Here is a 101,431-nt window from a genome sequence, read left to right as displayed (position 1 = left end):
AGTAGGTCATCGCCAGGGCTTTATTATAGAAAGCGGCTTTTATGCCGCTTTTTTTATTTGCTTTTTTTGTCTTATTTTATAAACCTTTCTTTAGCAACTTTATTCCTTGTAGTAGCCTTCGAGACAGCGCTGCGCGCTTCCTCAGGCCGAACGGGATCTTTTGTTACAGAATTTAATCTCTTCGTAAGTATATAGAGAAATTAAGAGAAGTGACCAAACTTAATTCTGTAAATACTTATCTTTAAAACGGGAGCTTTTGTTACGGAATTTAATCCCTTTTAGGTTCTCAAGAGAAGTGCGCAAACTTAACCCTGTAAATACCTATCTTTAAGTCTGACATAGTGATTGGCAGAGTATTCAAGATGCTCTAGCTCTTTTTCAGTCAACTTTCTTAGCGCTTTGGCTGGATTGCCAAGATACAAATACCCAGTTTCTAACCGCTTTCCCGGTGGTACTAAACTACCCGCAGCAATCATCACATGATGTTCAATTTGAACATCATCAAGAATTTTCGCTCCCATACCAATTAAGCAGTAATCATCAATACGGCATCCATGTAGAACAGCCTGATGGCCGATAGTTACTCCTTTGCCAATAATGAGAGGCTGTCCACCGGGAGTATAGGGACCATCATGAGTGACGTGTAGAATAGCAGCATCTTGAACATTTGAAAGATCCCCGATTCTAATGGAATTAACATCGCCGCGAATGACTGCCATGGGCCATACGGAAACATCATTTCCTAAACTCACGTCACCAATAACTGACGATTGTGGATCGATATAAACTCTTTCGCCGAGAGAAGGAAATTTATTATTAAAAGGACGAGTCTTATTCATTCTACACCATAGTTACTAATTCTTCTGCGCTGGTTGGATGGATGGCAACTGTGTTGTCAAAATCCTTCTTACAAGCCCCCATTTTAACAGCAACACCAAATCCTTGCAGCATTTCATCGGCTCCGTAGCCAATAATATGTATGCCAATGATCTTTTCTTTTTCACCAAGAGTTACTAATTTCATAACTGTAGGTGTTTTATCTTCACTTAAGGCATCGTACATGGGGTTAAAGCGTGTTTGATAAATTTTAATTTTTTCTTGCCCATATTTTGCTACGGCGTCTTCTTCACTCAAACCGACACTTCCAATAGGTGGATGAGTAAAAATAGCAGAACAAATATTGTCATAATTTAGGTAAGCTTCTTTTTGCTTACCAAAAAGTCGATCGGCAAGTTTTCGACCCGCTGCTATCGCAACCGGAGTTAAGGCCGGAGCATCGGTGACGTCACCAATAGCGTAAATTCCAGGAATAGAGGTATTCTGATAACGATCAACTGTGATAAGTCCGCGCTCATCTTTTTTCATTTTCAGTGACTCAAGATTTAAGCCGAAAGTACGAGGAGAACGACCAACAGCAACAATAACGGTATCTAAATCCTCAATAATCGAGCCGCTGCGGCAATGGATCGTTTTACGCCCATCTTCTTGCAGGGTAATTGCATGGGCATGATGATCAAGATGGAGATGAATTTTTTGTTGTTCCATGATTTCTAGCAAGGTTTTACCCAGGATAGCGTCAAAGCGACGTAAGGGACGTTGGCCCTTAATTAACAAATGAGTTTCTGCTCCTAAGCCCTGCAATACACCTGATAGTTCGACACCAATGTACCCACTACCAATAATCGCAACTTTGTTAGGTCTCTCCGCTAAAGAGAAAAAACCATCGGAATCAATAGCATATTGCACCCCTTCCATATCATTCGGAATAATAGGTTCTCCACCAGTGGCAATAATAATATTCTCAGCTTGATATTGTACTCCACCAACATCGATCGTGTTACGGTTTACAAACACTCCCTTCCCATGCAAATAAGTCATATCGTATTGAGTAAAGCGTTTGGCATAGTTTTCGCGTAGTTTTTCGATATAAGCGTTGCGTTTGCTCACTAATGCGTGCCAATCCAATTTGATTTGCACAGGACTAAAGCCATAATCACGTGACTTTCTTAAAGTTTCTGCAACCATCGATGCGTTAAACATAATTTTTTTCGGTACGCAACCAAGGTTTACGCAGGTGCCGCCTAAATGTTTTTGCTCTACAACCGCAACCTTAGCGCCGTATTGGGCGGCACGAACTGCACTGGCAATCCCGCCACTTCCACCACCTAGTACAATCAGATCATATTTCATAATTTTATCCAGAATCCAATGATTGAGTTAATAATAGCAACAAATATATTTTCATTCTGAGAATAGTATGCGGACTAATCTTCCATTAACTATACTAAATAAAAATAATAAAAATTAATCGAATGCCGACTAAATTTCTATTGATTATCTTACTTGTAGCAATGATTGTGAGTTGTAACAAGTCTGATAATGGGAAAACTTATCAGGGTTATGTTGAAGGAGAGAATATTTATTTAGCTTCTCCTAATTCGGGTATCTTAAAAAAATTAGCGGTAAGTCGCGGCGACCAAGTGCGGCGAGGGCAATTATTATTTGTTCTTGATGATAACCCACAAGCCTTGATTATTAAGCAAAATGAAGCTGATTTATTACAAGCGCAAAAAGTTTTATTAGATCTTGAAAAACCAAGGCGTGATCCAGAAATTGAGGCAATTAAAGCTCAGATTGCACAAACTGACGCTGAGCTAAAACTTGCTGAAATTAGAGTCAGTCGAATGACGACACTTTATGCAAAACATGCAATTGACAAAGACTCCGTGGATGCAGCAATTGCCAAATACAATGAGCAGAAAAATTTAAAGGCGCAGTATGAATCTAATTTACAATTAGCACGCCTTGGTAGTCGTAATGAGCAAATTAAAGCGCAAGAGGCGCAAATTATTTCTGTAACAGAAAAATTGGGTGAAGCCAAATGGCAATTGGCCCAAAAAACCATCGTTGCTCCGATCGATGGTTTTATTTTCGATACTTATTTTCGTGTGGGTGAATTTGTTCCAAGTCAGCAAGCAGTCTTATCTTTACTGCCGCCTAGTAATGTGCGTATTGAGTTTTTTATCCCCGTTGAAAAATTAACTGCGGTTCACAGAGGTCAAAAAATTCAGTTTAGTTGCGATGGCTGTACGAATCCCAATGAAGCGACAATTAACTATATATCCCCGGAAGCTCAATATATCCCTCCGCTTGTCTATAGTCGCTCGAATAATGATAAGCTAGTTTTTCGCATCAAAGCCGTGACTGAGCATCCGGAGCGGTTTAAACCCGGTCAACCTGTGTTGGTGACTTTACCATGAGTGAACATGCTATCGATGTGGTCAATTTATGTAAGTCGTTTGATGACAAGTTAGTGGTCAATAATATTGATTTACATATCAAAAAAGGCGAAGTATTTGGATTTTTAGGCCCGAATGGCAGCGGCAAAACAACAACGATTCGTATGTTATGCGGGCTTTTAACCCCAGACGCTGGTCAAGGGACTTGCTTAGGTTTTGACATTGTTAGTGAATCTAAAAAAATTAAACCGCATGTGGGCTACATGACACAGCGCTTTAGTTTTTACAATGAGCTAACCGTGCAGGAAAATTTAACCCTAATGGCACGAATTTATAATATTAGCAATAGTAAGGCCAGAGTGGCTAAAATTCTCGAAGAGTTTAATTTGACTACACGCAAAAAACAACTCACAGAAAAATTATCTGGTGGATGGAAACAACGACTTGCGCTAGCAGCCTGCTTATTACATGAGCCAGAATTATTATTGCTTGATGAACCTACTGCTGGGGTCGACCCTCTTGCTCGACGTGAGTTTTGGGACAAGATTCATACCTTAAGTGAGCAAGGCGTCACCATTTTAGTTTCGACTCATTACATGGATGAGGCAGAGCGTTGTACTCGTTTGGCTTATTTTGCTAGCGGTGATTTATTAGTTACCGGTACTATCAAAGACGTCATTGACAAAACTAAGCTTAAAACCTGGGAAATTATGGGTGAGGTGACGACTACTTTGTTGCAACAAGCCAAAACGGTTAAAGGGGTAACGCAAGCGGCTCTTTTTGGTAATAAAATTCATATTTGTGGTTTCGATCCAGCAATTATAGAGCCCAATTTAAACGATTTAGCCAAACACCACGCAGTAACTTGGCAAGCAATAGATACTACTTTAGAGGATGCATTTATAAGTTTAGTCAATCAATCGCAGGGAGAGTTCGATTGAAATTCTGGTCAACCACTCGGATGTTCGCCATTATGGCTAAAGAATTTGTGCAAATGCGTCGCGATAAGGGAACCTTCGCCATGATTATTGGTATCCCTTTAATGCAACTGATGTTGTTTGGTTATGCAATTAACACAAATCCTCGCCATTTACCTACAGCGATTGTCAATCCAGATCACAGCGTTTTTGGCCGTAGGATTCTGGTAAGCATGGAAAATTCAACTTATTTTGAATTCGTTAGCCCTGCATCCAGTGAAAAAGAAGCCCATGATTTATTACAAAGAGGAAAAGTGCAATTTGTTTTGAATTTTCCTCCTAATTTTTCTCATGATCTGGTTAAAGGATTAAAGCCGAACTTGCTATTGGAGGCGGATGCCACTGATCCGGCTGCGACCAGTCGTGCTATTTCTGTGTTTAACGATCTGGCTTCTTTAAGTTTAAAAGAAGAGTTAGTTGGGCCTTTAAAAAATTTAGCCAGTAATTCAGATGCTTATCAACCGATTGTACATACGGTTTACAATCCACTGGCAATTACCGCCTATAATATCGTGCCCGGATTACTTGGGGTTGTTTTAACTATGACGATGGTGGTGATTACGACACTGGCTATTACAAAAGAATATGAGCGAGGAACCATGGAGAATTTACTGGCCACTCCGCTTAGGCCAATAGAGGTTATGGTTGCTAAAATTTTACCCTATATTATTGTTGGCTATATTCAAGTATTACTCATTCTAATGATTTCCAAGTTTTTATTCGAAATTCCTATTCAAGGTAGTGTTAGCCTTTTGTTATTGCTTTGCTTACCGTTTATTGCGGCAAATTTAGCTATGGGCTTAACTTTTTCCACAATTGCGACGAGTCAATTACAAGCAGTCCAGGCGGCACTATTTTTCTTTTTACCGTCCATGTTATTGTCTGGTTTTATGTTTCCTTTTCGGGGAATGCCTGAATGGGCTCAATGGATTGGTAATATTCTTCCGCTAACGCATTTTTTGGTTATCGCACGCGGTATTTTATTAAAAGGAAATGGGTTTTTAGAGGTTTGGCCTGAGTTAATTCCTATTCTTGTTTTTACTTTTGTAACGATGTTTATTGGTGTTAAACGATATCGTCAAACACTGGATTAATTTAAAAACTCACAAACTTTGGCTTCTACTCGTTCATCGAGCAGCACAGAAACATGATCAGCGCCAGGCAATAAAGCAAGAGAAGCATGGGGATATTGTTCACAGAAAATAGTGGATTCGTAGGGCATGATCGAATCATCATCCTCGCCGTGAATACAGAGTACAGGTGTTTGTGAGCGATTAATAAAATGGCGAAAATCAAGGTGTTTTATATCAGTGATAGCATGTTGACGAAAAAGTTCGCGAAGAAAAATAAAACCTTTGCCGCTAAGTTTAAGTCGTCTTGCCAATTTACTCACGGGCGTGCGCATACGGGTTGGTGATGACATTAGCACCACTCGTTCAGGTCCTTCATTGATTTTCCACTCAGCAAATTGGTTAGCTAAATTTAAAGTATTTAAAATCATCGAGCCGCCGAATGAATGACCGATCACTCCATGAAAGGGTCCTAAATTATTGATAGTTTGTTGTAAGATCAGGACTGCATCCATCCAGGTAAGTTGTAGGCCCTTTGCTTCTCCATGGGCGGGAAAATCAATCGCATAAACATGGTAACCTTGTTGATGAAGCGCACGAATGAGGCGAGCCATATAAGCGGCTCTTGAGATCCATCCGTGAGCAATGAGTACCTTCTTAGCTTGAGGATTGTTAGCTTGCTCAAAACAATGAATAACATGATGTCGAGGGCTGCTAAGATGAATAGAAGAGCTGCGATTTTCGACAAAAAACTCACAGGCGCGACGGGCAAATTCTCGATATTCTTTTTCGATGGGAAAATGAATAGGCGTAATAAATACTTGATAACACAACTGTGCATGAATTAAATCCCAAAATTCAGTCAATGTATTAGCATGCATAATTAGATCCTTCCTGGAATTTATAATTTGATCATAGTTCAAAAAATAATGCTCGTTCGATTTACCCAAAATATTAAGAAACAAGCTTAAAATATGCCAAAGGGATGTAGATTTGTTTTTTATAACCCGTTTTGCTTTCAAATAAACAAATCTCAGAGATTTTAACGCGGGGGATTGGGGGTAATTCTATAGGCTCAAGATCATTAAACTGAGTGTTTCTATGAATCCGTCCTAGTGTTAAATGACCGCGAAATTCATCTCGAGCAAGTGGGTAGTGGATAGCAGAAATGGCTAAGCCTATTTTCTTAGCAATGTTTGCCAAGTCCTCATGTGGTCCTGCTTGAAGGGCAATAACTCGTGGATGTTTCAAGGAGGGAAATAATTGAGGATTTCCTAATTCTAATTGGAATCCAGGGGTATTTTTCAATGCGCTTTCAACCTTTTCAATCAGTTGACTTAGACGATCAGATTGAAGTTCACGCAAAAATTGTAAAGTGACATGCAAATTTTGTAAGTTTGTCCAATATATTGCTCGCATTGGTCGTTGCTTGGAGCGCAGTAATGCCTGTGTTTTTTTTAGAGGGCTTTGCAGTGATTCTGGGAGGGAAACAGCGAAAAAGGCGCGGATCGTTTTCATAGCTAAGAATGAAGGATAATAATTTTCAGTTTAGCTAATTTTGTGCACTTACGCTTACCGCGCGCGAATGCTCTAGAGTTATATAAAAAAAAATAATGCAATTAAATGAGCTATGACTCGCATTTTTCAAACGTGTCTGGCAGAATTTGTCTTACCGAAAATTTAATTCCTCAGATTATTGCTGAACAAGGACTTTTCATGCACACATCGAATTACTTATATCATCATGGTGAACAGGAATTACATGGTTTTTTAGCTTACGATGATAGCACCGATAAACCAAGACCAGCCGTTTTAGTCGTCCATGATTGGTCAGGCCGTAATGATTTCGCCTGTGAAAAGGCGCAAATGCTAGCCGAAATGGGTTATCTTGGTTTTGCAGTGGATATGTATGGTAATGGGCGTTTGGGGGCATCGACTCATGAAAAAAACGCGCTGATGGAGCCATTGATCCATGATCGTCGGATGCTTCGAGACCGTATTCGCGCCGCTTTTGATGCTCTAATCGCTATGTCTGAGGTGGATATAAACCGAATAGCGGCCATCGGATTTTGTTTTGGCGGTTTATGCGCGCTTGATTTGGCTCGAAGTGGAGCAGAATTAAAAGGCGTGGTCAGTTTTCATGGTTTACTGAATAAACCTAAAGAGTTGGCTAATGATACGATTCATGCCAAAGTTTTAGCCTTACATGGCTATGATGATCCTATGGTTCAGCCTGAGCAAGTGAACGAATTTTGCCTGGAAATGACGATGGCTAAAGTCGATTGGCAAGTTCATGTCTATGGGCATACACAGCACGGTTTTACGAATCCTCATGCTCATGATAGCCCATCAGGTATTATTTATAACGCTAAAGCTGAACGACGCGCCCTACAATCGATGAGAAATTTTCTTCAGGAAGTACTTACCTAATTCCGAGTGGTAGACCAGGATGAGGCTGAGGTATTTGACTCAGCCTCTTGATTTTTTCAAATGAATAGTTATTGCAAAATGGTTAAAAGAACGAGGGATATCCTGCAACAAATTTTGCAACGGCTGTTTGGGGTAACAATTTTTTTTCTCTGTCTTATCAACAATGGCTTTAGCGATACCTTAAGTGCAAAGGAAATAAAAGAACTTCTTGATGAAACACGTGCTTTAAGAAAAGAAGTCGCCCAATTAAAAAAAGAATTAGCCGAGCATACTCGGGAGCATCCGCCTGAAATAACATCGAAAAAAGCAGAACAACAAATTCCAGCTAAACCACAGCCGCAACCGATAATGCAAAAGATTCAGGCTCAACCAAAAGCAGCAGTGGCAGCGAAGCCTTCTAGGCCAGTTTCTACGGCAGCTAAAACTAACTTTCCAACTAAAACGAAAGCTAAAACTGCGAATCATCAACATAGTCCTAAAAATAAAGCTGCCCCGCAGGCTGCTAAGATGGAGAAAAGAGATTACGTACGCCGCTTGGGAGGATATTTTCCAATTATTAACCCCTATTTAGGCCAGGAATCAGCTTATGATGGTTCTGATTTAATAACCAATTTATCACAGCAGAACACGGATCTTTTAGCCTTACAATACCGGCAAGAAATTGCGGCTGCATTTTCCAAAAATGGAATGTCTAACTACTATCTTATTTTAAGCGGCACTTTGTCTGGGCAAATAGCTTGGTTCACCCCCTTCGTTGGCCGCTCAAATAGCGACATTGATTTAACCGTCGCAAACATTACAGGGCTTGCAAGTATTGGTAAATGGGTGACTGGCTTCTTTAGCTTTGACTATGACAACCGTCCTTTAGAGGGATTGGCGCCTGCTCAGTTCGGACCGCGAGTAAATAATTCACGTATCTTTCTTGATCAGGGATTTGTGACGGTTGGCAATCTTGATAAATTCGACTTCTATGCCTCCATGGGACAAATGTATCTACCTTTTGGTCAATATAATAGTTTTACAATTAATAGTCCTTTAACTGCATCGCTGTTTACTACCACCGAGCGTCCGTTTTTATTGGGATATAGTCATAGTACCGATAATACAGAACTTGATGCGACAGTCTATGGCTATCGTGGCGATACGGTTACCTCATTTCACTCCTCTGCGGTTAATGAATGGGGACTTAGCCTTGATTATTTGATTAAAAAAAGCGACTGGACTGCGCAATTTGGTCTTGGGTATATTTCCAATATTGCTGACGCAGGTGGTATTCAATTGAATGGACAACTGTCACGAGCCTGTACTTTGTTCGGCGGTTTTGCATTTCCTTGTTTCCAAGGAAATGTACTTGTTCATCGAGTACCTGGATTTGATATTTATGGTAATTTGACGATGGGGCGCTTTAGCATCCTTGCTGAATATTTAACAGCAACTCGCCGCTTTTCACCCATTGATATGACTTTTGATAACAGAGGAGCAAAACCCAAAGCCTTTGATTTCGAAGCTGCTTATGCATTTAGATTTTTAGACAAGCCTAGCAGCCTTGCATTCGATTACGGTTTTACCAAACAAGCGCTTGCCTTACTCTTACCTACGCGTGAATACTCGATTACCTTTACAACCTCTCTGTGGCGTAATACAACCCAAAGTTTAGGATTGCAGCACGATGTCAATTACAATGTGTTTAGTAGAGCGACAGGGCAACGCTTACCCGTTTATCGTCCGCTGGATCGATTGAACTTGGGACGAAAGAGTTATACTGTTTTATTAGCCGTTAATGCCTATTTTTAGTCAATCAAAGGAATGCTATGAAAAAATATAAGAGCTGCCTTATTGTTTTATTTTTGAGCTATAGTTTCACGGGTTGTGTATCAAAAATAACTCCGGATACCGTATCAGCAACCAATCCTCAAACTATAACTGGTAATGAAGAAACCTCTGCAAACGAGAGTGAAACTGCAACCAAGCAAAGACCACTGAAACTAAATGCCAACAAGAAATTTGTAAAGCATCGTGAAGTGAATCGCCGATTAATTCACCGCGTACATCGTTTGCATCGTAATAAAGCGTTTATCTAAATCTAGCTTTGATGCAGCAGCGGAATCAGGTCTATTGATCTGTTTCCTCGCAAATGTACTCCAAGAACATATTGTCTGGTAGATTCACCTAAACTAATCATGAAGCCGATTTAGTTTGATACTGCGCAATCATTTGACAAAAATGTTAAAAAAAGAATATGCTTTGCAAAATTTATCAATAGCGCAAAGAGGATATAATATGTCTAGGCATTACAAAAATACGAAACTTGATTCAATTATTGAAGAAATAATAGTCTCTGACGATTCAGGATATTTTTGTCCTCATATCAAATTACGTCAACCTGCAGAGAAGTTGCAGCTTGATGAGCTAGCATTTGAACCTCTCCAAGCGCATAGCGAACTCTATGTGGTGAGAAACAATAAAGATTGTTTTGGCAATCTTATCACGACATTGGCATCTCTTGAGCAGCATGGATTGATTGACGACGCTTTTAGAGAATCTATTTTATTGAATGAAAAAAATTTATTTCAAAAACAGATGCAAAAATTTGCTAACAGACGCATCTACGAATGCCCAGATTCTGAAGAATCTCTTATCGAATCAGTAATAATACAACGACATGGCTCTGAGGATTGTGCTTTTCTCAGTTATAAACAAGAAAATGAAGAAGAACTATTCAGGGTTTGCGCACTTCACCAATTAGGGATTGATAAAATGCCTTCTAGTGTGTTTGAAAATTATGTGATCATTTTTGGGGAGGAGAATTTTACTCTTACTATGGCACTTGAAGCCATTAGAAAAGCTGGAATTATTGATGAGAAATTTAAAGAGGTTATAGTTTATCAAGAACAACAAACCTCCCGAAAACCTGAGGAAAAAGAAGCTGATGAAGAGGGAATTGCAAGAAGGTTTGATTGCCGATATCCTGTGATGGCTGATTATGTCCTTACGAGTAACCATCGTTTTTATCAGCCAAAAGAGATGGAAGTACCAGCCAAGTATAGCGATACGGTCATTTCGACGCATAACAACTCCATTTAAAATTAAACTTATCAATGAAACATCATGAAATAAAAAGTGAAATTGAGCGCTTAAGTAATGCATATAGAAGACATCGATATTCTTTAGTTGGAAAAGTAAAAAGAATCCAACAAAATAAAGAATTGATGAAGCTTTTTGCTTCTTTGCACCAATTATTACAAGAGCCTTTATTTTTTGAGATTTTTTTAAATGAAGGGTTTAAAAAAATAAAGGATGCTGGCGATGGTAATACTTGGAATTTCGCCTCTCCTATTGTCCCTTTGCTTGATGCAATGACCGCTATATTAGGTTTTCCCTATAAATCAGAAGACACGAAAATAATGGAAAATTTTTCCAGACTTAGTCAATTTTCTTGCCCAGAAAAAGTTTGGTGTGGCGCCGATTTCGGTCTAGATTACTACTTAAGCGACCGGTTAGTTACCGATTCTCAAGATGAACTTTTTTTAGGAACTTTTAGTGTTGATTTGCGAAAAAAAAATGAGATACAGCAATTTGAAGGTACAATTAAACAATTGGAATTGAATACTTCCAGCAGAGCTACTGTTCTATTTACAGTTTATGATGGTACCTTTACTGAGCCGTTATTTTTTATCAAAAATAAGGATCGAATAGAAGTAATAGTAGCAACTAATTCTTGGGGTACTACTTCTCATATACATAGGGTTACCAATCAGTTTATTAAAAAATATAAAATTAACTGTACAGCCAGTTCAAACGTAAAGGTTAACCATAATGGGGACTGTACGCTTCATTCCGAACTAAACATTAACACTATCTTATATGAAGCCCTATGCTGTCGTTCGGTGTATAAAGCGGTAGATAAGTTAAGGCAAAATAAACTGTCATTAAATGATTTTAGGGTAACTCTTGACGATGTATCTCCAAGTAGTACAAGTAGAGATAAGCCTGATCCTTCTACCCTTGCTCGGTTATTAATTAGAGCTGCTAATAATTTTGTGAAGCTAGGGAGTAGTGGTTGGATTGATTTTTGTAAAGCAAAGGAAATCCATCCTTTACTTTGTATTAAGACCGTTTCTACAGCATGGGAAACTGTTGAGTATCCACAGTTATCACAGGGCGGCCATATTGAATCTAAATTAGAAGCTCTTATTTCTCAGGAAGAAATTTCAAATGTACCTTGTATTGCACAAAATTATATTGAAAAACTTAATAGTTGCGGTGAGCTCGGTACAAAAATTTTAGAGCAAATATTGAGATTGCAAGCCCATCAAAACAGTATGAATCCTTATTGGATCAATTGTAAGGAAAAGGCTGAGGCTATTATTGAAGCAGTGGATAATGCGGAGTTTGAAGGAGAAGAGAGCCTAGCATTAGCGGTTAACCATCCAGAAAGTTCGATCTACCTAGCTTTAAATATTCATAGGATTAGCGCGCTAAGTTTTTTAGGTGTTTTTGGCTGGAACCAATCCAAATCATTACAGCGTGTACATGAAGTTGTTAGCGCGCAGCCCAGCATCTAAATAAAAATAGGAACAGATAAATCATGTTATATCAGAGTGATATGAATTTACCCCTCTGATATAACATCGTTTTTGTCGCTTGTAATTTCAATGGGTGGAGTCGTGAAAAGGTTTTATTTGGCCCGATAAGTGACCAGCTTGCTCAAAAAATTTTATTTTTATAAGCCATGTAACTGAAGCCAATATTCAAGCAGACCTATTTGCCAGAGTTTGGAAATACCCGAAGGAGTAAAATGTTTTTCTGGATGTGTAAGCAGCGTTTGAACGGCGTCTATATTAAAGATGCCGCGTTGTTTTACATTACTTGATGAAAGTACTTCGTGCATCAGCTCAAGCGTACTTCCTTCCAGGTATTTCAAGGCAGGAACAGGAAAATATCCCTTTGAGCGATTAATAATTTTCTCAGGAAGCATTTTTTTACCAAGTTGTTTTAAAATGTATTTACCTCCATTTGGAAGTTTATAATTGAGGGGCATAGAAGCAGAGAGATTAACAACCGCCTCATCCAAGAATGGCACCCGTGCTTCAAGGCTTGCCGCCATGGTCATGTTATCTACACGACTCAAAGGACCATTAGCTAATGCAAAGGTACTTTCATACAAAAGTAAACTATCCACAGTATTAGGAGAGCCATTTTGCTCGCATAACTCGGCTAAGAATGAATCTGTATGTGTGCTCGTGTAAAAAGCTGGGGTTACAAGTTGCTGATATTCTACAAAATTACGATCGGCTACTTTATCAAAAATAAACTGTGCGGATTGTCTAGGTGAGGAAGCCATGGTGGGAACATTTTGAAACCAATGGTACCCCGCAAAAATCTCGTCCGCACCTTGCCCTGACAGAACTACCTTTACATGCTTTGCAACCTCATGAGAAAGCAAATAAAATCCGATATTATCATGGCTAAGCATGGGTTCAGACATTGCAGAAACACATTGCCCCAGAGAGTAGGCGAGTTGTTTATTTGAAATAAACATCTGTTGATGTTTTGTACCGAATTGTGAGGCAACAAGATCAGAATATACAAATTCATTGCCTGGTTCTCCATGGGAGCTCTCAAAGCCAATAGAGAACGTTTGTATTTCTTCCTTTTCCAGTTGCGAGGCAAGTGCTACAAGTAAAGAAGAATCCAACCCGCCGGAAAGCAGTATTCCAACTGGAACATCGGCAGCTAATTGACGTTTAGTTGCCAACAGTAATGCATCATGGGTGCTTTTAAGCCAGTCATTCTCGCTATGCGAGTGATTGGTTTTTGTGTCATCTATTTTGAGTTGCCAGTATATTTCTTGCTTAATCTCACCGCTGGGATATACCGTCATAATTGAGCCGGGGAGTAATTTCTTTACGCCGGAGAGAATGGTATATGGATCAGGAACCGCATGAAAGGTCAGATAAAATTGCAATGCAATTTTATCAATCGAAGTATTAATGCCTTCAAATTCAATAAGTGCTGGTAACGTAGATGCAAATTTAAAGCCCTTGGAATAGTTAGTATTATAATAGAGTGGTTTGATACCTAAACGGTCACGAGCCAGTATTAATTTACCTGTATTTTGTTCCCAAATTGCAAAAGCAAACATCCCTTGAAGCTTAGGGATACACTGTGTCCCCCATGCGTGATAGGCTTTAAGCAGTACTTCAGTATCGCTATCGGAAATGAAGGAGTAACCTTTCGCTTCCAGTTCTTTTCGCAATTCCAAAAAATTATAAATAGCGCCATTGAATACCAATGCTAATCCAAGCTCAGAGTCAACCATCGGTTGCGCACCACGATTGGTAAGATCAAATATCTTCAGTCTTCTATGCCCTAGAGCCAGACCATCAACTTGGTAAATTTGTCCATCATCAGGCCCGCGGTTGAGCTGTTTTAGAATGGCTTTTTCTAAACTAAATAAGGGGATATTTTTCTTATTAAACTGATATTCTCCCGCGATTCCACACATATTGCTTCACCTTCTTTATTGTTATTCATTGAGGACTGAATTAACCAAAGTGGTTATAAAATTGCTTCATTACTAAATTCAATCCAAACAGTGTTTGCTATAGTTTTAATAGTTTGTCTCATTGCGCTTATTTGCATTATAGAACATCTCCAGTATTTAAAGGGGCATTTGGATTACTTGTAGGTTTTAATGGTTAGGCGTGACTGCTTCCTATGTTGGTATGATCTTTGGCATCAATAAGATGTAAACTACCGATAAAATTACTGGTTTTAGCATCATGAAATTGAAAACATCTAACGTACTGTTTTCATAAAAATTTCTTAATTTATTTTCAAACATTCGATTTACGGTTTCTCAATCTTATCCGGCTTTTTATTGGTTCATTTAACAATTTGTTCCTGTCTATAAAGAGGTACTTGTAGTAAAAACTCACTGACATTATGTTTCACTACATCTTTGAAACAACCAGTACGTTCAAATACTTTTTGTTGCCGCTCAGAACTGGTACCACAGTCAATAATGGTTTGGAGAGTAGAAAAGTAGGTTTGATAATTAAGTTTCTTGATATATGGTTGTAATTTTTCAAACCATTCTTGAAGATCATCACGCATTAGTTTTATTTTACCATCTGTATTCATGACTAATTCAGCATTTAAACCATAACGCATGGCTCTCCATTTGTTTTCTCGAGAAAGCCAATAAGGCGGGCAGGCTACCGATTCAAGCCAACTGCCATTGTCGCTAAACCAATGGGCAAGTGTATGGATAAGAGCAACAATGGCTACGGTTTCTGATAATGTGGCTGCTCCATCGCAAACTCGAATTTCCAAAGTGCCATAACCAGGACTTGGCCGCAGATCCCACCATAAGTCTTTAAGGGATGTAATCGAGCCGCATAATTTTAATGTTCTATATAAATGCTCAAAATCTTGCCATTTGCGCACATGATAAGGCTGACCAGCAGTGGGTAATGATTCATAAGTAGTCGGGCGCCAGGAGGACAGACCTGTATCTATCCCTTGCCAAAAAGGTGAGCTCGACGACAGGGCTAATAAATGCGGTAAAAAATACATGAAAAAATTATTATAACGAATGCATTCTTCACCACTAGACATTCCCAAATGAACATGTAACCCATAGACACTCATTCGGCGAGTGAGCCATTGATTGCGATCGATGAGCTCCTGATAGCGTTCAGTAGGGGAAATCAGCCAATCGGAGTATCTGGAAAAAGGGTGGGAGCCCGTAGTTGCAAACTGGATGCCCATATTCTTTGTAGCGAGCTGTAACGAGCTTATTGTTTGATAGAGATCCTCCTCGGCATGGTGTGCTGTGCTACATTTATCAGTATTAATTTCTATCGTACTTAAATAAAATTCCGGTTTAATTTTTCTTAGATGAGCCGTTTTTTTTAATATTTCTTCTGCTCGAGAACATAGATTATAAGTTGAAGCGTCAATTAATTGCAGTTCAATTTCTACTCCTAGAGTAAGAACACCATTGCTTTTAAAAGAAATTTCTTCTTCATCGGTTAAGGTGGTTAATAATGGTGGGGTAGGATAATTGTCGGATGTTAATGGGGATTCATCGAGTTGATTCTGCATTACTTAAACCTTCTATTTTATTGTTTTATTGGCAGTCCACATTGCTATAAATGTGATCTCAAAAATGCCCCTCTCTATTAGAAATAGCCATCTCAAACTATATTTAATAAGGCTTCTACAGTTATATTTAATAGTTGAGTACAATAAAAATTATCTATAACAAATTAATGTCTACTGATATAATTTGTACGCGAACTACTTTTGCCATGTTAATAGCAATAGCAGTCAATTTCAACCCTAGATTATTGTAAGACTCTATTCATGAACTCTCTTGATCAAAGCCAGTTTGAAGAAAAAGTAACCGGTGATATACAATCTGAAAAACAAGCTAAGAAGATTATTCTTGCTCTACGGAAAATAATGCAGCATATGGATAATCACTCAAGGCGCTTAAATAAATGCTATGGACTCACCATACCGCAACTTATATGTTTATATGAAATTTATGAAAAAGGCGTCATGACCCTCTCTCTTTTATCTAAGAGTGTTCATTTATCAATGAGTACTCTAGTTGGAGTCATTGATCGGCTGGAAGTAAAGGGATTTGTTCAACGTATGCGGGATATTAAAGATAGGCGTATTATTTTTATTGATATAACAGATAAAGGCACAGAGTTTGTTTGTTCCTCGCCCTATCTACTGCACAATCGTCTCAACGATAATCTTCAAGATTTATCGGAAATTGAGCAAATAAATCTCGCTAATTCGGTTGATACCTTAGTTAATGTGTTAAAAGAGTTATAATGAAAATAATATGATTTTCTAGAGTTCAACAAAGTTGTAATGGTGATGGGATATTCAATTGTTAGGCGGTAAATGTCCCCACTAAAAAGACTGAGTAGGAAGATTTCTTCTAAGATCTGGGTATTCTGCTTCTATACTTTTCATGTTCATTTCACATAATTGAAAAACTCGTGTGTGACGAAGATTATCATCTTTGTCCGTAATACTTTGCAAGGTAGCCGATAACAGTTTATGAGCTTGCTCCGCTTTATTGATTATCCTTGAGCTTTTCAGAATTTTCTTTATTTGTTCTCTCAGCTGTTTAAGTTCATTTTTTAAAAAAACCTTGTGTTTTGTAGCTAAAGGATCAATGCTTTGAGTTGTCATCCATGACAATAATGGGGCGCTGTGGCCTGCATATCCTTTTTCACATTGCTTTAAGCTAGTAATGATGTCTTCTAAAATATCATTATCTCTAGGTTTCCCTTCCTCATCACTCTCGTCACTAGAAAGCTCGTCCATCATGTCGTGACTTAATGCTTTTTTAATTTTTTTTGTTTCTCCTTTTGGATTCTCTATACCTAGCACATCATTATTATGTGCAATAACACGCGCACGTTGTTGCTCAGGCCATTCACCGCATTCTAAGGGACTTGTTTCAATAATGATGAGCGGGGGCCCAAAAGGAAGTTTTATTTCTTTAAACGAAGATTTTTCGGTTTGCTCTTTGCACTCCTTTAATGATTGGATAGGATCAGCTTGCGTTATCACGCCAAGTCCGTATTTTCTTTTAACATTGATGTAATTAGATGTCACAAGATACGAAACTAATAATGAAATGTATCCACGATACTCTCCACGTAAATAGCTTTCATGTAGGTCATCGATTAATTTATTAGCATTATTTTTTGCCACTTCAAATTCATGATCAAGACAAATATCGATTGCAGTAAAAAATGGAACACCACCTGCGGTCATACATTCAACGATATTATTGTATGAAAATTGATGTTTAACACCGTTAACCCTGATTTCATAGGAATCAAGTTTGGTTTCTTGATCATTGATGTCGACATTCGGAAATAATTTTTTCCGTTTTATTTTTTCATCGGCGCTTACTGAATAATCAGAATATTGGGGGTCTGAATCGGCTGTATTATTTTTTACAATAAAATTAAATTTAGGATTTTTTCCGCATTGCACATGGACAACAACATCCATCACCTTTTTATCAGGGGTAAGCAGCGCAAATGATGATAATATTAAATGAAGATTTTCAGGACTTCTCTCAGCTAATGCAGCAATTCGCTCCTGAAGATGTGCAAACTCTTCGATTGAAAAAGGAATTGCCGTGTAAAAGGCAAATTCATTCGTCACAAGTCGAGTGACCGCATTTTCTTTGCTAGGTAAAATCTGATTTGTATCTCCACAATTTTGTTCTTGATGTCTATCGGTAGCGTAATGCACTAAGCTTTTAATGGTTGAATATAATCTATCTTCTTGAGCCCATTTAAATTGAGCTAATTTTCTATGATTTTTAGGTGACATTAAATTAGCTAAATCTGGAATGGTGCCAAACTCACCTGTTGGCGGTACCTTATCTTTTTCTGTTTTAGGGGAAACCACAACAATGTCTTTGATAATCAAAGGGTTGTCTAATTGATTATTTTCATTGAGCGAGAACATAAAAATCAATTAATTACTTTAATTTATAATATATTATAGATGCTTATCTATTTTAGAGATTTCTATGCGCAATGAAGTTAAGCTAAAAATTCAAACTTCTTTACAAGATCAAATTGATTTAGGCGGGATGCAAATTGAAGATAATGAACTGCAAGCGATCGTTCGCGAAATAATCAAACTAAAACCTAACCTCAATGATCTATTCTTAAATAATAATAAAATTGGTGATGAAGGCGCGAAAATCATAGGTCGAGAATTTGAATCCTTAAAGCATTTACATTCTCTTGATCTTCAATTTAATCAGATAGATGAGGTAGGCGCTAAGGCAATTTACAGACTAAAAAAAAATAACCCACATCTTAAAATCGCATTCCATGGAAATAAAATTTTTAATGCTTCAATCATGCATGCTATCGAAACCTCTGCTACAAAGAAATAAATCTGCAAAATTTTATCTAATTTGATTCTTGTCCCTGAGTTGATGGTTAGTTGACTGTATTACAGAAAAAAAACATTAGCTGTCATCGCCAAGTAAATAGTTTTTATGGATGTATTTATTGAAATTTTCAGGTTCGCCTAAGGACCAAAACTCGCATAAAGGGTATTCAAGAATAAGTCCATCAAGATAGTTGTAGACATGCGACACATAGAACTCACCATTAGGCGCCACATCGTTATGACTAAACACTTGATCGGCTGCAGGTAAAAAGTCGCCAATAGTACCAAACCAATAAACACCAATGGTTGCGCGATTTGAAATTCTTTCTTTTTCTCTGACCCGGGTTATTTTGCAAGGATATTTTGCATCAATTTCTGCATAGGAATGCCGCTGGCTTTTTCGTTCGATGGTAGGTATGCCACCCATGGCGCCGCGCTCTTTTAACCAAGCTAAGGCCCACTCCCCTGGCCAAACAAGGACTTGATCACAGTTACAAATAACCAATTCTGCAGCCAAATTTTCAAGCAAAATTGCTTTGGCATACATGACTGTATCTAAGGGGCCTTTGGTTTCTTGATGCGTCGCAACTACGGTTGCGTAGCGTGAAATATCAGGATAGTCATTAAGAGCTGGTTGGATGGAATCGACTTCTCGAGGAATTAAAATAATTTTATCGTAAGAAAATCCCAATTTTCGAATCGCATGGATGAACATCGGTTCCCCATTAGGAGGAACCGGTGTCAATTTTTTATCAGAAAATACTTCTAGAAAACGTGTGCCAAATCCGGCCATCGGAATAACCACTATCCGCATTCTTAGATTTCCACACTTAATTCGCTAGATGCACAGTGATCTGCCATACGGCGGAACTCTTTGACGCCAGCGATGGTTCCATCTTTATGAGAATGGATAGAGCCCCCCGCGGAAATCATGATGTCATTGCCAAAAGCTGCTTGTAACATAGGAACATGAGCTGGAGTCGCACCGCAACTAAAGCTAGGAATCGTTCCTTTGTGGCCGTAACAGGGGTTCTGCAACGCGTCTAAGCGTTTTTGTAGAACCTCTTTGCTTTCATCCAAATAACCACCCATCATGCCGATGTGAATCATGTCGGCACCAGCAAGCCGGGCCAGTAAGCACCAAACATTAAAGGCGATCGAATAGTTATTAGTTTCTTTTGTGATAACACCATCGCCGGATTTTTGGTAGAAAGACACTTTATTGGCTAGAGAAGACAAATAAGCGAAGGCATCTAGACCTGCCCAGACATTGAGATGATAGCCGAAAATGTTTTTACTTTCATTGAGGGCAGCAGCGACTTCACCGTATTGAGTAATAGGAAGATTAACTGCCGGAGCATAAATGACTTTTGCGCCATCTAAAACCTTATTTACGGCTTCAATGCGGTCGAGTAGGTGAGCGCCTTCAACTTCGCCCAAAATTTCATCTTCTTTAATAAAATCAATGCCCCCTTCAACCATGGCTTCTACCATGCGGCAAAGCATATCGAGAGATAAGCCTGTTTTAGGTTTAACGATACCGCCAATGAGAGGGCGATTATAGACAGAAATTTTGTCACGAATGCCTTGAATACCTAACTTGGGGCCTTGGAAAGATTTAATGAGTTTTTCGGGTATATCTAAATCGACCAAGCGACAACCTTTAAGCAAATCGATATCCATTTGACCGCCCATGACGACTGTCAATAGATGAGTAAACGAGCCAGGAGTAAAAATATCAAGTGGGAAAATAGTTTCGACGGCGAATAAGCCATTGGCTAGATCACTAATATTAGTAACGCGGGCAGAGTATCTCTCCAGCATTTCAGGGGTTTCGTACTTTGAACGAAGATAGGGATTTCCTATTGATTGACCTATAACCAATGCGTCTGCAGCTTCTTTAATTTTCGCTGACTTAACGTGATAGGTAGCTTTCAGATAGCTTGGCATTTCGTTTCCTCCATAATTACGTCGTTATTTACCGAAAAATCTTTTCCTAAATTCTGCCAATTAATTAAGAACTAGAAAGTCTTGATCGTCGATTCAGTTGGCTTAGAATAGATCCCGCCCACACACTAAGCCTACACTTCGATACGATTAAAAGTTCGCATTTTATATCATGAAGTCATTTCTAGAGGAACCATTTTCTGTTTGATATGAAGGTCCATTTAGCGATGGAGTATTAACTAGACAATCTGTCCCGTTATTAGAATATTTGGTTTGAGCTGGGATATAGGGTACAAAAAAATAAAATTTGATGCTAAGTTTATGGCCATTATTTTAACGTGAGTACTGGATAAGGGCAGTTAAGCTAAGTAGAGAACCGTTCGTCCCAAGGGCTTTGGGCCGGGGCATAAGCACAGGGCTTATCGCTTCGAGATGCTGCTTTACCGCTCTTCAAGGCGAATGGAGCGGGGTAAACTGAATTGGATTTAATAGATATTAAGGATTATCGTGACTCAAAAACAAGCTAATTGTCTTGGGCATGCAAGCCAGGCGCAATATGATGGTAGGCTAAGGCAGGCGCAATTAAAAATGGTTGCCATGCTGCAAGTCATTGATCAGATTTGTTTAAAACATAAAATCGATTATTGGCTTGATGGGGGAACTTTGTTGGGCGCTATTCGCCATCAGGGTTTTATCCCCTGGGATGATGATTTAGATATCTCCATGCCACGGGCCAGCTATGAACATTTCCTTCGTGTGGCGCCTACTGAAATTCCAGCTAATATTTGGTTGCAAACAGCACAAACTGATCCGGGTTTTTTTAATTTATCGGTGCCATTAAAAATAAGAGATCGCAATAGTCGCTTTATAGAGATGCATGAGCAAGGTGACGAGCCTTATCAACAAGGTATCTTTATTGATGTCTTTGTCTACGACAAGATGCCGGTATCCGCTTTCCAGCGTAAACTTTATAAACTGATGGCCAAGAAAATTTTGCGGCTATTGCGACCCAAATACAGTATGGTCGCTGCGGGTCATGGTGCAAATTTATATCAAACTTTAGGTTGCTTATTTTCTAAACAAATGTTAGAAAAGCAACTGCAGCGTATTATTCGCAAAACGAATGCGAGTGAGAGTCCTTATCTAGGTACGGGGTACGAGTGCGTCAATACGAATTTCGTGGCTCATACAGATATTTATCCACTCAAACGCAGCCGTTTTGAAAGCGCTGAGTTTAATATTCCAAATCACTATGAAGTCATGCTAAAAGATCTCTATGGGGATTACATGTCATTACCTCCTGAAGATCAACGGGTGATGAAGCATTGTAAAGAATTAATCCCTGAACTGCTTGGATGATCTGCAGGCTGTCTGAAATGAATAGAAGAGTTTATGTCTATATTTAAATCTACGTTTGATGCAATTGGTACAGGTTCAGGCGTTGCTTGGCCCTCTTTTGGTATTCTTTCTTCTGCTTTGAGTTTAGGGATTGGTGGTGCGGCAATGGCTGCGCTTGGTTCGGTTTGCTGTGGATTATTTCTTCTAGTGAGCGTGCCTGTTTTTTATCTTACTTATAAAAAAAGCAGATTAGAAGAGTCCCGATTAAATGAAAAATTAGCTATCCATTTGTCTCGTTTTATTGATCAGTTACATGACTGTTATTTAAACCAGGCTGAGCAACTCGATTTTTATTCTTATCTAAACCAATTGGATCGCCAATCGGAGCGTCAGCTTAATCTCCAAGTACAATTTCTTGAGTTTATAAAGAAAAATACCCCCCAATTTTTCCGTAAATACGAGCAATTCTCTCCAGGAAAAAGGGAAGCAAAACTCAAAGAAATCATTAGTGCTTTTCTTAATTCATCTGATTTTGAAGAAACTATTAAACCGCTTTCAAACGATGAGCTCCTAGATGGTGCCTTTCTTAGTTTTGTTGGCGTATTTGGCGCTGCGGCAGGTTGTAGTTCAGGAGTGATAGGTGTTCTTGCGGGCGTAGGATTGTTCGGTGGTTTCGGTGTTATTCCCGTTTTAGCAACCATTGTTCTTACAACAGCAATTTTGTTGGCAGTTTGTGGTGCCCTAGTGTCGATTCATTCACATATCGAAAAAAATAAGAAAACCCAAATTTATAAAAATTTCAAAACCTTTAATGCTGATTTTGCAGCAGAAATGACTTTAGGTGATACGCAAGAGAGTAAACAGAATCAGAAAGCTTCGACTCATGAAGTTTCTACAGGGCCAAGAGATTGGCGTTTAACAGGGGTCAAGACACCGGGAGTCGCTAAGGTTAGAGAGACTCTATTTCATCTACATGACAGCCGGCATCCCGATCATTTACCCTCCATGGTAGGATTTTCGCTCTAGATAAAGGATGATTAACATTGTTCCTCTTTCTCAGGCATGATATAAAATTCAACGAACATCAATTCAAGGAGCTAAGTTCATGTCGAATAAATTCAATCAAGTGACGAAAGATATCAGTACACAATTGGCGAAGATGCGCAAAGAAATGCCTGAAGTGATGGCAGGATTTTCCGCGCTTTCTCAGGCTGCGACTAAGGATGGGGCTTTGGATAAAAAGACTAAGGAGCTGATTGCTATGGCTTTGGCTGTTGCGAATCATTGTCCTGGTTGCATTGGTTTTCATTCCCAGGCTTTAGTAAAACTACAAACCAGCCGTGAAGAATTAATGGAAACTTTAGGTATGGCAATTTATATGGGCGGCGGACCTTCACTGATGTATGCTGCCGAAGCGTTGGAAGCCTTTGAAGAGTTTAGTTCTTAATTTTCGTCATCTTGGGAACGCTCCAGCAAAAGCGTAATCAAGTTTTTCATTTTTAAAGGCTTGGGCTGGGGGGGCTCGCTTCCGGCTCATCGCAGTTCAGGCAGTTGCCAATCAGCATGAATAATCCTGCTATTGCCATAATGATGCCAATTGTTAGTAAAACAATACCCAATGGTAGACTAACTGGTGAGGGAATAGCTAAAGCAATCCCGCCAGCGGCGATGCCTCCGATGCCTAATAGCAACAAATTTCTGCCTGCTGTAGAGTTTGAAGCGGTCTGCTCGTTTTGGTCTTCGATTGGCTCTTCGGTAACAGAAGAGCCTCTCTCTTTCTCTACTTCTGGGGAGGGGAGCAAAGGAGTTGTTGGGCTAGAAAGGGAAGAACTAAAAAAAGAGGGTGAATGTGTTATAGAGGTAACTTCGGTGGTTACTTCGCTGCTAGCCCGCTTTATTTTTTCCTTGGACTTTTCCTGTATACGTTCAGCTAATTCCTTTCCTAGGAACCCTACTTGTTGACGAGTATATACCTTTCCCGTCGTAGCAAGAGAAGCAAGATTTGCTAAGGCATACATCCAGCATATTGGTTGGCCGGAAGGTTGTTGTAAACCCAGGGTCTGCTTAGAACGAAATTTATCCGCATTCTGACTTAAAAAAGGATTGAGTTCCCTGTCCAGATTGGCAGTTATACCTCGACTAGAGTCAGTCATAACAATTTCTTTCAGTTTCCCCTGCTCATCAAGTTGCGCAAATAATGCATGCCAGTGTGCTCCTACTTGGGTACTATAGTGCCGCATATGGCAAATTGTTGCGTTTGGTGTCGCTTGTTTGACTTGCTGAGCAAACTTATCTTCTTGGGGCAGGTCAAGTTGTAAATCAAATTCATCAAATGAATCCGCACTAAAAAAGATCGGCCCTTGAATGTCGGATGGGCTTATAGCTTTACAAAGTGCAGTAAATTCTATTCTTAATGCTTCTTCAGCTGAGATTTTTCTTTGGTCGTCATCCTTAAATTGGTCATCTAAACCTAAGGCTGATGGATATTGCATGAAATTCAATAAAGTGGTCATGGATAACTGGAATGAACGACCGATAGCTTAGTTTAACGAAAAAAGCCGCAATTGTCAAAAAATGTTACATTTTGATTGTATTGCAAACCACTTTTAATGGGTTAACAACTCACTCATATGTTGCATCTGCGGGTTTGGTTTATTTTGTTGACAGGGATAATTCTTAGTAACGCCAAGCCAAGCGACTTGGGAGACTGTCATTTTATCCTTATCACTTTGCTGACTTGGTATATCTTTATAGGTTTGTACAATCAGTGTGTTTAACGTTGCTGCATCTAAATTAACATTCGCTGGCAGACAAAATAAGGGCTTGCCCTGGTTCTTTGCTAATTCATTGGATTGTATGAGCGTTTCAGCAATGCTTTCACAGGTAATAATTAACACATTACGAGCTGATCTTGCCCAGGCTTGAGATTGCTGATCCGCTTTCATTTCCATCTGGGGAATATTGTTAGAGATATTCATGTAATTATCGATCGTATCCGCTTGAGCGTAAAAGGAGAATAACCATATAACTGAGAATATTAAGGAGCGCATCATCGATTCCTAATCATCGTTCAAACAAAAAAGCAGCAAAACCTATGATAATCTCAAAACTAATCGCAGACCAGCTATAAAGAGATAAACCATCAGGCGAGCCATGTTAACCCGCTTTATTTATATAGCCATTTTTCAAATGTCGCAACAGCTCTTCCTGATTGACCGGTGTTTGGCTTAAGCCTAGGTATTTATCAGGTCGAATTAATATTGCAGTTGACTGCATAAGACCAAATTTTTTATGGATAGTTTGGTCAGTATCAATCCAAACTAAATGCGATTGAAAGGCATCTTTAGTTGGATTAAGAAGTACTAAATGAGTCTGGATTAAGCCTTGATATTGCTGCCCTATGCTAAGAGCCGTATCCAGCAAGGTTGATAATTGATTATTGCCTAAGCCCGAAAATAAAAATAAATGATGCTGAGTTCCTTGAGTAATTTGGTGAAATTGTTTTTTCTTCCCGTGGCTATCCCTCAAGGAAAAATTATCGATAAATTCACCGATTTTAAAACCAGTCTTTTTGCCCAAAATCTTAACGATAGGGCTGTCGGCATAACTAATATCCAACTCAGCCAGATCTTTAAGGATAATACGTCTTATGGGTTTGATAGAAATCACCGATTTTAAGAATTTATTGCGTAAGCCTATAAGGAAAGGATGAGATAACATGAGCATGCGTGTCATTGCTCCAGTTTTCTTTAAAACTTTTTTGGCGACAGGGCGACGTTCACTTTGATAGCTGTCCAATAGTTTTTCATGGGCAAAGCCTTTATGAACGAGCGCTAATTTCCATGCTAAATTATAGATATCTTGCAGGCCGGTATTCATGCCTTGTCCGCCCATAGGACTGTGTACATGGGCTGCGTCGCCAGCAAAAAAAACACGATCGTAGCGATATTTTTCGATTTGTCGATGATCGATGCCAAATGGGCTGATCCAAATGCCATCCGATAAAGTGGCTTTGTCAGTGCTACGCAAATTAAATAATTCTTTGATATCTTCCATGGTTGGTTGCTGATGAGTAATTTTTTCAGGGGCAGTCATGACCAAACGATATCGTTGCTCACCCATGGGAAAACAAGCCAGTGGCCCCTTATCACTCGCATAAACGATGATTTTATTTTCGGGTAAATCCCAGTCCATGTGGATATCGGCAAGCCAGAAGGTTTGTTGGTAGCTTGAGCCAACAAATTTTGCGTAGAGAAGTTGCCTGACAGTACTGTGTGAACCATCACAGGCTATTAACCAGCTCGCATTTATTTTTTCTTGACTGCCATCTGTCCGTTGTAAAGTTGCAATGACCTTATTGGCCGTTTGCTCAAGTTCGGTTAACTCTGTATTCCATTCAACTTCAAGTCCTTTGCTCAGAAGACCATTGTAGAAAATTCGCTCGGTTTTATTTTGAGGGAGATCAATGAGAAAATGACGGTTGTTTTCAAGATCTGCAAAACTTGCGTTGATTAGTTCTTTACCATGTGATTTTATCATCACCCCATCCACTTTAAGACCTTGAGTGAATATCTCATCGAGAAAACCGCAATCTTCAAGTAAGTCTAGGCTGCGAATATGAATACCCAGTGCTTTAGAGTGGCTAGTGATTTCGCTTTTTTTATCTATAATGCGACAACGCAAACCTTGGCGAAGTAATTCATTCGCACAGAATAAACCAACCGGACCAGCACCAACAACGAGTACATCTAATAAATTCTCAGACATAATGATTTCCCTAATTCATGGTGTTGAATAAATCCTTATTCAGAATAAGTCTAACTCGGTTTTGGTTTAAAACTGAAACAATTATTGCGAAAGAAGTGAAGCTAGCGGCAATAAAAATTTCAACGCCGCGTTGTTCAGCCGATTTGAGATATTCAAATAAAGCATTTGGAGTACGATGAGCAGAAAGAGCTCGTACTTAGTAGGGAATATTTAGGATATCCAGCGTGCGACTGGCTTCTCCATAATGGTCCGATCTGATTTTGAACCCATTAATATGGATGCTAATACATTTACCATAATAATCTCGCTAAGTGATGTCTATGTAATGTTAAGGTTGCTTCCTTTGGCATAAACCCCAGATGAAACTTTTTTAATAGCCGCAACTAAGGTTTTTCCTTCCAATTGTTGTACACGATCTCGCAAGGTTTCAGGCGTATCATGGCTCAAAACCGCAGTTTTCTTTTGTAAAATAATTGGACCTGAGTCAACTTCTTCGGTCACAAAATGCACAGTGCATCCGGTTTCAGTTTCCGCTGCTGCCAAAACGGCCTTGTGAACCTCTAAATTCATTAATCCCGCATGCGCAGGCAAGAGAGAGGGGTGAATATTAATGATTTTGTTTTGCCATTCCGCAACAAATTCTGCGGACAAAATTCGCATGTAGCCTATCAAAACAATAAGCTCAATTTTATGTTGTTTGAGGAGTTGGGATAAATGACGATCAAACGCTTCGCGGCTTAAACCCTGAGGATTTGCAAATAGGGATTTAATGCCCAAACCAGTTGCCCGCTCTAAAATCAGCGCATTAGATTTATTGCTTACAACGAGTTCTATTGAGGCTGCAAGCTCATGTTGGTTAATTGCTTCGACCAGCGCATTAAGAATTGTTCCGCGGGTAGAGCCCAGTACTGCTAAACGAATCATGAGGTGCGTATCCTCGCCATGTCGTCGATACGACGTTGGACTAATTGTTTGGTGCCAATATCTGCGCGATGAAACAAGGGGCCTTGTACTAAAGAAATTTCTTTTTCAGCGAGCGCTTCGGCTTCAAAGATATTGTCGGCAATCCCAACATAAGCGGCTGTGCGCGAACCTGTAGCCAAGAGTTCTTGATTCGTTTCATGGACTGAAGCGAGATATAAATGGTCTTGAGCCTCTACTTTTGAAAAGTCGATAGGAAAATCTTTTTTTGGTGAATCAGGGTAACCTTCTGGAACAGCGTATTTACAAACCGTTGCTTGGTTAGAAAAGCTAATTTCATGTTTAACTAAATTTCCCTCTACTAAGTCTTGGCAAAGCGCCAGAAAATCAGAGTCTAAAATAGATAAAACATTCAAGGCTTCCGGATCGCCAAAGCGAGCATTGAATTCAATTACGTAAATACCATTTTTAGTGGCAATAAAGCTGCCATATAAAATACCAAGGTATTTTTCGTTGCACTCTTTCATTAAGGCGTTAAAAACCGCATTGTTAATGGCTAATGCTTCTTCTACTTCAAGTACTTGGAGAAAAGGTAGGCGATGATTGGCATCTGAATAACTACCCATACCTCCGGTGTTCGGTCCTAAATCGCCGCTATAAGCTCGCTTATGATCTTGAACTAAAGGCATAGGAACTAATTTTTGTCCATCGGCAAAACACATGAAAGAAAATTCCTGGCCTATTAATTTTTCTTCAACGATAAAAGTTTGGTTTTTTGTAAGAATTTCTTCACAAAAAGCGATCGCGTCGACGAAGGAATGAAGATGTTCACCCGCGACTTTAACGCCTTTTCCTCCCATCAAACCATTTGCTTTGATGACATAATTACCATCACCCAATTCGTAAAGAAAAGATTCGAGCTTGTTGAGACTAGAAAATTTTTGATAGCGGGGGAGGCCTGCAATTTTATATTTCTGCATTAAATCACGAGCAAACTCTTTGGAGGTTTCGATTTGTGCCAATGATTTTTTAGGGCCGACAGTCGGTATGCCAGCTTGCCACAATTCGTCTACCAGACCTTTTTCAAGCGGCGCTTCCGGGCCAATAATAGCCAACTCAATACCCCAGGATTGAGCTTGGTCTAATACGGCTGCGCAATCAGTAATATCGCCTACTTGATATTGTTGAGTGAACTGTTTGATCCCTGGATTAATTGTTGTGCCATAGCAATACAAAGAAGGTTTCTGGGGAGAGCGAACAAGGGCTTTAATGATTGCATGTTCACGGGCACCAGAACCAATTACAAGAATTTTCATTCGGGGAAATCCTCTTCCTTTTCAGGGTTAGTAAGTCGAGTTGCTTCACGCTCTTTTTCTAATTGCTGCATTCTTGTTGAAGTTATTTTATTGCAAAAATAATCTCCGTCCATACAAGCCATACAGGGTTTTTTAATTTGTTCACCACGTCGGGTCACCGCTTCAATTAAATTGTCTTTTGATTGATACATTAACGCATCGACACCAAGGTATTTGGCAATTTCCTCTTCTGTTTTATTCGCTGCAATCAGTTCCTTACGCGAAGGGATATCAATGCCGCTAAAGCAGGGATTTTTCAACGCCGGAGAAGTGGAGGCAAAATAGATCTTCTTGGCGCCATATTCTCTTACCATTTTGACAATTTCGCGGGAAGTGGTGCCACGAACGATACTATCATCGACTATCATGACGATTTTATTTTTAATTTCAGTACGCTGAGGCGTTAATTTATAGCGGACGCTACGAATACGCGCCTTTTGGTTAGGCATAATAAAGGTTCGACCTATGAAGGGATTTTTATATAAGCCTTCAGAATATCTAACTCCTAATGCATGTGCAAATGAGAGAGCGGCGGTATTCGCAGTCGAAGGAGCGGGAATCACCACATCAGGAATGAGGTCTGGATGTTTTTTCTTCCACTGTTGCGCTAAGTTTTGTCCCATTCGTAAGCGAGCACGATATACGCTGACATTATTGAGCGTGGCATCAGGGCGGGCAAAGTAGACATATTCAAAAACGCAAGGTCTGAACTCGGCCGTTTGAATAATGCGGCGATGGAGTTTACCGGATAAATCCACATAAGCGACTTCACCGGGTTGAACATCTCCTTGAGGTGTAAAGCCTAAGGTATAAAAAGGAGTTGTCTCAGATGCAAAAATAGTATCGACGGTGCCATCCGTGTTTTCTCGTGTTCCCCACACGAGTGGGCGTATGCCATGGGGATCACGAAAAGCAACAAGCCCTTTGCCGATAATGACGGAGATGACAGAGTAGGCTCCCTCCAGGCGTTTAAAAATATGGCCAACCCCTTTACATAGCAAATCAAAGAATCTATCTTCGTTATCGTCAGGAGAAGCGTTCGATAATTGATCGGCGAGCATGACTAAAATGGCTTCTGAGTCTAGCGAAGAGTTGAGGTGGCGATACTGCTTTAAGCGAATTTCATCGGCTAATTCTGGATAGTTCGAGATATTACCGTTATGAGCAAGCGCAATACCGCGTGGACTGCCAATCCATAAAGGTTGCACATCGGATTCAGTGTAACCTCCAGCAGTGGGATAGCGCACATGGCCAATACCAATGTTTCCTTTGAGTGCTAAAACATTTTCTGGGGTAAAAATTTCGCGCACTAAGCCGAGACCATGTTTGGTATAGAATCGCTCATCGCAGGTCAGTATGCCTCCAGCATCTTGACCTCGATGCTGTAGGTGAATGAGACTCTCGTAGAGCTCGCAAGCCACTGGCTCTTGACTGTAAATACCAACTATCCCACACATATCTAACTTACCTTAAAAAATTTGCAATATTTCTCATAATCCGTTGCTCTACAGGTTCTTCATGGGCAGTAAAATTAAATTGCTTGCCTGTTATTTTTTCATAGAGCTGGATATAACGAGAGGATAATTCTTCAACTAATTCCTGCGGTGCTTGGGGCAGATTTTTATCGTTGTAGGGATCGGAATTTTTAGCAAACCATAGACGCAGAAATTCCTTATCGATATTTTCAGGTTCTAAACCTTCAGCAATACGCGCTTGGTAACTTTCTGCTAACCAATAACGAGTGGAATCAGGAGTATGAATTTCATCAACAATAATGATCTTGCCATTGGCATCACGGCCAAATTCATATTTGGTATCCACTAAAATGAAACCATGTTGTTCAGCTAGTTCAACACCACGTTGATATAATTTGAGAGCAAGAGCACTGGTTTCTAACCAATCATCCTCATTCATCCAACCTTCGGAGACAATCTCTGCGGGTGAAATAGGGCGATCGTGAATTTTTTCTTTGGTCGTCGGTGTTAAAACAGCTTGTTCGAGTTTTTGATTTTTCTTCAAGCCCTCGGGAAAAGAAATACCACAGTATTCGCGAACTCCATTTTGATATTGAGTCCATAAAGAGGTACTGGTTGTACCGCTGATATAACCTCTGACAACGAATTCAATCGGAAAAACGTTACATTTTTTAGCGATAACGGCATTGGGATCCGGAACCTCAATAATATGGTTCGGGATTAAATTGGCCGTTTGGTCAAACCACCAAGCGCTGATTAAATTAAGCACGGCGCCTTTGAAAGGAATAAGGGCTAAAGGTCGATCAAAAGCAGTAAGGCGGTCTGTCGTAATCAACAAAATATGCTCGCCCAAATCATAGGAGTCTCTTACCTTGCCGCGATATTGATTCCCAATTGGCAAGTTGGTTTGGTCGAGACAAAAAGGAAGCGCGTTTTTAATTTTTTCTCGATAATCAGAGTTTGTAGAGGTAGTGTTCGTGAGCATAAGGATTCCCAATAATATTTGTTAATAAAATACCGTCTATTAACACAGAGAGGTCAGTCTCCTCGGATTTAAATTGCCATACTACACCATGTTTAATTTGTTTGACCTGTTGCTGGATTGAATAATCTGTTTGCAGTGTTTGTAGCGTTTGCTGTCCCTTGAGATCTTCTTTCGCGCGCACTAAATAAGTTAGGGTTTCGTCAGAGCAGACCTCATCAAAGTTAACTTCGCGCTCTTTTCGATCAGAATATAAAAGACCCGATTTTTTGAGAAGTTCTAGGCTTTCTTGCGTGTCACAGTCAATTTCCCAATGTTCAAAGCGAGTGACTGTCACCGGAAAACCTAGGCGTCTCAGAGTTTTTTGTACCGTCAGCGCTTGATTATCAGTAATAATTAATTTAACTAGGCAGAGATGGCTGCTAGGAATTTTAGAAAAAAACTTGAGGCTCGGTTGATTTTTAGGCGCTTCTAATACTTGATTGACTTCTTTATGCTGTTCGATAATGTAATCACGCATAGACTGGAAAATAGGATCGCCATTCACAGTACGCTCAGGATGCGGCATCATCGCCATGACATTACCCGCTTGATTGCAAATGGCAGCGATATTGCCTGCGGAACCATTCGGATTAATCGGAAAATTATCAACAATCTCGCCTTCGGCATCACAATATTGAAAAAGGTTTAAGCCTTTGTCCTCAAGCTTTTTCAATAAAGCATCCGACATGAGAAAACGTCCCTCTGCATGGGCAATGGGGAGCTCAATGATATTTCGTGGAGAAAGATGTTTTGTGAAGGCATTATGCTGGTGCTGGGTGGCTAAACGCATATGTGTCCAGGCATTGTAAAAGCCTGTGCCTACTATTTTACCATCGACAATACGTTTATTTTCTGTGAGCGCCATACTTTCATGATTATGCTCAAGCCCTGGTACTAAACCGGATTCAACCAGTATTTGCGCACCATTACAAATCCCTAAAATAGGTTTACCCTGCCCACTTTGTACTTTTATTTCTTGGATAACTGGATCAAGGGCGGCGATAATTCCTGCGCGGGAACGATCTTCATAGGAAAAACCACCCACGATAATGTAGCCATCCAGACTTCGCAGTTTATCTAAGGATTCATTCCATAAAAATTCAATAGGCTCCATGCCTGCGCGTTTAACGGCTAATGCGGTTTCGCGTTCGCAATTTGAACCTGGAAATTGAATTAATCCGATGCGTTTCATAGTAATTTTACCTTTTGCTCACCTTGCTCACTATTGACTACTTGACCAATTTCGTAAAGCGGGAAAGCAGGAAATTGAGCTAAAACTTCACGAATAGGCGCTAGTGTTTCTGGGGACAAGAAAAGAACTAAGCCTGCACCCATGTTAAAAGTACGATACATTTGCTCATCGTCTAAATTACCCAACTTACGTAAAAGACTAAAAATCGGCAGTTCTGGAATTTGTTGTTTATGGATTTCCACGGCGCAATTTTTAGGTAAGATGCGAGGTATATTTTCTAATAAACCACCGCCTGTAATATGGGCCATGCCTTTAATAGGGATATTTTTTTCTAAAATACTTAAAACTGGATTGGTGTAGTTAAGATGAGGCGTTAACAGTTCTTCGCCGATGCTATGGGTGAAATCTTGAAATTGCGATTCGACGCGATATCCTGCAATGTCAAACAGTAGCTTTCTAGCTAGGGAATAGCCGTTGGTATGCAAGCCACTGGATGGGAAAGTGGCGACGATATCACCTTCGGCAATCGTTTTCCCTTCAATGGCTTTTGCTTTTTCCACCACACCGGTGACGATACCGACTAAATCAATTTCACCAGGAAGATAAGTGCCAGGCATCTCAGCAGTTTCACCGCCGACTAGAGAAATATTATTTTCTCTGCAAGCCGCGACCATACCTTTGATTATTTCTTCGACGATTTCAGGATTTAGTTTGTCATTAGCAATATAATCAAGCAGAGTAAGCGGTTTTGCTCCGAGGACAATAATGTCATTGGTTGTTGCGCTAACCAAATCCATGCCAATGGTGTCGAATTTCTGCATCATTTTCGCAACCATCATTTTCGTCCCGACCCCATCGATACTTTGTACTAGAACAGGGTGCTCATAATCGTTGACAACGCTTTTGAGATCGTACATCGCGCCAAAACTACCGATTCCGGTAAGTACTTGCGGTGAGAAAGTTGTTTCAACCGATTTTTTAATTCGACGAACCGCCTCGTTACCCGCTTCAACGTCTACGCCTGCCGCTTTGTAATCAATAGTTGCCATTAGATTAGCCTCTCCATTAAACCTTTTTCCCAAGCAATGCTTGCCGCACTGATGGGTAAATTGATGACGGAATTTAATACCAAAACAGGTTCTACAGTTGTTTCGCCGATTGTTTTAAAGGAAACAGAATACTTTTTAAGTAAGAGTTCGACTGCGCTGACTTGTTGTGGCGAAACCTCAAGGACAAATCCTCCGCTTTCGGAGAATAGTTTTTTGTCAGTAGGAAGCTCGCCAGGAATGCTGACATTAACGCCAATTTTATTTTTAAAACTCATCTCAGCTAGGGTAACTGCAATACCGCCTTCTGAAATATCATGAGCGGCTAAAATCAAACCGTCCTGAATAGCCAAATGGACGGCTGCTATCTCATTGGCAAAGCTAGCAAGATTAGGTTTAGGTAACTGGGAGCCAAGTTGGTTATGAAGCTGGTAATAAACGCTGCCGCCGCATTCATCTTTACGTTCGCCAATCATCAGTAACACGGAATTAGGCTGTTTTAAATCGTAGCGAATTGATTTTTCATAATCATTCATAGCTCCAACACAGCTAATAATCGGGCTTGGAGGAATAGCGCCTTGTAGTGATTCGTTATAAAGAGACACATTTCCTGAGATAATCGGTAAACTAATCTCAGCATTATCCAGCATTTTGACTGCTTTAGAGGCGTCCACTATACCCTGTACCGCATCAACAAATTCACCCATTTGCTCTGGGTTTTCAGGATTACCAAAACAGAGGCAATCTGTTAAGGCAAGCGGCCAAGCACCCACTGCCACAATGTTACGGACGGATTCAATGACTGCATTTACCGCACCCCAATAAGCATCGATCTTATTGTAACGAGGATTGTGATCAACTGATAAAGCAACGCCTGTTTTGCGAATTTCTTCAGGGTATTTATCTTCGTTAAAGGGCGCGATGACACCGGCATCGGCCCAACCGGGTTCGATGACTGAGCGACCTTGAACTTGTTTATCATAAGTTTCGTAAATAGGGGAGCGTGAAGCAATATTTTCATGGGCTAAGAGCTTAAGTAATAAGGCATTGTAATCATTGATAGCGAAAGTGGAGGGTTCGCTATATGATTGTTTTTTAGCACAATAAGGGCGGTTATAAAGGATACCTTGAGTAATGTCCCCTGCTTTGGCTGATACAATTTCTTTGCCTTTTGATCTGACCACATATAAGCCGTCATGTCTTAATTGACCAATGACTGTCGCTTGTGCGCCATCACAAATGTCTGGCAAGGCAAAGCGTTTATTATAATGGGTTAAAAACGGTTCCACTAAATATTGAGGAACGACCCACATAAACCGCTCTTGGGTTTCTGAGCATAAGATAACGGCAGGTAATAAGTTTTTCATGCTCGTAGGAACAAGATCAAGATTGATTTCGGCGCCATAACCGCCGGCTTCTGCTAATTCCACACTTGCACAGGCAACGCCACCTGCGCCTAAATCTTTAAAACCTACGCGATCGATTAAATTGTTCTCACGCAGCCATTCAAACATTGCATAATTGGCTTTCAGGATATGCCGCTGTAAAAAAGCATTGGGTTCTTGTACGGCACCTTTATTTTCTTCTTGTTCTTCTTCACTCAGTGTTGCTGAAGCAAAAGCAGCGCCACCGAAACCGCTATTATCGGTGGGTTTGCCCACTAAAATAAATTGATAATCTTTGGCATTGGCTGGAGCGTAAGAATGGATAATCTGGTCTTCTCTCACCACACCGAGAGTCACGACCGTGACTAGACAATTTTCATTGTAAGCCCCGTCATAATAAACATCGCCCGCTAAGTTAGGAATTCCTAATGGATTGGCATAACCTGCAATACCGCGGACAACGCCTTGCTGTATCCATTTTGTTTTAGGGCGATTGATATCACCGAACCTTAAACTATCAGCCACGGCAATGACTTCAGCACCCATACAGCAGACGTCACGAACATTCCCGCCCACACCGGTTGCAGCGCCTTCATAGGGAACGAGTTGCGAGGGATGATTGTGAGATTCATGGCTGACCACAATGCCATAGCGTCGATTTTGTTTATCGGTAGCAACGGCAACAATACCGGCATCTTCTTTAGGACCTAAGATGACGTGAGGGGCATTAGTAATGAAATGATTAAGGTGTTTGCGGCTACTTTTATAGGAACAATGCTCTGAACCCTGGATGGACCACAGCACGCATTCCGCGTAAGTGGGGGGGCGCTTTAATAAAGAATTTTGGATCGTCAGGGCTTCATCGACAGTAAGTCGAAAGTTGAATGTCTTGAGCAGGTTGGCAATCTCAGCTGAGGATAACTGAGAAAAATCAAAAAAATCCGGCGCTTCTTGCATGTCCAATACTAGCTTAGCAAAACGTGAAATATTATAGCCCTATTTCATAAAAAAATCAAATGACATTGTTTTTATTCACATTTTTTTTGCCGTTGGACAGTGAGGGCAGGGCAAATTTTCTACCTACGGTTCGCACCTAGCTCCTGCCGTTTATCCTGGGTTGTTGCGTATTTTAATCTTCCTGCCAATGTACTGCGGACAAGCGGTGGCAGGCAGGAGGATTATGAAAGAGCAGGATAATCCGTATACCCTTTCGCATCACCGCCATAAAACGTGGTTACATCCGCTTGATTCAAGGCTGTATTTTGTTTGAAACGCTCCACCAAATCTGGGTTTGCAATATAAGGTTTGCCAAAAGCCACTAAGTCAGCATAGCCGCTTTCAATTGCTTCAATAGCCATGTTGCGGGTGTAGCCATTATTGACCATCCAGGCTCCTTTGAATTCACGACGTAGGGCATGAAAATCGAAGCCTTTAAATTCTCGATCTCCTCCTGTTGCGCCTTCAATCACATGAATATAAGCAAGCTGTAATCGGTTCATTTCTCGAACCAGTGGGAAAAATATTGTGCTAGGCGAGCTGTCTAGCGCATCATTGACTGGAGTCACTGGTGAAAAACGAATTCCAGTACGAGCTGCGCCAATTTCGCCTATAACCGCTTCGACCACTTCCATTGCAAAACGTAGGCGGTTAGGTACCGAGCCGCCATAGCGGTCGTTGCGATGATTGGTACTATCACTCAGAAATTGCTGGATAAGGTAGCCATTCGCTGCATGAATTTCTACGCCATCAAACCCTGCAATCATCGCATTTTGGGTTGCAATACGATAATCATCGATAATGGTAGAAATTTCATGTAATTCGAGTGCTCGCGGCCTGCCTACTGCAACAAAATTACCCGTCTCGATAAAAGTGCGCTGTTGATTGGGGGTAATTGCTGAAGGGGCTACGGGTAGGCCCCCCTTCGGTTGCAAACTAGGATGCGAAATTCTGCCTACATGCCAGAGCTGAGCAAAAATAGTTCCTCCTTGTGCATGAACTGCTTCGGTGATACGTTTCCAACCGGCTATCTGTTCTTGAGAATAAATTCCTGGGGTCCAAGCATATCCTTTTCCCGTTGGTGAAATTTGTGTCGCTTCGGAAATAATAAGCCCGGCGCTAGCTCGCTGGGTGTAGTATTCAACATTCAGTTCTCGTGGTGCATCATTTTCATGGGTTGCGCGATTACGTGAGAGGGGCGCCATAACAATTCTATTTCTTAAATGAAGACCGGCTAGGTCAAATGGGCTAAATAAAATTTGAGAATCACGATTCATAAATAGTCCCTTTTACGTGAGTTTTGAAAATGATCGTTCAAAGTATAGACAATTACTCAACCGATTCTTCTACAGCTCGTATATTAGGGGGCGCCGCTTTTATTTTATGCGACTTCATTAATTTTAAAAAAGCAATGATTGCATTCAATTCTTCTTCCGATAGTAACTTTTTTGAGAAAGCAAACATTTTATCGTTTTTCATGAAACGTACCGACTGAGGGTTACGAATAAATTTTTTGACCTGCGCTTCTGAAAGATACTCTAAGACATTGCTAGGAAAATTGAGATCTGGGCCCAGCTCTAAGTTGCCAACCAAATTGATTGAATGGCAAACACCGCATTTATTAGCAAACTGCTCGAGCCCTTGCGCTTCTTGGCCTGAGCTGTTTGCAGGCAGTAAGCTTGAAAAGGGATTCTGATCAGTCGTGCTGATGTATTCGGGACCGAAAACCCAATCGGTCTGCGGGACTTTTTCGCCCTGCCAAATTAGATAAAAAGGGCCGACGGAGCGATGTAATTTAGCAAAAATAGGCCAAGGTTTATTCGGTTCTTCAATTGCGAGATAAGCAGTTGCTGCTCTGGTTTTGTCGCAAGGATAGATGCGGTGTAGGTTGAAATAAGAGACATATTTATCAAAAGCCTGAACTTTCAGGATAGCCCCCACTTTTTTATTGGCTATATTAAGCAAACTGCATAAAGGAATTGCTTTTAAATCAAAAGACTGGTTAGGGTAAGTCGGTAAGTGTGCTCCTTTAATGGTCACTAAGTGAGGATTGGCTAATAAGGCTTCTGGAGTATAGGACGTTTCTTGACCATCGATATTAATCGTTAATGAGTTTTGTGCAACACAAATTGAGCTCCATGCGAGCATTAAACTAAGAAAGAGGGTTGCTGGCTTCATGCGCTTCTCTGATTATCTATAACCTATTGAGAAATCTAACATAGCTGATAGTAAACGGCTATATTCTTTCAATGACTTGTGCAGCAAAACTGTAGCTTTTTTATTTAGTTAAGTTGTTGCGACGGTTTGGCATTTTATTTCTCCCAGGGCTTTACTCTTTATAACATCGACCGCTTATACAATAGGCTGGGTATCGATGTTTCGATTTTTATCGATGAGCAAAATATGGTTAGGAGGCACATCATTCCAGTCAGTTTTGAGATCAGTTAGTATTTCGGAGCTAATCACTATCGCATCATGATTTTCTTCATGGTGGTGATCATAAATGCATTGACCTGAGAAAAAATGCAAGGTTTCAGGTAATGAGTTTACTTCGGTGCAGTAACGAGTAGCGATGATTTGTTCGCCATCCGTAAGGCAAAGATTATAATAAGAGGCATTCTCTTTGCTGTAATAGGCAACCAAGTCATTAATCTGAAAAATGGTTTCTTTTAGAGTATCTGCAACCACTGAGAGTTGACTCAAATCTCTTCCTTTGGATAGTTGTAAAAATAAGGCGAATAGATGTTCTGAATCCGTTTCACCTTGAATCCAATCATAAATATCATCATCTAATAAATGACGAAGATGACGCTTGACCAGAAGAAAATTACTAATATCGCCGTTATGCATCAACATCCATTTACCATTAATAAAAGGATGGCAATTATACTTGGTGACTCCCCCAGCTCCCGCTGCGCGGACATGGGCGAAGAAACAAGGCGATTTAATTTTAGCAGTTAGATGAAGTAAATTTCTGTCATTCCAGGCTGGAGAGACCGAAGTAAATAATGCAGGTTCGGGGCTTATCTCAGGTGCATACCAACCCAGGCCAAAGCCGTCACCATTGGTAGGGACGCTGCTTTCTCGTGCATGTAAGCTCTGCATGATAATAGAATTAGTAGGTTTTACTAAGATATGGTCCAGTAAAACACCGGTACCTATGTAAGCGATGAATCGGCACATGGTGGCAAGATCCTTTTGTAGTGAGTGGCTCAGTTATTCAAATTATAGTTGGTTTGCGGATTATCTTGGTGATTCTGAGACATTTTTTACGAGCGCCTAAGGTGCTGCTTTCAGTATAAGTCCCCTTTTCTGCCTATTTCCCGGGCCTTGTCGGGCTTGTCGGCGGGATCTAGGGATGTAAAAACTGTTTAAGGCAGCGCCATCAGACCAAAGCGCAACCTAGGTTGAACTTAACCTATCGGGTTAAGTTTCCATTTTTTATAGAGCCATTTCAAAGTGCCATCAGCGCGAATAGTAGCCAGACCTGCATTTAAACGGTGCAAAAGCTTTGTGTTTTGCCCCTTTTTAAACGCAAGTGCTAAAGGAAATTCTGCGAACATTTTTTTCGGTACAGTTATTTTGCTCGCATAGGATTGATTAATCATGGCTTTTCCGACTTGAAAATTAAGTGCTGCAGCGTCTGCTTTTCCACTCACAATGTAGTTAAAACTTGTCTCATAATTTTCGGTAATCACTAAATTGATTGCTGGGGCAGTTTCTTCAATATAAGCCGCATAGGGGCCGGTTTTCGGTGTAACGACAATTTTTCCTGCAAGTGCTGCAAGATTCAGAGGAGTGGATTCAGATTTTCTTACAAAAAAAGCGCCGCCAGTTTTAACGAGAGGCAGACTAAAATCATAGGATTTTTGTCGTTCTGTTGTGACTGCTAGAGGCACAATGGCTTCGGCGCGACCATCATTTAAGGCTTTTTGTACTTGAGCAAAAGGAACGGGGATAAATTTGATATTGATTTTTTGCTTTGCTGCCGCTGTGTTTAGAATATCGACTATAAGACCCACCGAGCGGCCATTTTTCACGTAAATAAAAGGAGGATAATTGCTTTGATGTGCAATATGCACGGTTTCAGTGGCAGCATGAAGTTCTAAGCTAACTAGATAAGCGAATACGATAAAAATTAAACGTTTGAGCATAGGGATACTCCATGTTCTTGTGAACCATAGTGAGCAAGTCAAATTGGGCTAAATTATCTTACGATGTTTCTTAATACGCAACAGGGTATTTAGTTTGGGTGAATCGAACCAAGACTCCAGGCCTAATGACTTCCTTCAAGAAAATTTATCTATAATACTTTCGACCCGACCTGCTAGTTACAATGCCATTTCGTTCCACTTCCAATAGAATAAACTTCATTATCGCCAATGATTAAATGATCAAGTAAACGGACATCTACTAATTCCAAAGCCTGCTGAAGCCGTTCGGTAAGTGCGATATCTTGTCCGCTGGCTTCTGCTAAACCTGAAGGGTGATTGTGAGCAAGAATGAGCGCGCCTGCATTTAGTTTAAGAACTCGCTCAATGATCGGCCGCAGATAGACACTCGCTGCATTAATGGTGCCGGTAAATAATTCCTCATAAGCTAATACACGATGCTGGCTATCAAGAAATAACGCGACAACGGTCTCATTTTTTTTGTCCCGTAATTGCCGCTTCAAATAAGTATGGGTTTGTTGCGAGTTAGTTAATTGGATATCTTTTTGTAGACTAATAAAATCACTGCGGCGACAAATCTCACGCACGGCCTGTAACTGTAAATACCGTACTAGCCCTAATCCCGGTACTTTGTTAAAAGTCTGCTGATCGGCATTCAAAATAGAGCGTAAATCACCTAAATATTTAAGTAAATCAATAGCTAGTTGAAAGCAAGATTTTTTAGCACTACCAGAGCTGATAAAAACAGCCAGTAGTTCAGCATCGGAGAGGCTTTGTACGCCTTGGATGAGCAATTTTTCACGGATGCGCAAAGGTTGTGTTGGTTGCAAACAAGTCATTTGTTATTCCTTTATGACGAGGTTTGTGGTTTGATCGCAGGTATTCTTATTAAAAATAGAAAACCATGCAAGATTTTATTAACAAAAAAATTCTACTTGGGATTTGTGGAGGGATAGCAGCTTATAAATCAGCTTATCTGGTGCGGGAACTGTCACGATTGGGTGCCCGGGTAAGGGTAGTGATGACAGAGTCGGCACAGCAATTTATTTCCCCCTTAACCCTCCAAGCCTTAGGTGCTGAAGATATTCGTTCTAGTTTATTCGATCAACAAGCAGAACGGGCAATGGGGCATATTGAATTAGCGCGTTGGGCTGATTATCTAGTGATTGCGCCTGCTACAGCGAATTGTTTGGCAAAAATGGCCAATGGCTTAGCCGATGATCTCTTAACAACACTCTATTTAGTGGCTGAAACGCCTGTGATTGCTTGTCCTGCAATGAATCGATCGATGTGGGCCCATCCTGCGACGCAGGCTAATTGTCAGCTTCTAACTCAACGAGGCGTTATCTTGTTTGGACCTGGAGAAGGCTCGCAAGCTTGCGGTGAAGAAGGTTTTGGACGTATGGCTGAGGTTTACTCGATTGTGAATGCGTTAAGATTATATAAGGTGAATCAGCTTTTGCTTGGACAAAGACTCATCATTACTGCCGGACCGACTCGTGAATCCATCGATCCAGTGCGTTTTATAAGTAATAACAGTTCGGGAAAAATGGGTTATGCTCTTGCTGAGGCTGCCCATTTAGCAGGTGCGAAAGTGATTTTAATTAGCGGACCTACTAGTCTTCCTCCACCTATTGGTGTTGAGTTTTATCAGGTTGATTCGGCGAAAGCTATGCATGAAACTGTTCTACAACAGCTACAACCAGGAAGTATTTTTATTGGAACGGCTGCAGTGGCCGATTACGCTGTGCCAGAACCTGCGAAAGATAAAATAAAAAAACAAGCTAATGCCGAGTTAACCCTGAAGCTTAACCGTAATCCAGATATCCTGAGTGAAGTGGTCAGTAGTGGCAAAGCGGCCTATGTGGTTGGTTTCGCGGCAGAAACGTCGCAAGTCCTTCAACAGGCCAAAGAAAAGCTGGTAACTAAAAAATTAGACATGGTTATTGCTAACCAAGTCGGTGAGGGAGTTGGTTTTGAGGTTGATAACAATCAAGTGACTATCTTGACTAAAAATGAGCAAACCGAACTTCCTTTGACCCATAAAACAAGGCTTGCAGGTCAAATTATTGCAATCCTTGCAGCAAGTATTCAAAATACTGCCCATCGAAAATCTGGGGAATAGTATGGAACAAGCCATTCAATTAAAAATATTAGATCCACGTGTTGGAGACACAATTGCTTTACCGAGTTATGCAACCTCTGGCTCAGCAGGTCTTGATTTACGCGTATGTATAGACAATCCACTGCAAATTGCTCCCCAGGAAACCGTTTTATTGCCGACAGGTCTGGCGATTTACATTGCGGATCCTAATTTGGCTGCTGTGATTTTGCCTCGCTCTGGTTTAGGTCATAAGCATGGAATTGTTTTGGGGAATTTGGTGGGTTTAATCGATTCGGATTATCAAGGCGAATTAAAAATCTCCTGTTGGAATCGTAATCAAGAACATTTTACGATTAATCCAGGTGAGCGTATCGCGCAATTAGTTTTTTTACCTGTCGTGAGGGCGGCTTTCGAGGTCGTTGACAACTTTATAGAAACTAATCGTGGTGATGGTGGCTTTGGTAGTTCAGGGAGAGAATGATGATTTATCGAGAAAAACAAGTAGAGCGCTCAGTATTTAGAGCCTATGATATCCGTGGTGTGATTGGTAAGCAGTTGAATGAAGATGATTTTTACACCATAGGCAGAGCTATTAGTTGCCGACTTCACGATTTAAAGCGCGACAAAATATTTATCGCTCGTGATGGTCGGCTAACCAGTGATAGTTTAGCCGCTGCTTTAAAGCAAGGTTTGCTGGATAGTGGTATCACAATCATCGATTTAGGGGCTGTGGCAACGCCGGTTATGTATTACGCAACCCATACACAGGGCGTCGATTCTGGATTAATGGTAACCGGTAGTCATAATCCTGCCGATTACAATGGCATTAAGATGGTGCTAGCTGGCAAAACTTTGGTGCAAACTGACATTGATCAACTTTATGAATTAACGGTTGCTGGACGTTTTCAAGATGGTCGAGGTGAGGCGCTCTCGTGTGACATTATTCCAGACTACATCAACCGCATTGTTGGTGATATTAAATTGCATCGGCGGCTTAAAGTCGTAGTCGATTGCGGCAATGGTATTGTTGGACCTATCACGCCTCAAGTCCTGACCGCTTTGGGTTGTGACGTGATCCCCTTATATTGTGAAGTGGATGGCCGTTTTCCTAATCATCATCCTGATCCCACTATAGAAGCAAATCTGGTTGATTTAAAGAAAGCGGTTGCTCAACATCAAGCTGATATTGGTCTTGCCTTTGATGGGGATGCCGATCGTCTAGGTGTCATCACTAACCAAGGCGAAGTGATTTGGCCAGATCGCTTACTAATGTATTACGCACGGGATGTTTTGAAACACAATAAAGGTTCAACTATCGTTTATGATGTGAAATGTTCAAGTCATTTAGCCTCTGTCATTGAGGAAGCCGAAGGGGTTGCTAGAATGTGCCCCACCGGGCATTCTATTGTGAAAGGGGTGATGAAAGAAGAGCATGCTGCTTTGGCGGGAGAAATGAGTGGTCATCTTTTCTTCAAGGATCGTTGGTATGGTTTTGATGATGCACTTTATAGTGCCTGTCGGTTATTAGAAATTGTTAGTTCGAGCTCTAAGCCAGTAAGCGAACAGTTTGAAACCATTCCGAACAGTGTTAATACACCAGAAATTAAGATTCCAATCGCTGAAGAAGATAAATTTATTTTCATGCAGCGCTTTAGTGAACAGGCTAAATTTCCAAATGCGAATATTATTACTATCGATGGTTTGAGAGTGGAATTCCCGCACGGTTGGGGGCTATTACGCGCGTCAAATACAACGCCTTGCCTAGTGGCTCGTTTTGAGGCAAAAGATCAAGAAAGCTTGAAACAAATCCAGATTTTATTTAAATCAGAGCTTCAAGGTATTGATAAGGATTTAGTTGTTTCTTTCTAAAATATGTAAGTTGTTTAAGGATAAAAACCCTTTCCGCCTAGATTCCGCGGCTTGTCCGCGGAATCTAGGGTTTGAGTATGAAAAAAAAATCGCCTGGATGCCGCGGGATCTAGGGATAGGGTAAAATTCTTAAGGCAATCAACACTTCCCAAATAACCCTTTGATTTTAAACAACCTATATACAAATTAAAATAAAAATCGCTATACTGATTTATTCGTTATGAAGTAGTGCTATGTTTAAATAGAATACAGTTTACACGGTTTTACTTACCTATGGTCGTTTTTGCTTCAAATTTTATATCAATTAAGAAAGATCTTTTCTTTGGCTAATAGCTGGGCGGGAGAAAAATAATGCAAACAACCGAAACAATATGGCAAAACGGAAAATTCGTACCGTGGGCAGATGCTAAAATTCATGTTTTATCTCACACACTGCACTATGGCGGCGGCGCTTTTGAGGGAATTCGCTTTTATAATACAGCAAAGGGGCCTGCGATATTTCGTTTGCAGGATCATGTCGATCGTCTATTTTATTCTGCAGCTACTTTGAAGATGAAATTAGCTTATTCTAAAGAAGAAATAATTTCTGCCATTAAAGAGGTCGTTAGAAATAACAATATTGATGAAGGTTATATTCGCCCTATTGCTTTTTATGGTTACGGTAAAATGGGTGTTAATCCTACTGGTAATCCAGTCGAGGTTATCATTGCCTGTTGGCCCTGGGGAGCCTATCTTCCGCATGATAGTATTGATGTGAAAATAAGTAGTTACATTCGAATCCACCCTGATTCCACTGTTGTTGATGCTAAATTATGCGGCCACTATATTAATGGCATATTAGCAGCTCTCGAGTTGGAAGGAACCCATTATCATGAGGCTTTGTTTCTAGACAGTAAAGGCTATATCACTGAGGGGGTGGGCGAGAATTTTTTCCTCATAAAAAAAGGGGTTATCTACACTCCCAAATTAGGCGGGATACTTTGCGGAATTACTCGCGACACGATTATTAAGCTAGCGAGAAACTTGGGATTCAATGTTATTGAGCAAGATCTGACGCTTGAAGACGCTTATCAGGCGGATGAGGCATTTTTTACCGGTACTGCTGCGGAAGTCACCGCAATCCGCTCCATTAATGACCAAAAATTAGCTCAAGCCGATGAGGGAAAAATCACCTCAACGATTAAAAAGGCTTATATGGACCTTGTACATGGGAAAAATAGTGATTCTTTACATTATTTGACCTATATCGAGCGTCCATGTCCATAATTGAGTTACCCATCTAATAAACCCTCAGAAATTTAAGTTCTGAGGGTCAGATACCATTAATACAACTCTTTCTTAGTGCTTGATAGTATATACTTTAAATAAAGTTTAACCATTTAGCAGAGCTCGAATAGGGTGAATTCTAAAACTAGAAATGGATATTGCCATGCTTGAACGGGAACTGAAAACAAAAATTGCTAATACAATAAGCCGATACAAACTAAAATGTGATCAGCTAGAAGACGAAATTAATGTGTTAAAAAGTGCCATTTATCAATTAAGTCTTTTGCCTAACAGTATTCATATCGGGCTTGCTCAGCAAATGCATAATTTGCAAGCTAATTTAAAAGAAAATAAAGACAGCAAAAAAATTAAGAAAAGCGTTGAATCGCTCGTTAATGCGATGTCCGATCTGAAGAAAGAAGAAAAAGAGCCGCTAAACGAAACAACAACTGAACTCTTACTAAATAATCAAATCAATAGTCGATTTAATCAGTTGTTAGAGCATTTGTTGATTTCAGACGATCTTTCTAATAAATTTCAAGCAGTTAAAGAAAATTTAAAGCAGCAATTAACGGTTGAATTACTCACAAAAGTAGTGGATGCGATAACCGATTTAGTCATCGAATCGTTTAATCTCGAGCATAACCAATTTAAAGGATTTTTAAACCGCTTTGTTGATTACCTTCATGATTTTAGCAAATATTTAGAGTTGACGGATTTAAATAATGTGGAAAGTCATCAAGAATCCGAGAAATTTGAAACGGAGTTAGAAAATAATATTAAACAAATCCATCATCATATTGGTGAAGCAAAAACAATCGAAGAATTGGCTGGTAAGGTAGAAAATAGTTTAGAAGAAATTGGCCAACAAATCAGATTACATCGCGAAAAAGAACAGCAACGAATAAAAGAGTATGATGAAAAGATAATGATGCTGCAAAGTAAATTGGAAGAGGCCGAATGTGGTGCTGAAAAAATACGAAATCAATTGTCCTTCCATAAAGTCAGAATTAATCAAGATTCCTTAACAGGATTACCCAATAGAACAGCCTACGATGAATATATCTTAGCGGCATATCATCGTTGGCAGAGAGGATTTGGTGAGTTATCTCTTGGCATCGCTGATATCGATCATTTTAAAGCGATCAATGATAAATACGGTCATTTAGCTGGGGATAGAGTACTCAAAAAAGTAGCCTCAATTTTTAAATCATCTATTCGCGCGGTTGATTTTATTGCCCGTTATGGTGGCGAAGAATTTATCTTTATTTTTGAAAGAACCTCAGCTCATGATGGTGGAAAAGTGCTTGAAAACTTGCGTATTGCAATCGAAGAATGTGAATTTTGCTATCGAGATACCAGAGTATTAATTACTGCCTCCTTTGGCCTCACTGCTTTTCAGCATGAAGACAGCTTAGAGACCTTTTTTTCAAGAGCGGATGAAGCAATGTATCAAGCTAAGAAAAAAGGACGTAATCAAGTCGTCGTCCTCTAATAAAAACAGATTGCGGCGGCTAGTTTGGCTAGGTACGGGCCGGTTGAGCCGCGAAAAGCATGACGGAAAGCGCTTGTTGATCTTGGGTCCGCGCAGTCACTTTTTCTTGATGAATAAGTTGCAAACCATGGCTCTTACATAGCCGATTAACATAATCGGGATGATGACTGAAGCGAGCGGTTGCTTGCAAGTGCCAAGGGTCTTTAGTGCTAATTTCGGTCGTAAAAATGAAAGATCCCTTTGCCTTTAATCGTTCTGCTATTGTTGCAAATAAAGGCTCTAAATCGCCGATATAAGGTAACACATCGGCAGCAACCATGAGTTCATAATGCTGCTTATCCTTTTTTAAAAAACTAAGAAGATCAGCTTCAACTAATTGGTCGTAAATGTCTTTGTTCTTAGCCTGAGCTAGCATTTTTGTAGCAATATCAACACCAGTTAAATGCTGACAAATTTCTCGCAGTACTACCCCGGTTAAACCTGTGCCACAACCCAAATCGATGGCCTGTTCAATTTGGAAAAGATTGAGCTGATGAATTAATTGAGCAATATGTTGCGGCAAACTGTAGTGCAAAAGGTTTTGCATGTGCTGATCATAATAAAGCGCATAATTATTGAACAAATTCATGGCATAATCAGGACTGGTTTGGGTTTTAACTGAGTTACCAGTCAGTGCATCGAGCATGTGACGGCTGGCCGCATCTTTGGGATTAGCGGCAACCGCACGAGTCAGCAGATGTCGGGCTTTTTCTTTATCTTCAAGACGGATATAAATCGCTGCTAAATTATTAAGCGCTGCAAAATGATGTTCATTTTGATTTAAGAGCTGTTCAAAATGAAGCATTGCTTCACTTAAATGACCTAAAGCCATTTGGGCAACACCGGAATTGTAGAGATATTCAATATTGTTCGGTTCTTTCTGCAGTAAAACATCATAATGCATAAGCGCATTTTCAAAGCGATCATGATGCATAAAGGTCGCTGCAAGATTATTTCTTGCCTCGATGTGCTCATTATTAAGGGCCAAGGCTTTAGTAAAATAATCGATTGCGAGTTGAGCTTCTTCTTGTTTGAGGGCAATAACACCCAGATTGGTTAATGCTTCAACTTGGTTATTATCTTGTGCTACCACATTTTGAAAATGTGTTTTCGCTTCGTCTAATTCGTTTGCCTCTAAATCAAGTAAGCCGAGATAAAATTCGGCATCCAAATTTCCAGGATTAAGCGTTAGCACATTGTTGAATTGCAGTTTCGCCGCCGCTAATTGATTATTTTTCAATAATAAAAGCCCTAAATTAAAATGAGCAGCCACAAAAGCGGGCTCAGCATGTACTGCTTCACGATAATGATGCAGGGCTTGTTTGTAATGATTGTGAGCAGCGTATACGGCTGCTAGATTATGATGGGCCTGTGCATAATTCGGTACAAGTTGAATGGCGGTTTGATAGTGTTGAATGGCTTTTTCAAACTGTTGAGAATTTTTATAAGCATTGGCCAAATTGTTATGCAGGCTAGCATCCTTGGGATCTAAGCTCAATGCTTGCTCCATTAAGCCGATCGCTTGCGCCATTTCTCCTTGCTGGGCATGGGCAAGACCAAGAAAATGCAAGGTTTTACTATGATTGGGATTCGTAGTTAATAGTTGTTCATAGCGTTTAATTGCTTCGGAAAATTGACCTTGACGATGCAATTCAAAAGCCTGTTTAAATAAGTCCTCTTCTGCCATCATTAAATGTCTAGTTGTTTGCGTAGCTGATTTAAAGCTTGTGCACGGTGGCTAATTGTATTTTTAAGCTTAGCAGGCAATTGCGCGACTGTGCAGTGGTGGTTAGCGAGATAAAAAATAGGGTCATAGCCAAATCCTTCTTCACCCCTTCGCGTTTTGCTAATGGTGCCGGAAAATTTTCCTGTGGCAATTATCGGGGTGGGATCCTCAGCATGTTGCACAAAAGCAATGGCACAGTAGTAAAAAGCTTGACGTTGTGAATCTGGGGTATGGGCAAGCTTATCTAAAAGTAAATTGATATTAGCTTCATCACTCGCGTTTGTCCCTGCAAACCGTGCTGAATAAATGCCCGGCGCGCCGTTAAGGGCGTGCACAACCAACCCCGAATCGTCGGCCAAGGCAGGTTTATTAGCATGTTGACTGGCATGACGCGCTTTAATAATGGCATTTTCAATAAAACTCAAACCAGTTTCTTCAGCATCAGAGATGCCCAAACTGCGTTGCGGAATGCAACGCCAAGAAGAGAGAATTGCTTCTAATTCAGCAATCTTACCCCTATTTGAAGTTGCTAAAATAATTTCTTTCATCGTTGCTGTCCCTAAAAATCAATACCTAGGCTTATATCAAATTAAAAGGATTCTTGCTATCTATCTTATCGTCCTGTTATGCCGGTCTTGAGATTCTAGCTGCAATAGATAAGCTTTTGTCTCTAAACCACCGGCAAATCCGGTTAATTTGCCATTAGAGCCAATTACTCGATGACAGGGTGCAACGATGGAGATAGGATTTTTGCCATTCGCTGCGCCAACAGCACGTACCGCTTTAGGATTGCCTATTTGCTGAGCTATTTGCCCATAACTGCGTGTTTCGCCAAAAGGAATCGTTATCAGAGCATGCCAAACCTTTTTTTGAAATTCGGTGCCGACAAAATCAAGCTGCAGGGAAAATTGTTCAAGTTTTCCGGCAAAATAAGACTTTAATTGATTTTCTGTTTCAACAAGAATGGGATCGTGGTTAGATTCTTGCGGTGAACCCACCTGAACTCGTTTTGGATTATCTCTTTCCCAAAGGATTGCTGCTAAGCCTTTTTCGCTCGCTATTAATTTGAGCTCACCCACTGGTGATTTCATCATTTTATAAACATAATTCATTTTCTTTCTCCCAGCTCTTTTCTCTAACTATAATTAGATTGGAGGATAATTCTCGCCATTTTCGGACATCAATATAAAAAATATTAATGTCCGAAAATGGCGAGAAAATCGGGGTTAACTTATCTATACTTGAAACAAATCAATGAATGATCAAGGGTTTCTCTTATGATTGATGGGAATGTGGCCTACAACGCACTGAAGTCACACGACCCTCGCTTTGATGGTGTATTTTTTGTGGGGGTCACTTCGACGGGTATCTATTGTCGACCAATCTGTCCTGCTAAAACACCAAAACTCGAAAATTGTCTTTTTTTTGAAAGCCGTGAAGCTGCAGAAAAAGCATCTTTCCGTCCTTGTTTGCGCTGCCGTCCAGAGTTGGCGCCTGGTAATGCGCCTGTCGATAATACAAAACGTATGGCGTATTTGATAGCCCGACAAATGGAAGAAAAGCTGATTAGCGATGGCGCAAACCTTGAAGATATTGCCCAGCAATTCGCAATTAGTTCTCGGCAATTGCGCCGCATTGTGCAGAAAGAATTTGGCGTTTCGCCCATCGAACTCATTCAGACGCGGCGTTTATTGCTAGCCAAACAGTTGCTCACTGAAACCAGTTTACCCATTATTAAAGTTGCTTTTGCTAGTGGCTTTTCTAGCCTGAGGCGTTTCAACGATGCTTTCAATCTGCATTATAAAATGCCTCCCACCCGTCTGCGTAAAGAAGTGGCTAACCATAAAAAGGACCTTGATCGTATGGATACGATAACACTTCAACTCAGCTATCGTCCGCCTTATGACTGGCCTAGTTTGCTCGAATTTCTCAGTGCGAGGCTGATTAAGGGGGTTGAGCAGATCATCGATGAACATTATTTGCGTACCATCCGTTTGGGTAACCATAGTGGTTGGATCAAAGTGATGAATGCGCCACAAAAAAATGCGCTGATGGTGGAGTTATCTTATTCCTTAACGCCGGTATTGCCCGCCTTACTAGGGCGCTTGCGTAATATGTTTGATTTAAACACTAGGGCAGATCTTATTATTGCTCAATTGATGAAGGATGAACGTTTAAAAAACAGCCTAAGCAAAAATCCTGGTTTGCGTGTTCCAGGTGCTTTTGATGGGTTTGAAATGGCAATTCGAGCTATTTTAGGCCAGCAGATCACGGTTAAAGCGGCGACAACCATAGCCTGCCGTTTTGCTGCGGCATTTGGCGAGGAGTTTACTACGCCATTTCCAGAGCTAAGGCTGCTCTCGCCTCAACCCGAGCGCATCGCTAGGGCAACTATCAATGATATCGCTGGATTAGGCATAGTGAGTGCCCGTGCGAAATCGATGATTGCATTAGCACAGGCATTCGTAGCAGAAACGATTCGCCTTGATATTGGAATGAGCCCTGAAACAGCAATAAAAAAATTGACAGAACTTCCAGGGATTGGCCAATGGACGGCCCATTATATCGCTATGCGTGCGCTACATTGGCCTGATGCTTTCCCCAAAGAAGATATCGCTGTACGCAATAATCTAGGTGGTGTTTCAATCAAACAGGCTGAGGAAATGTCCCAACTTTGGCGTCCTTGGCGTAGTTATGCTGTGCTACATATTTGGAAAAACTTGAAGGAAGGATGAGATCCAGATTTTTCATCAAAGTTCGCATGTTGCGCAACTCCCGACTAAATTAGGTTATCATCATATCGTTAAACGGCAGTACCAAGTTTAGCGGGTTAAATGCAGAAACGGGTCTGTTTAAAATCAAGCAATCAAAGTCTGTTTGGTTTGGAAATAGTATTTAACTCGCCTTAGGGCTTGAAACAGATAGTTGTGACTGTTCTTTGGTACCGTCTTCTTGTTTATGAGGTGATGTTGATTTAAACATACTCTGCTGACTCACCTTCATTGGATTAGGATGAGAATAACTAGTGGTTTGTTGTGTCCTAATAGTAGGAACAGTAACCAGATCATTCTGGATAGGAGGGTGCCTGCGGCCTGCTCTTCTTCTTGTTGGCGCTTCCTCAGTATCTCTTAAACGGTGTCGCTCTACCATAGAAAGTTCTAAATAGTCTTTAAGCTCTCTGCTTTTTCCTGTTGTTATAAAATAACTATCTTTAATGTACTCCTCACCGTAGATATCAAGCAGCGTAAAATAAGCATATTTATCTTTCTTTCTTGAGCCAGCTTGCTCTATTCGAGCTTCTAAACTTATGAAGGCTTCTCTTGCAGGTAAAACGGGAATCCCTTCTTTCTCTACAGCGCTAACATGACTTAAACCAAAGTCTTCTTTATTGAGGAGTTGGATTTTAAGATCAGGATGCTTGCCGCTAGTATCAATAATATCGAAATCATAAACAACCTTTGGCCCGATTGACTCACAGGCTTGTATCTGATAAATCGACCCTTCAGTTTTTAGTTTATCGGCTAGAACGAACATCATCCTCTGTGCCATCTCTTGCTGAGCAACAACAATATCGATATCGGCAGGATTTTCGCTCTTTGGAAAATCAACCCCATGTAGCAAAAGTCCCATGCTTCCTTGAACAATAGGGCTGATTTTAGACGTGGCCGTTTGGTCATAAAATAAAAAAACAGAAGTAATTAACTGCGCTATTAGTTTTAGATATTCAGTTGAATGAGCAGATCTTAGACTCGGCTCTTGTTCAAATTTTGTTTGCATCGCTTGATCTCACAATTTGTTAATTGTGATTAGAATAAATACAAAATATTATGAAAATATTAAAAACAAGAAACCTTTGTTGACTATAAGTAAATTTAACTATTTTGTTACAAATTAACGGGAAGTTCCCGCTGCTAGGGATTCTCTATTTGCATTAAAGCAGAGCTACTTAGCTCAACATAATAATTTCTTAATGCCAATGCCCTAAAATTAAGCAAAAGATTAAGTTTTCCTATATCCAAGGATTGCAAAATGCCTATTGAAGATAAAATGGTAGATGAAGATACAAAAAGTGCTGGTGCTAAAATAGTAAAGGTTGCTAAATGGTGTTTAACTGTTGACGATTTGGACATTAAGAAATATTGTAAGACAGCATTAGATCAGTTATCTAGCTTATTGTCAGGAGCAAAGGCAGAAGACTATTTAAAAATTCTTGAAGAGGAGGAGCTATTAGCTCTTGGTAACCAATTAGAGGAATCACTTTCCCAAATTTCTACTAAAGTAACAAAAATGAAAAAAGACTTAGTAGTATTGCAAGAGGCAGAGTTAGAGAAAAAAAGAGCAAATGTAATAAAAGAAAAAGAAACAAATGACAGAGCCATTACTGATATAAGAACTCGATGTAACTATATTTCCCAAAATGAGCAACCAACGTTTTGGCCTTCTTATTTGGCAGATAATAATCCCGGATTTTTTAAAAGTATTATTCTCTTTTTTATACCGCAATCGTTCATTGATGACGCCAAAGAGAGCTGTAATAAGTTTGATGAAAAATTGCGTGTATTAGAAAAAGAAATTCGAACGCTAGAGGAAAAAAAAGAAAGGTTGGCAGGGGATGTGTACAATTATGAATGTCAAATTGTGTCAGAAAAAAAGCTTGCGGATGGCTTGAGTTTATTACAGGAAAGCAAAACCTCCCTGGGAAAAACTGTCAATGATTTAAAAGCCGCTATTAATATTCTATTACCCCAAAATGAAAGTGAAGAGAATGAATTTGCAGAAACTAATGACGATCAAAATGATGATGATCTAACTGCGAATCCTGAAGATGATGATGAGATATTTGTTTTTGAACCCAAATAGTACCGCTGATATTCTCGCATTGTATGATTACATCGTTAGGCCGATCCCTAACCTACCTTTCGGTGAAATTTTACCAGACAACAACACTATCTCGCATAGGGTTAGTACAATCTATTTTTCTTACCAGTTTTTAAGCAATTCTGGTTGATAACTCAAATCCAGCCATCGTTAAAGTACCACCAGAATGAATAATTAATACCTTGCCCTTAACGTGCCCTGTTTCTATCTGTTTTCTTGCTGAATAAAATAATTTGGCAGCGTAGATAGGATCAGCCAAAATCCCTTCTTCTCGCGCTAGACGCCTAATTTCATTTTTAATCGTTTGATTCACAGACCCAAAGGCTTTTGCAGTATCTGGATAAAAACAACGAACCTGTGCGGGGATTTGCCCAATCCAATTCTTTAGTTTGTAGCGAAATGTTTTTTCGTCATCGGCCAATAAAAGCACATGGATAAATGCTGGATGATTGAATTCCTTTAAACCTTTTATCAAAGCTGCAGCAGAAAAACCGGTACCGGCATCGACAAAAATATGCTGAAACCTCAGTCCGAATGTTTTTTCATTAGTTAAGATATCCACCGCAATACTACTTGCCCCAACCATTGCTTCTGCTACACTGGCGCCCTCACTGAGGACAAATCCTGGCTCTTTAAGCTCATTCAAATACTGCTGGGCCAGTTCCTCAACGTTTGGCCAATCTTGGCGCTCGACCCAAACGATTTCTTGTTCAGTCAAAAAAAGACTGCTCAATTTAAAATTGCCTTGGATCGCTGAATTTCGCGGTTTGAGCAAAAATGCAGTGGGTTGTAACTTAAATTCTCTGGCCATTTGCAGGGCGGCAAGCAAATTATTGGATTGAGGACCGGCAATAATAATGAGCTGTTTAATCCCTTTTTTCATTAAATCAGGCATTAAACCCGCATACTTACGCAGTTTCGAACCACTAATGCCACAGCCTAATTCATCATCTCGTTTGACATAGCAAACAACCTCATTACTAGGAAAATTATTGAGTTTATGAATACGGCTGGATAAATTCCATAGAAATTGGGTCATCGTAGTAAGTTCTCACAGCTAGCGGTAGGTTGGGTCTTGGCCCATGTTCGTCAAGCTAAGCCTTGTTTAGCTTATAATTCGATTTTTTAGGCTAACAATCAACCGTTCAGACTGAGGAGGCGCTTGCGCAGTCTCGAAGTCCCACATCAGGACTAGCAAGACTTCGAGACGGCCTAACGGCTCCGCGCATCCTGAGGCTCTCGAAGGACTCAACCGGAACGAAACCAGATAAATCCCTCAGTCTGACGGCCATAGGCCAAGGCCGGATTTACAATATTGGACAGGCCGCGACGGGTTAGTCAATATTTTAAGTACTTTACTCATTTTACACGAGATTATATTTTAACAACTAGACTATAGCGGAACTCAATAATTATGACACAACTTGATGATCTATTTGAAATTCTAAAAAAACAACTTCGCGCGCAAGGTTTCACTTATAAATTGCTTGCTGAAAAACTGAATTTATCGGAAGCCAGTGTAAAGCGCATGTTTACACAACAAGACATTAATTTAAGCCGTTTAGAAGCGATTTGCTCTTGCCTTAGTCTGTCATTATCGGAAGTGTTTGCGATTTTAGAGAAGGGGAAAAAGCGTATTTTGCATTTATCAAAAAGCCAGGAAAAGGAGCTAGTTAGTGAATTGGAATTACTACTGGTTGCCATTTGCATTCTTAATCATTGGACGTTCACTGATATTCTGCAATATTACAGCATTTCGGAACATGCTTTGATTCAACATGCTGCGCGCCTAGATCGTATGAAATTTATCGAATTACAGCCTGGGAATCGTTTTAAGCGTCTGATTGATCCTGATTTCCATTGGATTCCTGATGGTCCGATTCAGCGGTTTTTTCAGGAAAAAATTCAAAATGATTTTTTTAGCTCTAATTTTGAAAATCCCAGCGAATTATATTTGGTTAGAAGTGGGATGCTCAGTGAACAAGATAATCTGTTATTTCAGCAACTTCTTAATAAAGCAGCGAATGAATTCGTCAAACTTTGTCGGGATACAGTGGATATACCGATTGAAAAACGCCATGGAACCGCATTGGTTATTGCAATGCGGCCATGGGTTCCTCCTATTTTTGATCGTTTAAAAAGAAGTTAACAATTGCTTAGCGAGCTGATAATCCCGCTTACCATTACCAAGTTTTGGTAGTGCAGCGAGTTGTTTAATTTGCCCTGGCAGGCGAAGTTTTGGAAGATTGGCTGCCATCAAGCGTTGCCATAATTCATTTTCAGCGATACTTGCAGAATAAAGAAGAACTAGCTTTTCTCCCTTTTTTTCATCAGGAATTGCCAGAGCCATGAGTTCGATATTTTCCTCTCGAGCATGCTGCTGCCATTCTTGTTCAAGCTGGCTTAAGCTAAGCATTTCGCCGGCAACTTTAGCAAAACGTGAGTACCTGTCAACAATCGTAAGAAAGCCGTCCTTATCCAGATGGCCTTTATCGCCCGTTTTGTACCAGCTATAGTTATCATCATGAATGAGCACTTCCTGCGTTTTTTCAGGTAAATTCAAATAACCCTCCATCACCTGCGTACCACCTATCAACACGAGCCCGTCTTGCCCGATAGGTAGGTCTTCTAAACTGAGAGGATCAACCACTCTGAACGCACAACCCGGCAAGGGCAACCCCACAGAACCTGTCTTTCCCGCTTTGTGAATATGCCAATCATCGATAGAAACTGCATCTGGCAAATTACAACTCGCTACGGGTGCTACCTCAGTGGCCCCATAGCCCTCATAAATTTCTCGATTAAATTTTTCTTTAAATTCTTTATAAACAACCGGGGATAACTTTTCTGCGCCAGCAACTACCATGCGCAAGGATTGCAACATTTGCGGGTGAATAGCAGCATTTTGCGTATACAACCTCAATAAACTAGAAGTTGAACAGACAAGGGTTAGCCTATGTTTATAAATCAATTTAGCGATAACTAGGGCTTTGGTGGGATCAGGATAGCAAAGCATAGGTATGCCTTTTAAAAGAGGCATTAAGGTGGTGACAGTTAAGCCAAAAGCATGAAATAGAGGTAAGGAATTGAGCATGAGGTCGTGATTTTCGATACCAAATACCGTTGAGACTTGATTGATGTTGCCTAATAAATTCGCATGCGTCAGCTTCACCCCCTTAGGTTCACCCTCAGAGCCGCTACTAAATAAAATGGCTGCTGTTGAGTGAATCTCGCTTTTTTTGAAGAAAAAAAGTTTGATTAAACTGGCTGGCATCCATTGAGTGAGTAGATTATAAGCAAAGATGGCAGCTTTGTTTTTCTGGAATTTTAGATCTTCGAGATAAATGACTTGGACGGAGTCTAATAACTCATTAAGTAGGATACCTCGCTTTTCTAATTGAGTTAAAAATTGGCGCGAGGTAATGAGGGTACGAATGGACGCCTGTTTCATTGCTGATTCAAACGATAAATTGCCCGAAGTATAGTTTAAATTAACGATTGTTTTACCCGAAATGAGAACCGTTAAATTAGCAATAACAGCGGCAGTACTGGTCGGTAAAACCAGGCCGATATTTTGTTGTTGATGCACTTGTTTTTTTATTTTTCGACGTAAGAAAAGAACAAGACCTAGCAAAGCTTGCATGGATATTGCTTTGCCATTTTCCTCAATAATAGCTGGTGAACGCTTTCTTTTTTTGACTTGGGAAAGCCATTCTGATTGGATATTTTTAAGTTCACCAATTGAATATTTCCAAGCTTTAATGGAAAGCTCCGCCACCTTTTGTTTGACTTCCCGGGCAGAACTTGAGATCTCCATTTTAGATCCATAAATCACAGACACTTGACGAGGATTACCCGTTTTTATTTCTTTTTTGTAAGATGTTTTAGAGCCCCAGAGACCGTGAATATAGAAAGGAATAATTACTGCATTTGCATCAACAGCAGCACGCTCAAAACCTGTGCGAAAGGTCCCCATTTGGCCATTTCGAGTGAGCCGTCCTTCTGGGAACAGAGCGACTACTTCACCATTATTCAAGGCCGTATTAATTTCTACGAGTGCTTTTTGACTAGCACCTCGAGCAATAGGAATGACTTTAAATTTTTTGAATAACCAGTTTAAATACCAAATTTCATAAATGGATCGCTCCATAACAAAGCGAATGGGTCGAGGACAAGCAATTTGCAATACCGCCCAGTCGATAAAGCTGACGTGATTTCCTAGTAATAACACGCCGCCGGATGAGGGTAGGTTATCTAATTGATGGACACTAAGCCGATAAAATCGTGAGGCGATAAAATACAGCACATAACGGATTAAAGATTGTGGCAAAGTAGTGATGGTATAAACCGAACCCATTAAGGCGATAATGAATAAGCCATAAAGCAGGAGTTGGCTGTCTACACCGACTATGCTGAGAAGCACGGTCAATCCTAAAAAAACGAGCATAAAGCAATTTTGTAGAAAGTTGTTGGCCGATTGGACCTTACCAGCTTCTTGTCGAGGTGCATTAAACTGGATTAAGGCATTCAGTGGAACAATTAACATGCCACCAAAGAAGCCATAGGCTAAAAATAGCAGGACAATTGCTGTTGTATTGGAGAGAAAAGAAAGAATAAAAAGTCCAAAAGCAATGCCGACAGCGGCGACCGGGATTAAACCAGTTTCTACAAATCCTTTCGATACTTTACCCGCATACAAAGCGCCTAGTAAAATGCCTATTCCCGCTACCGCAAGCGACCCTTGGGCAAAGAAAACACTGACCGGACCGACATGATCTTTTAAATAAGCCCCATAACTTGCCAAGAGGACTTGATTGATAGCCCAAAACAGGGATAAGCCGATCATGCACGAAAAAATGATAGGCGATTGGCGAGTTTTGTTGAAATAAGATTTTAAATAGTTGCCTTTAAAATATTGGGAAAATTCATAGTGTGATTGTGGATCAGCCGCTTTGTTTTTCACTAAATTAAAGGTCATCAACGTTTCAAAAATTGAAAAAGCAATCAGCAAAAATCCTGCTGGAGCAAAGGATTTTAGTAATAAAATTTTATCATTACTACTTTGTAAATTTTCAAGCTTAATGCAGTAGCTAAAAATACAAGTAAAAACAATGGTTCCAGCAAGGATAGCGATAATGGTTAAAGTTTGAATAATCGCATTGACTTGGGAGAGATGTTCTTTACCAAATAATTCTTTAATATAACCATATTTTGCTGGTGAATTCAGAGCGCTTTGAATCGCCAATAAAAAAGTTAAGGAAAATGCTCCCCAAAAAAATCCTTGAAAATAACAGTAAGTGATCAAAATGGTTAAAGGAATCGCTGCTGCCGCAGTCACTTGCAATACCTTTGTTTTCGGGTATTTATCGGCAATAAATCCAGAAGGGGTAAATAACAAAATATAAGGCAAAAGAATTAGTGCATTAATTATCGATGAAAAAATGGTGTAAGCTGATCCTGTAAGTGTTTGATAAAGGGTATCCTGAATTAATATTTTATGACCTAAATCAATAAAAGTATTAAAGAAAACAAGCATCATATAAGAAAAGAAACCTTTAATTTTTGTTAATGTCATTTTGTACTCCAAGAACTTCTTGATTGCTTAAAAAAGCTAAGACTTTTTAAATGGTTAAATTTGTAAAGTTCTTAGAATTTAAACAAAGAAAATAATTTGTTCTAGGATGATGAACAGTTACTATTTTGCTTAGACTTTAGGTATAAGAAATTAATACTATTGGTGTTTTATAGAGGTGTTCTAAGTAGCCTTGATTAGGCTTTCGCTTCATCAAGGCTGCACGCATTGAGTTTTTAATGTGTGAAGTTAAGAATGCTAGGTTTAACATAATATCCAAAAAAACTAACTGTAGATAGAATGTCGGACTTCTTCGAATCGGGCTGCATCTTCTGCTTGTGCTTCTTGGTCAAGTTTCAATTTTTTTTCTTCTTTTTCTTTTTTCTTCTCATCTTTCTCGCTTTTACGCTTATTTTTAGCTTGTAATTCCGCTAAAATTCCAGCCAATAAAGCATGAGTACTAGCCTCCACTCTATCTTGCACGTTGAGAGTTTGCCCAGATGTTTCTGTTCGTGCTGCTCTTTTTTGTTTCGGATTAAAAAAACGTGGGCCCTGACCGGAACAAGTTTGATTTGTTTTTTTATCGTCAGTGACTGCCTGAGTGTCTGCCTTTTTTTTACCCATCATGATCTCCTTATACTTGTGAGCACTTCCAGATTAATCTAAAACTTGTGTAAAATGCAAACGATTTTGTCACTATTTGTAAATTTTGGGTTTATTTCGTTAAGAACCAACCAGTCTGGGTGGGCTATTACTAAGTACTTCATTCGTCATTCTGTGGCTTGACACTTCTAATTAACTTAAGCCGTATAAATTATGTGATTGTGAACTGTGACATAAGTCCTTTATGATTTAGACTCCTGTCGGTACGCAAAAACAGATAGAATCAATCGAAGGTACAATTAGGCCTGATAACAATATGAATGATCGAGGTTGTTAAGCCCCAGCGAGGGCACCCAGTTAGGAGTATTTCAAAAATGAAGCAATATCAAGGTGAATGTTTATGTGGTGCCTGTCGTTATATCATCACAGCAGAACAAAAACCACAAGCGATGTATTTCTGTCATTGTAGTCGATGTAGAAAAGAAACTGGCTCGGCTCATGGTGCTAACGTGTTTTTTGAAGAGGCTCAATTAATATGGGAGAAAGGTAAGGATAATCTCACCTCCTTCAAGTTAGAGAATACAAGAAAACAACGAGCCTTTTGCAAAACTTGCGGCAGCCCACTTCCTAGACAAGAAAACAGCCAGGTAATTTTGCCAGCAGGCAGCTTAGATAAAGACATTTCTCTTGAACCAACGGCACATATTTTCTATAAAAGTCGCTCATCTTGGGAAGATAGCCTAATAGATTTAAAACGATTTGATGAATTACCGACGGCTGAGTGAAGTCTAGGGTAAATGAAGTCAAATCGTATTAATTTTTCACATTATAAAAATACTAGAAAGGCAGCTTCTTAACCAAAGCGAGAAACTAGTAGCGATAGGAAAATATTGTTTACGGGAAATTATTAGAGCTATTCCTCTTCCTAAACAAAATGAAATTATTAAATTCAAACCCCATTTAGAATTAATTATTAATAATAACCTGGTGAATTATGAAGGCACTACTAAGTAAAAATGATCCTGTTTTGAGGCAAGTTGCTGAGTCAATCTTGGAGTCGGAATTTGGCAGTATATGGCTAAAAGAATTAATTCAAGATTTATTTAACATAATGAAAGAAAGATCTGCTGTAGGAGTTGCTGCGCCTCAAATAGGTGTCAGTAAAAGGGTTATTGTATTTAGCTCGGCATACACTAAACGACGAAATCTAGAATACCCAATACCGGACACAGCTCTTATTAATCCATCATTAAAAATCTTATCTGAAGGCATTCAAACAGGTTATGAAGGCTGTCTAAATTGCGGTGACATTATGGGGCAGGTACCAAGAGCAATGGATATTGAATATTTCGGTTTTGATGTTGATGGTAATTTCATTTCCAAAAAGGCATATGGATTAGAGGCAAGAGTCCTACAACATGAAATTGATCACCTCAATGGCTATTTGTTTTTAGATCGTATTCAGGATAAAAAAACATTAACAACAAAATCAGAATTACAAAACAAGGCTCAGATATGATGAGACATCAAACCCGAATCATATTAGCCGGTATGATGGGTAATTTGATTGAGTCCTTTGACATGGCGTTTACACAATCTGTTCAGTACGCCAAAACAAATAAATTACAAGCATTATTTGTTTTTATCTTAAGCTGCTTAGGCGTTACAACAACCTCTCAAATTTTTCTTTATGCTCCAATACAAGCCCACATTTATGGTACTTTTAGTGAACATGAGATTATGATGTCCAACATTATTTCATTGATAGTTTTGTTATGGGTATTTCCTATAGTTGGGAGATTATCAGATAAAATTAATCGTGAGAAAATTGTCATTGTAGCAAGCATAGGTTTTCTATTTCTGTCACAACCTTTTTTCTATTTTTTATCTAGTGGTGATTTTTATCAATTAGCCATCAGTCAGGCATTAATTGCGATACCTGCGGGCGCATATTATGCCACTGTACCTGTGATGTTAGCAGAAATGTTTCCGATTAATTTGCGCTGTACAGTTTTATCTGTTTTATATTCTGTTGCTGCAAGTTTATCAGCGGGATTAACACCATTAATATCTCTGATTTTAGTTGAGAAAACAGGAGTTACTTTCTCACCATCATTAATAGTGCTCCTACTGGTGTTTATTGTTTTCATCTGCTTGTATATACAAGCCATAAAGTCTAAAAATATTGAATTACTTTACGCTAGTACAAAGCCATAATGGGAATGGCTGTTTTAGCTTCCTACCGAGGGAAAGGTATAGGGCAAGCATTAATCAAAAATGCTATAGGGGAAGCTAGGAGAAAAGGGTTAACTCCTAGAACTCATGGTGCGTGAAAATGATAAACCTGCAATTAGGCTCTATGAAAAAAATGGTTTTGTAATTGAAGGTCTTCATCGAAATGCCGTATGTATCCGCAAGGCTTGCTTACCATTGCGCTTATGCCGTTCCTAAATAATCTTGACCAAATTGATCTAAGTATTCTTGATAGTTCCCTAAGTAATTTTGTGCGCCATAGCGCTCGGTTAATACAAGAACCCTTGTGGAGATTTTATCAATAAAGTAGCGATTATGACTGACGAATAAAACGGTGCCTGAATAAACTCGCAAGGCATCAATTAAGGCATCAATAGATTCCAAATCCAGGTGGTTGGTTGGTTCATCAAGGATAAGGACATTCGGTTTTTCTAAGATGATTTTTGCCATAACTAGCCGTGCTGATTCACCGCCGCTTAGCATCGCAATTTTTTTCTCAACGTCCGTACCACGAAATAAAACTTGCCCTAAGGTGTTGCGTATTTCCTGGGAAGTGGCGACCACATTATCTTCCATCCATTGTAATATAGTCAGTTCTGGGTCTAATAATGTACGGTAGTCTTGAGAAAAATACCCTAGAGATACGGTTTCACTCCATTCAAAACTGCCATTATCCGCAGGAAGCTCATTTAATAAGATTTTTAAAAGAGTCGATTTTCCAATGCCATTAGGGCCGATAATGGCGCATTTATCACTACGATAAAGTGCAAAGCCGACTTCATTTAATACTCTTTTTTCACCAAAGTTTTTGTGGATCTTTTCTACATTAATAATTGATTTACCAGAAGCTTTGCGTTGCTGGAAATTAAAGTAAGGTTTCTGAATGTTGGACTCTTTTATTTCAACCAATTGAATGCGGTCAATCATTTTTTGACGAGAAGCTGCTTGGGTGGCTTTAGATGCTTTAGCACCAAAGCGATCGACAAAGGTTTGCATAGCGTTAATTTTCTTTTCTTGATTCTTTAGTTCGCTTTGTTTCAATAGCAACCGCTCTTCTTTGGCAGCGACAAATTGATCATAACTACCTGGATAATTTGAAATAGTATCGTAATCAATATCGAGGATATTGGTCGATACTGCATTCAAAAAACTACGATCATGGGAGATAAAAATAAGTAGTCCAGGAAAGGTTTTTAAAAATTGTTGTAGCCAAGCAATTGAGACAATATCCAAATGGTTGGTGGGTTCATCCAATAACATAATATCAGGTTGTTGATAAAGGACTTGCGCTAGCAAAACTCTTAATTTGTAACCACCAGACAGAGCACTCAGCGGTTTGTCGTGGTATTTTTCTGCTATCCCTAGACCTAATAATAAATTTTTTGCCGAATGCTCCGCATCATAGCCGTTATGATGCATAACAATTTCTTCCAGTTCGCTGAGGCGATATCCATCTTCTTCAGTGAATTCTTCTTTAGTATACAATTTATTCTTTTCAATTAGCGCATCCCATAAATGGGTGTTACCTTGAATCACCACATCAATGAGTTTATCTTCTTCATAGCGAAAATGATCTTGCTTTAAAATGCCAAGATTTAAAGATTTTGCTTTTTCAACAGTGCCTTGGCTAGGCGATTCTTCGCCTGCAAGAATTTTTAAAAAGGTTGATTTGCCGGTGCCATTGGCGCCCACGACACCGTATCGTTGAGAAGGCAATAAAATTAAATCCACATCTTGGAATAAGGATTTTTTGCCAAACACCATGCTTAAATTTCGTACATCTAACATAAAACAAAACTCTTTAGGAGTTAATCAATTGCTTGCACTTGAGTGGCAAACTCGCCTTTTTCACCTTTCTTTAAGAGATAGGAAACGCGCTGACCAACGGTTAATTGTTTATACCCAGTTTCTTGTACTTCAGAGAAATGTACAAACACCTCTCGATTATTTTCATCGGAGAGGAGAAAGCCATAGCCTTTGATTTTATTAAAACGTTGTACTGTACCTGTTTGCTTCATTGTTTACCTTAATTATTTATGACAGACATTGAACACCAACTTTGTTCCTTTTTATTTTGCCTTTTTGGAATTGTTCATAGGCTTTCCCCAATAAGATTTTAAGAGCGCGAGGTTAAAATCAATTGCATTGGGTTTTAATCCGGCATTCTTTGTTAACCCGCCTGATATATTGCTAGGACGAATTTCTTCTCTCGAGTTAGAAAATACTTTTTAAAGTGCTATTCATTTTACGGATGCTTCGATTGTAAACAAAGCATAGGATACCACAAATCAGCACTTAATTTTTAAGCACACCCTGCTCTTTTTTGCTTTCTTTTACAAAGGGAGGTTGAGCTTATGCACGATAAAGAATTTGTTGTGCATAAGAAATACTGCTATAATTACACATTTTAGACAATATGGTCAAATATATGCACTTCTCAGATGTTTATCAAATCATAAAAAAAATGCCTAAAACAGATTTTGTCTCAAGTTTAGTGGAAAAGCTAAAGGCATTAGAAAAAAACGCCAATACCCCAAATTTCATTGAGTTTTTAACAAATAACCCAGTCGAATCCAGCCAGGATATTTTTGCTTTGCGCAAAGACTATGACTTCATGCAATTCGATAAAATAATCAAGGGTATTGATGAAATACTGGAAGACCTTAAGGCCTCTAAGGAAAACGCTCGGAAGAATATTAGCGATAATCACCTCGATGCTATTGAAAACATACTGCAAGATATTCTCAGTGCTGCTCATCAACAAAAACAATTTTACGATTTCTATAATGAGCGTCGCAGTTTTTATGAATTAGCTAAAACCTATGCAACGCATTATGTTCCCTTTAACCAAGAAAATGATCCTTTTAAAGGCACAGATTTTACTGGCTATTGCTGGGGACATACGCACCAATATGGCAAGCTTATATCAGAAGGGCAGCTGAGGACGTTGTCAGATGCATCTAATGAAGAATTATACAAAACTAATCACCAAAATTGGACTTTCTCGGACATTCTATTCAGACGTGTAGGCTGGTATTTTAGGGTTAGCCAAGAACAAAAAATTCGAGCAATGATTTGGGATGTTCTAAAAAATATGGATACCCAAGCTACCTTTAATTTTAATTTCCTTATTACGAATAGAGGATTCCATTCAACCAGTTTGAGAATGGTAGGTAGCGGGCTAGAATATTATGAAAGCAATTACGGTGTAGTAAAGTTCAACACCAGAGAAGCGGCAGTTAATTTTTTAGCGGGTCATTTGTTGAACGAAGCTATGGTGGTTGATGGGGAGGTCAAGTTTATAACCGTTTATAAACTCCCTTATGCGAATGATCCTACTCAAGATATGTTTGCTGATTTACCAATAGCTGCCCTTCAAAAGGAAGAGGTGCCAGAAATTGAGCCTAAACATTCCGAAAAATTACAGGATGCGATTAGTGCTTTAAACTCGTATATACAAGTATTAAGAGAGCAAGGTGCAGGAAAAGGGATGATCAAAGCGAATGAACTGCAATATTTAGTTGCCGAATTGAAATCTTTGCCAACTGAAGATTTAAAAGAGCGGGTGGATGGCATTCTTGCCAATAAAAATCACAGCCTTATGTTAAATAGAGGTACTGGGTTTTACTTCTTTAAATCAGGTTTTCAAAGCCATAGTACAACTGAAAGTTTACTACAAGAAATCTCTAAAGCTGCTGAAGCTTCTGTGGCACTGCAAGATATAATAGTCAATATTTGAAAAGAATGATGGTTATATTGAAATCAACTCTCAATCGAAGGTTGGGCTTTGTCCCAACATTCCCCTCAAGAGAGCTTCAGTTTTATGATAAATAATTTGTCGGGGCAAGGCTGACTAACATTCTTTGCAAAGAGACCGCCCGCGAGAACATCGCCTATTGTTCAGATTCCTTCCCCAGGGCCCTTCTCATGCAGTTATTTAGCTTTGGTATTAGGAGGAGCTTTTTCAAATAAAGTTTCACAATGGCAATAGGGAACTGTCCCTCCAGTGACATTTGGAATATTCGTACATACTTTTTGTCCGCCAAAACATTCCCAAGAACCTGCCAATTGCAATCCTGAAGGGTTAACCCCCTGAGGTGGTGAAATGTTAGCTGCATAAGCAATGCTAAATGTACTAACAGTTATTACCAGACAGGAAATAAAGGCTCTAATAAAAGGTATTTTCATGAAAAATCTCCATTAATCTGTTTAATTATAGATCAGTTATTGGGCAATATTGGCTCATTGATAGAGCAAGTGGCTAATGCGGAAAAGAGAATTTAACGATCAGCTTCCCCCTATGTATTCAAGTTTATAGTTGCAAATTGGACGAATGGTATAGTTTTTGTATACTTTAAAGGAACAGGATAAAAAAGTACGGTGTAATTAATTTGTTGGCCATACAAGCTATTGATAAAGCAAGAACCATAAACAGTCTCTTGCAAATATTAAGCTGCCATCAACCTCACTGGCACTCCATGATTCACGGTAGTTAGCAATTACTTTGGGAGGGGAACTTACACTCATTTATCAAGTAGCTTTGATATGCCTTGCTGCGAGACGAAAATATCTTAGATTTGAAAACTGCCAGGTTTTATGCTAACCATTTAATAATGAATATATTTTTGCTGTAGCCTATGCACAATAAAACGACCTCTGTTTTCTATCTCGGCGCTTTGGCCGCGTTCTCTCTTTTAACCTTTGATCTGTTCCAACCCTCATTGCCAACCATCACAACCTACTTTCATACGTGGTATGCAATAAGCCAGTTAACCTTGAGTCTATATTGTTTTTCTTTCGGCTTAGCGCAACTGATTTGGGGGCCGCTAATTGATTACTATGGGCGAAAAAAAAGCTTGGCACTAAGTTTTTGGATTTTTTTGCTGGCCACTCTTATATGCATTTTTTCTATAAATATTGAGCTTTTGCTGTTAGGGCGAATAATACAGGGTTTTAGTGTTTGCTGCGCTAACGTCGTTGCTTTTTCTTCTGCTCGAGATTTGGAGGATGAGAACGAGCGCACCAAACTTCTATCTTATTTATTAACTATCATTGCTATTTCACCTATTTTTGCCCCTCTTTTGGGCTCTATAGTTCATGTCCAGTATGGCTGGCGGGCTGTATTTGTACTTATGGGGCTGATAGGTTTCCTATTGCTGCTGCTCGCTAATTATTTTTTGTATGAATCGCCTTATTGGGTTCAACAGAAGGGTAATTCTGTATCTTCCTCAGCTCTTGATAAATATGGGGAAGTAGTAAGTCACCGCCGCATTTGGATTGGAACGATTATCATTACTGCGACTTTTACCTGCATGCTATTAATGGTTTTGAATGCCCCATATCTGATGATTGAAAAAATGAGTTTCTCCCCCGTTGTTTTTTCCTTACTTTTTGCAATAAATGGGTTTGTTTTAATTGCGAGTAATTTAGCAGGAATTCAATTGCGTAAAAAATACTCTATAGCCTGGAATTTTAATTTAGGCAGTTTTCTAATGATTTTTGGCTCTGTAGCTATGTTGTATTTATTCTATTTGAGAGGCTTAACCTTATTTACACTATCGTTAACCTTCTTTATCAGTTTTGGACTTAATTTAGTAAGCCCTCCAGCGTTATCGTACGCCTTGACTGATTATAGAGAAGACGCTGGAACGGCAACGGCGTTAATTAATACGATAAGAACAATTGTTGCTACGGTATTTGCAGTCCTTATTAGTATCCTTGTTCTGCGTAACGTTGCCTTTTTGGCCGTCGGCTTTTTGATTTGCTCTGCACTTTGCTGGTTATTCACTCTTTTTTGCAAGGATTAAGCTGCCTGCTGCTCCCTGGCAGGCAGCGGTGATTTATTTTTTTTGATTTAAGTTAATTAATCGCACCCCCATGGGAGGGATTTCTTCTTTATCAATATGAACATCTAGTAACACCGGCCCATCTAACTCTTCCGCTGAATAAATAGGAAGATTTTTTAAATCATCTGCTGAATAAATTTCATAGGCTTTTATTGCTAAACTTTCTGCTATAGTCTTAAAGTTAACCTGCGGTAACTCCCAGCCCAACCTTTCAGCCTCGTTCAATCTTTGGCCGTGAGCGACCATGCCGTACGCACCATCATTCAAAATAATAAAAATAATTTTTAGATGATATCGTTGAGCAACGCCTATCTCGAAACCATCCATTAAAAAAGCTCCATCGCCTACGAATGCGACATAAACATTTTGAGGAGAAGCGAGCGCCATACCAATTGAGGTACCAATTGCCCAAGTCATTGGTGCGAAAGTATAAGAAGAATAATAACAATGTAGTGGAGTTTGTATATAATGACTTCCCCAGACAAAGCTATTACCTATATCACTCAAAAAAACAGTCCCCTTGGAAAATAATTGATTTGCCAAGTAAAAAAGCCGCTGTGGTTTGATGGGATAGTCGTCATTTAAATGTTTTGTATCCATGTATGTTAGAGGGTATTCATTGGTAACCGGTAAGTCAGCTTTTCCATTTGCATTGTATTCTTCTACGGCAAATTCTTCGCAAAACGTTTGGAATATAAGCTTTATATTTCCTTGTAATTGTAACCGTGCTTTTTTAGAGCGAATGATAGATTCTACTTCGCTAGGTTCTGATATATTGATCAATGCCTTATGGTGGAGTAAGTGGGTTGACCAATTATTTGTAGAGAAAACATCGTGATTAGTGCCAATAGAAACTAATAAATCAATAGTAGTATCTTTTAATAATTCAACAGCAGACTCATGGCCTGCCAAACCAAAAACACCACAATATTTAGGATTTTGTGCATTAACACAGAGTTTTCCTTGGGGGGTTGAGATAATATATGCGCCTAAATAAGTCGCTAGTTTGTCAATGTATTCTGCTGCTTCTGCACAATCTCTACCGACAAGAAATACTATTTTTTCTGCTTCTAAGAGTAATTTTTTAAAGCGTAATAGATATTGATGTTCTATAGAATATTGTGGCAGTAAAAATTCCTCTAATGAAGTAGATTCATAGACCAACTCTGCATTGAAAATATCAGAAGGGATACTCAAGTGAACAGGTTTTCTTGAGATAAAAGCCCGTAATATAGCTGAACGTAAAACAAGGAAAATTTGCTCGGGATGCATCACTATATTACTGTAAGCAGTAATCGATTTTAACAAATCAACAGTATTGGTCCTTGTATAGGACTCTTGCAATCCGCCACGCTCAAAATAAGGTAAAGGGATTTGCGGTGAAATAATTAATAAGGGAACATTGTCCTCGTTGGCACTGGCAACACTGGTCACCAAATTGGTGACTCCCGGACCCGTTGTAACACAACAAACCCCTAATTTGCCCGTTCTTAAATGGTACCCCTGAGCCATATATCCTGCGGCACATTCATGCATACTTGTTACTAAGGTTAACTTATTTTGCGCACGACCCAATGCATTAAACATGGGTTCAATAGCTCCTCCAGGAATACCAAAAACGTACTCCACGCCTAATTCAACTAAGGTATCTACTATATAATCTGCTACATTTGGCATTTGTCTTCTCCCAAAAGCGGATAAGAAATACAAGCTACAGAAAATTGCAAAAGTTGAAACCAACTCCGATCAAGTGCTTGATATAACGCTGGTGATTTCTTTATTGATTGAATTTTGACAGGACTATGATTCGAGTTTGTTCCAGTTCATTCACTCTACCTCTTAAGCCTTTTAATAGATTCCACATGACAACCTTCCTTTATTCTTTGACACTATGGCACGCTATATAACCAATTAGCACAAAAAATAAACAATTATCTAGGCTAGGAAATTGATTTTACAAATTTGAAAAAAAAATTAATCCTTTTGAATTGAGCCCGATTCACGGTTGAGATGAGCAAAAAAACGAGATCAATTAGCTCTTGTTGAAGAATTAGCAAGGGTTGGCTCAGAATCATTAAAATTAAAAGCAGATTGAATAGCAATGATTCAACCTATACCCACCAGGAACGCTTACAAGTATTGCTAAGGGTGTTCCAAACATTAGAGCTAAGAAAAATATTGCCAAAGCTAACAACACCCGCTTTGCAGGATTTCCTCTAACGCCTTAATTTGCTTCAATTATGCTCAAAGTATGTTGAGCAATCATATATTCTTCATTCGTTGGTATGACGCTAACCATAATTTTACTATCCTTGTCACTAATAATTACTGAATTCGTTTCATTGGCCTTATCATTTATTTTAATGCCCAACCAAATGAGATGTTCGCAGATTTTTTTACGGATAATTGCAGCATTTTCACCAATCCCTGCAGTAAATACTAAGGCATCACATCCTTTGAGTGCGGCGGATAAAGAGCCTACTTCGAGTGCGGCTCGATAACAAAATAAATCAATGGCTTCTTGTGCATTGATACCAGAGTTTGCTAACAGCTCACGCACATCATGGCTGATGCCTGAGACGCCTAGTAAACCGGACTCTTTATAAAGTAAATGTTCAATTTCTTTGACGGTATAATTCTTTTCTTGAATGAGATATAAAAGAACCCCAGGATCAATACGTCCGCAACGAGTCCCCATCATCAATCCATCCAAGGCGGTAAATCCCATCGACGAGGCAACACTTTTACGTTGATACATCGCACACATGCTCGCGCCATTACCTAAATGAGCCACTATGACGCGTTTATTTCCTGTTTCGCCAATATGCTGTGTAATAACTGAGGTAATATATTCATAAGAAATTCCATGAAATCCATAACGCAGTACTCCTTCCTCAGTTAACTTTCTTGGAATAGCAAAAAGGGTCGCCAATTTTTCTTGAGAACGATGGAAGGTGGTATCAAAGCATGCGATTTGGGGTAATTTAGGGTAAATCGTTTTGATGATCCGGATGGCTTCCAGATTATGAGGTTGATGCAAAGGCGCTAATGGATTCAAACTAGCCATAGCTTTCATGGTATCATCGGTCACTAAAGTGGGGTGAAAGAAATACTTACCTCCATGGACTACTCGATGCCCTGCTGCTGTTAAACTAATAGAATCGGATAGTTGTTCAAACCAGTCGAAAAAGGTTCGTAAACCTGCCTCATGCCCTTGGGATGCAATCTTTTTTTTGAAAATTTGAGCATGGCTTGTATTAAATATCGTTAAATGAGGCGATGCAAAAAGACCTTCAATTTCACCATGGTAAAGTAAATTGAGTTTTTGCTGACAAGCAAACAATGAAAATTTGATGCTTGAAGAGCCTGAATTAATCACTAAGATAACTTTGTTCAATTAATTTTTCCTTATGGCGTACATAAGCTAAAGCCAGTGCACAAGAGGCTTTGCGCGAGATATCATCACTTCCTCGGCTGGTTAAAATAATGGGGACTCTCGCTCCCATTACTATGCCAGCTGCTTCCATACCCGACATGTAAGTCATTTCTTTATAGAGCATATTGCCTGATTCCATATCAGGTACAATGATAATGTCTGCATCGCCTGCGACATCCGATTTAATGCCTTTTTCACGAGCTGCTTCAATAGAAATGGCGTTATCAAATGCAAGTGGACCATCCACAATAGCACCCCTTATCTCGTCCCGCTCAGCCATTTTGCTTAATGCGGCGGCATCAAGGGTCGATTGCATTTTTTCACTGACCGTTTCAATGGCGCAAACGATGGCAACTTTGGGAGTGCCAAAACCTAAAGTCCGAAACAAATCAATTGCATTCTGCGTAATGTCTTTTTTCTCTTGTAAATTAGGCTGAATATTGAGTGCGGCATCAGAGATAAATAAGGGTTTGGAATAATTTGGAGTTTCTACATAAAAGACATGACTCATTCTGCGTCCTGTTAGCAACCCTGTTTCTTTAGCAATAATGGGTCCCATCAATTCATCAGTGTGGATTTTTCCTTTCATTAGGGCTTCTACTTTACATTCTCTTGCAAGTTGCACCGCAGCCTCCGCCGCTTCATTACTATGTTTGGTTGGAATAATTTCGTAGGCAGAAATATCCAGATTGGCTGCAATCGCAGCAGCGACAATTTTATCTTTTGGACCCACAAGAATAGGGATAATTATGTTTTCTTTGGCCGCATCGATCGCCCCCTGTAAGGCCAGTTTATCGACGGGATGAACAATAGCCGTTTTAAGAGGGGCAAAGTCTTCTGTTAATCGAATTAAATGGTTGTACCATGCCCCCTTGGGTTCCTTGAATAGAACTTTCGGTAATTCAACGCGTTCTCTTTTTACTTTTATTGTTGGGGCAATAACAGTGGCAATACCTCTGATTACTGTTTTATCGTGTTGATTCACACAGCTGCACTCCAAATTAACGATATGATTTTTAGGATTCTTATCAGTCACAGTGACAGTCACAGTGACCGTATCACCTGGTACCACAGGGGCAGTAAATTGAAGCGTTTGATCCAAATAAATGGTCCCAGGACCCGGAAGTTCTGTGCCGAGCACTGTTGAGATGAGCGCTGCACCCCACATGCCTTGGGCGATGATCTTGTGAAACATATCATCTTTGGCATATTCAGCATCCACATGGGCAGGGTTTACATCACCTGACATGATGGAAAAAAGCTCAATGTCTTTTGAGGTGAGTGTGCGTTTGAGCTGCGCTGAATCAGCTATTTTAAGTTCTTCAAATGTTTTATTTTCGATAAAAGACATGTTAATGCTCCTTAACCCATAATGGAGTAACCTGAGTCAACATAAAAGACCTGTCCTGTCATATCCATAGCAGCATCACTTACCAGAAATGCTGCTAAATTGCCGACATTTTTAATATCAACTAAGCGGTGCAATGGGGAGCGCTCAACCCCCGCTTTAATATACTCATAAAAATTAGGAATACCTGATGCGGCACGTGTTTGGATAGGGCCTGGGGAAATCGCATTGACTCTTATATTACTGGGCCCTAAATCATAGGCTAGATACCTAACCGATGCTTCTAATGCTGCTTTGACCACACCCATTAAATTGTAATTGAGTACGACTTTTTGGCTGCCATAATAACTCATAGTCAAGATGCTGCCGCCGTTTTTCATCAAGGGTGCGGCGTATTGTGTCAGTCGAATTAAGGAATGGCAGGATATATCCATTGCCTCCAAAAATCCCTCTTTTGTACAATCAACCAGTCTATCATCTAAGGCGGTTTTAGGGGCGAAAGCCATGGAATGTAGAAGGAAATCCAGTTTTCCCCATGTTTTTTCAATAGCAGTGAATAATGCAATAATTTCCTCTTCTTTGCGTACATCACAAGGAAGAATAATAGGAGATTTTAATTGCAGGGCTAAAGGACGAACATAAGGTTCTGCTTTAGCATTAAGAAAAGTTATTGCTAATTCAGCATTGGATAGACCAAATTGCTCCGCACAACCGTAGGCAATACTGTGTTCATTTGCAATTCCAGTTACTAATCCCTGTTTATTTTTCAGATTGATTATCATAGTAATCCTTTTATTCATTCAAATTTCAATATTCAAGCTTTTGCGGGGTCAATAATCCGATAGGCAAGCAGTTTCACTCGGTCGCTTATCAGTGCCCATGTCAGCGCATATACCCATACGAATCCAGCCCAACCCCAACCAAGGGCTGGCATAAGAAATCCGTAAACTGCAATGAGCGTTGCTAGGATTTGGGTACCGATTACTGCAAACAGCAAAATGTTTGCAGGTCGTATAGACCAGAAAGGGCCTCGCGTACGTGTAAGAAAAATGGTCAAGTGTCCGGCTACGGAGAGCAATAAATACATCATGGATTGAAGATGGCCATTGTCAAGGTGAAAAACACGGTCGCCTAGGAAAAAAAGACCAAATGATGCGATAGGTCCAATAATGCCGAGCACCGTGGCAATTCGGAGAACCAGTTGCATATTCCATGCCTCAGGTTCATTTTTATAACGAACATTATCATAAGCAATGGATAGAATGGCGCCATCATTAAGCAAGGCCAGCATCACAATCATCACTGCTGTTATTGGATAAAAATTAAAAATTAGGATAGCCAGCGCCATAAACAACAGAACTCGTAACGTCTCAGCAATACGATAGATTGCATAGCTGTTCATTCGCTGAAAAATTTTTCTGCTTTCTTTAATCGCGTCAATGATGACCGATAGACCAGGTGACATCAACACAATCGATGCCGCTGCCCGTGCTGCATCTGTAGCATCTGAAACAGCAATACCACAGTCAGCTTTTTTCAGGGCTGGAGCATCATTTACACCATCACCAGTCATTCCGACAATGTGGCCTATCTTCTGCAAAATAGTCACGGTACGAAATTTATGTTCGGGGAATACCTGAGCGAAACCATCGGCATTCTCAATAGAATCTATGAGCGCTGTTGTTTCTTGAGTCTTCGAATCTCCTAAGCTACTGGCATCGAAGATATTCGTGCCCATCCCTAATTTTTTGGCTGTTTCCTGAGCAATAGCTAACTGATCACCCGTCACCATCTTCACTTTAACCCCCATCTGGTTTGCAGTGGCAATAGTCGCCTTAGCATCTTCTCTTGGGGGATCAAACAGCGGTAACACGCCAAGAAATTGCCATTGTCCTTCTTTTTCAGCTCGAGCGACACCTAATGATCTAAAGCCGCGAGCAGCAAACTCATTAACTGCCTTCTCTACTTCAGATTTGATTTGTTCGGCATTAACTGATAATGCCATGATGACTTGAGGGGCTCCTTTAGTAACCTTAAATTCTTTTCCATTCAGTGAGTTAATGGTCGCTTCAGTGCGTTTGCTTATCGGATCGAACGGTTTAAAATGAACGATCTCGTAATTCTTCAATTCTCCAGTATTTTTCAACCCTCCAAGAACAGCTTGGTCAATCGTGTCGCTATCATCCGCACGCGAGGCCAGTGCGGCATTTAGTATTAAATATTCGGCAGTTATATTATTTACGCTAAATGGTTCACCTAAACTAAGCTTGTTTTGGGTAAGGGTTCCTGTCTTATCAGCACATAACACATCGACTCCGGCTAACTCCTCCACCGCGGCTAGCCGAGTCACAACGGCTTCTTTTTTAGCAAGAAGTCGGGCACCAACTGCCATCGTCACTGACAATACGGTCGGCATCGCTACAGGAATTGCTGCAACAGTGAGTACTAAAGCAAACTGTAATGTGGTTAGAACTCGATCGCCACGATACATTGCGACAGCGATGATTATACCTACCAGAATCAATGCGAAAATAATTAAGTAATTACCGATCTTTAATACTGCCTGTTGAAAGTGACTGACCGTATGTGCTTCTTCTACCAACTGCGCGGTTTTACCAAAATAAGTATTCTCACCGGTCTCATAAACTAATGCCTCGATTTCTCCTTGTCGAATAATCGAGCCAGAAAATACTGCTTCGCCAGATTTGCGCACTATAGGCAAGGACTCTCCGGTCAAGGTCGATTGATCCACCTCGATGGGATCGCCCTCGAGCAGCCGCGCGTCCGCTGGCACAATATCGCCGAGGCGCATAAGAATGATATCCCCCGGAACTAATTCACTGGCTGGTAAATTAATCCATTTTCCATCACGTTTTATCCTTGCTTTATTCGCTAATTTTGCCTTCAATGCAGCAATAGCGTTCCCTGCTGCATGTTCCTCCCAAAATCCAACCAAAGCATTTGAAACAAGCAAAACCATAATGATGAAAAAGTCCGCCCAATGTTGGATTACACCGGATAGAATCATCGCTACTTCGATCATCCAAGGAATAGGACCCCAAAAATAAGCGAGCAATTTCAGGATTGGATTGATTGTCTTTTCTTCAATTGCATTGGGTCCATATTGGAGCAGCCGATTTTTTGCTTCTGCTTGGCTCAGACCTTCTCTTGATACCCCCAGTTTTTTCTCTACTTCTGGCAGTGGTAGTGATTTCAAATCATCTTGCCTATCTCTTTCTAATTCTGATACTGATTTAGCAGCCTTTTGGGCACTATGACGGGTTTTCATACTAAGAATCATCCTTTTAAATTCTAAAATTATTTTTGAAAACCTAGGTACCTGGTGAATCACATAGATTATTGAACGGATTTAGTTCTTTTTTAAGCGATGCAATCTATGCAAGGAAGAAAGAGAGCTAATCCTTTAACTCCAATTATCATCAATAGTAAATTTGATTATTAACTTATAATTATAGTTGAACAATAAAAAAACGAAAAACAAGCCAATAAAACAAGTTTTGCTAATAATTTGATGATCTGCCTCGAATAGCCGTACACTTTGTATACCTCCTATCAACAGGGAGTGAAAAGGGTAAGAAATTTCAATATTAAAGAGTTCAAAATAAAGCTACGGAATGCTTATAGCATTCCTTGTTATCAAAGCAGGAGACAAGATATACAAAAATATGTTGGGTTTTTCTCTTAGTGCAACAAAAGGAGATCCGGCTCTTTTAATCGCCAAAAAATTTTCTTGTTTAATCTTTAGCAGAGCTAAAAATGCCGAATAATTATGGTTTAAGATTGGTTAGATTAGGGATTGATACGCAACAGGAGTTTACGGTATTTATGCATTCTGATTGCTTTATCTGTAAATCGGAAGGCTTTGAATCTTTAACTCAAATTATTGTTACTGCGAATCATCATTCCATTATTGCAACCCTAAATGTAATCAATTCCAATATTCTCAGAAAGGATGAAGTCAGTTTATCAGAAAGTGCCTGGAAAGAATTAGGCGTGAAAGTTGGTGATTCGGTTAATTTGACTCATCTATATCCAGTCACTTCCCTACAATATTTACGCTCAAAAATTCATGGCAACTCACTATCTGCCGCTGAATTTTTTGCAATTATTCAAGATATAGTTGCTGGAAAATATTCAAATATTCATTTATCGAGCTTTGTTACTGCCTGTGCGAATAATTTAAAGGTACAGGAGATAATTGACTTAACCCGAGCAATGGCCAAATCAGGAAAACAAATTTCCTGGAGTTATCCTATTGTGGTGGACAAACACAGTATAGGTGGGCTCCCCGGCAATAGAACAACTCCGATTGTCGTATCTATTGTTGCGGCAGCAGGTTTAATTATCCCAAAAACCTCATCACGAGCTATAACCTCACCTTCTGGTACTGCTGATACAATGGAAACAATGACCTCTATAAGCTTAAGTCCAAAAAAGATACGACTGGTTATTGAAAAGGAAGGTGGCTGCTTAATTTGGGGTGGGGCACTAGGAATTAGTCCTGCGGATGATTTGCTTATCCGCGTCGAACGGGTTTTAGATCTTGATCCTGAAGGACAAATGATCGCTTCCGTTTTATCTAAGAAAGTGGCAATGGGAATCACTCACGCAGTGCTGGATGTCCCAGTTGGTCCAACAGTAAAAATCCGTTCGGAGCAAGCGTTTTTAAAACTTAAAGAATATTTTGCTATTGTAGGTAAAGCAATGGGTATAGAGCTTACTGTCATAAAATCGAATGGTACGCAGCCAATAGGAAAGGGAATAGGGCCCGCCTTGGAAGCAAAAGACATTTTGGCTGTGTTGCAAAATAACCAAAACGTATGTTTATCCGAGTTAAAAAATAAGGCGATTCTCTTGGCAGGTACCATTTTGGAAATGGGGAAAAAAGCGCAATTAGGAAAAGGTGAGTATCTGGCAAAACAACTTTTGGAAAGTGGGGCCGCACTTAAAAAATTTTTAGCGATCTGTGAAGAGCAGGGCGGATTTAAAGAACCGCCAAGCGCCATTTTAACTTATGATATCGTTGCAACTCATGAAGGACAGGTTTCTGACATTCATAATAGGCAGTTAGCACAAGTTGCTAAATTAGCTGGGGCGCCTCATGATGCTGCTTCAGGAATAGAGTTTTTTGCTGTTTTGGGAACCTGGGTTAAACCAGGGGACGTTCTTTATCGCATTCATGCGGAATCAAAAGGAGCCTTGGCCTATGCAGTTTCCTATGCACGAGCTATGCCTCATATTGTCACGCTTAGGCGAGATTAATTAAGCAAGAAATTGCGCTTAAGTTTTTTTCACTTGCAACCATTGACTCATCAATTTATTTTTAATCACTTCGACAAGATAAAGATAGCAGGTTGTTGCAACAATTAAGAAAATAAAAAAGGAAAAGGGTAGGGGAACAAATCTTAAATAACTGGCGAGCGGGCTAAATGGCAATAGTATGCTAAAAGTTAATACTGAAAATACAGTGATCATTAAGGGAAGACTGGGTTTATTTTTAAACGGTGATCCCACTGTGCGAATGATAAAAATGACGAGAGTTTGTGTTGCCAAAGACTCTACAAACCAACCTGTCTGAAAGAAAGATTCAGAAGCTTTAAAATAATACAGCAAAACTGAAAAAGTAATAAAGTCAAAAATAGAGCTAATCGGGCCAATATAAAACATAAATTTGCGTATGACTTCGATGTTCCAATGTTTGGGTTTATTGATAAAACTAGGATCGACCTCATCGGTAGGGATGGATATTTGAGAAATATCATAAAGAAGATTATTAAGCAGGATTTGAGTCGGTTTCATGGGTAAAAAAGGAAGAAATGGAGAGGCCAAGGCCATGCTTAACATGTTCCCAAAATTGGAGCTTGTGCCCATCATTAAGTATTTCATGATATTACCAAACGATTTACGCCCTTCCATAATCCCATTTAACAAAACTTTTAAGTTATGCTCCAATAAAATAATACTCGCCGTTTCACGGGCAACATCAACTGCTCCCGAAACCGAAATTCCGATATCTGCACTATAAAGCGAGGGTGCATCATTAATCCCATCACCTAAATACCCTACAACATGGCCATTTGTGCGAAGAACATGCACAACACGCTGCTTTTGATGCGGTGAAAGCCGTGCAAAAATGACCGTTTCTTCAGCCGCTTTTGCTAAAGCGAGATCAGACATCTGTTCTATTTGCCCGCCCAGTAAAAGCCCTTTTGTTTTGAGACCAACTTTTGCACAAATATGGCGAGTAACTAATTCATTATCTCCCGTTAAAATTTTAATTTTTACGCCCGCCTGATTTAATTCGTCTATTGTTTCTCGGGCATCTTCTAATGGTGGATCAAGAAAAGCTAAGAAACCAGCCAAAGTTAAATCTTTTTCGTCATCTACCCCATAGGTTTGTTTAATTGCTGTTGAACGATAAGCGATGGCTAATACACGATATCCTTTTCGACTTAGGCTGTGAAACTGCTGTAAATAATGTTTTGTTATCTCATCACTAAGCAATTTTTCTTCGGTATCCGTTTTGTATTTCTTAGAGATTTTAATAATATTTTCAGGCGCCCCTTTCGTTATTATTAAATGCAATCCTTGTTTCTCAACGACAATACTGGAGCGTTTTCGCTCAAAATCAAAGGGAATTTCATCAATTTTTATATAACCCTGCTGAGCAGGATGAGCATGTTGCAAAATTGCGCTATCGAGAGGATTAATGCCTGATTTTTTTAATAAGGCAGTATCAAGGGGATTTTTTATGTTAGTACTAAATAAGCTGCTCAAATAGGCTAGCAGTAAAACGTAGTCAGATTTTTTTCCAAAAATATCGCTGTATTTTTCTAAAGTCATTTCACCTTGAGTTAAGGTTCCCGTCTTGTCAGAGCATAAGATGTCCATACTGCCAAAATTTTGAATGGCTGCTAAGTTTTTAACAATAACTTTCTGCTTTGCCATTTTTAAAGCCCCTGCGGTTAAAGTCACTGTAGTAATCATGGGTAAAAATTCAGGAGTAAGCCCCACAGCTAGGGCAATTGAGAACAACAGTGATTCCAGTGGAGGATGTTTTAGATAAAGATTAACTAGAAATACGAAGAAAATAAGGAAAAAAACGGTTTTCATAATAAAAAAACTGAAGCGCAAAATCCCTTTTTCAAATTCGGTTTGTGGAGCAGAAACAGAGATGCTAGCTGCAATTTGTCCAAAAAAAGTATCTTTCCCCGTCACTAAAACTAAGGCTGTTGCATAGCCGCTAACAATAGAAGATCCTGAAAATATCGCATTGATTGCTTCTATAGGGCTGCTAGGAACATTCAAGGTGGCGGCGGCTTCCTTTTCTATCGGCAATGATTCCCCTGTTAGGGCAGCTTGCTGTACATGTAAGTCTTTGGTGTGAAGCAATAAACAATCAGCCGGAACTATATCGCCAGAAGATAAATAAATAACATCGCCAGGTACCAATTCACTGCATGGTACATCTTGCTCGCTACCGTTTCGCAATACGGTTGTTTTTATTGATACATGTTGTTGCAATTTTTCAGCGGCAACTAAAGAGCGATGAGTTTGCAAAAAATCGAGACCGATACTAATACCGACAATAACAAGGATAATCATGGCATTAATTGAACTGCCCGTAAAAAATGAAATAAGGGCGGCAAGGATTAAAATAAACACCAGAGGGTTAGTCGAATGCGAAATAGCTTGCCAAAAATGAGAGCGGTAGGGCACTATTATGATTTTGTTTGCACCATATAGTTTAAGACGTTCTGAAGCCTCAGTGGCAGTAAGTCCCTCAAGCGAGCTTCCTAACTCTTGCAAAGCTTGAGAGGGTTTAAGTGATAATAATGCCCTCAGATCTTTTTGCATTTTTTATCCAAAGATGGGCTCTTATTATTTTTTTTCCACAATTTTATAGGTCACTGTAATACTAGCCTTTAGTGAATTAGCAATAAAGCAACGATGATGTGTTGCTTCAAAAAGTTGCTCTACTGCTTTTTTGTCTGGTTTATTCTCGTCTTTAAACGAAACTGTTGGGGATAGAAAAATATGTGAAACGGCATGTTGCACTTCATCGACGGAACAAGTGGCATGATCCGCATAGCTATCAACCACATAGCCTTTTTTTGCACACAAAGAGAGAAAAGTAAGTAGAAAACAACTTGAAAGAGAAGCCGTGAGTAATTCTTCAGGACAATGAAATTGAGGGTTGCGTATAAAATGAGCCGAGGTATTAACTTCTAGTTTGGGTCCACCATAGAAGAATACTGTGTGCTTGCGATTATAGGTTTGATAATTAAAATTATCTGACTCGCGTTCCCATAAAAGACGAATATTATATTCAGACATAATCAAAGTCCTTGTATTAGAGGTACCTCTTCCTATTAAATGAATAAAAGCTCTTATATAAGTTTAATCCATTTAAGGATTTTTGGTATTGAATTCCACAAACGCAGAACTCCCATCAACTACTTAGGTAAATCAATTTTAATTTTCTGTCCTATTGCTAATCTTAAGGCATTAATAATTGCAATAATATCAATGAATTCCTGAAGTAGGGCTCCGGCCACTGGCGGAATAAACCCGGCAGCAGCAAAAACCATCCCAATAATACTGAGAATCATCCCACCAATAGCGCTTTGTGCAGCAATTCGACGGGTACTTATACTTAAATGAATTAATTCATCTACCTTGCTTAATGTACTTTCCATAATAATTGCTCCCGCTGCCTCTGAGGTAATCGCACTATGTTGGCCAAAGGCTATGCCAACAGTTGCAGCTGTTAACGCGGGGGCATCATTTATTCCATCACCCATAAAAACAGTGGGTGCTTTTTTTCGCTCTTGGCGAACAATAGTAAGTTTTTGCTCAGGGCTTTGAGAGGCATAAATTTCTGTTAAATTGAGTAAGGTGGCTAAATATTCAACCTCGGATTGGCGATCACCTGATACAAGCATCACTTTTTTAAATTGATGAGACGGACCTAAATGGCTAATGAACGGTTTGCTATCAGAACGAGGGGCATCTCTAAAATGGAGTGCAGCAGCATAACGCTGATCAATCAAAATAATACATTCTAATCCAGGTAAAACAGGTGGCAGCAAGGCTTTATCAGCAGGGCTCATCTCTAGAAGTTTTTTTCTGCTGATGATGGAAATAGCATGCTTATTAATGGTTCCTTGTAAACCGCAGCCAGGTTTTTCCGATAGGTTAGTGACCTGAAGCAGATTGATGCCCTGTTTTTTTGCTTCATTAAGAACCGCATAAGCAAGAGGGTGCTTGGAGTATTGTTCTAGGCTTGCAACGTACTGTAAAATTTTTTCTTTTTGATAATCGTCAACTGCAACTATTTCGGTTAATGAGGGTTTGCCATAAGTAAGGGTACCTGTTTTATCAAAAATAGCTGTTTTACAAAGGGGTAATTGCTCTAAAATGGCTGGATCTTTAATAATAATGGCTTGTTTAGCTGCTTTTGAAACCGCACTGATTAAGACGATGGGAATTGCGATTAATAAAGGACAAGGAGTAGCAATGACTATCACAGCCAGAAAGCGTAATGCATCCCCAGTCATATACCAAGCTAATAAAGCGAAAAAAAGAGCAAGAGGAGCAAAAATGGCGCCAATTTGATCGCCCAGCCGTCTGAGGGTGGGGCGCTTTTGTTCTGCTTCTTCTAACACTTTTACGATAGCTGCATAGCGCGAATCGGATGGAAGCGAAGTGGTTTGCACCGTAAGCGCAAAATCTCGATTGATAGCACCTGATAAAACATAAGTACCTGGGGTTTTCGCGATTAGATAAGGTTCCCCAGTTAAATAAGATTCATCCATAGTACCTTGCCCATGAATAACTAAGCCATCGACAGGACAGGTTTCGTGAGGGTAAATAACAACTTGATCCTTTATTTGAATAGTTGATAAGGGAATATCTTCAATATGATTATTTGTTTGTCGATGAGCAATTGAGGGCATGCGTGCAGCCAATGCCAATAGCGCAGAAGCCGCTTTGCGTCTGGCATAGGTCTCCAAAGTTTGGCCACTAGCCAGCATGAGAATAATTAAAGTTCCTGCTAAATATTCATGCAAAATAACACTCGTTACTAAGGCAATTGCTGCAAGTGAATCTGCCCCTAAATTACCTTTAATTAATTTAGACAAAATTTGGAAAAATAAAGGTATCCCGCCAATTATTATAATGAATAACAAGGGTAAATCAGCATTCCCAAGGGAGAAGGCTTCCATTAAAAAATGCAAGCAAATTGCAAACAAGGAGGTTAATGCTATGCAAGATTGCCATCGAGCTAATATAGTTATAATTGCTACTCCATAGTTTTCTCTAGCTTAAATAAATTATCGCCTTAGCTAGTGTCCTTACGCTCTTCAACTTTAATGTGATGAGAGGGCATCTTTTTAATTTTAGCCAAGTTTGCTTAACTCTGTGGAGAGACTTAGTCCGCCTAATATCAGACTAAAACAAGCAATAAAAAATCCCAAGGCTTTTGAAATAAAAAAGGAAACTTTATCAGCCCGCTGAATTAATGAGGAGACAATAAGCCCATTTAAACCATCTGTTGCCATCATTCCTAACATAAAAACCACGCCAAGCAAAGCTGAAAAAACCCAAGGTTTATTCGAAGACATAGAAAGAGAAAATAAGGTAATTTGACTAAATGTATCAAAGGAAAAAGCAAATAAAGCACCAGTTAGGATAATCCAAAAGGCATTAAATTGTTTGAGATAACGAATAAAAAAAGTCCGAATGCTACTCGGCGCGTGAAATTTTTTCCCATGTCGTACTATATTGTGAAGGGTTAGAAACCCAAAGAGTAGTAAAAAAAATATGGATATAAAACTACCTAGCGGTTCTAGCCATGCTGGAAACTGTGAGCGTATAAAGCCATTATTGATTATCATGCTAAGGATAATTACCACTAATCCATGTCCTAAGGAAAATAAGAAACCTACGCGTTTAGATAACTGATTATTAGCTCTGACCGTGCGAGTAATTGTATCAATAGTTGCTAAATGATCTAAATCGAGTCCATGACGAAGGCCCAATCCAAATACAAAACTAATTATTAATATAGAAGAGTTTGTTGTATTAATGACTTTGCTCCTTTGCTAAAAACAAGTTATTTTAATTTAGCGCTTATCTATCATTTATCCAGGCTATGCACGAATTAACCCTCTCTCGCAACATACTTGAAATTATTAAACAACACGCCTCTCAAATGAGTTGCCGAGTGGTTAAAAAAATTTATCTGGAAATTGGCGAGTTAATCGCAATTGACCAAGCGTCTTTACAGTTTAACTTCGCGATTGTAGCAAAGGGAGAAATAGCTGAAAATGCAACGCTTGAAATGGTTGAAATCAAGGGGCGGGCTGTCTGTGACTTTTGCAAGAAAACTGTTATGCTTAAAAACTATTTTGACGGCTGTGAAAATTGCGGACAGTATTCATTGAAAATAATCCAAGGTGAGGAATTGCGAGTTAAATCCATGGAGGTCGAATAATGTGTGGGGTTTGTGGTTGCTCTAGTGAGCAGAATGATCATCAGGAGGCTAATGGTTTTCATCCTCATCACCATCATAGTTCAGAAAAACTAATTTCAATTGAGCAAGAGATATTGGCAAAAAACAATGAATTTGTTCATGCTAATCAACAGACTTTTTTAAAAAAGAAAATTATCGCAACCAACCTCATGTCGAGTCCTGGTTCGGGTAAAACAACCTTGCTTGCCAAAACAATTGCCGATCTAAAATCTCGCTTGAACATAGCAGTCATAGTCGGTGATCAGCAAACTAATTACGATGCAGAAAAAATCAAATCAAGTGGCGGTGAAGCTGTGCAAATCAACACAGGCAGGGTCTGTCATCTGGATGCTCATATGGTTGGTCATGCTATTGAAAATTTGTCGATAAAAGAACAGTCCCTTCTTTTTATAGAAAATGTAGGAAATCTTGTTTGCCCAGCGCTTTTTGATTTAGGCGAAGCCTATAAAGTCGTCATCCTTTCGGTAACAGAAGGGGATAATAAGCCTTTAAAATACCCAGACATGTTTCGCAGGGCGGATATAGTGTTGTTAACAAAAATGGATTTACTGCCTTATGTTGATTTTGAAGTGACCCAATGTATCGCTTATGCAAAACGAATTAACCCCAAGGTTGAGGTTTTGCCCCTTTCTGCAAAAACAGGGATAGGGTTAGATAAGTGGTATAAATGGTTAGAAGCGATACGAGTTAATGGCTAATTTAGAACGACTACAAATATTGATCAAAGGTCAGGTTCAAGGAGTTGGATTTCGCCCTCATGTTTATCGAGTTGCGCAAAGCTTGAATCTAACAGGATGGGTGCAAAATAATGCTTTAGGCGTCTTAATGGAAGTGCAGGGGATATTAGCTTCATCCTTTCTTGCCCAACTTATTGAGAGTCTCCCTCCCTTAGCAAAAATTAATTCCGTTGAAAACAAGCTTGTCGCCTTAATTAATAATGAACATTCGTTTGATATTATCGAAAGCCAGAAAAATGGTGCTTCAGCTAGTATGATTTCCCCGGATTTAAGTCCCTGTGCAGATTGTTTAAAGGAGCTTTTTGACCCTACTAGTCGGTATTATTACTATCCTTTTTTAAATTGTACTCAATGTGGTCCACGATTTACCATTACTCAAGCCCTACCTTATGACCGCTGCCAAACATCGATGAGTGAATTTCCTTTGTGCTCAGCATGTCAGCAAGACTATCTCTCGCCGATGAATCGTCGTTATCATGCTCAGCCAACTGCCTGTCGTCATTGTGGGCCGGCACTTTCTGTTTCCCTACAAAAGATTGTTCAAGCTCTGGGCGAAGGACAAATTGTTGCGCTTAAAGGGGTAGGTGGCTATCAGCTACTTTGTGATGCAAGAAATGAAGAAGCAATTCTAAGATTGCGTAAGAAAAAATATCGTGAAGTAAAACCCTTAGCAATACTGGCTCTTAATTGCCTGAGTATAGGACAATTCGCTAAAGTAAGTCATGAAGAACAAGATTTGCTTACAAGTCAGGCACGGCCCATTGTGCTACTGCGAAAAAAGAATAATGCATTACCGCAAGCTATCGCACCGGGTTTATCTTGTTTGGGAGTAATGTTGCCTTCTTCACCCCTGCATTATCTATTGTTTCATGGGCTTGCGGGTAATCCTAAAAATGTCGATTGGCTTTATGATTTTCATCCCTGGCTGCTGATAGCAACTAGCGCCAATCTTGCCGGCAACCCCTTAATAATAGAAGATGAAGAGGCTTCTCAAGAACTAAGTTCAATTGCTGATTTAGTTGTTTCTTATAATCGTAAAATATATACCCGCGCTGATGATTCGGTGATACGAATTATTAACAAATCACCTACTTATTTAAGGCGGGCTCGTGGGTTTTCACCAATAAGTATTCCATTGCCCTTCTCTATTCCTTCAACCTTAGCTTTAGGTGGACATCTTAAAAATACCTTTTGCATAACAAGAGGCGAAGAGGCCTTTGTCTCGCAGCATATTGGAAGCTTGACGAATAAAGAAACTATCCATTTTTTTCATAAGACACTCAATCACTGGATAAGATTTCTTGATATCAAAATCGAACGCATTGCTTGTGATTTGCATCCTGATTTTTATACTACAAATTTTGCTAGAAGTTATAAACTTCCAGTCATTTCAGTGCAGCATCATCATGCTCATTTAGCTTCTGTAGCTGCAGAACATCATCTCGTTGAGCCCGTATTAGGTTTGGCGCTAGATGGGTATGGATATGGGTGGGATGGCCAGGCATGGGGCGGTGAGCTTTTTTTAATGAAAAAAACGAAAATTCAACGTTTGGCACATTTTTATCCTCTACCTCAGCCCGGTGGGGAGCGAGCAGTGCATGAACCATGGCGGATGGCTGCCGCTGTTTTAAATTGCCTGGATAAAGAAGAAGAGATTATACGACGTTTCTGCAATCAGCCTATGGTTGCAAATGTTTCTCGCTTATTAAAAAATAAGCAGACTCTACCCCGCACAAGCAGTTGTGGTCGACTTTTTGATGCAGCAAGTGCTTTATTAGCTGGTAATACGCTTTCGCAATATGAAGGACAAGCACCAATGCAACTGGAAAGCTTAGTCACTAACCCGCAAGTTCTTTCTGATGGCTGGACTTTTGATCAAGAGCAATTTAATTTTTTACCAACTTTTAGGCATTTACTGAATATGGACTCTCGAGAAGGTGCGAATGCGTTTCATGGGACTTTGATCGCTGGTTTAGCTGAGTGGATTTTAAATTACGCAAGAAAAACGGCGATTCATCGTATTGTGTTAGGTGGAGGTTGTTTTTTAAATCAGGTACTTACAGAGGGTTTAACGAAACAGTTAGAAGCTCATGGATTAAAGGTTTATTTACCCCGTCAATTACCTGCCAATGATGGAGGTATTTCCTTAGGACAGGCCTGGGTAGCCGCTAATCATTCTGAGGCCGAATTATGTGCTTAGCGCTTCCTGCTCAAATAATCCGCTTATTTGACCCTCAAAGGGCTTTAGTGAATCTTGGAGGCATCCAAAAAGAAATTTCGCTTGCTTTATTAGATCAAGTTAGCGAAGGAGATTACGTGATTCTGCATGTGGGATATGCGTTAACCAAACTGGATGAAGAAGAAGCGAAAAAGACCTTGGCATTGTTTGCTGAAATGCAGGGGCAGGCGAGATGAAATACATTGAAGAATTTCGTGATGCCGAATTTGCACAAGCTATTGCAAAAGAAATTAGCTGCCAAGCTATACCGCAATATCATTATCGATTAATGGAATTTTGTGGGGGACATACACACACGATACACCGTTATGGCCTTCCGAGTCTTTTGCCTGCTAATGTAGAACTGATCCATGGACCAGGCTGTCCAGTTTGTATTTTACCTATTCATCGTATCGATAAGGCTATTGCTTTAGCGTCTTTACCCCAGGTCATATTTTGCAGTTACGGTGATATGTTGCGTATACCTGGTTCAAATCAGCAAACACTATTACAAGCTAAGGCAAAAGGAGCAGATATTCGCATGGTTTATTCCGTGGATGAAGCCCTCCGTATTGCACAGCTAAATACAAACCGAGAAGTTATTTTTTTTGCGATCGGATTTGAAACGACTACCCCACCAACAGCTTATGCACTTCTTGAAGCAAAACGCATGAACCTTCGTAATTTTAGCGTTTTCTGTAATCATGTATTAACGCCAGCAGCTATGAATTCACTTTTACAAACTCAAAATAACGAAGCAGTTCATCAGTTGGATGGCTTTGTAGGACCAGCCCATGTAAGTATAGTGACTGGTAGTAGGGTCTATGAATCTATAAGTCGAAAATTTAAAAAACCGATTGTAATTTCAGGATTTGAACCACTCGATGTATTGCACTCTATTTTAATGCTTATCAAGCAAATTAACCGCAGGAGTAATGAGGTTGAGATTCAGTATACTCGAGCAGTTACTCGCCAAGGAAATTTAAAGTCACAAGCAATAATGAATGAAGTATTTGCCCTGCGTACTCTTTTTGAATGGCGGGGATTAGGCAATATTCCAGAGAGTGCTGTAGAAATTAGACCCAGCTATTCGCTGTTTGATGCGGAAAAACGATTTCCACTGCCTGATTCACAAGGAGTGGAGCACAAGCAATGCGATTGTGGTTCTATCTTGCGCGGGCTTAAAAAACCCACAGACTGCAAGCTCTTTGCTAAGGTATGCACACCACAAAATCCATTAGGCTCATGCATGGTTTCTTCTGAGGGAGCTTGTGCTGCCGTATATGCCTATGGGCGGAGAAATTAATGATGGAAACTTCAATTAAAAGAGCGCCTGGACCCAAATTAAATCTAAAAACTGGAGTTATTGAGTTAAGTCATGGTAGTGGTGGACGCGCCATGATGCAATTAATTAATGAGCTTTTTTTACCCGCATTTAACAATTCATGGCTCGATCAAAAAAATGATCAAGCTTGTTTTACAGTGGACTCAGGTCGTATGGTCATGACAACCGATGCGCATGTGATTTCTCCCTTATTTTTTCCCGGTGGCAATATCGGTTTGTTGGCAGTACATGGAACGATAAATGATGTTGTCATGTCAGGAGCAAAACCCTTGTATTTATCGGTCAGTTTTATATTAGAAGAAGGGTTTCCGCTTGTTGATCTAAAAAAGATCGTCACTTCCATGGCTGATGCAGCGCTGGCGGCAAAGGTTGCGATTATTACAGGTGATACGAAAGTTGTAGAGCGCGGTAAAGGGGATGGGGTCTTTATTAGTACAACGGGCTTGGGAGTAGTTCCCGAAGGCATTCACATCTCTGGCAATCAGGCAAAGCCAGGGGATAAAGTAATTCTCAGTGGATATATTGGGGATCATGGGATTGCAATTTTGTCTCAACGGAATCATTTAGAGTTTTCTACTACTATTCAGTCGGATACTGCCGCTTTGCATGATTTGGTGAGTCACATGCTCAATGCCGTACCTTCTATTCATTGCTTGCGTGATCCAACACGAGGTGGAGTGGCATCGACTTTAAACGAATGGGCAATGCAATCGCAAGTAGGTTTTATTATCGATGAAACGCAAATTCCTATCCGCACAGAAGTAGCGGGTGCTTGTGAACTTTTGGGTTTAGATACTTTGTATGTAGCAAATGAGGGCAAGCTCTTGGCTATCTGTGCTGCAGAAGATTCTGAGAAGCTTATTAGGGCAATGCGCTGCCATCCTCTGGGTGAGGAGGCCGCTATTATTGGTGAGGTGGTTGAAGATCCTTATCATTTTGTACAACTTCGCACAAAGCTAGGCGGATTGCGCATTATGGATTGGTTGAGCGGTGAACAATTGCCACGAATTTGCTAATTAAGCTAAGGATAAAGCGCTTATGGAAAATTGCTATTTTCTGCCCCATGAAAAATTGCAAGCACTAATCGATAAGGTGCAAGAATTAGGTTTTTCTTGTGTGGGACCTCAAGTTCGTGACGGTGCAATCGTCTATGATACCCTTAATGACGCGAAACGGCTGCCTTGGGGCTTTCGCGATCATCAAACTCCCGGTAAATATCGTCTTGAAACATTGCCTATTCAGCGCGCTTTTTCATGGGCCAATGGCCCTCAGGCAATTAAGCCTTTGCTTTTTAAACCGAGTGAAACGGTTTGGCGTGTTGAGCGAAACAATGCAGGAAAATTGGAATTTAAACCTTATACGGCTAATGAATCGCCCATTGCAATTATCGGTGCTCGTTCTTGTGATTTAGTCGCTATGGCTATTCAAGATAAGGTTTTTTTAGCATCTGAATATCAGGATGAACGTTACCGTAAGCGGCGAAATGCCTTATTGGTTATTGCTGTTAATTGCGGTTATTCCTCAAATAATTGCTTTTGCGTTTCTGCGGGAACAGGACCAGAGGTTCAAAATCCTTTTGATCTGCTAATGACTGAATTGGATTTAGGGTTTGTCATAAAAAGTGGTAGTGAGCAAGGCCAACATTTAATTTCAACTTTAAATTTGTCATTAGCAACCCTACAACAATGTCGAGAAGTTGAACAAGAAATTACAAATGCTGCTGCTATGCAGACAAAACGTATTCCTCTGGATAATGGACCAGAGTTAAAAGATTTATTATTTGCCAATTTAGGTCATCCGCGATGGGACGAAGTTGCAGAACGTTGTTTATCCTGTGGCAATTGTACTTCAGTTTGTCCGACCTGCTTTTGTCATAGTGAAACAACCAATCATAGCTTGGATGGTAACAGCGGTGAATTGCAGCGTGAATGGGATTCTTGCTTTACAGAAGGCCACAGTTATTTAGCCGGCCATCCCATTCGCGATACGACTAAAAAACGCTACCGCCAATGGTTAACACACAAAGTAGGTAGCTGGTTTGAGCAATTTGGCACGAGTGGCTGTGTTGGTTGTGGACGTTGTGTCACTTGGTGTCCGGTAGGAATTGATATTACCGAAGAGCTGGCTGCGATTTCTGGCGAATCCAATCTGCGAGATAAGCAATAATCATGGATGCCTATATTCCGCACACCGCAAAGATTAAAGCTAGGCGACAAGAATCCCCTACAATTTTTACTATTGACCTCGAGTTTATAGATCAAGCGCATCAACAGGTTTTTTCATTTAATCCAGGTCAATTTAATATGCTTTATCTCTATGGAGTTGGCGAAGTGGCCATTTCTATTAGCTCCGATCCAGCGGAACAAACCTATTTAAGCCATACCATACGTGCTGTCGGACGAGTAACCAATGCAATGCAGAAGCAATTAAAAAAAGGCGATTTTGTAGGTATTCGCGGGCCATTCGGCAAGGGTTGGCCTTTAAATGAAGCTTTAGGCAAAGATATCCTTATCGTAACAGGTGGTTTAGGCTGTGCACCCACAGTATCAGTGATTAATTATATTTTAGCGAGACGTCAACAATATGGCGCATTAAAAATATTTCAAGGCATAAAGCACAGTGAGGATTTTATTTTTCGTAAACAGTATGAAAAATGGCAAATGACACCCCAAACTGAGGTTTATATTGCAGCTGACCAAGCTGGACCGAAATGGCCTTGGAGCGTTGGTTATGTCACTGATATGATTTCATCGCTGCAACTAAATCCTAGTAATACTGTGGCAATGATGTGCGGCCCCCAGGGTATGATGCTTGCCGCCGCCTTAGCCTTAATGAATCAAGGCGTTTCCGAGGAAGCTATTTTCCTGAGCATGGAGCGGAATATGGAGTGTGGAATAGGTCATTGTGGCCATTGCCAATATGGCGGTTTATTCGTCTGTAAAGATGGGCCAATTTTTTCCTATAATCGTATTAAAACCTTATTTACAGAGCCTGGGTTCTAACATGAAAAAACCGCGTTTGGCTGTCTACAAATTTACTTCTTGTGATGGTTGCCAGTTAGCTTTTTTAAATGCAGGAGAAGCTCTGCTCCTGTTATCTGAACTGGTCGAATTCACTTTTTTTGCTGAAGCAGGGGCGCTTTCCCGTAAAAAAGTGGATATTGCTTTTGTAGAGGGAAGTATTTCCACACCCGGAGAAATTGAGCGAATAAAAAAAATTCGAAAAAATTCTACTTTTCTTATTACTATCGGTGCTTGTGCAACCGCTGGAGGAATACAGGCTTTACGGAATGCTGCAAATTATGAGGAATGGATGTCAAGCATTTATGCCTCCCCCCAGACAATTGCTTCTATGAATATTTCTACCGCCATTTCTCATCATGTAAAGGTTGATTTGGAGTTATGGGGATGCCCTGTTAACACGGGCCAGGTCATGGATGCGATTCGTTCTTTATTATTTGGAGCCTTTCCGCAAATTAAGCGGGATGCAGTATGTCTCGAATGCAAGCGTAAAGGGCATGTTTGCGTATTAGTAGCTAAAAATGAACCCTGTATGGGACCTGTCACTCAAACAGGGTGCGGTGCTTTATGTCCAGGGCTGGGACACGCATGTTACGCTTGTTATGGCCCTTCGCAAAATCCTAATACACATTATTTAGGAGAGTGGTTTGCCAAAAATGGAAGTCGTTACGATCAAATCGCCAGGCAGTTTTTACATATTAATAATCAGGCTCCCGTGTTTAATCAAGCAGGTAATTATTTTAAAGGGATAAAAATTGTCAAAGAGTAAGGAAAAATTAATTGAAGTGCCTATTCTTGCCCGTGTTGAAGGAGAGGGGGCGCTTAGGATAAAAATTAAGCAGAATAAAATTCAAACCTTAGAACTTAAAATTTTTGAGCCGCCGCGTTTATTTGAAAAATTTTTAGAACAACGTGATCATAGCGAAGTATTAGATATAGTGACTCGTATCTGTGGTATTTGCCCGGTTGCCTATCAAATGAGTGCCACCCAAGCCCTTGAGAATTGCTTTAATTTGGAGATAAGCCCTTGGATCCGGGAAATGCGACGTTTGTTTTATTGCGGAGAATGGATTGAAAGCCATAGTCTTCATATTCATCTTTTAGCTTTGCCTGATCTTTTGGGCTTTAACACTGGCATCGAAATGGCTAAAAGCTATTCTCATGAAGTTCGTCGCGGTTTGCGCTTGCAGGCATTGGGAAATGAAATCATACGTATATTCGGCGGACGATCTGTTAATCCAGTGGGAGCAAGAATTGGAGGCTTTTATAAAGCGCCAGCCCCAGTACATATGCAAACATTACAGCAAAAAATCATCTCTTCTTTTGGGGAATGCGAAGAACTCATTCGCTGGATTACCACCTTGCCTCTGAGTAAAGATTGCCATGATTTTACTTCTGTTTCATTATTTCATCCTCAAGAATACCCCCTCAATGAGGGGCGCATTGTTTCTGATAAAGGACTTAGCATATCGATTGAAGAATTTGATCATTACTTTAAAGAACATCAGGTTCCTTATTCCAATGCCCTTCATTGCTTATTAAAGGGAAAGCCCTATTTAGTTGGTCCTCTAGCCCGTCTTAATATAAATTTTGCACGCTTACCGCAGCAAATTAAAAAATTATTAAACGAATTAGGCATTCATTTCCCAAGTAAAAATATGCACCATAGCATCTTAGCTCGTGCGATTGAGGTGTATTTCTGTTTTATAGAGGCAGCCCGTATTTTAGAAAATTACGCATTACCCGAGGCTTCTTATATTCCGGTGACAATTAACCCAGGCAAAGGTTATGGATGCACCGAAGCCCCGCGAGGTTTGCTGTGGCATTGTTTTGAAATTAACGAGGATGGACTTGTTAAATCAGCTCGTATTGTTCCTCCAACCAGTCAAAACCAAGCAAGTATTGAAGAAGACCTAGCCATTTCCTTGCAACAATTTGGTCTTGAAAAATCAACTGAAGAATTAAGACGTTATAGTGAAATAATTATTAGAAATTATGATCCCTGTATCTCTTGCTCAACCCATTTTTTAACTCTTGATGTGAAGCGTGATGATTGAGTTATTGGTAATTGGGCTGGGTTCACCGTTTGGTGACGATCGTATTGGTTGGGATGTTGTGCAGTTATTACAGCAAAGAAGAGCACTTACTGCTTATACTGAAAATCAATTGCAATTTGCTTGTTATGACCGGCCGGGTTTAAATTTACTTGAATTAATACAAAACGCAAAATCCGTTTTTTTAATCGATGCAGTGAGAACAGGGGCTGAGATTGGTACATTAGTTTGTCTTAAAGAAGATGAAATTAATGTAATTAATACAATAGGAACTACTCATCATTTTGGCGTAGCAGAAGCAATCCAAATGGGAAAAGTTCTTAACCTATTACCGCAGAATCTCATTTTATATGGAATAGAAATCGACGAGCTTAATTTTCAGTTTGAAGTTTCAAAGCTGCTTAAAAAAGCACTGCAAGCTTTAATAGAGCAAATTGAAAAAAATATTATTACTCATATGAATAGCCTGAAATCCACTTCGTAGAAGTTTGTATCGCTTATGTTTTGTTGCTTTCTTAAAGCGTAAACGCTAATGATTGCGATGGCAAAAATAAGTTATTTTGAACAACATAAAACTATTCTTCTATTCGTGGATTCCACAATAGCTAAAAAATTACTACAATGTAGCTAAAGATAATCACCAAGGATGTGTCATGTCAGACCCTAAATCTATAAGTTTAATGGATGCTATTTATAATCGCCGTTCGGTAAGAGATTATCTTCCCCAGAAAGTGAGCAAGGATCTAATTAATGTACTCCTTGATGCTGCAGTACAAGCACCTTCTGCTCTCCATGAAGAACCTTGCGCTTTTGCCATCATACAGAACCAAAACATGCTAGATCGCTTATCTGAATCTGCAAAAAAAATATTGCATGATGAATCGAGTAAAACTGAGTCAGAAAAAAGAAAACGTATCCTTGATGTGGTGGATCGAGAAGAGTTTCATGTCTTTTATAACGCGACTACACTAATAGTCATCTACAGCAAATTCCAAGACTCTTTTGTCGCAGCAGATTGTTGGCTAGCTGCTGAAAACCTTATGCTCAGTGCTTATGCTTATGGCCTTGGCTCTCGGGTCATTGGTTTTTCTGTCGCCGCCTTGAATTTACCTGAATGGAAAGCTGAAATAGGCATCCCAAAGGAAATGACTGCTGTTGTACCAATAATTTTAGGTGTCCCTAATAACCCTTCGTTATCATCAGGTCGAAAATCCCCCGAAATCCTCGCCTGGAAATAATACCAATGGGGTGATAGAGTAATAAATTTAACACAGGATTAACTATAGAATCATTAGGTTAATTTTTTTACTCCCAGGCAATTCCTTCCCTTGATTCCAGCTAAGTGGCGTGATCGTTTTGGGGATTGTTTCTGATTACGAAGAGAGATAATTCAGAACAGTTCGCACAATTTATGGAGGCTTATTTTTGTATGTTGCTACTAAATTTGAGGTTAAGGAGGCTTCACTGGAAGAGTAACCAGGAATTATGATTTTATATTAATTTTACTATAATCTTCCCGTTTTATTAATTAGTAAACATACTTGTCTTGGTACAAAATCCGTCTTTGAATTTTCGTTTCTTTAAAAAGGTAAATATATGTTTAAAAAAACATTCTCTTCAAAGCAAATTTATGATCTAACTGCACCAATAACATCTAAGACGGTAGTTTATCCGGGTGATCCATGCTTTAGTACCGAAGACGTTTTATCGTTAGAAAGCGGATCTCAGTTTCACTTATGCCACATGCACTTGGGAAATCATACTGGTACCCATATCGATTATCCTGCCCATGTCATTCAAGGAGGCAAAACCAGTACAGATTTCCCTCTACAAGCTTTGATTGGTTCTGGTCTGATCATTGAAGTACCTGATAAAGAAATGTCCATAACGAAAACATTTATAAAATCCCAAGATTCGATCTCCCAGAATGATTTTGTATTGTTTAAAACTGCAAATTCCAAAATATCAAAACAAGCAAAATTCACTGAAAAATACGTATATATCGAACCCGATGCAGCAGAAGTGTTAATAGAGAAAGGAGTTAAAATAGTAGGGATTGACTATATAAGTGTTGATTCATATGAAGCAGAAAATCTCCCTGTACACCATTCTCTTTTATCTAGAGATATATTGATTGTCGAAGGGTTAGAGTTAAAGGGGGCTCCTTTGGGTAGATGCGAAATTTATATTATGCCGAATAATATTCCAGATATGGACGGTTTGCCGGTTCGAGTTATAGCAAAGTTATGAACCTCAAAATTAATCAAGGAAATGGATTGATTCCAGCATCTTTTGTGTCTGGAGTAATCCTTTTTTGGCTGGCTTGATAATCTCCTCATGTTGACGAGCCACATAAGATACCGTTATTCCGTTTTGGTAAGTCTCTTAGATAATTTGATGTTTCTCAAATATTGTCCAGTGACGTTTCTTAGAAGTAGAACATATATCGATAGCTGTAGATATAGTTATGTTACCAGTTAACATAGCCTAGTGTTTTGTGTGTACTTGTTTCCTAAAATTAACTGGAACATATCAAATTATCATTTGATATCCTATCTACCAAAACCAGTTTTTCTGCAAAGGTTTCAAAGAAAAGAGAACCAATATTATTAAGTATACCCACCATTTGACCTGACCAAGCATTGGTATCAAAGTAACAATAATACATGCGGCAAAAAACATAACTAATGATAATAGTACTTGCAGAGATGGCGTGTTGGATTTAACACAAGGGTTAAATTTAGATAATAATGTTTCCCCTGGCTGAGAAATCAAATGGATAATTAATGGGAAGGCGCAAATGACTAACACTATCAAATAGAACCACCATGCAATACCCATTAAAGGAGGATATACAGACAGGATCATTAAACCAAAAACAAAATACACTAACATGACAAAGATATAATCTATAACCTCAAAACGACGCAATTTTTCAGACAAGAAGATTTCAGCAGACATATTTCTATCCTATTAAAGCGTTTCTTATTCTAAGTATAATGCATGTTGCTTAAAATTTACCCAACTGGAAGTCCAAATAGAATGAGGAGGATTAGTGCTAAGGCTAATAATTGATAACCTAATCTAGAACGGTAGGGATAACCCATATTTTTTTTCAAGAAGGCGGTCACGAGTACCTGTAGAGTATAGTAAAGTGCAAAAGCTTTAGAGGCTATGGTGATGATTTCATAAATATTGGTCAACCAGGTAAGGGCTATAGCAATGAGGGTTAATAACAAATAGCTTTGTTTGGTATTAATGAACTTATTGAAGGTTTCCGAGATAAGTCCACCACCGCCTATAGTATCAGCAATGGCTGCTGAAAATTGACTCATAACCGCGGCAATAATCAGCAAAGCAGGCATGATAGGAGCAATAACATGGCATATATCAATGACAGAGGTTTCTGATATGCTCTTGATGTCATTAAAAACAATCATGGAAAGACCCACGAAAACAACGTAAATGACACCTGAAATCCATTGCGCATATTTCATCGTATTGATTCGTAGCTCGGCACTATAATCTTCGCCTAAATATCTGGAGGTTTCAAAGCCCTGAATGATAATAAGCATTCCTAATACCTGCCTGATGCTAAGAATCAATGATTCATGAGAGGTGCTTTGTAATACCCAAGAACCCTCATTCAATTCAACAACGTTAAAAACAATCAAACTGATGATAATGGCACTGATAATAGCCAGTTTGGTATTTACTGAATAAATTTCGAACCACTCAAGCATTTTCAAACCTCTAAATCGGCCTACTAGTCCAATGAAGATTAAGATTGCTGTAGTTAAGGATTTCTCCATTAAGATTTGATGAACACCGGCGCCACGAAAAATAAATGCTGACAACAGTTTCAAATAGAAAGCCACTGAGATGAAGTAAGCTAAACCAAGTATCGGTCGTGATAGGATTTCTATATTTTTAATTAAAGGGGGGAGTGTTTCATTAGCTAGCCGGGGTTCTAAATGTAAAATATTAAAACGTACACTTGAGCCTAAAGCATAGGCAAAAATTACAATTACCAACATCACCACTGGGGCCATCTGACCGGTCGCATAAACCAAAAGTGGGGCTGAAACCAAAAAGCCGCTTCCTATAATTGAGGCTAATGGAGTTACTGTGGCGTGCCAAATAGACGAGGCGCGTAATTTTCGATTGAATAGAATACAGAGGCTTATTATCGTTATTAAAACAACCAGTGCATTATTCATCTCTATCCGGCATTATTTTTTAATTTAATTTTAGGCTTCTGTTCTATAATGAAATTATTCTTTTAAACATTCAACAAATTAATTCTATTGGGTATTTTATTTCAAGTGGAATTAAATTCAGTAAGGCTGCTGCCTTTTTTAGGATTTCTTTTGTATAGACATTTCTTATCCTTTTGACTCCTTGTTGATCTCTTAACAAGGTGTACGGCTATTCGAGGAGGGATCAAATTTAATTATTTTCGATTAGAGGTATTCCAAGTAGATGCTGCTTTACTATGAGGTTTATTTTTCTCAAAATTTAATTCAATTAATTGTTGATTGGTTAACTGCAATGTCTTTGGTTGCAACCGCGATACCTTATCCTCTTCATGACAAGTTAAAATAAGGCCGCATTGTTTTGATTTCTCTTCTAGACTATTTATCAGAACCGATTGCGAGTTTTGATCTAAGCCATTAAGTGGTTCATCTAAAATGATAAAATCAGGGTTTCCCATTAACGCTGTAACTAAAATAAATTTCTTTTTAGTGCCAAACGACATGGCTGAAATTTTAGGGTATGAAATAACTGATACTCATTTTCTTCTTGTTGGAAAACTGAGAACAAGGTGGATAGGGTATAGGTATTAAACCCTAAAATAGTAATAAAAAATCCTAAGTTATCGTGTTTAAACTGCTCTGCTGCGGTTAAGTAAAGTAAAAAAATGTTAATCAGTGTCGAGGTCAGTATCTTGGTAAGGAATACTTTTTTATGCTGCTTATAAATCGCATATTGGATGGTAAAATAAAGTTTCAATGAATTAGAGGATTGCTTTTTATGGTGCTTTTTAGCTAATTGCCCTGCTTTAAGGGTTTTATCTGCAGGCTCCGTTTTCCAAAAAAGCATTATGCTGAACAAACTTGTAAGAACCGCGCCGGCAAAATGAATAAAAATCATTGTTGATGTAGAAATAAACGCAATTGCAACTAAATTAAGAAGTAATAGTAGCAAGTGTTTTCTATTGCCATATAAGTTGTTTAGTAATAAAACTAAGTAGTTAGCGATAAACGAGAGATATAAACATAAAAGAGAAACCGCCATCCAGGGATTGGTTGATTCGGTGTAGATAAAACTCGCCCCTAAAGCAATCGAAAGCCAAATTATATTAAGGGAAATCGCTAGTACAATAAAATCGATTTTTTTATGGGCGCTAATTGAGATATCAAAACTAGTTAAATAATCTCTAAATGGACCGCCTTTAATAAAATTGGCTTGGGCATTGGTTAGCACCAGTGAAACAACTAAGATACTTCCAATAAAAAGCAACTTTAAAGGTATCGTTGTTGTTGAATCAACAATGGAAAAAAAAGGCATGCCAATTTTAGGAAGATTTTCGATTCCAGGTACTAATAAACAAATAATAAAAGCTAGTAATAACTTGTGTCGGGTTAAATAATCAGATGTTTTATTAACGTAATTTTTTATTCGGTATTTACAGAATAAGCGGTTGAATTGAATTTTATCAGATAAAATATTTTCTAGCATATTGCTTCTTCTTGGCCCGTCATAAAGTCAAATAATAATAAATTTAAATTATCTTTTATGCGCATTATTATAACAGTTCCCTAAGCGCTTACACAGTAATTTAAACGAGGTTAAACGTGGTTATAATGCTTAGTTATTATCAATTTAGGATGAGCAAAAGAGCCATTCATTGATTTGTGTCAGGCTAAGGTCTAAAGAGTAGGCAGGAAATCTTATGGGTGTGGATATTACTATATTTCTCCCTACTGATGTGCTAACCAATCTTCAAAAGTTAGCGCAAAACGAAAATGATCTTGCCAGAGACCGTTAATTTTTAAATAACGCGGAGAAAACCCTTCTTTGATAAAACCGTTTTTTGTTGCCAGTTGTATCGATGCAGAATTTGTAGGCTGGATATTGGCTTCAATCCGATGAAGATCTAATGTTGTGAATATTTCTTTAAGGACTAATTTTAATGCCTGACTCATTAACCCTTGCCCCGCATACTCCGCAGTGGCGTAATAACCTAAATAAGCACTTTTAAATAAGCCATGCATAATGCCGCTAATATTAAAAACACCTATAATTTTTTGGTTATCATTCCAGGCAATATAATATCGTTCCGTGTTTTGTTCGCTCTTATTAAAATAAGTTTGAAATTCTTCAGAAGTACAGGGTGCAGTTACAAAAGGGAAATGAAAATCCCGGCTATTTTTCATTGCAGAAATAAATACAGTTTCATCCTGGGCCGAAGGTTGATGTAAAAAAATCATTTCTAACTCAGCTAGCATTTAATTTAGCAGAATTTTATACCACGCTGCTTTGCTTCTCAAATCAATATATCAACTGTCTATTGGGATATTAATAATTCTAAAAAAAATATAAATTAGGGATAAATTATTGTTGAATTTAATACTCATATATATTTTTTGGCAATTAGATAATTTGCTTTAACTGGAAAATTAAACCATCTTTTCCTTCATAGGATTTTAAAGAGGATTCAACCTTCTGAACAATCTTGTTTATTATTTCTTCATGATTATTTTTTGGTAAATTATTTATTAAAGGAGAACCATAAACTCTATGCCATACAAAATTTTTAATAGATGGAAAAGAAACGAAATTATCAACAACCTGAACGCTAACTGAATTAAATCCAACAGCTTCGGTAATCCCCCCGAAAAATAAGTGATGTCAAAAGTAGAATTTTCTCATACGCTATATTGGAGGAGATTCTTCATGAAAAGATCAAAATTTACAGATAGCCAAATCCTGTCCATTCTAAAACAAGCCGAAGGCGGCACCCCTGTATCAGAACTCTGCCGAGAACATGTTATTAGCGCAGCTACATTTTACAAGTGGCGGGCTAAATTTGGAGGAATGGATGCATCGATGATGTCGCGGCTAAAAGAGCTGGAAGCTGAAAATAGCCGGCTTAAAAAGATGTATGCAGAGGAACGATTAAAAGCAGAGATACTCAAAGAGGCCATTGAAAAAAAGTGGTAACACCGTCACGCCGACGAGAATTGGCGAGAAAGGCGGTGGCTAATAAGGATATTTCGATTCGCTTGTCGTGTGAGTTATTTGGTCTCAGTCAGACCTGTTATCGGTATCAGCCACAATTAGACGATGAAAATGTAATCATAGCGGATTGGTTGATGCGTTTAACCGAGAATCAACGTAATTGGGGTTTTGGCTTATGTTTTCTCTATTTGCGTAATGTGAAGGGGTTTGTTTGGAATCACAAACGCGTTTATCGAATCTATCGGGAATTAGAACTCAACATGCGGATAAAACCCAAAAAACGGTTAATAAGGGAAAAGCCAGAGGCATTGGCGGTACCAACTGCAATCAACGAATGCTGGTCGATGGACTTTATGCATGATCAGTTAGAAGATGGTCGGAGTTATCGGTTATTTAATGTGCTCGATGATTTCAACCGCGAAGGTCTTGCTATCGAGGTTGATTTATCTTTGCCGGCAGAGCGGGTCATACGAACTCTTAATCAAATCATTGAATGGCGTGGCAAACCCCGGCAAATACGTTGT

At 39.5% G+C, this 101,431-nt stretch carries 89 protein-coding genes and 1 pseudogene; 42 read left to right on the top strand and 48 right to left on the bottom strand.

What is annotated here, in order from left to right; all coding sequences use genetic code 11:
- Positions 1-305: 305 nt before the first annotated feature.
- Together Lnau_RS10090 and gorA are read right to left on the bottom strand one after the other, a co-directional pair.
- Entirely contained in the window at positions 306-839 is a 534-nt protein-coding gene (locus tag Lnau_RS10090; protein WP_058505020.1) for a gamma carbonic anhydrase family protein, read from the bottom strand.
- Position 840: 1 nt separating this feature from the next.
- Positions 841-2,190, bottom strand: coding sequence for a glutathione-disulfide reductase (gorA, locus tag Lnau_RS10085; RefSeq protein WP_058505019.1), 1,350 nt, complete (start codon positions 2,188-2,190; stop codon positions 841-843).
- A gap of 122 nt (positions 2,191-2,312) precedes the next feature.
- On the opposite strand from gorA, the gene Lnau_RS10080 reads away from it, so the two are divergent.
- Genes Lnau_RS10080 through Lnau_RS10070 form a run of 3 tightly spaced genes read left to right on the top strand, consistent with a single transcriptional unit; the run spans position 2,313 to position 5,310 of the window.
- Positions 2,313-3,260 carry an HlyD family secretion protein gene (locus Lnau_RS10080; RefSeq protein ID WP_083503819.1) on the top strand — a complete coding sequence of 316 codons (948 nt, stop codon included), beginning with the start codon at positions 2,313-2,315 and terminating at the stop codon, positions 3,258-3,260.
- A complete protein-coding gene (locus Lnau_RS10075) occupies positions 3,257-4,180 on the top strand; it encodes an ABC transporter ATP-binding protein (protein ID WP_058505017.1) in 924 nt (307 codons plus the stop codon). Before Lnau_RS10080 ends, Lnau_RS10075 begins: the two co-directional genes overlap by 4 nt.
- On the top strand, positions 4,177-5,310 hold the full coding sequence (locus Lnau_RS10070) for an ABC transporter permease (RefSeq protein WP_238585962.1): 1,134 nt from the start codon (positions 4,177-4,179) through the stop codon (positions 5,308-5,310). Before Lnau_RS10075 ends, Lnau_RS10070 begins: the two co-directional genes overlap by 4 nt.
- Here Lnau_RS10070 and Lnau_RS10065 read toward each other — a convergent pair.
- Positions 5,307-6,167 (bottom strand): alpha/beta hydrolase, encoded by an 861-nt coding sequence (locus Lnau_RS10065; protein WP_058505016.1) that lies wholly within the window; start codon positions 6,165-6,167, stop codon positions 5,307-5,309. The two genes, Lnau_RS10070 and Lnau_RS10065, sit on opposite strands and share 4 nt — an antisense overlap.
- 73 nt (positions 6,168-6,240) lie before the next feature.
- On the bottom strand, positions 6,241-6,804 hold the full coding sequence (gene thpR, locus Lnau_RS10060; protein WP_058505015.1) for an RNA 2',3'-cyclic phosphodiesterase: 564 nt from the start codon (positions 6,802-6,804) through the stop codon (positions 6,241-6,243).
- A gap of 198 nt (positions 6,805-7,002) precedes the next feature.
- Here thpR and Lnau_RS10055 point away from each other — a divergent pair, with 198 nt between their 5' ends.
- From Lnau_RS10055 to Lnau_RS10035, 5 genes are all read left to right on the top strand, one after another.
- Positions 7,003-7,716 carry a dienelactone hydrolase family protein gene (locus Lnau_RS10055; RefSeq protein WP_058505027.1) on the top strand — a complete coding sequence of 238 codons (714 nt, stop codon included), beginning with the start codon at positions 7,003-7,005 and terminating at the stop codon, positions 7,714-7,716.
- Positions 7,717-7,794: 78 nt separating this feature from the next.
- Complete coding sequence (locus tag Lnau_RS10050) at positions 7,795-9,510, top strand: LbtU family siderophore porin (RefSeq protein ID WP_058505014.1); 1,716 nt, start codon at positions 7,795-7,797, stop codon at positions 9,508-9,510.
- Between the two features lie 17 nt (positions 9,511-9,527).
- Positions 9,528-9,797 carry a hypothetical protein gene (locus Lnau_RS10045; protein WP_058505013.1) on the top strand — a complete coding sequence of 90 codons (270 nt, stop codon included), beginning with the start codon at positions 9,528-9,530 and terminating at the stop codon, positions 9,795-9,797.
- 142 nt (positions 9,798-9,939) lie between these two features.
- Positions 9,940-10,800: a hypothetical protein gene (locus tag Lnau_RS10040; RefSeq protein ID WP_058505012.1), complete on the top strand. Its 861-nt coding sequence runs from the start codon at positions 9,940-9,942 to the stop codon at positions 10,798-10,800.
- 14 nt (positions 10,801-10,814) lie between these two features.
- The gene (locus Lnau_RS10035) at positions 10,815-12,281 is read left to right on the top strand and encodes a hypothetical protein (RefSeq protein WP_058505011.1); all 1,467 of its coding nucleotides are present in this window, start codon (positions 10,815-10,817) and stop codon (positions 12,279-12,281) included.
- A gap of 158 nt (positions 12,282-12,439) precedes the next feature.
- Here the strand turns inward: Lnau_RS10035 and Lnau_RS10030 are convergent, their stop codons facing one another.
- Together Lnau_RS10030 and Lnau_RS10025 are read right to left on the bottom strand one after the other, a co-directional pair.
- Positions 12,440-14,224 carry an N-acetylglutaminylglutamine amidotransferase gene (locus Lnau_RS10030; RefSeq protein ID WP_058505010.1) on the bottom strand — a complete coding sequence of 595 codons (1,785 nt, stop codon included), beginning with the start codon at positions 14,222-14,224 and terminating at the stop codon, positions 12,440-12,442.
- A gap of 380 nt (positions 14,225-14,604) precedes the next feature.
- Positions 14,605-15,828, bottom strand: coding sequence for a carboxylate-amine ligase (locus tag Lnau_RS10025; protein ID WP_058505009.1), 1,224 nt, complete (start codon positions 15,826-15,828; stop codon positions 14,605-14,607).
- A gap of 261 nt (positions 15,829-16,089) precedes the next feature.
- On the opposite strand from Lnau_RS10025, the gene Lnau_RS10020 reads away from it, so the two are divergent.
- Positions 16,090-16,572 (top strand): MarR family winged helix-turn-helix transcriptional regulator, encoded by a 483-nt coding sequence (locus tag Lnau_RS10020; protein WP_058505008.1) that lies wholly within the window; start codon positions 16,090-16,092, stop codon positions 16,570-16,572.
- An 81-nt stretch (positions 16,573-16,653) separates the two neighbouring features.
- Here the strand turns inward: Lnau_RS10020 and Lnau_RS10015 are convergent, their stop codons facing one another.
- Positions 16,654-18,237 carry a hypothetical protein gene (locus Lnau_RS10015; RefSeq protein WP_058505007.1) on the bottom strand — a complete coding sequence of 528 codons (1,584 nt, stop codon included), beginning with the start codon at positions 18,235-18,237 and terminating at the stop codon, positions 16,654-16,656.
- Between the two features lie 64 nt (positions 18,238-18,301).
- Here Lnau_RS10015 and Lnau_RS10010 point away from each other — a divergent pair, with 64 nt between their 5' ends.
- Complete coding sequence (locus Lnau_RS10010) at positions 18,302-18,676, top strand: hypothetical protein (RefSeq protein WP_058505006.1); 375 nt, start codon at positions 18,302-18,304, stop codon at positions 18,674-18,676.
- Positions 18,677-18,751: 75 nt separating this feature from the next.
- Here Lnau_RS10010 and Lnau_RS10005 read toward each other — a convergent pair whose 3' ends face one another.
- Positions 18,752-19,489 (bottom strand): glycosyltransferase family protein, encoded by a 738-nt coding sequence (locus Lnau_RS10005; RefSeq protein WP_058505005.1) that lies wholly within the window; start codon positions 19,487-19,489, stop codon positions 18,752-18,754.
- Positions 19,490-19,491: 2 nt separating this feature from the next.
- Entirely contained in the window at positions 19,492-20,625 is a 1,134-nt protein-coding gene (locus Lnau_RS10000; protein WP_058505004.1) for a RuBisCO large subunit C-terminal-like domain-containing protein, read from the bottom strand.
- A gap of 504 nt (positions 20,626-21,129) precedes the next feature.
- Between Lnau_RS10000 and Lnau_RS09995 the strand changes: the two genes are divergently transcribed.
- The 3 genes from Lnau_RS09995 (at position 21,130) to Lnau_RS09985 (ending at position 23,407) form a co-directional block, all read left to right on the top strand.
- Positions 21,130-21,981: a LicD family protein gene (locus tag Lnau_RS09995; RefSeq protein ID WP_058505003.1), complete on the top strand. Its 852-nt coding sequence runs from the start codon at positions 21,130-21,132 to the stop codon at positions 21,979-21,981.
- Positions 21,982-22,014: 33 nt separating this feature from the next.
- Positions 22,015-22,986 carry a hypothetical protein gene (locus Lnau_RS09990; RefSeq protein ID WP_058505002.1) on the top strand — a complete coding sequence of 324 codons (972 nt, stop codon included), beginning with the start codon at positions 22,015-22,017 and terminating at the stop codon, positions 22,984-22,986.
- 79 nt (positions 22,987-23,065) lie between these two features.
- Positions 23,066-23,407, top strand: coding sequence for a carboxymuconolactone decarboxylase family protein (locus Lnau_RS09985; RefSeq protein WP_058505001.1), 342 nt, complete (start codon positions 23,066-23,068; stop codon positions 23,405-23,407).
- Positions 23,408-23,459: 52 nt separating this feature from the next.
- Here Lnau_RS09985 and Lnau_RS09980 read toward each other — a convergent pair whose 3' ends face one another.
- From Lnau_RS09980 to radC, 15 genes are all read right to left on the bottom strand, one after another.
- Entirely contained in the window at positions 23,460-24,452 is a 993-nt protein-coding gene (locus Lnau_RS09980) for a hypothetical protein (RefSeq protein WP_058505000.1), read from the bottom strand.
- 114 nt (positions 24,453-24,566) lie between these two features.
- Entirely contained in the window at positions 24,567-25,010 is a 444-nt protein-coding gene (locus tag Lnau_RS09975; RefSeq protein ID WP_058504999.1) for a hypothetical protein, read from the bottom strand.
- A 106-nt stretch (positions 25,011-25,116) separates the two neighbouring features.
- The gene (locus Lnau_RS09970; protein WP_058504998.1) at positions 25,117-26,727 is read right to left on the bottom strand and encodes an FAD-dependent monooxygenase; all 1,611 of its coding nucleotides are present in this window, start codon (positions 26,725-26,727) and stop codon (positions 25,117-25,119) included.
- Between the two features lie 318 nt (positions 26,728-27,045).
- Entirely contained in the window at positions 27,046-27,651 is a 606-nt protein-coding gene (gene purN / locus Lnau_RS09965; protein WP_058504997.1) for a phosphoribosylglycinamide formyltransferase, read from the bottom strand.
- The gene (purD, locus tag Lnau_RS09960; protein ID WP_058504996.1) at positions 27,648-28,964 is read right to left on the bottom strand and encodes a phosphoribosylamine--glycine ligase; all 1,317 of its coding nucleotides are present in this window, start codon (positions 28,962-28,964) and stop codon (positions 27,648-27,650) included. Before purD ends, purN begins: the two co-directional genes overlap by 4 nt.
- Positions 28,961-30,460: an amidophosphoribosyltransferase gene (purF, locus tag Lnau_RS09955; protein WP_058504995.1), complete on the bottom strand. Its 1,500-nt coding sequence runs from the start codon at positions 30,458-30,460 to the stop codon at positions 28,961-28,963. The genes purD and purF overlap by 4 nt, the downstream gene beginning before the upstream one ends.
- 7 nt (positions 30,461-30,467) lie before the next feature.
- The gene (locus Lnau_RS09950) at positions 30,468-31,463 is read right to left on the bottom strand and encodes a phosphoribosylaminoimidazolesuccinocarboxamide synthase (protein ID WP_058504994.1); all 996 of its coding nucleotides are present in this window, start codon (positions 31,461-31,463) and stop codon (positions 30,468-30,470) included.
- Positions 31,432-32,694 carry a phosphoribosylformylglycinamidine synthase I gene (gene purQ, locus Lnau_RS09945; RefSeq protein ID WP_058504993.1) on the bottom strand — a complete coding sequence of 421 codons (1,263 nt, stop codon included), beginning with the start codon at positions 32,692-32,694 and terminating at the stop codon, positions 31,432-31,434. The genes Lnau_RS09950 and purQ overlap by 32 nt, the downstream gene beginning before the upstream one ends.
- Positions 32,691-33,743 carry a phosphoribosylformylglycinamidine cyclo-ligase gene (gene purM, locus Lnau_RS09940; protein WP_058504992.1) on the bottom strand — a complete coding sequence of 351 codons (1,053 nt, stop codon included), beginning with the start codon at positions 33,741-33,743 and terminating at the stop codon, positions 32,691-32,693. Before purM ends, purQ begins: the two co-directional genes overlap by 4 nt.
- A complete protein-coding gene (gene purL / locus Lnau_RS09935) occupies positions 33,743-36,082 on the bottom strand; it encodes a phosphoribosylformylglycinamidine synthase subunit PurL (protein ID WP_058504991.1) in 2,340 nt (779 codons plus the stop codon). Before purL ends, purM begins: the two co-directional genes overlap by 1 nt.
- Positions 36,083-36,303: 221 nt before the next feature.
- Complete coding sequence (locus Lnau_RS09930; RefSeq protein WP_058504990.1) at positions 36,304-37,398, bottom strand: alkene reductase; 1,095 nt, start codon at positions 37,396-37,398, stop codon at positions 36,304-36,306.
- A 52-nt stretch (positions 37,399-37,450) separates the two neighbouring features.
- Entirely contained in the window at positions 37,451-38,299 is an 849-nt protein-coding gene (locus Lnau_RS09925; protein WP_058504989.1) for a c-type cytochrome, read from the bottom strand.
- A gap of 174 nt (positions 38,300-38,473) precedes the next feature.
- Positions 38,474-39,304: a class II glutamine amidotransferase gene (locus Lnau_RS09920; protein WP_058504988.1), complete on the bottom strand. Its 831-nt coding sequence runs from the start codon at positions 39,302-39,304 to the stop codon at positions 38,474-38,476.
- Positions 39,305-39,534: 230 nt separating this feature from the next.
- Positions 39,535-40,275 carry a substrate-binding periplasmic protein gene (locus tag Lnau_RS09915; RefSeq protein WP_058504987.1) on the bottom strand — a complete coding sequence of 247 codons (741 nt, stop codon included), beginning with the start codon at positions 40,273-40,275 and terminating at the stop codon, positions 39,535-39,537.
- A 173-nt stretch (positions 40,276-40,448) separates the two neighbouring features.
- Positions 40,449-41,132 (bottom strand): RadC family protein, encoded by a 684-nt coding sequence (radC, locus tag Lnau_RS09910; protein ID WP_058504986.1) that lies wholly within the window; start codon positions 41,130-41,132, stop codon positions 40,449-40,451.
- 65 nt (positions 41,133-41,197) lie between these two features.
- Between radC and coaBC the strand changes: the two genes are divergently transcribed.
- The 5 genes from coaBC to Lnau_RS09885 all read left to right on the top strand — a co-directional run bounded on the left by coaBC (position 41,198) and on the right by Lnau_RS09885 (position 47,027).
- Positions 41,198-42,418: a bifunctional phosphopantothenoylcysteine decarboxylase/phosphopantothenate--cysteine ligase CoaBC gene (gene coaBC / locus Lnau_RS09905; RefSeq protein ID WP_058504985.1), complete on the top strand. Its 1,221-nt coding sequence runs from the start codon at positions 41,198-41,200 to the stop codon at positions 42,416-42,418.
- Between the two features lies 1 nt (position 42,419).
- The gene (gene dut, locus Lnau_RS09900; RefSeq protein WP_058504984.1) at positions 42,420-42,878 is read left to right on the top strand and encodes a dUTP diphosphatase; all 459 of its coding nucleotides are present in this window, start codon (positions 42,420-42,422) and stop codon (positions 42,876-42,878) included.
- Positions 42,878-44,266, top strand: a complete 1,389-nt coding sequence (locus Lnau_RS09895) for a phosphomannomutase/phosphoglucomutase (protein WP_058504983.1) — start codon at positions 42,878-42,880, stop codon at positions 44,264-44,266. The genes dut and Lnau_RS09895 overlap by 1 nt, the downstream gene beginning before the upstream one ends.
- 351 nt (positions 44,267-44,617) lie before the next feature.
- Entirely contained in the window at positions 44,618-45,532 is a 915-nt protein-coding gene (locus Lnau_RS09890; RefSeq protein WP_058504982.1) for a branched-chain amino acid transaminase, read from the top strand.
- Between the two features lie 163 nt (positions 45,533-45,695).
- On the top strand, positions 45,696-47,027 hold the full coding sequence (locus tag Lnau_RS09885; RefSeq protein WP_058504981.1) for a GGDEF domain-containing protein: 1,332 nt from the start codon (positions 45,696-45,698) through the stop codon (positions 47,025-47,027).
- A gap of 28 nt (positions 47,028-47,055) precedes the next feature.
- Here Lnau_RS09885 and Lnau_RS09880 read toward each other — a convergent pair whose 3' ends face one another.
- The 3 genes from Lnau_RS09880 to Lnau_RS09870 are packed head-to-tail and all read right to left on the bottom strand — an operon-like array spanning position 47,056 to position 49,904.
- The gene (locus tag Lnau_RS09880) at positions 47,056-48,753 is read right to left on the bottom strand and encodes a tetratricopeptide repeat protein (protein WP_058505026.1); all 1,698 of its coding nucleotides are present in this window, start codon (positions 48,751-48,753) and stop codon (positions 47,056-47,058) included.
- A 2-nt stretch (positions 48,754-48,755) separates the two neighbouring features.
- Entirely contained in the window at positions 48,756-49,340 is a 585-nt protein-coding gene (gene rdgB / locus Lnau_RS09875) for an RdgB/HAM1 family non-canonical purine NTP pyrophosphatase (protein ID WP_058504980.1), read from the bottom strand.
- 60 nt (positions 49,341-49,400) lie between these two features.
- Positions 49,401-49,904: a methylated-DNA--[protein]-cysteine S-methyltransferase gene (locus tag Lnau_RS09870; protein WP_058504979.1), complete on the bottom strand. Its 504-nt coding sequence runs from the start codon at positions 49,902-49,904 to the stop codon at positions 49,401-49,403.
- A gap of 165 nt (positions 49,905-50,069) precedes the next feature.
- On the opposite strand from Lnau_RS09870, the gene Lnau_RS09865 reads away from it, so the two are divergent.
- On the top strand, positions 50,070-51,527 hold the full coding sequence (locus Lnau_RS09865) for a DNA-3-methyladenine glycosylase 2 family protein (protein WP_058504978.1): 1,458 nt from the start codon (positions 50,070-50,072) through the stop codon (positions 51,525-51,527).
- A gap of 160 nt (positions 51,528-51,687) precedes the next feature.
- On the opposite strand, the gene Lnau_RS09860 is transcribed toward Lnau_RS09865, so the two are convergent.
- Entirely contained in the window at positions 51,688-52,569 is an 882-nt protein-coding gene (locus tag Lnau_RS09860; RefSeq protein WP_058504977.1) for a hypothetical protein, read from the bottom strand.
- A gap of 252 nt (positions 52,570-52,821) precedes the next feature.
- On the opposite strand from Lnau_RS09860, the gene Lnau_RS09855 reads away from it, so the two are divergent.
- Positions 52,822-53,652, top strand: coding sequence for a hypothetical protein (locus Lnau_RS09855; RefSeq protein ID WP_058504976.1), 831 nt, complete (start codon positions 52,822-52,824; stop codon positions 53,650-53,652).
- A gap of 130 nt (positions 53,653-53,782) precedes the next feature.
- Here the strand turns inward: Lnau_RS09855 and Lnau_RS09850 are convergent, their stop codons facing one another.
- The gene (locus Lnau_RS09850; RefSeq protein WP_058504975.1) at positions 53,783-54,709 is read right to left on the bottom strand and encodes a 1-aminocyclopropane-1-carboxylate deaminase/D-cysteine desulfhydrase; all 927 of its coding nucleotides are present in this window, start codon (positions 54,707-54,709) and stop codon (positions 53,783-53,785) included.
- A 375-nt stretch (positions 54,710-55,084) separates the two neighbouring features.
- Between Lnau_RS09850 and Lnau_RS09845 the strand changes: the two genes are divergently transcribed.
- Positions 55,085-55,819: a helix-turn-helix domain-containing protein gene (locus tag Lnau_RS09845; RefSeq protein WP_058504974.1), complete on the top strand. Its 735-nt coding sequence runs from the start codon at positions 55,085-55,087 to the stop codon at positions 55,817-55,819.
- Here the strand turns inward: Lnau_RS09845 and Lnau_RS09840 are convergent.
- Positions 55,805-59,245, bottom strand: coding sequence for an acyl-[ACP]--phospholipid O-acyltransferase (locus Lnau_RS09840; RefSeq protein WP_058504973.1), 3,441 nt, complete (start codon positions 59,243-59,245; stop codon positions 55,805-55,807). The two genes, Lnau_RS09845 and Lnau_RS09840, sit on opposite strands and share 15 nt — an antisense overlap.
- 282 nt (positions 59,246-59,527) lie before the next feature.
- Positions 59,528-59,869 (bottom strand): hypothetical protein, encoded by a 342-nt coding sequence (locus Lnau_RS09835; protein WP_133134917.1) that lies wholly within the window; start codon positions 59,867-59,869, stop codon positions 59,528-59,530.
- A gap of 350 nt (positions 59,870-60,219) precedes the next feature.
- Between Lnau_RS09835 and Lnau_RS09830 the strand changes: the two genes are divergently transcribed.
- The 4 genes from Lnau_RS09830 (at position 60,220) to Lnau_RS16980 (ending at position 62,178) form a co-directional block, all read left to right on the top strand.
- Entirely contained in the window at positions 60,220-60,630 is a 411-nt protein-coding gene (locus Lnau_RS09830; RefSeq protein ID WP_058504971.1) for a GFA family protein, read from the top strand.
- 209 nt (positions 60,631-60,839) lie between these two features.
- Entirely contained in the window at positions 60,840-61,364 is a 525-nt protein-coding gene (gene def, locus Lnau_RS09825; RefSeq protein ID WP_058504970.1) for a peptide deformylase, read from the top strand.
- Positions 61,361-62,062 (top strand): MFS transporter, encoded by a 702-nt coding sequence (locus Lnau_RS09820; RefSeq protein WP_058504969.1) that lies wholly within the window; start codon positions 61,361-61,363, stop codon positions 62,060-62,062. Before def ends, Lnau_RS09820 begins: the two co-directional genes overlap by 4 nt.
- On the top strand, positions 62,062-62,178 hold the full coding sequence (locus Lnau_RS16980) for a GNAT family N-acetyltransferase (RefSeq protein ID WP_083503817.1): 117 nt from the start codon (positions 62,062-62,064) through the stop codon (positions 62,176-62,178). Before Lnau_RS09820 ends, Lnau_RS16980 begins: the two co-directional genes overlap by 1 nt.
- Before the next feature lie 103 nt (positions 62,179-62,281).
- Here the strand turns inward: Lnau_RS16980 and Lnau_RS09815 are convergent, their stop codons facing one another.
- Positions 62,282-63,886, bottom strand: a complete 1,605-nt coding sequence (locus tag Lnau_RS09815; protein WP_058504968.1) for an ABC-F family ATP-binding cassette domain-containing protein — start codon at positions 63,884-63,886, stop codon at positions 62,282-62,284.
- A gap of 20 nt (positions 63,887-63,906) precedes the next feature.
- Positions 63,907-64,116, bottom strand: a complete 210-nt coding sequence (locus Lnau_RS09810) for a cold-shock protein (RefSeq protein ID WP_058504967.1) — start codon at positions 64,114-64,116, stop codon at positions 63,907-63,909.
- Positions 64,117-64,526: 410 nt separating this feature from the next.
- On the opposite strand from Lnau_RS09810, the gene Lnau_RS09805 reads away from it, so the two are divergent.
- Entirely contained in the window at positions 64,527-65,837 is a 1,311-nt protein-coding gene (locus tag Lnau_RS09805; RefSeq protein ID WP_058504966.1) for a hypothetical protein, read from the top strand.
- A gap of 194 nt (positions 65,838-66,031) precedes the next feature.
- On the opposite strand, the gene Lnau_RS09800 is transcribed toward Lnau_RS09805, so the two are convergent.
- Positions 66,032-66,286, bottom strand: coding sequence for a hypothetical protein (locus Lnau_RS09800; RefSeq protein ID WP_058504965.1), 255 nt, complete (start codon positions 66,284-66,286; stop codon positions 66,032-66,034).
- 449 nt (positions 66,287-66,735) lie between these two features.
- On the opposite strand from Lnau_RS09800, the gene Lnau_RS09795 reads away from it, so the two are divergent.
- Positions 66,736-67,905: a Bcr/CflA family efflux MFS transporter gene (locus Lnau_RS09795; RefSeq protein WP_065240285.1), complete on the top strand. Its 1,170-nt coding sequence runs from the start codon at positions 66,736-66,738 to the stop codon at positions 67,903-67,905.
- A 33-nt stretch (positions 67,906-67,938) separates the two neighbouring features.
- Here Lnau_RS09795 and Lnau_RS09790 read toward each other — a convergent pair whose 3' ends face one another.
- The 5 genes from Lnau_RS09790 to Lnau_RS09770 form a co-directional block, all read right to left on the bottom strand.
- A complete protein-coding gene (locus Lnau_RS09790) occupies positions 67,939-69,621 on the bottom strand; it encodes a thiamine pyrophosphate-binding protein (RefSeq protein ID WP_058504964.1) in 1,683 nt (560 codons plus the stop codon).
- A 547-nt stretch (positions 69,622-70,168) separates the two neighbouring features.
- The gene (locus Lnau_RS09785) at positions 70,169-71,341 is read right to left on the bottom strand and encodes an acetate/propionate family kinase (protein WP_058504963.1); all 1,173 of its coding nucleotides are present in this window, start codon (positions 71,339-71,341) and stop codon (positions 70,169-70,171) included.
- Entirely contained in the window at positions 71,316-72,731 is a 1,416-nt protein-coding gene (locus Lnau_RS09780) for a bifunctional enoyl-CoA hydratase/phosphate acetyltransferase (RefSeq protein WP_058504962.1), read from the bottom strand. Before Lnau_RS09780 ends, Lnau_RS09785 begins: the two co-directional genes overlap by 26 nt.
- Before the next feature lie 11 nt (positions 72,732-72,742).
- Positions 72,743-73,510, bottom strand: a complete 768-nt coding sequence (gene fabI / locus Lnau_RS09775; protein WP_083503816.1) for an enoyl-ACP reductase FabI — start codon at positions 73,508-73,510, stop codon at positions 72,743-72,745.
- A 32-nt stretch (positions 73,511-73,542) separates the two neighbouring features.
- The gene (locus Lnau_RS09770; protein ID WP_058504961.1) at positions 73,543-76,017 is read right to left on the bottom strand and encodes a plasma-membrane proton-efflux P-type ATPase; all 2,475 of its coding nucleotides are present in this window, start codon (positions 76,015-76,017) and stop codon (positions 73,543-73,545) included.
- A gap of 488 nt (positions 76,018-76,505) precedes the next feature.
- Between Lnau_RS09770 and Lnau_RS09765 the strand changes: the two genes are divergently transcribed.
- The gene (locus tag Lnau_RS09765; RefSeq protein WP_058504960.1) at positions 76,506-78,011 is read left to right on the top strand and encodes a thymidine phosphorylase family protein; all 1,506 of its coding nucleotides are present in this window, start codon (positions 76,506-76,508) and stop codon (positions 78,009-78,011) included.
- An 18-nt stretch (positions 78,012-78,029) separates the two neighbouring features.
- Here Lnau_RS09765 and mgtA read toward each other — a convergent pair whose 3' ends face one another.
- From mgtA to Lnau_RS09745, 4 genes are all read right to left on the bottom strand, one after another.
- Positions 78,030-80,606 carry a magnesium-translocating P-type ATPase gene (gene mgtA, locus Lnau_RS09760; RefSeq protein WP_058504959.1) on the bottom strand — a complete coding sequence of 859 codons (2,577 nt, stop codon included), beginning with the start codon at positions 80,604-80,606 and terminating at the stop codon, positions 78,030-78,032.
- Between the two features lie 24 nt (positions 80,607-80,630).
- Entirely contained in the window at positions 80,631-81,086 is a 456-nt protein-coding gene (locus Lnau_RS09755) for an OsmC family protein (protein ID WP_058504958.1), read from the bottom strand.
- Positions 81,087-81,205: 119 nt separating this feature from the next.
- The gene (locus tag Lnau_RS09750; RefSeq protein WP_083503815.1) at positions 81,206-82,978 is read right to left on the bottom strand and encodes a heavy metal translocating P-type ATPase; all 1,773 of its coding nucleotides are present in this window, start codon (positions 82,976-82,978) and stop codon (positions 81,206-81,208) included.
- A gap of 174 nt (positions 82,979-83,152) precedes the next feature.
- Positions 83,153-83,842, bottom strand: a complete 690-nt coding sequence (locus Lnau_RS09745) for a HoxN/HupN/NixA family nickel/cobalt transporter (protein ID WP_058504956.1) — start codon at positions 83,840-83,842, stop codon at positions 83,153-83,155.
- 65 nt (positions 83,843-83,907) lie between these two features.
- On the opposite strand from Lnau_RS09745, the gene hypA reads away from it, so the two are divergent.
- The 13 genes from hypA (at position 83,908) to Lnau_RS09680 (ending at position 95,912) form a co-directional block, all read left to right on the top strand.
- Positions 83,908-84,249 carry a hydrogenase maturation nickel metallochaperone HypA gene (hypA, locus tag Lnau_RS09740; RefSeq protein ID WP_058504955.1) on the top strand — a complete coding sequence of 114 codons (342 nt, stop codon included), beginning with the start codon at positions 83,908-83,910 and terminating at the stop codon, positions 84,247-84,249.
- The gene (gene hypB / locus Lnau_RS09735) at positions 84,249-84,986 is read left to right on the top strand and encodes a hydrogenase nickel incorporation protein HypB (protein WP_058504954.1); all 738 of its coding nucleotides are present in this window, start codon (positions 84,249-84,251) and stop codon (positions 84,984-84,986) included. Before hypA ends, hypB begins: the two co-directional genes overlap by 1 nt.
- Positions 84,979-87,225, top strand: coding sequence for a carbamoyltransferase HypF (gene hypF, locus Lnau_RS09730; protein ID WP_058504953.1), 2,247 nt, complete (start codon positions 84,979-84,981; stop codon positions 87,223-87,225). Before hypB ends, hypF begins: the two co-directional genes overlap by 8 nt.
- Positions 87,216-87,440, top strand: coding sequence for a HypC/HybG/HupF family hydrogenase formation chaperone (locus tag Lnau_RS09725; protein ID WP_058504952.1), 225 nt, complete (start codon positions 87,216-87,218; stop codon positions 87,438-87,440). Before hypF ends, Lnau_RS09725 begins: the two co-directional genes overlap by 10 nt.
- Positions 87,437-88,549, top strand: coding sequence for a hydrogenase formation protein HypD (gene hypD, locus Lnau_RS09720; protein WP_058504951.1), 1,113 nt, complete (start codon positions 87,437-87,439; stop codon positions 88,547-88,549). Before Lnau_RS09725 ends, hypD begins: the two co-directional genes overlap by 4 nt.
- Positions 88,549-89,604, top strand: a complete 1,056-nt coding sequence (gene hypE / locus Lnau_RS09715; protein ID WP_058504950.1) for a hydrogenase expression/formation protein HypE — start codon at positions 88,549-88,551, stop codon at positions 89,602-89,604. The genes hypD and hypE overlap by 1 nt, the downstream gene beginning before the upstream one ends.
- A gap of 22 nt (positions 89,605-89,626) precedes the next feature.
- Positions 89,627-90,754 (top strand): 4Fe-4S dicluster domain-containing protein, encoded by a 1,128-nt coding sequence (locus Lnau_RS09710; protein ID WP_058504949.1) that lies wholly within the window; start codon positions 89,627-89,629, stop codon positions 90,752-90,754.
- 2 nt (positions 90,755-90,756) lie between these two features.
- Positions 90,757-91,590: an FAD/NAD(P)-binding protein gene (locus Lnau_RS09705; RefSeq protein ID WP_058504948.1), complete on the top strand. Its 834-nt coding sequence runs from the start codon at positions 90,757-90,759 to the stop codon at positions 91,588-91,590.
- A 1-nt stretch (position 91,591) separates the two neighbouring features.
- Positions 91,592-92,377, top strand: a complete 786-nt coding sequence (locus Lnau_RS09700; protein ID WP_058504947.1) for an NADH-quinone oxidoreductase subunit B family protein — start codon at positions 91,592-91,594, stop codon at positions 92,375-92,377.
- A complete protein-coding gene (locus Lnau_RS09695) occupies positions 92,364-93,665 on the top strand; it encodes a Ni/Fe hydrogenase subunit alpha (protein ID WP_058504946.1) in 1,302 nt (433 codons plus the stop codon). Before Lnau_RS09700 ends, Lnau_RS09695 begins: the two co-directional genes overlap by 14 nt.
- Positions 93,658-94,146 (top strand): hydrogenase maturation protease, encoded by a 489-nt coding sequence (locus Lnau_RS09690; RefSeq protein ID WP_058504945.1) that lies wholly within the window; start codon positions 93,658-93,660, stop codon positions 94,144-94,146. The genes Lnau_RS09695 and Lnau_RS09690 overlap by 8 nt, the downstream gene beginning before the upstream one ends.
- Positions 94,147-94,315: 169 nt before the next feature.
- Positions 94,316-94,900, top strand: a complete 585-nt coding sequence (locus tag Lnau_RS09685; protein WP_058504944.1) for a nitroreductase family protein — start codon at positions 94,316-94,318, stop codon at positions 94,898-94,900.
- A 358-nt stretch (positions 94,901-95,258) separates the two neighbouring features.
- Positions 95,259-95,912: a cyclase family protein gene (locus Lnau_RS09680; protein ID WP_058504943.1), complete on the top strand. Its 654-nt coding sequence runs from the start codon at positions 95,259-95,261 to the stop codon at positions 95,910-95,912.
- Positions 95,913-96,218: 306 nt separating this feature from the next.
- Here the strand turns inward: Lnau_RS09680 and Lnau_RS09675 are convergent, their stop codons facing one another.
- From Lnau_RS09675 to Lnau_RS09655, 5 genes are all read right to left on the bottom strand, one after another.
- A complete protein-coding gene (locus tag Lnau_RS09675; protein ID WP_058504942.1) occupies positions 96,219-96,623 on the bottom strand; it encodes a hypothetical protein in 405 nt (134 codons plus the stop codon).
- 56 nt (positions 96,624-96,679) lie between these two features.
- Positions 96,680-97,882 (bottom strand): hypothetical protein, encoded by a 1,203-nt coding sequence (locus tag Lnau_RS09670; RefSeq protein ID WP_058504941.1) that lies wholly within the window; start codon positions 97,880-97,882, stop codon positions 96,680-96,682.
- Between the two features lie 233 nt (positions 97,883-98,115).
- On the bottom strand, positions 98,116-98,421 hold the full coding sequence (locus Lnau_RS09665) for a P-loop NTPase family protein (RefSeq protein WP_058504940.1): 306 nt from the start codon (positions 98,419-98,421) through the stop codon (positions 98,116-98,118).
- The gene (locus Lnau_RS09660) at positions 98,388-99,404 is read right to left on the bottom strand and encodes a hypothetical protein (protein WP_058504939.1); all 1,017 of its coding nucleotides are present in this window, start codon (positions 99,402-99,404) and stop codon (positions 98,388-98,390) included. Before Lnau_RS09660 ends, Lnau_RS09665 begins: the two co-directional genes overlap by 34 nt.
- Before the next feature lie 242 nt (positions 99,405-99,646).
- Positions 99,647-100,156: a GNAT family N-acetyltransferase gene (locus Lnau_RS09655; protein ID WP_058505024.1), complete on the bottom strand. Its 510-nt coding sequence runs from the start codon at positions 100,154-100,156 to the stop codon at positions 99,647-99,649.
- A 466-nt stretch (positions 100,157-100,622) separates the two neighbouring features.
- Between Lnau_RS09655 and Lnau_RS09645 the strand changes: the two are divergent.
- Positions 100,623-101,431: pseudogene (locus tag Lnau_RS09645) on the top strand (IS3 family transposase); the annotation flags it as partial.

The sequence above is a fragment of the Legionella nautarum genome (assembly GCF_001467895.1).
Lineage (GTDB): Bacteria > Pseudomonadota > Gammaproteobacteria > Legionellales > Legionellaceae > Tatlockia > Tatlockia nautarum.
Note: the sequence above shows the minus strand (reverse complement) of the source record. Positions and strands in the feature narration are given on the sequence as shown.

Bases quoted from the DNA above. Each gene is read 5' to 3' on its own strand.
- Lnau_RS10015 (WP_058505007.1), bottom strand. From the start codon at position 18,237: ATGTTCTCGCTCAATGAAAATAATCAATTAGACAACCCTTTGATTATC.
- Lnau_RS09665 (WP_058504940.1), bottom strand. From the start codon at position 98,421: ATGTCGTTTGGCACTAAAAAGAAATTTATTTTAGTTACAGCGTTAATG.
- Lnau_RS09915 (WP_058504987.1), bottom strand. From the start codon at position 40,275: ATGCTCAAACGTTTAATTTTTATCGTATTCGCTTATCTAGTTAGCTTA.
- Lnau_RS10000 (WP_058505004.1), bottom strand. From the start codon at position 20,625: ATGCCAAGCTATCTGAAAGCTACCTATCACGTTAAGTCAGCGAAAATT.
- Lnau_RS10035 (WP_058505011.1), top strand. From the start codon at position 10,815: ATGAAACATCATGAAATAAAAAGTGAAATTGAGCGCTTAAGTAATGCA.
- Lnau_RS10045 (WP_058505013.1), top strand. From the start codon at position 9,528: ATGAAAAAATATAAGAGCTGCCTTATTGTTTTATTTTTGAGCTATAGT.
- Lnau_RS10010 (WP_058505006.1), top strand. From the start codon at position 18,302: ATGCGCAATGAAGTTAAGCTAAAAATTCAAACTTCTTTACAAGATCAA.
- Lnau_RS09830 (WP_058504971.1), top strand. From the start codon at position 60,220: ATGAAGCAATATCAAGGTGAATGTTTATGTGGTGCCTGTCGTTATATC.
- Lnau_RS09855 (WP_058504976.1), top strand. From the start codon at position 52,822: ATGCCTATTGAAGATAAAATGGTAGATGAAGATACAAAAAGTGCTGGT.
- Lnau_RS09930 (WP_058504990.1), bottom strand. From the start codon at position 37,398: ATGAATCGTGATTCTCAAATTTTATTTAGCCCATTTGACCTAGCCGGT.
- Lnau_RS09795 (WP_065240285.1), top strand. From the start codon at position 66,736: ATGCACAATAAAACGACCTCTGTTTTCTATCTCGGCGCTTTGGCCGCG.
- purN (WP_058504997.1), bottom strand. From the start codon at position 27,651: ATGATTCGTTTAGCAGTACTGGGCTCTACCCGCGGAACAATTCTTAAT.
- def (WP_058504970.1), top strand. From the start codon at position 60,840: ATGAAGGCACTACTAAGTAAAAATGATCCTGTTTTGAGGCAAGTTGCT.
- hypA (WP_058504955.1), top strand. From the start codon at position 83,908: ATGCACGAATTAACCCTCTCTCGCAACATACTTGAAATTATTAAACAA.
- mgtA (WP_058504959.1), bottom strand. From the start codon at position 80,606: ATGCAAAAAGATCTGAGGGCATTATTATCACTTAAACCCTCTCAAGCT.
- Lnau_RS09985 (WP_058505001.1), top strand. From the start codon at position 23,066: ATGTCGAATAAATTCAATCAAGTGACGAAAGATATCAGTACACAATTG.
- Lnau_RS09705 (WP_058504948.1), top strand. From the start codon at position 90,757: ATGGATGCCTATATTCCGCACACCGCAAAGATTAAAGCTAGGCGACAA.
- Lnau_RS09835 (WP_133134917.1), bottom strand. From the start codon at position 59,869: ATGATGGGTAAAAAAAAGGCAGACACTCAGGCAGTCACTGACGATAAA.
- Lnau_RS09690 (WP_058504945.1), top strand. From the start codon at position 93,658: ATGATTGAGTTATTGGTAATTGGGCTGGGTTCACCGTTTGGTGACGAT.
- Lnau_RS10050 (WP_058505014.1), top strand. From the start codon at position 7,795: ATGGTTAAAAGAACGAGGGATATCCTGCAACAAATTTTGCAACGGCTG.
- Lnau_RS09670 (WP_058504941.1), bottom strand. From the start codon at position 97,882: ATGAATAATGCACTGGTTGTTTTAATAACGATAATAAGCCTCTGTATT.
- Lnau_RS09840 (WP_058504973.1), bottom strand. From the start codon at position 59,245: ATGACATTAACAAAAATTAAAGGTTTCTTTTCTTATATGATGCTTGTT.
- radC (WP_058504986.1), bottom strand. From the start codon at position 41,132: ATGACTTGTTTGCAACCAACACAACCTTTGCGCATCCGTGAAAAATTG.
- Lnau_RS09865 (WP_058504978.1), top strand. From the start codon at position 50,070: ATGATTGATGGGAATGTGGCCTACAACGCACTGAAGTCACACGACCCT.
- Lnau_RS09870 (WP_058504979.1), bottom strand. From the start codon at position 49,904: ATGAATTATGTTTATAAAATGATGAAATCACCAGTGGGTGAGCTCAAA.
- Lnau_RS09800 (WP_058504965.1), bottom strand. From the start codon at position 66,286: ATGAAAATACCTTTTATTAGAGCCTTTATTTCCTGTCTGGTAATAACT.
- Lnau_RS09685 (WP_058504944.1), top strand. From the start codon at position 94,316: ATGTCAGACCCTAAATCTATAAGTTTAATGGATGCTATTTATAATCGC.
- Lnau_RS09660 (WP_058504939.1), bottom strand. From the start codon at position 99,404: ATGCTAGAAAATATTTTATCTGATAAAATTCAATTCAACCGCTTATTC.
- Lnau_RS09755 (WP_058504958.1), bottom strand. From the start codon at position 81,086: ATGTCTGAATATAATATTCGTCTTTTATGGGAACGCGAGTCAGATAAT.
- thpR (WP_058505015.1), bottom strand. From the start codon at position 6,804: ATGAAAACGATCCGCGCCTTTTTCGCTGTTTCCCTCCCAGAATCACTG.
- Lnau_RS09990 (WP_058505002.1), top strand. From the start codon at position 22,015: ATGTCTATATTTAAATCTACGTTTGATGCAATTGGTACAGGTTCAGGC.
- dut (WP_058504984.1), top strand. From the start codon at position 42,420: ATGGAACAAGCCATTCAATTAAAAATATTAGATCCACGTGTTGGAGAC.
- Lnau_RS09885 (WP_058504981.1), top strand. From the start codon at position 45,696: ATGCTTGAACGGGAACTGAAAACAAAAATTGCTAATACAATAAGCCGA.
- Lnau_RS09975 (WP_058504999.1), bottom strand. From the start codon at position 25,010: ATGCGCTCCTTAATATTCTCAGTTATATGGTTATTCTCCTTTTACGCT.
- Lnau_RS09845 (WP_058504974.1), top strand. From the start codon at position 55,085: ATGACACAACTTGATGATCTATTTGAAATTCTAAAAAAACAACTTCGC.
- Lnau_RS09980 (WP_058505000.1), bottom strand. From the start codon at position 24,452: ATGCAATATCCATCAGCCTTAGGTTTAGATGACCAATTTAAGGATGAC.
- hypD (WP_058504951.1), top strand. From the start codon at position 87,437: ATGAAATACATTGAAGAATTTCGTGATGCCGAATTTGCACAAGCTATT.
- Lnau_RS10055 (WP_058505027.1), top strand. From the start codon at position 7,003: ATGCACACATCGAATTACTTATATCATCATGGTGAACAGGAATTACAT.
- Lnau_RS10030 (WP_058505010.1), bottom strand. From the start codon at position 14,224: ATGTGTGGAATCGCGGGAGAATATCAGTTTAATAAGAAAAATATCCCC.
- Lnau_RS09805 (WP_058504966.1), top strand. From the start codon at position 64,527: ATGCACTTCTCAGATGTTTATCAAATCATAAAAAAAATGCCTAAAACA.
- Lnau_RS10090 (WP_058505020.1), bottom strand. From the start codon at position 839: ATGAATAAGACTCGTCCTTTTAATAATAAATTTCCTTCTCTCGGCGAA.
- Lnau_RS09970 (WP_058504998.1), bottom strand. From the start codon at position 26,727: ATGTCTGAGAATTTATTAGATGTACTCGTTGTTGGTGCTGGTCCGGTT.
- Lnau_RS09815 (WP_058504968.1), bottom strand. From the start codon at position 63,886: ATGTTAGATGTACGAAATTTAAGCATGGTGTTTGGCAAAAAATCCTTA.
- Lnau_RS10075 (WP_058505017.1), top strand. From the start codon at position 3,257: ATGAGTGAACATGCTATCGATGTGGTCAATTTATGTAAGTCGTTTGAT.
- fabI (WP_083503816.1), bottom strand. From the start codon at position 73,510: ATGATAATCAATCTGAAAAATAAACAGGGATTAGTAACTGGAATTGCA.
- Lnau_RS09880 (WP_058505026.1), bottom strand. From the start codon at position 48,753: ATGGCAGAAGAGGACTTATTTAAACAGGCTTTTGAATTGCATCGTCAA.
- purD (WP_058504996.1), bottom strand. From the start codon at position 28,964: ATGAAAATTCTTGTAATTGGTTCTGGTGCCCGTGAACATGCAATCATT.
- Lnau_RS09655 (WP_058505024.1), bottom strand. From the start codon at position 100,156: ATGATTTTTTTACATCAACCTTCGGCCCAGGATGAAACTGTATTTATT.
- Lnau_RS09860 (WP_058504977.1), bottom strand. From the start codon at position 52,569: ATGCAAACAAAATTTGAACAAGAGCCGAGTCTAAGATCTGCTCATTCA.
- hypB (WP_058504954.1), top strand. From the start codon at position 84,249: ATGTGTGGGGTTTGTGGTTGCTCTAGTGAGCAGAATGATCATCAGGAG.
- Lnau_RS09710 (WP_058504949.1), top strand. From the start codon at position 89,627: ATGGAAAATTGCTATTTTCTGCCCCATGAAAAATTGCAAGCACTAATC.
- Lnau_RS09895 (WP_058504983.1), top strand. From the start codon at position 42,878: ATGATTTATCGAGAAAAACAAGTAGAGCGCTCAGTATTTAGAGCCTAT.
- purQ (WP_058504993.1), bottom strand. From the start codon at position 32,694: ATGAAACGCATCGGATTAATTCAATTTCCAGGTTCAAATTGCGAACGC.
- Lnau_RS09890 (WP_058504982.1), top strand. From the start codon at position 44,618: ATGCAAACAACCGAAACAATATGGCAAAACGGAAAATTCGTACCGTGG.
- Lnau_RS10020 (WP_058505008.1), top strand. From the start codon at position 16,090: ATGAACTCTCTTGATCAAAGCCAGTTTGAAGAAAAAGTAACCGGTGAT.
- Lnau_RS09765 (WP_058504960.1), top strand. From the start codon at position 76,506: ATGCCGAATAATTATGGTTTAAGATTGGTTAGATTAGGGATTGATACG.
- purM (WP_058504992.1), bottom strand. From the start codon at position 33,743: ATGGCAACTATTGATTACAAAGCGGCAGGCGTAGACGTTGAAGCGGGT.
- gorA (WP_058505019.1), bottom strand. From the start codon at position 2,190: ATGAAATATGATCTGATTGTACTAGGTGGTGGAAGTGGCGGGATTGCC.
- Lnau_RS09770 (WP_058504961.1), bottom strand. From the start codon at position 76,017: ATGAAAACCCGTCATAGTGCCCAAAAGGCTGCTAAATCAGTATCAGAA.
- Lnau_RS09950 (WP_058504994.1), bottom strand. From the start codon at position 31,463: ATGCTCACGAACACTACCTCTACAAACTCTGATTATCGAGAAAAAATT.
- Lnau_RS09925 (WP_058504989.1), bottom strand. From the start codon at position 38,299: ATGAAGCCAGCAACCCTCTTTCTTAGTTTAATGCTCGCATGGAGCTCA.
- Lnau_RS10065 (WP_058505016.1), bottom strand. From the start codon at position 6,167: ATGCATGCTAATACATTGACTGAATTTTGGGATTTAATTCATGCACAG.
- Lnau_RS09820 (WP_058504969.1), top strand. From the start codon at position 61,361: ATGATGAGACATCAAACCCGAATCATATTAGCCGGTATGATGGGTAAT.
- Lnau_RS10005 (WP_058505005.1), bottom strand. From the start codon at position 19,489: ATGCGGATAGTGGTTATTCCGATGGCCGGATTTGGCACACGTTTTCTA.
- Lnau_RS09810 (WP_058504967.1), bottom strand. From the start codon at position 64,116: ATGAAGCAAACAGGTACAGTACAACGTTTTAATAAAATCAAAGGCTAT.
- purF (WP_058504995.1), bottom strand. From the start codon at position 30,460: ATGTGTGGGATAGTTGGTATTTACAGTCAAGAGCCAGTGGCTTGCGAG.
- Lnau_RS09675 (WP_058504942.1), bottom strand. From the start codon at position 96,623: ATGTCTGCTGAAATCTTCTTGTCTGAAAAATTGCGTCGTTTTGAGGTT.
- Lnau_RS16980 (WP_083503817.1), top strand. From the start codon at position 62,062: ATGGGAATGGCTGTTTTAGCTTCCTACCGAGGGAAAGGTATAGGGCAA.
- Lnau_RS09920 (WP_058504988.1), bottom strand. From the start codon at position 39,304: ATGTGCCGATTCATCGCTTACATAGGTACCGGTGTTTTACTGGACCAT.
- Lnau_RS09725 (WP_058504952.1), top strand. From the start codon at position 87,216: ATGTGCTTAGCGCTTCCTGCTCAAATAATCCGCTTATTTGACCCTCAA.
- Lnau_RS09750 (WP_083503815.1), bottom strand. From the start codon at position 82,978: ATGGAAGCCTTCTCCCTTGGGAATGCTGATTTACCCTTGTTATTCATT.
- Lnau_RS10080 (WP_083503819.1), top strand. From the start codon at position 2,313: ATGCCGACTAAATTTCTATTGATTATCTTACTTGTAGCAATGATTGTG.
- Lnau_RS10040 (WP_058505012.1), top strand. From the start codon at position 9,940: ATGTTAAAAAAAGAATATGCTTTGCAAAATTTATCAATAGCGCAAAGA.
- purL (WP_058504991.1), bottom strand. From the start codon at position 36,082: ATGCAAGAAGCGCCGGATTTTTTTGATTTTTCTCAGTTATCCTCAGCT.
- rdgB (WP_058504980.1), bottom strand. From the start codon at position 49,340: ATGAAAGAAATTATTTTAGCAACTTCAAATAGGGGTAAGATTGCTGAA.
- coaBC (WP_058504985.1), top strand. From the start codon at position 41,198: ATGCAAGATTTTATTAACAAAAAAATTCTACTTGGGATTTGTGGAGGG.
- Lnau_RS09790 (WP_058504964.1), bottom strand. From the start codon at position 69,621: ATGCCAAATGTAGCAGATTATATAGTAGATACCTTAGTTGAATTAGGC.
- Lnau_RS09680 (WP_058504943.1), top strand. From the start codon at position 95,259: ATGTTTAAAAAAACATTCTCTTCAAAGCAAATTTATGATCTAACTGCA.
- hypE (WP_058504950.1), top strand. From the start codon at position 88,549: ATGATGGAAACTTCAATTAAAAGAGCGCCTGGACCCAAATTAAATCTA.
- Lnau_RS09700 (WP_058504947.1), top strand. From the start codon at position 91,592: ATGAAAAAACCGCGTTTGGCTGTCTACAAATTTACTTCTTGTGATGGT.
- Lnau_RS09850 (WP_058504975.1), bottom strand. From the start codon at position 54,709: ATGACCCAATTTCTATGGAATTTATCCAGCCGTATTCATAAACTCAAT.
- Lnau_RS10025 (WP_058505009.1), bottom strand. From the start codon at position 15,828: ATGCAGAATCAACTCGATGAATCCCCATTAACATCCGACAATTATCCT.
- Lnau_RS09780 (WP_058504962.1), bottom strand. From the start codon at position 72,731: ATGTCTTTTATCGAAAATAAAACATTTGAAGAACTTAAAATAGCTGAT.
- hypF (WP_058504953.1), top strand. From the start codon at position 84,979: ATGGCTAATTTAGAACGACTACAAATATTGATCAAAGGTCAGGTTCAA.